The sequence below is a fragment of the Methylobacterium sp. J-078 genome (genome assembly GCF_022829285.1).
GTDB lineage: Bacteria > Pseudomonadota > Alphaproteobacteria > Rhizobiales > Beijerinckiaceae > Methylobacterium.
The window spans coordinates 54211-164329 of record NZ_JAKSYI010000112.1 but is presented as its reverse complement, the minus strand read 5'-3'; the positions used below and the strand labels follow the sequence as shown (position 1 = coordinate 164329).

Below are 110119 nucleotides of genomic sequence, written 5' to 3'. Positions count from 1 at the left end.
GCACGGCGGTGGCGTGGGCGAGCCCGGCGCAGAAGGCGAGCCAGGCGCGCCGGCCCTGCCCGTAGCCCACCATCTCCTCCACGGCCGCGCGCGTGATCCAGTCCTGGTTGACGGCGGCTTCCAGGGCGCTCGGGATGTAATCTCCGCCGCGCCGGGGCACGCCCGTGACGTCGAGGGCCGTGGCGGTGGCCTTGGAGATGAGCGGCGCGAGGTAACCCTGGTGGATCAGGTCACCGACATTGGCCTCGTACACGATGGCGTCGAACAGGCGCCCCGGACCCTCGTCGAGGCGGCCGCTGTCCAGCCGATAGGGGGTGGCGGTCAGGCCGACCACGCGCAGATCCGTGCGGGCGGCCTTGAGGGCGGCGAGGAAGCGGCCGTAGCGGGTCTCGGCGTCGCGGGGGATCAGGTGGGCCTCGTCCACCACGACGAGGTCGAACGGCCCGATCTCGGGTACGCGATTCCAGACCGACTGGATGCCGCAGAACAGCACCTGCGCCCCCTCGTCTCGGCGCCCGAGCCCGGCCGAGTAGAGGCCGGCCGGCGCGCCCGGCCAGAGGTTCAGGAGTTCGCCATGGTTTTGAGCGATCAGTTCACGGGTATGGGTGACGACGAGGATACGGTGCATTGGGTTCGCCGCGAGGGTCTCGCGCACCAGCGCCGCGATGACCAGGGACTTGCCAGCCCCGGTCGGCAGCACGATGAGACCGGCCCCCTCGCCCCGCGCCCAGGCGGCATGGAGTGCATCGAGGCAGGCGCGTTGATAGGGGCGAAGATCCATCCGCGCGGCTTCTAGCGCCGGGGGACGCGACTGTCCGTGTCCATTCTGCCGCGCATGCCCCGTTCGGACCTTGGAAAACGAAAGAAGCCCCGCCCGCCTGTTCGGCGCGCGGGGCTTCCAAGAATGTCTCGGATCACGGATGGGTCAGGGGCCGGCTGAGCACCTGGCGCCCGACCGCCCTCGGACCGGGATCAGCAATTGTCGGCGCTGTCACCCTTCACGACCTGACCCTCGGCGGGCTTCTTCTCACCCGGGGCCGGCTGCGTGTTCGCGCCGACATTGTTCATCGCACCGACGGTGCCGGGCGACTCGGCCTTGGCACCGGGCGTGACCTTGGCGCTCGATCCACCATCGACAGTGGAGGACTTGTCCATGGAGGCGGACTTGTCCTTCATGTTGCTGGTCGTGCCCGTCGCGCAGGGGGCGGCGAAGGCGGTGGTCGCGGTCAGCATCAGGGCGGCGGTGGCGACGGCAAGATTACGAATGGTCATGCTTCCTCCAGATCAATTCTTCTGGAGCCCAACCCGAAACCCGGGCAGTCGTTCCGTCATCTAGCGGGCAAAAGTGGAAGAATAAATCCGGCGACGTGGCACGTCGCCGGATCGGAGGCACGAAAAAGACCGGGTTCAGGCCGTGGCGAGGGCCGCCGCCACCTTCTGCGCGAAGGCGACCGGATCGCGCGGCGTGTCGCCATCCTGCACCCGGGCGAGGTCCAGAAGCGTGCCGGCGGCCTCCGTGATGTCGCCCTGGGCCTCGACCTTGGCAGCCAGGGAGCGGACGAGCGGGTGGCGGGGGTTGATCTCCAGGACCGGCATGCCGCCGCCGCCGCGTCCCGCCCGACGCAGGAGCCGCTGCATCTGCAGGTCGGGGCCGTGACCGGACGCCGAGAGCACCACGGCGCTCTCCACCAGGCGGTCGGTGGCGCGCACGTCGGAGACATCGGGGCCGAGTGCCGCCTTGAGGGCGGTGACCAGCGCCTCGACGGAGGCCGGCGATTCCTCGCCCTCGGGCGCTTCACCGGCGAACTTCGAGAGATCGACCGCCCCTTGGGTGACCGAGCGCAGCGGCTTGTCGTCGAAGCGGGCGAGCGCCTCGGGCCAGAAGGCATCGACGTGGTCGGAGAGCAGCAGCACCTCGACACCGCGGGCGCGGAAGCCCTCGAGCTGGGGCGAGCGCTTCAGGGCGTCGGCGTCGTCGGCGACGAGATAGTAGATCGCCTCCTGGCCATCCTTCATCCGGGAGACGTAGTCGGGCAGGGAGGTCCAGCCGTCGACGGCCGAGGAATGGAAGCGCAGCAGGGGGGCGATCTCGGCCCGGCGCTCGTGGTCCTCGTAGATGCCCTCTTTGAGGACGGGGCCGAAATTCTCCCAGAACGGGCGGTAGCCCTCGGCATCCTTGGCGCGGTTGGTCAGCTCGGTCAGCACGCGGCCGGTGACGGCGCGGCGGATCTTCGTGAGCACCGGGGTCGCCTGCAGCATCTCGCGGGAGACGTTGAGGGGCAGGTCCTCGGTGTCGACCACGCCCTGGACGAAGCGCAGCCAGGAGGGGAGGAGTTCCGCCTCGTCGGTGATGAACATGCGCCGCACGTGCAGGCGCACCTTGCTGGCGCGCTCGCCCTCCACGGCCTGGAACGGCTTCATGCCGGGCACGAACAGGAGCGCCGAGAATTCCAGCGCGCCCTCGGCCCGCCAGTGCAGGGTCGCCCAGGGCTCGTCGAAGTTCATGCCGACGTGGCGGTAGAACGCGGTGTACTGCTCCGGCGTGACCTCGGACTTCGCCTTGCGCCACAGGGCCGTGCCCTGGTTGGCGTTCTCCTCCTTGCCGTCCTCGCCCTGAATCGCGATCGGCACCGTGATGTGGTCGGCCCATTTGCGCACGACGTGGTCGAGCCGGTAGCTCTCCAGGTACTCGTCGGCATCCGCCTTGAGGTGCAGCACGATGTCGGTGCCGGGCTCAGCCCGGGTGGCGGGCTCCAGGGTGTAGCTGCCCTGGCCCTCGGAGGCCCAGGTCCAGGCCTCCTCCGAGCCGGCGCGGCGCGAGGTGACGGTGACCCGGTCGGCGACCATGAAGGCCGAGTAGAAGCCGACGCCGAACTGGCCGATCAGGCTCGGCCTGTCCTCGGGCTTGATGTCCGCGGCATTCTTGGCGTCGCCGAGGGCCTGGCTGAAGGCGCGGGTGCCGGAGCGGGCGATCGTGCCGAGGTTCTGAGCCAGCTCCGCCTTGGTCATGCCGATGCCGGCATCCGAAAGGGTCAAGGTCCGGGCCGCCTTGTCGGGGACGATGCGGACCTTGGCGTCGGGGGGCAGCGCGGAGGCCTGATCGGTCAGCGCCTCGAAGCGGCGCCGGTCCATGGCGTCGGCGGCATTGGCCACCAGCTCGCGCAGGAAGATCTCGCGGTCCGAATAGAGGGCGTGGACCACGAGGTCCAACAGGCGCCCGACTTCGGCACCGAATTCGTGCCGCTCCACGGTGTCGCTCAAGGGATCGCCTCCGGATGTCGAAAGGGGTTGGCTGTCGGGCGCGATATGCCTCCGCCCCCTGGAGAATTCAATGCCGGTCAAGGTTGGCCGGTCGCGGATCACCCGTCCCGCCGCGCGACGACGACCGGCGCGTGATTTTTTTGGGAAACCTTGCGGCGCCTCGAGCGTAGCGTTGGCTCAAGACACCCCGCCGGAGGACCGAGCGCGATGGAACCGATGAAGCCCATGGAACCGATGAAGCCGATGGAGCCCATGAAGCCGATGAAGGGCTCGGAGCCCTGGTGGCCGCAGGAGCTCGGCCAGCCCTCGACCAGCGGCGGCCAGAACGACATGCGCTACGCGTTCTTCCCCGACAAGCAGCGGCTCCTAGTCGAGACCAACGGCAAGCTGACGACCTACGACAGCGGGGACCACCGCATCAGCGGCGTCTCCCAGTCGAACGGCCGGGCACCGAGCTTCACCAGCCAGAACGGCGACGTGAACGTGAACGATCTCAAGGTCGTGGATTGAGCAAGGTCGTGGATTGAGGACGCGCCCGGCGCGGGGTAGTCCCGCGCCGGCTCACGCCACGGCGCGGGACGGTCCCGCGGGGACGGACGACCAGCGCTCGATCATCTGGGGCACGTCGCGCGCCGGCCCGGGCTTGGCGAAGAAGTAGCCCTGGCCTTCGTCGCAGCCCTCGCAGCGCAGGCGGTCGAACTGCTCCTGGGTCTCGATGCCTTCGCCGGTGGTGCGCATTCCGAGGCTGAGCCCGAGGCCGATCACGGCGCGCACGATCAGTCCGGAATCCGTCTTGCTCGTGATGTCGCGCACGAAGGACTGATCGATCTTGATCTTGTCGAAGGGGAAGCTGCGCAGGTAGCTCAGGCTGGAATAGCCCGTGCCGAAATCGTCCATGGCGATCCGCACCCCGAGGCGGCGCAGGGCGTAGAGGGTCGCCAGCGTGGCGAGGTTGTCCTTCAGGAGCACCGATTCGGTGATCTCCAGTTCCAGGCGGCCCGGCGGCAGGCGGCTCTTGGCCAGGGCCGTGCGCACGGACTCGACGATGATCTCGTCGCGGAACTGCACCGCCGAGACGTTCACCGCGACCTTGATGCCGTCCGGCCAGCGCATCGCCTCCGTGCAGGCCGTGGTGAGGCACCAGGCGCCGAGGGGGACGATGAGGCCGATCTCCTCGGCCACCGCGATGAATGCCCCCGGCGGCACGAGGCCGCGCACGGGGTGGCGCCAGCGGACCAGGGCCTCGAAGCCGCCGATGCGCCGACTGCGGAAATCGTAGATCGGCTGATAGTGCAGTTCGAACTCGTCGCGCACCAGCGCCTCGCGCAGGTCGAGTTCGAGGGCCCGGCGCGCCCGCAGACTGACGTCCATCTCCACCTCGAAGAAGCGCTTGGTGCCGCGCCCGTCCGCCTTGGCGCGGTAGAGAGCTACGTCGGCGTTCTTGAGGAGCTTCTCGCAGGTGGTGCCGTCGCCGGGGGCAAAGCAGATGCCGATGCTGACCCCGACGCTGGCGCGGTGTCCGTCGAGGTCGTAGGGCGCGCTGACGACGTCGATGATGCGGCGCGCGAGCACGGCGGCGTCCTGCGGCTGCTCGGCCCCGGCCAGGATGATGGCGAACTCGTCGCCGCCGAGGCGCGCGACGGTGTCGACCTCGCGCACGCAGGCCCGGAGCCGGTCGGCCACCGCGCGCAGGAGGGCGTCGCCCACGGGATGGCCGAGGGTGTCGTTGACCTCCTTGAACCGGTCGAGGTCGAGGCACAGCACCGCGAAGGGGCTCCCGCGGCCCAGATGCGCCACCGCCTCCTCGATGCGCTCGCCGAACATCGCCCGGTTCGGCAGGCCGGTGAGGACGTCGTGACGGGCCATGAAGGCGATGCGGGCATCCGCCTCCCGGCGCTCGGTGACGTCCTCGAAGGTGGCCACGAGGCCGCCGCCGCGCACGGCCTTGTGCGAGACCGCCACCACGCGGCCGTCGCTGAGGTGGAGGAAGTCGGAATCGCTGGGCCGGCCCGGGGCCGTCTCGGCCAGGGCGAGGGCGAAGGCGTCCGGTTCGTCATGCGCGTAGGCGGTGCCGGCGCTGCTGATGGCCGCCACCGCGCGATAGGGCAGGCCGAGGGGCAATTGCGCGGGGGCGAGGCCGAAGATCTCACAGTAGCGCCGATTGACCACGGTGAGCCGGCCGGCGGCGTCGAACAGGCACAGGCCCTGGGACATGTTGTCGAGGGCCGTGTCGAGGCGCAGGTTGGTCGACTGAAGGGTGGCCTCCTGCTGCTTGAGCAGGGTGATGTCGCTGCAGACCGCGATGAAGCCGCCGCTGCGGGTGGCGTTCCGGCTGATCCGGAGCCAGCGTCCGTCGCCGAGGCGCAACTCACTGCGCTCCTCCCGGGCGTCGAGGAGCGCCCGGGCGAGGCATCCGGCGCCCGCGGCCGAGCGCGCCACGAGACTCGCGATGGCGCTGCCGGCCGGGAGGGTGCCGGCCGCGAACCCGAGATAGTCGTCGGCCTGGCTGTTGGTGAGGGTGATGCGGCCGGCCTCGTCGACGACCACGATGCCCTCGCGGGAGGTCTCCAGGGCGTCCGCGAGCTGGTCCTCGGCCGAGATGCGCTGGGCGACTTCCTGCTCCATCGCCTGCCGGATGTTGTCGCGCATGACGCCCATGGCGACCAGGAGCGTGCCGATCTCGTCGGCGCTCCCGGTCGGCATGGTTCCGCTGAGATCGCCGGCCGCGATGCGCGAGGCCGCCCGCGAGGCCTCGGCAAGGGGCCGCATGATGCGGCGCGCGAGGCCGAACGCCACGGTTCCGGAAAGGAGCACGGCGATCAGGGTGCCGAAGAGGTTGATCTGGGTCTCGCGCGCCACGATGGCCCGCGCCTGCTGGCGGTAGATGAAGCCGTCGCCGGCGGTGTGGTTGATGAAGAGGTCGAAGTTCTCCTCCGCGATCGCGGCGTAGCGGTCGAGATCCGCGTAGGCATCCTCGGTCCGGCCCTGGCCCGCGAGCTTGGAGCGGGCGGCGGTCCAGGCCGCCACGGCCTGCTCGGCGGCCCGCGCGGCTTCGGTGGCCCGGTCGGACTGGGCGCGCTCGACGGCGATCGCGAGATCCTCCGCCAGCGACCGCTGGAGGCTGACGACCCGTTCTTCGAGGGCCGTTCGCGCCGCCGGATCGCTCATCAGCCAGCGTCGTGCCTCCACGGCCCGCATTCCGGCGAAATCGGTGGCGGCAGCCCGTGCGTAGTTGATGGACATCAGCGAGCGGTCGAAGGTCTGGCTTACGAGCTCGTCCGCCCGCCGGATGCTCGACGCCGCCGACAGTCCGAGCGCACCCGTGATCGCGCTCATCACCAGGAAGGCGATCACGATCCGGCCGCGGATCGTACCGAGCATCGCGCCGAGCCTGTCCAGCATGCTCCGGCGACGCCGTCCGCCGGTCGTCATCGGTGCTTCGGGAGGTGTCATCAAATCCGTCCGTCCAACGATGACGGTCAGTATGCCGGACAGACGTTAAGGTGATCTTGAGGTGTCGCGCCGGCGCCCGCTGCCTTAACGTACGCTTCACGCACATGTGGGACAGTGACGTTGCAGGGTTTCGAATACGCCGGTCGCAGCGGGATTTCGGGACTTCACCGGCGTGATCCGCGCCTCGCCATGTTTCTACGAACGGACCTTCGATGCGACGCCTCTCCGCTTGTTGCCTGATCTTCGGCGTGCTGGGTGTGGCGAGTGCCGGAATCGCCCTGGCGGCGGTCGGCGCGCCGATCCTTCACGTGTCCCAGAAGGGGCGGGCGTTTCAGCCGAACGCCCTCCTGGTGCCGCGCGGGGCCAGTGTCGAGATCGTCAACGACGACGGCGATCTGCTGCACCACGTCTACGTCGATGCGCCCGATTTCAATTTCGATTCCGGCGACCTGAAGCCCGGAAGCCGGATCAAAGTCACCTTCCCGATCCGGGGAACCTTCGCGGTGTTGTGCGGCATTCATCCCAAGATGAAGCTCAGCGTCCGGGTCGAGGGCCAGTGAGCGCGCGCCGCACCGCCTGATGGACACTCCGTCACCCCGGAAGGCCCCCGCCCGGGATGGCGCGGAGGCCGTTCGGTAAGCCCGGATCCATCCCGGCGGCGTCTCCCCGGCGGGGATAGACCCGTTCAGAGGGTGCTGGTGCCCTGGAGTACGGCGTGGGCGCCGTAATAGAGCCCGATGAAGGCTGCCAGCGCGGCGCCGTACCCGACCGGCGTCAGCGCCAGGTTGCGCAGGCGATAAGGTGCGGTGGCGTTGTCGGCGGCGATCGCCACCATCGCCACGATGATCGGGGCGTGGCCGATGGCGTCGATCTTGCCGAACTCGAAGATCGCCGAGATGAAGGTCGCCGCCAGGAGGATCGCAGAGACACGGCGGACCAGCGGCGTACAGATCAGCGCGAAGGCGAGGACGAACTCCACCGCACCGGCCGCCTTCATGAAGTACTCGCCGCTGAAGCCGAAGGTCATGCCCGGATGCTCGACGAACAGCGGGTACGACCATTGTGGGTAGGCCCACTTCTCCACCGAGGCCCACATCAGGGTGACGGCAGCCGTGTAGCGCACCACGTCGAGGGGACGGATGCCGCCGGGGAGCGAGCGGCCGAGGCCCGTGAGGGCGATGTAGGCGGCCACGCCGAGGAAGACCGGGTAATCGGCGAGGTGGAAGGCGCCGTACTCGCGGATCGCGGTGACGAACAGGACCACGATGCCGAGCGCCGAGAACGGCATCGTGCGGCGCCACAGGAAGCCCACCGCGATGGCGAGTTGGAACCAGGGCAGGGCGGCGTTGGCCGTCTTCAGCTCCGGCGTGAGAATGACGCCGCCCAGGGTCCAGAGGGCGACGAAGAAACCGCCGCAGACGGCGCGGAACAGCAACTCGGTGTTGTCGCGGGCCCAGGCCGTGGCACGGTCCAGGGATCGGATCAGCGCTGCCCCCAGCACCGTCCCCTCGAGCAGCCCCCCGACCACGAGGGCGAGCAGCGAGAGGCCGACCAGTTTCTCGAAATCCGCGCACAAGACCTCGCCGAGGCCGCGCGGTGCACCCGCCAGATCGTAGGCGCAGAACCATTTCACGTGGGCCATCGCGGCATTGGTGCCCGCGACGGTGAAGAAAGCCGTCGTCATCATGACTGCGGTGCGCGGCAGCCAACGTCTTCCGGGTTGCATGGGGAGGCCTTGCTGAGAGAACCGGCGATCGGGGGCTTGCCGGCCCGATGAAAACTACGCGCCTTCGATGCATTGCGGAAGGAAGTTGTTAATGGATCTTAGCGAATGGTTAACTTCGATTCGGAGGATCGCGTCCGCCTGCGCCGTCCGCGCCGAAGGTTCTGATGGTGTTCATCGTCCGCGCCGTCGCCGTGTAACGAATCGATGACGATGCCGCGCGAATCTCCCGGGCCGGCCATGGTTCGCTAACCTTGGAAGCGCTACGGGAAGTCACACCGTCGTCGCACAGGGAGGGGAGCTGTGATCGCCGCCTTGAGCCTGTCGAGCCTCCTTCTGGGGACCGGTCTCTCCTTCGCGGCGACGCGCAGTCCCGCCCGGTCCGAGATCTGCGAGATCTGGTCCGGCCGGCTGCTCATCGCCGGCCTCGGGCTCCTGGGCGCCGGCCTGCCGCTGTTTCGCTGACGGCCGTGGTCCCGGATGCTCAGTTCAGGCGGGGACCGCCCGGAACCTCGGCGCTGAGTGTCCGCAGGAAGGCTAGGAGGTCGCGCTTCTCGGCCTCCGTCAGGCCGATCGGCGCGATGGCGGGCGACCGACTCGGCCGCTCGATCCCGCCGCGGTCGTAGAGGTCGATGACCTCCGCCAGGGTGGCGAGCGAGCCGTCATGCATGTACGGCTCGCGCTCGGCGACGTCGCGCAGCGTCGGGGTCTTGAAGGCGTAGCGCAACTGCACCGAGTTCCGGAAGAAAGCGGCCCGGCCGATATCCTCGCCGGTGCCCACGCCGATGTCGTGGAACGAACCGTCCGTGAAGGTCCAGCCGGAATGGCAGGCGGCGCACCGGCCCTTTCCGTTGAAGACCGCGAACCCCGCCTTCGCGCTGGAGCCGATCGCCGTCTCGTCGCCCTCCACCCAGCGGTCGAAGGGCGCCCGGCCGGAGACGATCGTCCGCTGGAAGGTCGCCAGCGCCATCTGGATCCGCCGCCGGGTGACCGCGGCCCCGGCGGATTCTGGCACCGCGTCCGCCGCTCCGGGACCCCCCGCGAACGCCTCGGAGAAGGCGCGCACGTAGTCGGGAACCCGAGCGAGCCGCGCGATGGCTTCCGCCTCGCGCAGGTTCATGGCGCTGGGGCTGGTGATCGGCGTGAAGGTCACGTCCTCGAGGTCGCGGAACTTGCCGTCCCACCCCAGGATCGGAATCTGGGCCACATCCAGCAGTGTCGGTGTGCGGACCTTCATCGCGGCGCCGGTCTCGCCGATGCCGCGCGGGCGGTTGTCGCTCCAGGACTGGGAGGGGACGTGGCAGGACGCGCAGCTCATCGTTCCCCCGCCCGACAGGATGGGATCGAAGAACAGGCGCCGCCCGAGTTCGGCCTTGGCCGGGCTGTCGGGATTGTCCGCCGGGTAGGGGACCTCCGCGACGCGCCGGTAGGTCTCGCGCAGGGCGGCGAGCCCGTCCGGAATCGTGTCGCTCCGGGCGGAGCGATCCGGGTCGGGCTGGCCGGCCCGGGGGGCGTCGGGAGCCAGGCCCACCGCCGCGACGGCGAGCAGCGCAGCGCCGGCGAGCGCGCCGCTGATCTGTCTGCGCATCGCGATCTCCTGATCAGCCAGCGCTAGGACAAACCCGTTAACGAACCCTCACGGCTGCGCGGGCGGCGCACATGTCGCACCCGGAAGCCCGGAACGTCTGGCGCGAACGTTGCTTAGGCCGCCCCAGCCAGGGATGGCTGCGAAACCCGTCAGGTGCCCTGGGGTCTCAGGCAACCCGGGATATCGCATCGCTTCAGGACGAGAGGCTCGGAATGACGAAATACAAACTCGAGTATATTTGGCTCGACGGTTACACTCCGGTGCCGAACCTTCGCGGCAAGACCCAGATCAAGGAATTCGACGCCTTCCCGACCCTCGAGCAGCTTCCGCTCTGGGGCTTCGACGGCTCCTCGACGATGCAGGCCGAGGGCGGCAGCTCCGACTGCATGCTCAAGCCCGTGCGTCACTTCCCCGATTCCACCCGCAAGAACGGCGTTCTGGTGATGTGCGAAGTGATGATGCCGGACGGCGTCACCCCGCACGCCTCCAACAAGCGCGCCACCATCCTCGACGATGACGGCGCCTGGTTCGGTTTCGAGCAGGAATACTTCTTCTACAAGGATGGCCGCCCGCTCGGCTTCCCGACCGCGGGCTACCCCGCTCCGCAGGGCCCGTACTATTGCGGCGTCGGCTACAAGGAAGTCGGCAGCATCGCCCGCAAGATCGTCGAGGAGCACCTCGACCTCTGCCTCGACGCCGGCATCAACCACGAGGGCATCAACGCCGAGGTGGCCAAGGGCCAGTGGGAATTCCAGATCTTCGGCAAGGGCTCCAAGAAGGCCGCCGACGAGATGTGGGTCGCCCGCTACCTGCTGCAGCGCCTCTGCGAGACCTACGAGATCGACGTCGAGTACCATTGCAAGCCGCTGGGTGCCACCGACTGGAACGGCTCGGGCATGCACGCCAACTTCTCGACCGAGCACATGCGCACGATCGGCGGCAAGGGCTACTTCGAGGCGCTGATGGCGGCCTTCAAGGAGAACCTCGACGACCACATCGCGGTCTACGGTCCGGACAACCACATGCGCCTGACCGGCAAGCACGAGACCGCGGCGATCGACCAGTTCAGCTACGGCGTGGCCGATCGCGGCGCCTCGATCCGCGTGCCGCACAGCTTCGTCAACAACGAGTACAAGGGCTACCTGGAAGACCGCCGTCCCAACAGCCAGGGGGACCCCTACCAGATCGCCTCGCAGATCCTGAAGACCATCGCGTCGGTTCCGACCGCCGGTGAGGCGCAGGCTGCCGCCTAAGTTCTAGGCATTTTCGCGGGCATCCTGCCTGCTTCGACATCAAGGCCTGCCGCTTCACCCGCGGCAGGCCTTTCTTTTTGCCCATTCCTTGGGCTCTGATGGCGCGTGGTGATCACGCGGAGGGGGTCTGAGCCTCGGCGTCGAATTCCAGGGCGAAGCGCGCGCCCGGGCGGCTGATGCAGCGATCGATCCAGGCGTCGAGGACCGGGTCGCCGGGCTTGCCGAACCAGGCATAGGGCGAGTGGAGCAGCAGGTCCGCCGCCGTGAATTGCGCGCCGAACAGGAAGGGGCCTTCCGCCAGCGCTTCGCGCAGACGCTCGCGCATCGCCGCGCCGTCCCGGAAGGTCGCCGCGAGGGCGGGGTGCGAAAGGCCGATGGCTTCGAGGACCATCACCGGCTCGACCACGCCCGCATACCAGGCGAACCAGCCGAGATAGGCGCCGCGCTGCGGGTGCCCGAGCGGGATGTTCAGGCCGGCTTGCGGAAACAGGTCGGCGAGGTGGAGCATGATCGCGCTGCTCTCCCGAACCGCTACGCCGTCATGGACGAGGAACGGAACCTTGCCCTCGGGATGCGGGTTGCGGGGGTCGCGCTGGCCGGAGCCGTCCCGGCGCGGGATGGCGACCCGCTCGATCGCCACCGCATCCAGCGCGTTCAGTTCGTGGAGCAGGGCGACGACGCGGGTCGAGCGGCTCTGGGGGGAATGATAGAGGGTCAGCATGGGGGATGGCTCCGGTTGGCGGTTTCGACGCCCCCGTCTATACCTGAGCTCAACTGCCAGTTTGCGTCAGTTGCGCGATGCCCCGGACCGACCGCCTGTTTCGCCTGCTCCAGGCCCTGCGCATGCTGCCGGCGCCGGTGACGGCCGCGCGGCTCGCCGAGGAGACCGGCGTCTCGATCCGCTCGCTCTACCGCGACATCGACAGCCTGCGGGCGGCCGGCGCCCTCATCGAGGGTGAGCGCGGCTACGGCTACCGCCTGATCGAGGACGGAGCGCTGCCGCCGCAGATCTTCGACCGGATCGAGATCGAGGCCCTGGTGCTCGGTCTCGCGGAAGTGCGGCACATGGGAGACCCGGCCCTGGCGCGGGCGGCGGACGCGGTGCTCGCCAAGGTGGTGGCGACCCTGCCGGACGCGAGCCAGCAGCATCTGCTCCATGCCGTGTCCCGGGTCCGCCGCTCCGAGATGCGCTTTTCGCCCTCGGTCGGGATGGCGGCGATCCGGGAGGGGTGCTGGCGCGAGGAGGCGGTGACGATCCGCTACGCCGACAAGGACGATCGCTTCACCGAGCGCACGATCTGGCCGCTGGCGATCGTCTATCTCGACCGCAAGCTCGTGGTCCTGGCCTGGTGCTGCCTGCGCGCGGGCTACCGGATGTTTCGCGCCGACCGGATCGCGGCCGCCGAGGCCGCCGGCGCGAGTTTCCGGCCGAGGCGCGTCACGCTGCTGCGCACCTATCTCGACGCGCTGGCGCAGGGAGGCTCCGCCGGGTCGGGCGCGTGACCCGCCCGGGCCGGCGTCACGCCCCGAAGATCGACCAGCCGAGGCGCTTCGTCAGCATCTCCAGCGCGATGCGGCCGAGATGCGAGTTGCCGGAGGCGTCGAGCCCCGGCGACCACACGGCGATCGAGGCCCGGCCCGGCGCGATGGCGAGGATGCCGCCGCCGACGCCGCTCTTGCCCGGCAGGCCGACGCGGTAGGCGAACTCCCCCGAGCCGTCGTAGTGGCCGCAGGTCAGCATCACGGCGTTGATGCGCCGCGCCCGCTCGGGCGAGACCACCGAGTGGCCGGTGGCGGGGTTGCGCCCGGAATGGGCCAGGAAGCGCCCCGCCTGGGCGAGCTGCCGGCACGACATGCTGATGGCGCAGTGGTGGAAGTAGACGCCGAGGGTGAAATCCACCGGATTGTCGAGGACGCCGAAGGATTTCATGTAGTTGGCCAGGGCCACATTGCGGAAGCCCGTGCGCAGCTCGGAGGCCGCCACCGCCTCGTCGATGGTGATCGTCGGGTCCTGCGCCAGGAACTGCATGAAGCGCAGGATCTCGCCGAGGGCCTCCCGGGGCTGGTGGCCAGAGAGGATCAGGTCGGTGACCGCGATGGCGCCCGCATTGATGAACGGGTTGCGCGGGATGCCGCGCTCGCGCTCCAGCTGGACGATGGAGTTGAACGGGCTGCCCGAGGGCTCGCGCCCGACCCGGCGCCAGAGCCGGTCGCCCGCCATGCCGAGCGCCAGGGTCAGGGTGAAGACCTTCGAGATGCTCTGGATCGAGAAGGGCGCGTCGCTGTCTCCGCCCGCCGCCACGTGCCCGTCCGCATCGATCACCACGAGGCCGAAAGCCTTCGCGTCGACGCGGGCGAGTTCGGGAATGTAGGTCGCCACCTCGCCCCGATCCGTCCGATCCTGCATTTCGTCCGCGATGTCCCGGACGACGCGGTCGAGTTCGGACGAATCTGTCTGCATCGGATTGTTTCTGAACGGAGGGATCGGAACGGCCCGATCCCGGGCCGCAAGCGGCGGGCCACGCGGGCCACGTCGGCGGGCTCCATGACGGACAGGCGGGGGGGCGGCGCGACCGGCCCAAGCGCGACGGCCTCGATTCGGCCCCTTATTGTTCAGCTTGGAGACAGGATTTCGGAACTATAGACGGGCGTCGATCGCGCTTGATCGTGGTCATGCGTTTGTATCCAATCGTTTCTGGATCGAGTGGCGTGATTTCGGCCTGCATTCGCAGGCTTAAGATCAGATGAATACATTTTTCAGAACGCGTTAAATCGTGCGTCGCTAGCACCGCCGTCGAAATGACGGCGCACCTTCGCACCCCGATCGCGGCCGTCGAGCGATGAGCAGCGATGAGCATTAAGACGAGCGATCCGAACCTCAGCGTCGAATTTCCCGTGCCCGCGGCGGCATCCACCGTTCCGGCACACGCACCCCCCGCGGGGTCCGAACCCGTCGGCATCCCCCTCGAGGCGCGCCGACGGATCGGGCGCAACCTGCGCCTTCTCTACGCCGAAGTGCTGAACCAGCCGCTTCCCGACCGCTTCGACGCCCTTCTCACCGAACTGGCCGCCCGTGGCGAGACGCGAGGATCCTCATGATGACCGCGATGCAAGCCCCGGTCGGCACGCCGCGCGGTGCCGACGACGAGATGCGCGAGCTTCTGCTCGGCGCGATCCCGGCTCTGCGCGCCTTCGCGTTCTCGCTGACCTACGATCTCGACCGCAGCGACGACCTCGTCCAGGATACGCTCGTGCGCGCCTGGACCAAAGCCGACAGCTTCACGCGGGGCACCAACCTCACGGCCTGGCTGTTCACGATCCTGCGCAACCTGTTCTATTCCGAGCAGCGCAAGCGCAAGCGCGAGGTCGAGGATGCGGACGGCACCCTGGCCGGGCGCCTCACCAGCCTGCCGGAGCAGGAGATCCGCGTGGAGATGCGCGAATTCCAGGAGGCCCTCGACGGTCTGCCGCTGAGCCAGCGCGAGGCGCTGGTCCTCGTGGGCGCGCAGAACTTCACCTACGAGGAAGCGGCCGAGATCTGCGGCGTCGCCGTCGGCACCATGAAGAGCCGGGTCAGCCGGGCCCGCGTCCGCCTCATCGAGACCCTTGGCATGAACGGCACCGACGATATCGGCGCCGATGCCGTCACGCGGGCGGCCCTTGAAGCGCAGGCGTGACGGTCGGCCTGGGCCGGCCTCACGCCAGGGACGCCCGCACCGCGCGGGCCACCGCCGCCCGCGCCGCTTCGCTGCGGTCGCCGAGGAGGCGCCGGCCGGAGGCGATCACCTGCAGGGCTTCGCGGCTGCTGCCCTCGCGCAGGGCCACCGCTTCGAGGTCTCGCAGGTACGCGATGACGTCCGCGCGGGCCTGCGTGTTCCGGTTCAGAACCGGCTCCACCCGGGCGGTGACGTCATGCGTCACCGAGGCCCAGAACGCGGCCGATCCGGCAGAATTCTCGTGCATCGTCGATGCTCCTGACATGTCCGGGCATTGATCATCGAGGGTCCGGAACATGGGGGACGCCCGCGCTCCGGACCCTCGACCCCATAGCGGCGTCCGCTCCGGGGATTCAATAACCTTCGTCAAAAGCCGAACGGAGCCGCGTCCGGTTGCTGGCGGCACAGGGGCGTCCTGCTCGGCGACGACCACGCCTCGCCTGCGACCGCGCGAACGGCCGGTGCATTGCGCTGATCCGAGACGTTGCTTTTTGGCTCGCGGCCCGCGCACCCTGGTGCGGCCCGGTCGCCCGTCCGTGGCGGATGCAAAGCCCCCCGACGAGAGGCCCATGGCCCGCAAGCGCGCGCGACCGACGAACGAGATCCTGCTGGAGGCGGCCATGCGCCTCGGCCTGCCGCCCCGGAGCGTCGAGGCGGAGGCCCTGCGACTCCATCTCGGCCTGCCGGAGTTCGGCGGCTTCGTCGAGGATGCGGTGGTGGCCAAGGCCCTGCGCGAGCTGAAGGCCCGGCGCGCCTTCGCGGAGGGTGGGATCGCGGCCCTCAAGAAGACGGTGCCGACCCTGCGCGGCGCGGCGATGCGGGACGGCAGCATCGCCTGGTCCATCCGCACCCTGATCCCCGTCCTCGACGGTGGGCGCCTCGATCTGCGGATCGACGCCGCGCCCGAGACCGGCATCGCCGGCATCCTGGCCGGCATGGCCCATCGCAACGATCCGACCTGGCGCCTCGACGAATTGCGCGCCGCCGTCGCCGAGACCTCGGTGCGGACCGCGAAATCCCTGCGCCGTGCGGTAGAGCGCCTGCGCGATCAGGTGGCCGAGGACCTGCGCGAGGTCGGCGCCGACGCCGTCACCTACATCGACCATCTCGACCGCTCCCTGCGCTCGCGGGCCTTCCTGCTCTCGCCCAACCTCAACCAGTCCCTCACCGACACCCTGAAGGGCGTGCGAGCGCGTGCCCGCAACGTGGCCCGCGAGGATTCGCGCCTGCGCCGCCTGCGCGATCAGGTCGGATTCGGGGCCTATATCGAGAAGTTCACGGCGGCCCGGCGCCTCGGCCGGCGCATCGTCTTCCACATGGGACCGACGAATTCCGGCAAGACCTATGCGGCCCTGGAGATGCTGCGCGCCGCCCCCACGGGCACCTACCTCGCCCCCTTGCGCCTGCTGGCGCTCGAGAACTACGAGGCCCTGGCCGAACGCGGCCTGCGCGCGGGCATGGTGACGGGCGAGGAGACGCTGGGCGACCTCAACCCGACGCACACCGCCCGCACCATCGAGACCGCCGACCTCATCCGGCCCGTCGACGTCGCGGTCATCGACGAAATCCAGATGATCGCCGATCCCGACCGGGGCTGGGCCTGGACCAACGCACTGTTCGGCATCCCCGCCCGCCTCGTGGTGGTCTGCGGCTCGGACGATGCGCTGGCCGCCGTGCGCCGCGCGGCGGAAGCCGCCAACGAGTCCCTCGAGGTCGTCACCTTCGTGCGCAAGACGCCGCTGGTGCTGCAGGAGGCGCCCGTGCCCCTGGAGAAGGTGACGCCGGGCGACGCGGTCGTGGCGTTCTCGCGCCGGGCCGTCCACGAGAACCGCGAGATCCTGGTGGCGGCCGGGCATCGGGTGGCGACGATCTATGGGGCGCTCTCGCCCGAGGTGCGGCGCGCCGAGGCGGCGCGCTTCCGGGCGGGGGAGGCCGACGTGCTCGTCACCACCGACGCCATCGGCATGGGCCTCAACCTCGGCCCCCTGAAGCGGATCGTGTTCTCGGCGGTGCGCAAGTGGGACGGGGTCGGCGAGCGGGCGCTGACCAATTCCGAGATCCGCCAGATCGCCGGCCGCGCCGGCCGCTTCGGACACCAGGACGAGGGCTACGTCGCCGCCGTCGACGAGACAGGGCTGGAGCCGATCCGGGCGGCACTCGCCGGCGCGCCGACGGCGCCCGCCGCCGACACGCGCTTCTTCGTGCGGCCCGACCTCATCGCGATCAATTCCGTGGCCGAGGAGATGCGCACCGACAGCCTGCGGGAGGTGCTGGCGCATTTCGCCCGCGCCACCTTCTATGCCGGCTCGCCGTTCCAGCCCTCGGCGCTCGAAGAAATTCTGGAGATCGCCCGGGTGGTCGACAAGGCGCGACTCCCGATCGCGGAAAAATTCGCGTTCTCGGTCTGCCCGGTGGACCGGCGCGACCCGGTCTCGCTGGGCCTGCTGGAGCGCTGGACCCAGGCTCGCGCGCAGGGCGCCACGGTGCCGGCCCTGCGGGCCAACCTCGCCGGGGAACTCGACTACCAGGAGCGGACGGTGAAGCTCGCCAGCGCCTATCTCTGGCTGTCACGGCGGTTTCCCGAGACCTTCGACGATGCCGAGGCGATGCGGGAGATGCGCGCGCGGGCCAACGGCGCCATCGAGCGCCACCTTCAGGAGACGGCGACCCGCAAGGTCGAGCGCCGCTCACGCCGGGCAAAGGCGGCCGGCTGAGCCGTCCGAATGCGGACCGGCCAGCCAAGGGGAGGGAGGTTCCCTCCCCGGCGCCGATCCGAGGGTTCGTGGAGGCGGGTTCCGCTCAGGCAGACTTGAGGTGTGCGGCGAGATGCTTGTTCATCTCGAACATCGTGCACTTGTCCTTGCCGAAGACCTTCTTCAGCTTGTCGTCGGCCAGGATCTCGCGCTTGTTCTCGGGGTTCTGGAGGTTGTGCTTCTTGATGTATTCCCAGACCTTGCTGACGACCTCGCCGCGCGGCAGGGCGGCGGTGCCGACGACGGCGGCCAGCTCGGCGGAGGGCTTGAGCGGCTGCTGCAGGGCGTTCGGCTTGGCACCGTCACCCTTCGGCGCGGCGACCTTCTTGCCCTTGGCGGCCGGGGCCGGCTTCTCGGCCTCCTTCGGCGCAGCCTTGGGGGCCGCCTTCTCCGCAGTCTTGGTGGTGCTCTTCGCCATGGGATCTTCCTCCGGATGTCGGCGGTGAGTGCCGGTACGCCCACGGCCGGTGGCCTCGCAGCGCATAGCTGCAACAACTAAGCGGTGCTGCGAGCGTTCCAAGGGGATTCCGCTCTTGGGCGCCCCGTCATCCACAGGCGCGACGGCCACGGGCGGGGCTCATCCGCCTTCGAGGCGAGACGAGGCCGGCTCGACTTGCATGAAATCTTGCGCGTCCGCGACCTGTACTTGATGCGCCGGTGGCTCCCGGTGCCGGACCGGACCCTTCCGCGCGGGACGATAAATACGGTTCTATAGCAATGGTTTAACCAGATACCAGCGGGGTCCTGCGGGGGTTCCGCCGGAGGGGGCGGCATCGCTTCGCGCCTGCCGGCGGCGCCCCGCCGAACGCGCTTTTCCCACCGACTGGGTCGGCGCCCGCCCCACGCCGCTGGGGTGACAAGAATTTGTGTGCCCGGGTCAAGAATTGACCGCTCACGAATGCAAGATCTCGCAAGGCCGCTTAGCGCGTCTGCCGGCCGGGCCGGGCGGCGCCCGATTCCGGGACGCGCGGGGCGGTGGCACGACACCGATCCTTAAGGGCGTTCCGCTACGCGGCAATCATGATCCTCATCGCCTTCTCACTCTCCCTGTGCGCGGCCGCCGTGCTCATCGTCGGGCTCGGTGCCGTGGTGTCGGTCGAGACCCCGGCAAACCCCGTCGCGCGCGGGAACGCAGGCTTGGTCTGAGCGCCCGAACCGCCCTGCCCGGCGCCCCGCCCGCGGGGCGCCGTGGGCCGAACCGAGCGCGTGCCTCGGACGTTGCGCCCGGGTTCCTCCAGGTCACGATCGCGCCCGCATGCTCGAATCCACCGTTCCGACCTCCCTCGACAGCACGGCCCACATCATCCAGATCGCGCTGACGCCGATCTTCCTGCTGTCCGGCATCGCGACCCTTCTCAACGTCTTCGGGACACGGCTCGCGCGGGTGGCCGATCAGGCCGAGCGCATTTCGCAGGCGATCGCGGGCGCGTCCGGTCCCGAGCAGCACCGCCTGGCGCACCGCATGAACGCCCTGCGCCGGCGCTCCCTCGCCCTCGACGCCGCCGTGATCCTCGGGGCTCTCGGCGGGGTCGCCACCTGTGGCGCCGCCCTCACCCTGTTCGTTGGGGCGCTGCGGGACGCAACGGTGGCCAACATCCTGTTCCTGCTGTTCGGCCTCGCCATCCTCTGTACCCTGAGCGCCCTGATGGTCTTCGGCTTCGAGATGCTCCTGTCGAGCCGGGGCATCCGCGAGCGTGTCGCGGTGCGCCAGTCCGAGGTGGCCGAGGAGACCGGCGCGCCGATGGACACCCGGCTCTGAACCGGCCCTCCCGTCGCGACGATCCCCTGGAACCGCACCGGCCATCGGAGCTTGTCCGGTCACGCGTCTGCCTTCGCCGGACGCGCCCGACCCAGAGCCGCGAACCCGCAGGAGGAATGCCATGCCGACGGATCTCCCGAACGAGCGCAGCATCCGGCCCGCCGGATCGATGGAACTCGACCCCTCCGCCGAGGGGGTGGCCATCGACGAGACCCCGCGCCTCATCGCCTCGAACAAGGTCGAGGGCACCTCGGCCTACAGCCGCGAGGGCGAGCATATCGGTACGGTCTACAACTTCATGGTCGACAAGGTCTCGGGGCAGGTCGCCTACGCGGTGATCTCGTTTGGCGGCTTCCTCGGCCTCGGCGAGAGCTACCACCCGGTGCCCTGGCGCGCCCTGACCTACAGCGTCGAACTCGGCGGCTACATCGTCGAGATCGATCAGGACACCCTGGCGGGCGCGCCCACCCACGGGCCCGGCGAGGACCCGTTTTCCGATCCGACCTTCGGCACCCGCGTCGACGGCCATTACGGCGGCCGGAAAGTGCCCACGGCTTAAGGATCGATTCCCACGGCCTAAAGGGTCAGCGCTCCGGCGCGGCCGTGATCCGCTCGAAGTCGAGGAGCGCGGTCTCGATCACGATCTGGGTGCGGCTGATCACGTCGAGTTTGCGCAGGATCTCGGAGACGTGCGCCTTCACGGTCGAATCCCCGACCTGGAGTTCGTGCGCGATCTGCTTGTTGAGCTTGCCCTGGCGGATCATGGCCAGCACCCGCAACTGCTGCGGCGTCAGGCTCGCGACCCGCTCGGCGAGGGGCGCCTTGCGGGCGGATGACGCGCCGAGCGGCGCGTTCGGCAGGTTCGCCGGCACCGAGAGGCCCCCCGCCAGCACGTCCGCGATGGCCCGCGTGAGGGTCGACTTGTCGACGGCCTTCGGCACGAACCCAGCCGCACCGTGCTCCAGGGTCTCCCGGATGATGCGCGGGTCCTCGAGGCCGGAGACGACGAGGATGGGGACCCGCGGCACCTGCGCGCGAATCGCCATCAGCCCCTCGAAGCCGGTGACGCCCTGCATCGAGAGGTCGAGGAGGATGATCTCGATGGCGGGCTGGGCCGACAGCACCGCGCAGGCGCTGGCGATGCCGTCGGCCTCGTGCAGGGTCGCGTCGGGGTAGGCGAGGCCCACCGCGCTGGCGAGCGCATCGCGAAACAGCGGGTGATCGTCGACGATGAGGAGATGCATGCCCGTTCCGCCCGGCGGGTGCGCCCCTTTTCCGGGACCGTTCGGTGCCGCATTGCGCGGGAACCGGCCGCCCGACATAGTCGTGTCATCGCGGAGAACCGGGCGTCAAGTCCGGCACCCGTCGATGGGGCGGGAGACGGTACCGTGGCAGAGGGGACGCGGGTGCGCACGCATCTGTGCGGCATCACGACGGCCTGGACCGAGGCCGAGGAGGCCGACGCGGCGATCGCGGAGATCGGCGCGGCCATCGACGGACGCAGCGTCGCGCAGATCGTGGCGTTCTTCTCGGCCGATTACGACGTCGAGACCCTCAACCAGGGCCTCACCGCGCGCTTTCCGGGTGCGGCCATTGCCGGCTGCACCATGTCGGGCGGCATCTCGCCGGCGGGCGGGCTCGATCGCGGCCTCGTGGTGATCGCCTTCCCACGGGAGAACTTCCGCATCGTCTCGACTCTGCTCGACGCCATCGACCATCTCGACGTGGAGCGCACGGCCTCCAGCGTCCGGGCCCTGCGCCGGAGCCTCGACGCCGAAGGGGCCGGAGCGGGTCTGGACCCGGGCACCGGACGACGCTTCGCCCTCTCGCTGATCGACGGCCTCACCAACGCGGAGGAGACGGTGGTCTCGGCCATCGCCTGGGCGCTCGACGGCATTCCCCTCGTCGGCGGCTCGGCGGGGGACGACCTCACCTTCCGCGAGACCGTGCTGCTCCATGATGGCCGCATCCACCGGCGCGCCGCCGTGCTGCTGCTGGTCGAGACGGATTTCCCGATCCAGATCTTCAAGAGCGACAATTTCGAGCCCACCGACACGAAGTTCGTGGTCACCGCATCGGATGACGAGCAGCGCATCGTGCACGAGCTCAACGCCGAGCCGGCGGCGCGGGAATACGCCATGGCGGTGGGGCTCGACCCCGAGCGCCTCTCGCCCATGAGCTTTGCCGCCTATCCCCTCGCGGTGAAGGTGGGCGGCGAGTATTTCTGCCGGTCGATCCGGCGCATGAACCCGGACGGCTCGCTGAGCTTCTTCTGCGCCATCGACGAGGGCGTCGTCCTCACCCTGGCGCGCCCGCGCGACATCGTGGCGGCGACGGGGGCCGAGCTCGCCCGCCTCGAAGCGGATCTCGGCGGCATCGACCTCGTCATCGGCTTCGAATGCGTGCTGCGCCGCCTCGACGCCGAGAGCCGGCAGGTGCGCCACGGCATCTTCGACCTCTATCGGCGCTACGACATCGTCGGCTTCGACACCTACGGCGAGCAGTACCGGTCGATGCACCTGAACCAGACCTTCACCGGCATCGCCATCGGGCGGGGCGAGCCCGGCCGGGGGCCCGGCGCCCGGTGATGCTGCGTCCACCCGATTCCGCGAGCCCCCCGCTGGACGCGGACGAGGCGCGCCGGCGCATCGCCAAGCTGGAGCGGATCAACGCCGCCCTAATGGCCCATGTCGAGCGCAGCATGGACCAGCAGGGCGGGGCCTACTCGCTGTTCCAGACCGCCACCATGCTGGAGGGCCGCGTCCGCACGCGCACCGAGGAACTGACCGGGCTGATGCACCGCCTGGAGCGCTCCAACGCGGCCCTGGTGGCGGCCAAGGAGGAGGCCGAGAATGCCAACCGCTCCAAGACCCGCTTCCTGGCGGCGGCGAGCCACGACCTTCTCCAGCCCCTCAACGCCGCGCGGCTCTCGGCCTCCGCGCTCGCCGACCTCGCCCTGGGCCCCGAGGCGCTGGCGATCTCGGGCCAGATCGAGCGCGGGCTCCAGATCATCGAGGACCTGATCAAGACCCTCCTCGACATCTCGAAGCTCGATGCGGGCGTGGTGCGCCCGGCGATCAAGCCGGTGGCGCTCACCGACCTGCTGGCCGGCATCATTGCCAGCTTCCGGCCCTTCGCCGAACGCAAGGGCCTGCGTCTCTCCGTGCGCGGCCCCGACCTCGTGGTGGCGAGCGACCCACTGCTGCTCCAGCGCATCGTGCAGAACCTCGTCTCGAACGCGATCCGCTACACCCGGCGGGGCGGCGTGCTGGTGGCGATCCGCCGCCGGGGGCAGGCCTCCGGGGAGTCCTGCCGCATCGAGGTGTTCGACACCGGCTGCGGCATCGCGCAGGCCGAGCACGACCTCGTGTTCGAGGAATTCTTCCGAGGCGGCGCGGAGGGGGAGGGGGGCGAGCCCGGCCTCGGCCTCGGCCTCTCCATCGTGCGCCGGATGACGCTGGCCCTCGACCATCCCCTCGAACTCGCCTCGCGGGTCGGGCGCGGCACCCGCATGGCCCTGACCCTGCCGGTGAGCCGGACGGCTCCGGAGCGCACGGTGACACCGTCACCCGTGACGACCCGGCTCACGGGTGCGCGCGTCCTCGTGGTCGAGAACGACCCGCCCACCGCCGACGCGCTGGAGCGCCTCCTGCGGGCCTGGGACGCCGAGGTCTGCGTCCACCGGGATCTCGCCGGGGTCGAGGCGGCGCTGGCCGCCGGCATGAATCCGCCGGACCTGCTGGTGCTCGATTACCACCTCGACAACGGCGCCTGCGGCCTCGGCGTGGCGGCGCATCTCGAAGCGCGGACGGGCCTGCGCCGCCCCGTCATCGTCACCACCGCCAACCATTCGCCCGAGATCGAGGCGGAGGTCGCCGCCCTGGGGGCGCAACTCGTTCACAAGCCGGTGCGCCCGGCGCAGCTGCGCGCGCTCCTCACCTACTTGCTGGCCTGACGATGACGCGGTGCACAGGATGGTTCGCGCAAGATTATTTTGAATAATCTCGACGGGGTCCGAGGCATTGGCTCGGCACCGCGACCGCTTGCGAATGCGCCGTGAAATCTTTTTCAGGCGGGCCTCCAGTTCAGTTTGACGCTTCATTGAAAAATTTGCAGCGCACCAAGATAAAATTGCATCGCAGCGACACTTGTCATGCCCTTGCGAAGCTTCGCGCGGGACTTTACGCTTCCGCCCCAGAACAAGACTTCCCCATGCGCGCGTCCCGGCAGGATGAGACCTATCGTGCCACGCCGCCGCGGGGATGCGGAGGACGACCCGTTCATGAAGAAAAACAAGGTCATCACGGCCGGCGAGGCGATCGCGCTGATCCGGCACAACGACGTGGTCACCACGACGGGCTTCGTCCAGAGCTGCATCCCCGAGGCGCTGCACGCCGCCCTGGAGACGCGCTTCGTCGAGACCGGCGCCCCCCGCGACCTCACCCTGATCATGACGGCGGGGGCGGGCGACAGCAAAGGCCTCGGCACCGGGCGCCTGCATCACGAGGGCCTGCTGAAGCGTGTCATCGCCGCCAATTTCGGCCGCATGCCGAAGGTCGCCAAGGCCGCGCAGGAAGACAAGATCCTGGGCTACAACCTGCCCCAGGGCGTGATCTCGCAGCTCTACCGGGCCTGCGCGGCCGGCCAGCCGGGCCTGTTCTCGAAGGTGGGGCTGCACACCTACGTCGATCCGCGTCACGGGGGCGCGCGCGTCAACAGCGTGACGCAGGACGAGATCGTCAAGCTCGTCGAGGTCGATGGCGAGGAGTGGCTGTTCTACACCGCCACCAAGATCGACGTCGCCTTCATCCGGGGCACCTCGGCCGACCCCTCGGGCAACATCTCCTTCGAGAAGGAGGCCCTGACCCTCGATTGCCTCGCCCAGGCGATGGCTGCCCGCAACAATGGCGGCATCGTCATCGCGCAGGTGGAGCGCATCGTCGATGATGGCTTCCTGCTGCCCAAGGACGTGCGCGTGCCCGGCATCCTGGTGGATTGCGTGGTGCTGGCCGAGCCCGAGATGCACCGCATGAACTACGGCGTGCAGCACGACGCGGCGCTGGCCGGCCAGATCCGCGTTCCCGTCAGCGGCATGAAGAAGATGCCCCTCGACGCCCGCAAGGTCATCGCCCGGCGCGCCGCCTTCGAACTCCCGCCGAACGGCGTCGTCAACCTCGGCGTCGGCGCGCCGGAAGGCATCTCGGCGGTGGCCAACGAGGAGAAGGTCACCCCCTACATCACGCTGACCACCGAGGCCGGCGCGGTGGGCGGCGTGCTCGCCTCCGGCTCGAGCTTCGGCGCGGCCACGAATGCCGACTGCGTCATCGACCAGAACCAGATGTTCGACTTCTACGACGGCGGCGGCCTCGACATGACCTGCCTGGGTCTGGCCGAGTGCGACCAGCATGGCAACGTCAACACCAGCATGTTCGGCGGGCGCCTCAACGGCTGCGGCGGCTTCATCAACATCAGCCAGAACGCCCGCTCGGTGGTCTTCGCCGGCACCTTCACGGTGGGCGGCCTGGAGACCGTGATCGAGGACGGCAAGCTGCGCATCGTCACGGAAGGCCGCTCGCAGAAGTTCCTGCCGCAGGTGGAGCAGATCACCTTCAGCGGCCACTACGCGCAGATGCGGTCGCAGCCGGTGATCTACGTCACCGAGCGCTGCGTCTTCCAGCTTACCGACGAGGGCCTGGAGCTCATCGAGGTGGCGCCCGGCATCGACATCGAGCGGGACATTCTGCCCCATATGGGCTTCCGGCCGATCATCAAGCAGCCGATGCCGATGGATGCCCGCCTATTCCGCGAGGAGCCGATGGAACTCCTCGCCGACCTCCTCAACCTCAACCTGGCCGAGCGGGTGAGCTACGATGCCGAGCGCAACATCCTGTTCGTGAACCTGGAGGGCTGGCACGCCCGCGCCAAGAGCGACCTCGACGACCTGCGCCTGGTTCTCGTGGGCGCCTGCAAGAAGGCCGGCCAGCGGGTCAACACGGTCGTCAACCACGACGGGTTCCGCATCAACGAGAACCTATACGACGACTACGCGCACATGATCCAATATCTGCAGGCGAACTACTACCTCACCACCACCCGCTACGCGACCAGCGCCTTCCTGCGCCTCAAGATGGAGGAGGCACTGACCCGGCGCGGCGTCGCGCCCCACGTCTTCGAGCGCAAGGAGGATGCCCACGCCTTCCTGGACGGCGCCGGCAAGATCCGGCGCGCCTCCACGGCGATCGCCTCGGCGGCGTGAACTCAAGGCGCCGGCGATGCGATGGGCTGGTCCGGTTCGAGGGTGCCCCGATAGGCGACGATCAGGCCGACGAGCGGCATCGCGACGGTGACGTCGAAGGCGAAGCGGCCTTCGATCTGCGTCTCGAAGGATCGGCCCGCCGGGAGGAGGCTGCCGGGCATGGGGATGCCGAGGAGGGACCACCGGCGCGGCACCAGCACCAGCCGTTCCGCATCGCGGACGAGCGCCATGGCGACCCGGACGATCCCGAAGCGTTCCACGAGGTGGTATTCGTCCCGTCCCGATCCGGCGGACTGGATCGACGTGAAGACCTGTCCGCCGAAATCGCGGGTCCAGCGCTCGCATTCCCCCTCGGGCGTGAACGTGACGCTGACGGGCACGCGCGCGGCCGCTGCGGGAAAGCGCAGGGCCGCGGCGATCATCCGGGCGATGGGGCCGGGCCCGCGCCTGACCTCGGCCAAACCCGTCCAGCGCCGCGTCCCGGTCCCGTCATGCAACGCCCGCACCTGGGGCTGCAGCGCATCGAAGGCCGATCCCAGCAGCCGGCGGAACAGCGGATCGTCGCGGCGATCCTCCTGGAAGCCCGTGACGATCGCACGGCCCCGGAACAGGGCGTCGTAGTCGCTCAGTTCCAGCGCCCGGACGGCGGACCCGGCCCCCGGGGTCGGGCGCTCGCCGCTGAGCCGCTTCCGGATCAGGGCCTCGATCGCCATCGAGGGGATGAGGGGGCCGTCGTCGCCCTCGGCCAGGAGGTGCCAGCTGCGCACCACCGTGCGGCCCTCCCGGCGGCCCCGCACCCGCAAGACCATGCCGCCGCGATGCGGGCCGAAGCGCAGGCGATTGAGAACGGCGTGGAACGGGCGGGCGAAGGGCGTCAGGGCCGGCAGCCCGAACCGCGCCCGCGCCGCGGCCAGGAGGTTGAGGAGCCGGTGCAGGCTCTCGGGCACCGGCCCCGCCCCCATCCAGATGTCGGTCAGGGCGGGGTGCTCCGGCGGGATGACGCGCAGGTCCGGCACGTCGACCAGCGAGAAGCGGAGGTTGGGCAGGGGCAGGCAGCCCGGAACCGCCACGGTGAAGCGGCGGCTCTCCGTCAGCCCCAGGCCGGTCGCTGGGCGACCCGCACGCACCAGGCTCACGGGGTCGCCCGCGTAGCCGAGCACCGCCCGCATGACGTTGAGCCCGATCCCCGCATGGGGCGAGGGGGCGATCCCGCCCTCGACGGCGTCGATGTCCATGCTCGACGCCATCGCGCGCAGGACGGCGGCCGTCAGCACCGGGAAGCTGCTGACGCCGGACAGCACCGCCACCCCGGCGGCCCGGGCGCTGGCATCGAACCGGGCCACGCCGAGGACGAAGTCGGCTCCGTCCGCGAAATCCAGGTAGTCGATGCCCGCCGCGATGCAGCCCTCGATCACCCGATAGCGGTCCGCGCCGTAATCCTGGAACGGTCCGGAGGCATCGACGACGAGGTCGGGACGGTGCGCGCGAAGCCCCTCGGCGATGTCGCGCCGGTCGAGCGCCAGGGGCCGCAGGTGGGGCAGGCCCTGGTAGGCCGCGCAGAAGGCCCGCGCGCGGGTCAGGCTGCGTCCGCAGACGAGGAGCTCGAGATCGTCGCGGTCGCCGAGCAGGTGCGCGAGGCGTCCGCCGAAGACGCCGTAGCCGCCCAGGATCAGGATGCGCACGGGCGCCTCAGCCCCGGCGTCCGGCGGCATGCCGGGCCGGTGCCTCCGCGGATCGCGCCGCCGCCCTCACAGGATGCGATCCCGGTACTGGGGCGGGGCCACCCAGCACTGTTCCCGCCGGCCGAACCAGCGGTAGCGGTTGCGTGCGATCCAGCGGTAGACGGGGTCCCGGAGGACGGCCGGGACGATCCGGAACAGCGTGGCGAGGCGCCAGGGAAAGCCGAGCCCTTCGTAGATGCCGAGGACCGCGTCGCTGTCGCGGCGCATCCGCGGGCCGTCAAAGAGCAGCATGCTGGCCGGATCGTCGGGGTCCAGCCCGTATCGCCGGTAGAGGGCCTGGCCGACCGGTCCCTGCATGGAGGCGAGGCGGAACAGGGCCTTCCGGTCCCGTTCCAGCACGAAGCGGGCATTGGCCGAGCACAGCACGCAGGCGGCGTCGAACAGGATGATCGGGTGGCCGGTCTCGTCGCCGGATGGGGGATTCGCCTTCATGACGGGAGGGTATCCGGTCCGGCCGCCCAGTGGGAGACGGGATGCGCCGCCCGCCGCCGGGCGCTTCAGCACGCTTGCACCCGCGACCGGCCCCGGGCATCGCCCTCGACGCCCCTCGATCGAGGAACCCGCCCCGTGAAAGCTGCCCCGTGAAAGCTGCCCCGTGAAAGCTACCTCATGAAAGCCGCCGCATGATCGTTCGTTCGCGCCCGAGCCTGTTCGACATCCTGTTCACCCTGCGCGGATCGATCCTGCCCCAGGTCGCCCTCAAGGTCCTGGGGATCACCTTCGTGGCCGTGGTCGTGGTGGCGGCCGAGCGGCGCTGGCCCGAGGCGTTTCCGATCACGGCCGGGGTCGGTCCCTTCACCCTGATCGGCCTCGCCCTGTCGATCTTCCTGAGCTTTCGCAACAACGCCTGCTACGACCGCTGGTGGGAGGGCCGCCGCGCCTGGGGCAGCCTCGTGGTGGAGGCACGCGGCCTCGCCCGGCTCCTCAACGCTCTGATGCCCGGCGCGGCCGAGGAGGCCCTGCGCGGGCGCTGCCTGCGGCGTCTCTCGGCCTTCGCGCATGCCCTGCACGCGCAGCTGCGCGGGCGCGCGCCGAATGTGGCCGCCGGCCCCTGGCTTCCGGCCCGGGAAGCCGATGCGCTGGCCCGGCATCCGAGCGCCGCGGACGCGGTGCTGGCCGGGCTCACCGGCGATCTCGCGGACGCCTATCGCCGGGGCGCCCTCACCGACGTTCTCTTCGCCGCCCTGGAGCACAAGATCGCCGCCCTGGCGCAGGTCCAGGTGGTGTGCGAGCGCATCCAGAACACGCCGCTGCCCTTCGCCTACACCCTGCTCCTCTACCGCACGGCCTGGGTCTACTGCCTGCTGTTGCCCTTCGGCCTGGCCGCTTCCCTGGGCTGGGCGACGCCGGTGGCCGCGGCCCTCGTCGCCTACACCTTCTTCGGCCTCGACGCGCTCGGCGACGAACTGGAGGAGCCCTTCGGCCTGGCGCCCAACGACCTGCCGCTGGACGCCATGCTGCACACCATCGACGGCATCGTCCTCGACGCTCTGGGCGAGACCGCGCCGCCGCCCCTGGAGCCGGAGCGGTATCTGCTGACGTGAGGGTCGGTCGCGTGCCTGAGACTTCGCCGAGCGGTTTTCTTCACCGACGTCGGGAAGGGGTGGAGAGCGGAACCTGACCTTCTGCCCTGAATCGGACGTTCCAGTTCCAATCCTATGCGAACAGGACGAGAGCGCAGCAGGGCGTAATCATCGAAGTTGAGAAGAAGTGATACTACCAACGCACGTCATCGTCGCGCGTTGGGCTGCAATACTAGGATACAAACTTCAGTTGGTATTCTTCCGATAAAGTTCGCTCAAACCGGTCTGCATCAGGAAATATGTCTGAAGCAGATAGCCATGGCGACTTGTAGGATACATAAACTTGGATACCCAACGTTTTATGGATGCGCCAATTTGAACAAAGACGGTATACAATCAAAATCTTTCCGGTATGTTCATTGATATCTGAAGCGTATATTGCATCAATTGTATCCCAGCCTTCCGATCTCAACACATTTAAGCTGGATTTAAAGGAATCTTTCCGAATAAGAAGAACTAAATCCTCGTCAGACATATTTAGTAGCTGATATCCAAGCAAGGCTCGTATGCAACCGCCCTCAGCTTTTTTAACTGATTCCAAATCCATCAACATCTCCGTTAATGACCAGCTTATCTAGCGCATATTTTGTAATTTCCGTTTCCCAGCCGAGTGGTCGAAAATCGCTATCCATTCAACTGGCTCTAACCGGACCTTCTTAGGGTCTGCTAAGGTTCGATGGCGGACGCTTCACTTCGCGTCCGCCCCCGATCCGACCGCTCAATATTCCCAGAAGATCCGCTGCAACTCCTTCGAATCCTGCGTCTTCGTGAGCGCCACGGCGGCCAGGATCTTGGCCTTCTGCGGGTTCAGGTCGTGGGCCACCACCCAGTCGTACTTGTCGTCGGGCTGCTCGGCGTTGCGCAGGACGAAGCCGTCGCCGACGCGGGAGGAGCGGATGATCTGCACGCCCTTCGAGCGCAGGTCCTTGAGGGTGTCGACGAGGTAGCCGGCCACCGAGCCGTTGCCCGTGCCCGCATGGATGATCGCCTTGGCGCCCCCCGCCACGGCTGTGGTGTAGGGCTCCGGGTGCATGTTGCCGGAGCCGTACACGATGGCGACCTCGGGCAGGCTGTCGATGGTGTCGATGTCGAACTCGGAGGTGGTGCCGTGGCGCTTGACCGGCGCGCGGAACCAGTAGGTCTTGCCCTCCACCACCATGCCCAGCGGCCCCCACTGGCTGAAGAAGGCCGAGGGCTTGATGTTGACGCGCTTGGTGGTGTCGCGCCCCGCCTGGATCTCGTCGTTCATGGTGAGCAGCACGCCCTTGGCGCGGGCATCCTTGGCGCCCGCCACGGTGACGGCGTCGAGGAGGTTGAGGGCGCCGTCCGCCGAGATCGCGGTGGAGGGCCGCATCGAGGCCACCATGACGATGGGCTTGTCGGTCTTCACCACGAGGTCGAGGAAGTAGGCCGTCTCCTCCACCGTGTCGGTGCCGTGGGTGATGACCACGCCGTCGACGTCGTCGCGCTTGACCAGGGCGGAGACCTTCTTGGCGAGCTCGATGAGCTGCGCGTTGGTGAAGCTCTCGGAGGCGATCTGGAAGGCCTGCTCGCCGCGCACCTCCGCCACCTGCGCGATCGCCGGCACGGCGGCGATGAGCTTGTCCACCGGCACCTTGGCGGCCTGGTAGGTCGCGCTGTTGGCCGCGTCCGCGCCCGCGCCCGCGATGGTGCCGCCGGTCGCCACGATGACCACGCGGGGCTTGGCCGCGGCGGCGGGCGTCGTGGCGGTCGCGCCGGGCTTGGGTGGCGTCGGTCCCTCCAGCGCACGGGCGGGGAGGGCGGTTCCGGCCATCAGGACCAACAGGGCGATCGGCAGGGTACGGCGCATGGGAAGCCTCGGGTCGTTTCGGAGGCGCCATTGTGGCCCGGCCCGGCGATCAGGCACAGCCGAAAATCACGGCCGCCCGCGCTCAATGCCCGGGCAGGCGCGCGGTCACGGCGCGCCGCCCTTGCCTCCGGGGCGTCGATGCTGCGCAGTCGGCCCGGATCCGATACGACGTAGCGACCATGACGATTGATCACATCGATCTTTCCCGCGTCGACCTGAACCTGCTCGTCGCCCTCGACGCGCTGCTGGCGGAGCGCAGCGTGACCCGTGCCGCCGCCCGCATCGGCATCGGGCAATCGGCGATGAGCAGCAGCCTCGCCCGCCTGCGCACGCTCTTCTCCGACGAACTCCTCACCCGCGCGCCCGAGGGCATGCGCCCGACCCCGCGGGCGTTGGCGCTCGCCGAGCCGGTGCGGACCCTGCTGCGGCAGGTCCAGGCCCTGGTTCGGCGCGACGACGTCTTCGATCCCCGCACGGTGACCCGCACCTTCACCATCGGCCTGCCCGACAGCGCCGAGGTGCTGATCGGCCCGCGCCTCCTGGCCCATCTGCGCGCGGAGGCGCCGGGCATCAGCCTGCTCCTGCGCTCCATCGATCGCATCCGCATCCTGCAGGAACTCGATGCCGACCGGGTCGACCTCGGCATCGGCTTCTTCACGGAGGGGCAGACCCACCACAAGCAGCGCCTGCTCTACCGCGACAGCTATCTCTGCATGTTCAATGCCGACCTCGTCGGGCTGGCGCCGCCGATCTCCCTCGACGAGTACCTGCGCTTTCCCCACGTGCTCACCAGCCTCAAGGAGACCGCGCACGGTGTGGTGGACGATGCCCTCGCCCGGCTCGGGCGCAGCCGGACCCTGGCGGTGACGACGCCGCGCTTCCTGGCGGTGCCGTTCCTGGTCCGCAGCGCGCCCGTGCTGACCACGATGCATTCCCGGCTCGCCACCTTCTTCGCCGGGGCGCTCGGCCTCACCGTGAGCCCCGCTCCGGTGGATCTCGAGGACGTGGCGATCTCGATGCTCTGGCACGCCTCCTACGACGACGACCCCGCCCATCGCTGGCTGCGCCGGACGCTTCTGACCCTGGTGGAGGAGCCGACCGGAACGATCTGACCTTGCCTCCGGAACGCAGCCACGGAAGCGGCACAATCCTGCGTGATCTCCGTTGTGGCGTGAGGATTCGCACGGATGGGACTGCCCGGAGGGCGGGACGCGTTACCGTTCATCAACCGTTCGGTGATTCCCTCCGACAGTGACGCTTCTCGATTCACACACGGTCTTCGGGATCAAAGGAACGGAGCTATGAAGAACTCGCTGGTCGCGGCCCTCGTGGCCACCACGGTCGCCGTCGCGGCGATCCCGAGCGCCCAGGCGCGCGATGGCATCAGCCCGGGCGGCGCCGCTGCCCTCGGCGTGCTCGGCGGCCTCGCCGTGGGCGGCGCCATCGCCTCGTCGCAGAACGACGGCGGCTACTATCCGGGCCGCCCGGTGTACCGCGCCCCGCGCCCGGTCTATGTCGAGGAAGAGGTCTGCCACATGGAGCGCCGCGGCTACGTGGACGCCTACGGCTACGAGCACATCCGCCGCGTCCGCGTCTGCGAATAGGACGCATGGAGGGAGGGGCCTCGTCACGGGGACCCTCCGCGCGGAGGCCATGCCCGCGACAACGAAGAAGGGCCCCGCCATTGCGGCGGGGCCCTTCTTGTTTTGAGCCTTGCTTCGTTTCAGCCTTGCCTCGTTTCAGCCTTGGCGAGGTCCGATCCGCGTCACCACTTGTAGCCGACGCTCGCGATGATCCGGCGCTGCGTGCCGTAGAAGCAGGCATTGGCCGAGGAGCAGGACGCGACGAACCGGCGGTCGCCCGCGTTCTGGATGTTCACGGCCGCGCGCCAGCCGTCCCGCTCGTAATGCACCGCCGCGTCGAAGGTGACGTATTCGGGCACCGTCAGGGTGTTGGCGACGTCGGCGTACGAGCGCCCGACATAGTTGACGCCCCCGCCGAAGCCGAAGCCCCGGAAATCGCCGACGGGGATCGTGTAGTCGGCCCAGAGCGAAGCGAAGGTCTCCGGAATGCCCACCGGCGTCTTGCCGAGGTCGAGCGTGGTGCCCTCGATCGTGCGCAGGCCGTAGAGCGTGTAGGACGCCACCACGTTCAGGCCCTCGGCCAGGGTCGCGACGGCGGAGGCCTCGAAGCCGCGCGAGCGCACGGCGCCGATCTGCAGGTTGTTGAAGATGGAGTTGGGATCCGGCGTCAGCACGTTGGAGCGCACGAGGTCGAAGGCCGCCACCGTGAACAGGGTGTTCCAGCCCGCCGGCTGGAACTTGGCACCGATCTCGACCTGCTCGCCGCGATCGGACTTGAACGGCCGGTTGTTGGCGTCCGCGCCCGCGGTGGGATTGAACGAGGTCCCGTAGGTCACGTAGGGCGCAAGCCCGTTGTCGAAATTGTAGATCAGTCCGAGGCGGCCGGTGAAGGCGCTCTCGTCCTGGCTCGTCGAGAGCGACGGCGTGAGCTTGTTCTGCAGGTCGTTGGTCACGAAATCCTGCCGGCCGCCGATCAGGAAGGTGAGGTGATCGGTCAGCGCCACCTGATCCTGGGCGTAGAGGCCGACTTGCTGCAGCTGCTGGTTCAGGACCCGGTAGGACGCGGGCGTCGTGCTGAACTGTCCGTAGCGGGGCGCCAGGATGTTCAGGGAGGGCACCGGCACGTCCGCCGGGAACGGCGTCGAGGCCTGATTGTCTGACAGGCTGTAGCGCTTGTAGTCGACGCCCATCAGCAGCGTATGGCCGAAGACGCCGTCGCTGAAACGGGCCTCGGCCTGGTTGTCGACGGCGAACAGGCCGGCATGCGGCGTGGTCAGGAAGCCGTAGCGGGCGAGTTCGGTCTCGGCGGCATTGGCGTAGCCGTTGCCGACGTAGCGCGAATCCCGGACCTCGGTGAAGGAGTAGCGGAAGTTCTGGCGCACCGTCCAGACGTCGTCGAAATGGTGCTCGAACTCATAGCCGAGATTGGCCTGGTTACGGGTGTAGCGGTCCACCAGGGGATCGCTGGCATTGAGGCTGCGCGCGATGCGCAGGCCCGACGCGTTCGGCCGCACCGTGCCCGAATAGGGCAGGAACTGGCCGGCACCCCCGGTCTCGTCGCGCTGGAAGCTCGTCAGCACCGTGAAGGTGGTGGCGCCGTCCGGCTTATAGGTGAAGGAGGGCGCGATGTAGTAGCGGCCCTCGGGGGCGAAGCGCACCTGCGCGTCGCTGTTCTGCAGGCGCCCGGTCAGGCGGTAGAACCAGTGGCCCTCCGCATCGGCCGGGCCGCCGAGGTCGAAGGCGGCGTAGCGCTGGTTGAACGAGCCGCCGCCGAGTTCGAGGTAGCGCAGGGGCTCGGCGGTGGGGCGCTTGGACACGACGTTGACGAGGCCGCCCACGGGGCTGCCGCCGAACAGGGTGGCGGCGGGGCCGCGCAGCACCTCGATGCGCTCGGCGCCGAACGGATCGATGCGAAAGTTCGCGAAGGCCGTCTGGAAGAGCTGCAACCCGTCGCGGAACAGGCCCGTATCGGTGGCCGAGAAGCCGCGGATGAGGAACCAGTCGAGGCGGGTGTCGGGGCCGAACTGGTTGGCGTAGACGCCCGGCGTGTAGCGCAGGGCCTCCGCCACCGTCTGCGAGCGCTGCGCCTCGATCTGCTGCGCGCCGATCACGCTGATCGATTGCGGGGTGCGGAGGATCGGGGTGTCGGTCTTGGTCGCGCTGGCGCTGCGGGTCGCGACGTAGCCGTCGACGGGGCCCCGCGCCGTCTCGGGCGCCCGCGTGCCCGGGGCTCCCACGACGCCGTTGCCGTTTCCGCGTGCGGTGCCCTCGACACTCAGGGTCTCGAGGGTGACCGCGGTCTGCTGGGCGCGGGCCGGCACTGTGAGTGCTGCGAGCGAGAGCCCGGCGAGCGCCCAGCGAACGCGTGACGTCGGACGCATCCGAGATGCGGACATGATCCTGGATCCTTGCGAGAACGCAGCACGACGGGCTCGCCGACAGGCGAGGAAAGACGCGAATGCGCACATTAGAATTGATGTAAAGTATTGATATACAACGTGTTTCTTTAATTGGGCTATCGCCGGCCACTGAGGTTTGCAAGAGCCCCGGATGTAACTCCCGCTCTCCGTTGCCGCCAAACCACAGCTTCGCCGGGCCCGCATCGGGGGCGTCCGCGAGTCGTGTCGCGCCCGTCCTGCGAAAGGTCGGCCGGAACGTGGATGCGCGGAGCGATGCTGGGCATCCGCTTCAAGACCCGGGGGCGACAGGGCGTGAGCCTGACGGAACCTGTGGACGAGCCTGCTTCGCCTCCGCGCGCGGAGGCCGTTCGTCGATCGCTCTTTACCGGTTGAATGTGCCGGTTCGCGCGTGTCGATGCCGCCGCGTGGCCGGCGCCCGCCGATACTGGGGGACTGGAGCGCGTCCCCCGACGTCGGTGCTTCCGCTCAGAGCGGCTGGTACGTGTGCTCCTCGGCCGGGAAGGTCCCGGAGCGGACCTCCTCGGCGTAGTCCTTCACGGCGGCCTCGATCTGACCGCGCAGGGTGCCGAAGCGCTTCACGAATTTCGGCACGCGGTCGCTCAGGCCCAGCATGTCCTCGAGGACGAGGATCTGGCCGTCGCAGGCCATGGTGGCGCCGATGCCGATGGTGGGCGTGGTGATCTCGGGGGCGGTGGCGATGGCGCGGGCCACCGGTTCGACGATGCCCTCCATCACGATGGCGAAGGCGCCCGCGTCGTTGATGGCGCGGGCGTCCTGCATCAGGCGACGCTCGCCGTCGGCCTCGCGGCCCTGCACCTTGAAGCCCCCCATGGTGTTCACCGACTGGGGCGTGAGGCCGATATGGCCCATCACCGGCACGCCGCGCTCGACCAGGAACGCCACGGTCTCGGCAAAGCGCGCCCCGCCCTCCATCTTGATCGCCCCGGCCCCCGTCTCCTTGAGCACGCGGGCGGCGTTGAGGAAGGCCTGCTGCGGGCTCGCCTCATAGGAGCCGAAGGGCATGTCCACCACGATCAGCGACCGGGAGGTGCCCCGGATCACGGCCTGCGCCTGGACGATCATCATCTCCAGGGTCACCGGCAGGGTCGATTCCATGCCATGCATGAGCATGCCGAGGGAATCGCCGACCAGGATGAAGTCGCAGTAGGGGTCGAGGATGCCGGCGGTGTGCGCGTGATAGGCGGTCAGCGCGATGATCTTTCGACCCTCGGCCTTGCGCTTGGCGAGGTCGATCGCGCGGATGCGGCGGGACTGCACGGCTTGCGACATGGAACTCCACCCGGCTGTCTCGGGCCGCCGGAACGCGGCGGTCGGTCTGCTGGTGGCGCCTCTATACACCGCCCCGGGCGGGATCGCGCACCGTGACGTGACGGACCCGGTGCATTGTCGCGCAGGCAAAGCCTCTCGCGACGCGCGAGGTCCACGCATCGCGGATCAACGAACGGCCAGAAATACACATATCATTAGGATCAAGACATGTGCCCTTGAAGTCTCGCCCGGGGCGCCGATAACAGCGATGGCGTCGCTGCTTCATGCTCTCTCGGGGCGTTTCCTCCCTAGACTTCCGGGCGCCTGACGGTGCCTTTCTTCCGCCACAACCGGATCGCTGTCAACTGCGGCCGCGCTTGCGGTCCGGCGGAAGGGTGCGGATTTTTCGGGCGCGTACAAGGTGGCGGCGAGAATCGCGGGGCTTCCGGTCGGGCCGCGCCCGGGTCCTTCCGTGCCGCGACCCCTCCGTCAGCGCTGCGCTTCGCCCTCCGCCCGCGCCGTCCAGGCGGAATCCTCGGGGATCACCGTGGTGGGGTGGCGCTCCTGCCAGCCCTCGATGCCCTCGGGGAACCAGTGCACGCGGGTGTAGCCCTGGAGCACCAGCCGCTTGGCCGCGTTCCAGCTGCCCCAGCATTCGGGGTGGCAGAAGGCCACGACGGCCCGGCCCTTGTCGCCCCCGGTCAGCTCCGCGACCCGCTTCAGGAAGAGCGCCTCGTGGGCGGGGTCGAGGGGCGCGGCGCCCGCATTGGCCATCCAGACCGCGCCGGGAACGGAGCGATGGGCCGGCAGCCAGGGCCGGTCGGCGGGAAGGCCCGCCGGGCGCCGGTCGGCCAGGGACACGTCGAGGAGGACCGGCCGGTCGCGGGCGATCAGGGCATCGAGGGCGTCGATGTCGATCACCGTGGCCCCCGACAGGGTCGCGGGGGTGTAGCCCCGCTGCGGCCCGGTCCAGATCCCGTCGGGCTCGGGCACGTTCACGGGAGAATCGGCCGGGCCGGCCGCCGCCAGCAGGAGGAGTGCGGTCCCCGCGGCCGCGATGCGGAGGAGCCGCTGCCTCATCGCGCGGACCCGCTCAGTTCGTGGCGCTCGGCGCCGTGAAGCTGTGCTCCCAGCGGCCGTTCTGGTTGTCGGAGGCCACCACCTTGATCGGGCCCTGGCCCCCCGGCTGCAGGCCGAAATTGATCACCGGGTTCGAGGAGATCGAGATGTCGCCGTCCAGCGTCAGCACGGTCTTGTCCCCGCGGGTGATCGCGACCTTGTTGATGTAGCGGGCCGGCGTGTAGTCGCGGGTGACCTGGTTCATCTGCATGCCGCTGAAGTTCGGGTGACGGATCATCAGCGTCGCCTCGACCGGGCGGCCGGGCTGGGCTTCGGCGAACTTGAGCTTCATGTCGCCCATGCCCTTCATGGCTTCCTCGTCGCTCATGCCCATGGGGGCCGAGCAGCCGCCGGAGGCCTTCACGAACTTCGTCGTCTCGAAGAGCTGGCCGTCCCGGGTCTCCACCACCGCGTGGATGTTGGTGTAGTTGTTCACCCGCACCCGGAGCTTGATCTCGCCGGCATCCGCCCCGGGACCGAAGGCGATGTGGGCGGCGTAGGGTGACGGGTTGTCGTCGATGATGAGGTGGACGGCCGCGACCCGGTCCTTCTCCGGCATGGTCAGGGTGATCGGCACCAGGGAAGCGTCCAGCGCCCGCACCGGCGCGTCGACCTTCACGAGGCTGTCCGTCGCCGTGATGGTCTTGTCGCCGAAGATGGACTTCTGGATCTCCTTCCAGCGCGCGAGCCGCTCGGCCTCGTCGTCGGAGGCCCCAGCGGCGTGTACCGGGCCCGGCACCAGCGCCGCGCCGGCGGTCGCCAGGGGGACGGCGAGCGTCAGGGCCGCCAGGATGGAGCGAAAGAGGACGGTGCGGTTCGCGACGGGTTTGGCAAGGGGACGGATCATGGCGTTTCTCCTGGCGGTCGTGGTTCTTGACTCTGTTCTTTCAGATGATGTGGCGCGCGGGGCCGCGCGGCTCAAGGCAGCGGCTCACTCCCACTCCAGTTCCTTGAAGGCCTGGGTGACGTTGCGGCCGTGATAGGTGTCGAACAGGACCCAGCGGTCGCGCTCGGCCCGGCCGACGGTCTGGATCGCCTTCTCGATCGGCACGTCCGCCGCGACGGCCTTGCGCGTCTCGTCCCGCAGGGTGGTCAGGTAGCGGGTAAGGTCGTCCATGGCGGGCGCGAAGTCGACCAGGGTCGGCCCGTGGCCCGGAACGGCCTTGGCCGCTCCCATGGCCTTGAGCACCTCCGCCTCCTTGAGCCAGCCCACGAGGCTGCCGTCGAGGGAGGGGATGCGGGTGACGAACAGGAGGTCGGCGGGAAACAGGATGCCGGAGGCCGAATCCCGCATGGAGAGGTCGCAGTTCGTGTGCGCCACCCCGTGGGCGGTGACGCGCAGAACGCGTCCGCCGAGGTCGATGTCGGCCCCGTCCGCCACCTCCAGGGTGGGGTAGACCACGCTGCCGGCCCGGTCGGCGCCCAGAATCTCGGCCAGCCGCCCGCGATAGTATTCGCCCCGGGCGTCGAGGGCGGCGCGCAGGGCGTGGTGGCCCACATAGACCGGCTTGTCCTCGGCGAAGGCCGCCGCGCCGAAGCAATGGTCCGGGTGCACGTGGGTGAGCATCACGTGGCTGATCGGCTTGTCTGTGCGCCTGCCGATCTCCGCGCGCAGCCAGGCCCCGTCCGCGCGGCTGCCGCCCGATTCGGTGACGAGAACCGAGCGCTCGCCGACGATAAAGCCGGTATTGGCGATGGCGTCGTTGTTCTCCGGCGTCGCCTCGGCGTCGGGCCCGCGCCGGATGAAGATGCCGGGTCCGACCTCGTCCATCGCGAAGCCCTCGGCCGAACGCCCGAGGGTCGGCAAGCAGCACAGGCACAGGCCGCCGAACAGGGCGCCGCGCCGGGTCGTGCCCCCGCGTGATCGGCCGGCAACTGCCCGCATGACCGTCCTCCGTGTTTTCGTTCTACCAATGAGTAGGTAGATTTTTGCCCGCGTCAATGGCATAAGCCGGAATGTCGGGCGCGGCGCGATCACGGCCTCGCGTGCGGCTACCCACGGACGAGGGCGGACAGGGACGATGACGGGACGATGAGGGACACCCGCGCCGAGTTGCTGCTGCAGGCCGAGACCCTGGTGCGTCGCCGGGGCTATGCCGGATTCAGCTACGCGGACCTCGCCGAGACGGTCCGGATCCGCAAGGCGAGCATCCACCACCACTTTCCCACCAAGTCCGACCTCGCCCACGCCTTGGTGGCGGCCTACGACGCCCGCTACGACGCGGCGCTGGCCGAGATCCGGGCCGGCGAGCCCGACGCGATCGAGCGGATCGCCGCCTACGGGGCGCTCTACCTCGGCGGGGTCGAGGCGGGCCTGGGCTGCCTCTGCGCGGTCCTGGCGATCGAGGGCGACGCGCTGCCGGCCACCCTGCGTGCCGACATCGCCCGCTTCTTCGAGAAGCACATCGCCTGGCTGGAGGGCGTGCTCGCCGAGGGGGTGGCGGCCGGGAGCGTGCGCGTGTCCGCCGAGCCCAGGGCCACGGCCCGCATGGTCGTCGCCGCCCTCGAAGGGGCCCTTCTGATGGAACGCCTGCTGGCGGGGCCCGAGGGCTTTCGCGGAACCCTGGCGGCACTCTGCGACGGGCTGCGGCCCGCCGGGGTTTCATCTGACAGGACTGATACAATATAACAGGCCGCAGCGACGCCTCGCGCGCCATCGACGAAGAGCCTCCATGTCAGACAGCCCGAACGCCGCCTCGGCGAAGATCCCCGTCACCGTGCTTACCGGCTACCTGGGTGCCGGCAAGACCACGCTGCTCAACCGCATCCTCACGGAGAACCACGGCAAGCGCTACGCCGTGATCGTCAACGAGTTCGGCGAGATCGGCATCGACAACGACCTCATCATCGGTGCCGATGAGGAGGTGTTCGAGATGAACAACGGCTGCGTCTGCTGCACCGTGCGCGGGGACCTCATCCGCATCATGGACGGGCTGGTGAAGCGGCGCGGCAAGTTCGACGCGATCATCGTCGAGACCACGGGGCTGGCCGACCCCGCCCCCGTGGCCCAGACCTTCTTCATCGACGAGGATGTGGGGGCCGCGGCCCGCCTCGACGCGGTGGTGACGGTGGCCGACGCCAAGTGGCTCTCGGACCGCCTCAAGGACGCGCCGGAGGCCAAGAATCAGATCGCCTTCGCGGACGTGATCCTGCTCAACAAGGCCGACCTCGTGGAGGAGGCCGACCTCGCCCGGGTCGAGGGCCAGATCCGCGCGATCAACCCCTACGCCAAGGTCCACCGCACCGAGCGCTGCGCCGTACCCCTCGAGGCGGTGCTGGAGCGCAACGCCTTCGATCTCGGCCGCATCCTCGACATCGAGCCCGACTTCCTGGAGGAGGGCCACCACCATCACCACGACGACGAGATGCAGTCGGTTTCGGCCAAGATCGACGGCCCCGTCGACCCCGAAAAGTTCATGCCCTGGATCTCGACCCTGACCCAGGTCCAGGGCCCCGACATCCTGCGTTGCAAGGGCATCGTCGCTTTCCCGAACGAGCCGCAGCGCTTCGTCTTCCAGGGGGTGCACCAGATCCTCGACGGCGACCTCCAGGGGCCGTGGAAGGACGGCGAGCCCCGCGTCTCGCGGGTGGTCTTCATCGGCCGCAAGCTCGATCCGGCGGAGATCCGCGCGGGCTTCGAGGATTGCCGGGCGGCCTGAGGCGCGATCGGCGCGGCGTGGCGTCGGGTTCCGCAACGCTTGGTTTACCATTCCGGCACAGGATCGAATCCGTGCCGGCGTGACGCTGCCGGTCGCGTTCGGCTGCCCCGTTCGGGCGCCGTGAGGCCCCGGAGAGTGCTGATCCCATGATGTCCCGCGCGGAACGCACGCCCCTGACCGACTGGTGGTGGACCGTCGATCGCGGCCTCCTCGCCGGGCTCGGCGCGCTCATGGTGGCGGGCCTCGTCTTTCTCATGGGCGGCGGGCCGCCGGTCGCCGAGAAGATCGGCCTGCCGACCTTCCACTTCCTCAACCGGCAGGCCCTCTACCTCGCGCCGACGATCCTCATCATCGTCGCCGTGTCCTTCCTGTCCCTGCGCCACATCCGGCGCGTCGCGCTCTTCACCTGGATGACGGGCGTCGCGCTCTGCATCCTGGCGAGCAAGTTCGGGCCGGAGATCAAGGGCGCGCACCGCTGGATCCAGTTCGGCGCCATCGGCATCCAGCCGTCCGAATTCGTGAAGCCCGCCTTCGTGGTGGTGGCGGCCTGGGCCTTCTCGGAGGGCGCGCAGCGGCGCGACATGCCGGGCGGCTTCCTGGCGATCCTCCTCCTGCCGGTCACCATTGTGCCCCTGATCCTCCAGCCGGATTTCGGCCAGACCATGCTCATCACCATCGTGTGGTGCGCGCTGTTCTTCGTGGCCGGCCTGCACTGGTTCTGGGTGGCGGGCCTCGGCGCCGGCGGCCTCCTCGGCGTCGCCGCCGCCTACCGCTTCCTGCACCACGTGCGCGAGCGCATCGACCGCTTCCTGAACAGCGAGTCGGGCGACAACTTCCAGGGCTTCTGGGCCCAGCAATCCTTCAATTCCGGCGGCTGGCTCGGCACCGGGCCCGGCGAGGGCGTCGCCAAGCGCCACCTGCCGGACGCGCATACCGACTTCATCTTCTCGGTCACCGGCGAGGAGTTCGGCACCCTGGTCTGCCTCGGCCTCGTGCTGCTCTTCGCCTACATCGTCATGCGGGGCCTGAAGCTCGCGCGCCGCACCGACGACACCTTTTCGCGGTTGGCGATCACCGGGTTGACCACGCTGTTCGGGCTCCAGGCCTGCATCAACATGGCGGTGAACGTGCGCCTGATGCCCGCCAAGGGCATGACGCTGCCCTTCGTCTCCTACGGCGGCTCCTCGCTGATCTCGCTGGCGCTCGGTATGGGCTTCCTCGTGGCCTTGACCCGCAAGCGCCCCCGGACCACCACCCTGAGCCAGAAGCCGCCGGGCACCGCCCCGGCGACCATCGCCGGAGTGATGCGTTGACGGTCGCGACAGCCACGATCCTGCTCTGTGCCGGTGGCACGGGCGGGCACCTGTTCCCCGCAGAGAGCCTGGCGCACGCCCTGCGCGCCCGGGGCGTGCGGGTCGTGCTGGCCACCGATGCCCGGGTGGATTCCATCGCCGCCGGCTTCCCGGCCTCCGAGATCGTCACCATCGCGTCGGCGACACCCTCCGGCCGTTCCCTGATCAAGCGCGGAGCCGCGCTCCTCACCTTGGGGCGCGGCTTCGGGATCGCCGCGCGCCAGATCAAGCGGATCGACCCGGCCGCCATCGTGGGCTTCGGCGGCTATCCCACCGTGCCGCCGATGTTGGCGGGGCAGATCCTGCGCGTGCCCACCGTCCTGCACGAGCAGAACGCCGTGATGGGGCGGGCCAACGCCTTCCTGGCGCGGGGGGCGCGCGCCATCGCCACCGGTTTTCGCGATGTGCGCGGTGTGCCGGCGAAGGCGCTCGCCCCACGCACCCACACCGGCAACCCGTTGCGGCCTGCCGTGCTCGATGCCGCGAGAACCGCCTATCCGGCGCTCGGTCCAGCCGACCCCCTGCACCTCCTCGTCTTCGGCGGCAGCCAGGGCGCCCGTGTGATGGGCGAGGTCGTGCCCGCGGCCATCGCCAATCTGCCCGCCGACCTGCGCGCGCGCCTGCGCCTCGTGCAGCAGGTGCGGGCCGAGGATCTCACCCAGGTTCAGAACCTCTATCTCGGCCTGGGACTCGCCGGTTTCGAGGCGGCGCCCTTCTTCAAGGATCTGCCCGCCCGCATGGCCGCGGCCCACCTCGTCATCGGGCGCTCCGGCGCCTCGACGGTCTCCGAGCTCGCCGCCATCGGCCGGCCTGCCATCCTGGTGCCGCTCCCCGGCGCCCTCGACCAGGACCAGGCGGCCAACGCCGCGACGCTCAGCGTGATCGGTGCCGCGCAGGCGATCCCGCAGGCCGCCTTCACCCCGGATCGCCTCACCGCGGAACTCGTCGACCTCTTCACCAATCCCGAAAAATTGACCGCGGCGGCCTCAGCCGCCAAAAGCGCCGGAATTCACGATGCCGCCGAGCGGCTCGCCGACATCGTCGTAGCGACGGCGGCGCGCACCTGAACCCGTATCCCCCGCGAGCCGGGCCGCCCGGTTCCCGGCGCCCCTGAGACTGGTCCTGTTCCATGAAGCTGCCCGATAAGCTCGGCCCCATCCACTTCATCGGCATCGGCGGCATCGGCATGTCCGGCATCGCCGAGGTGATGCACAACCTCGGCTACACGGTGCAGGGGTCGGACGCCAACGACAACGCCAACGTGCGGCGGCTCTCCGAGAAGGGCATGCGCACGTTCATCGGCCACGAGGCCGCCAACGTCGAGGAGGCGGCCCTGGTGGTGGTCTCCACCGCGATCCGCCGCGACAACCCGGAACTGGTGGCCGCCCGCGAGCGCCGCCTGCCCGTGGTGCGCCGGGCCGAGATGCTGGCCGAGCTGATGCGCTTCAAGTCCTGCGTCGCCATCGCGGGCACGCACGGCAAGACCACGACGACCTCCCTCGTCGCCACCCTGCTGGACGCCGGCAACCTCGACCCCACCGTCATCAACGGCGGCATCATCAACGCCTACGGCACCAACGCCCGCATGGGCGAGGGCGAGTGGATGGTGGTGGAGGCCGACGAATCGGACGGCACCTTCCTGAAGCTGCCGGCGGACGTCGCCATCGTCACCAACATCGACCCCGAGCACCTCGACCATTTTGGCTCGTTCGACGCGGTCAAGGACGCCTTCCGGCGCTTCATCGACAACATCCCGTTCTACGGCTTCGCCGTGATGTGCATCGACCACCCGATCGTGCAGGACCTCGTCGGCCACATCGAGGACCGCCGCATCATCACCTACGGCGAGAACCCGCAGGCCGATGTCCGCCTCATCGACGTGGACTTGCGCGGGGGCATGAGCCGCTTCCGCGTGATGATCCGCGACCGGCGCCCGGGCTTCCGCATGGAGATGGAGGACCTCGTCCTGCCGATGCCGGGCAAGCACAACGCGCTGAACGCCACCGCGGCGCTGGCCGTCGCCCACGAGCTCGGCGTCGAGCCGGAGGCGATCCGCAAGGCGCTCGCCGGCTTCGGCGGCGTCAAGCGCCGCTTCACCAAGACGGGCGAGTGGAACGGCGCGCTGATCTTCGACGATTACGGACACCATCCGGTGGAGATCAAGGCGGTGCTGAAGGCCGCCCGCGCCTCCACCGAGGGCAACGTCGTCGCCATCGTGCAGCCGCACCGCTACACGCGCCTCGCCTCGCTGTTCGACGATTTCTGCACCTGCTTCAACGATGCCGACACGGTCATCGTCGCCCCCGTCTACGCGGCGGGCGAGGCGCCGATCGAGGGCATGGACCGCGACGGCCTCGTCTCGGGCCTCAAATCCCGCGGCCACCGCGACGCCATCGCGCTCCAGCGCTCGGAGGACCTCGCGGGGATCGTCGCGGGCCGCGCCAAGCCCGGCGACTACGTGGTGTGCCTCGGCGCCGGCAACATCACGCAATGGGCCTACGCCCTGCCGGGCGAACTTGGCGCCCTGGACGGCGCGCCGGCGTGAGCCCCGCCTACGTGCCGGCACCGTCCGGAATCAGGTCCTCCGGGTCGACGCCCAGTGCGCCCGCGAGGGCGCGATAGACGATGGTGTCGGCCGTGCGTTCGCCCCGTTCCATCGCCGATAGGACAGCTTCGGTGATCCCGCCGAGACTTGCCAGGGTGGTCGTGGTTACCCCCCTTCGCGCTCGCCAGAAAGCGAGGGCGGTCGGAGCCCGGCGCAGGGCATCGAGATCGGATTCGCTCAACGCCTCGTCCGCTCCGCTCGCCAGCCGATTGCGGGAGGCCTGCAGCGTCCGCGCGTCCGTCGCGTCCTCCGCGAGGGCGACGAGCCGCTCGAAATCCGCTTCCGGCAGGATCACGATGGGGTCGCCGGAGGGCGTCTTGGTGCGCACGATGGTCATACCGATCTTCCTAACCGTAGATCGAGCCACGCGGGCCGATGTCATGCACCATGATCTGATCCGGCTCGATCGTGAAGATCACGCGCCAGTCGCCGATCCGCAGCCGGTAGCCTTCGGTGCCCTTCAACGCCCTGACGTTGTTGGCGAGCGCTTCCGGCCTCTCGGCGAGGAGGCGCAGTTTCTCGCGGATGAGCGCTTCCGTTCTGGGCGGCATCCGGGTGAGGGCACGCGCTGCCGGGCGTGTGTAACCCACCGTCCGGCCCATCGCGCGTCTCCGTACCCGATCATGCAACCTTTCGTTGCTTTATCTGAAAAGCACCAGTCCCAATGACAGCCTTCCCGGACATCACCCCCGACATCCGCGCCCGGGCGCCGGCCTTGCGCGGGCGGCTCATCGCCAACCAGCCGCTCTCGGACCTGACCTGGTTCCGGGTCGGCGGCCCGGCGCAGGCTCTGTTCACGCCCGCCGATCCGGAGGATCTCGGCCTCCTGCTCGCGGCCCTCGACCCGGAGGTTCCGGTGACGGTGATCGGCCTCGGCTCGAACCTGATCGTGCGCGACGGCGGCGTGCCGGGCGTGGTGGTGCGCCTCGGCGGCAAGGCCTTCGGCACCGTGGCGATCGACGGCGAGACCCTGCGGGTCGGCACGGCGGTGCCGGACATGCGCCTCGCCAAGGCGGCGGCCGAAGCCGGGCTCGACGGGCTCGCGTTCTTCCGCGGCATTCCGGGCTCGGTCGGTGGGGCGCTGCGCATGAATGCCGGCGCTCATGGCGGCGAGACCACCGACGTTCTGGTGGAAGCGCACGGCGTCGACCGCCGGGGCGAGGCGCGTCGCTTCAGCCATGCGGAGATGGGCTTTGCCTATCGCCATAGCGCCGCCCCCGACGATGTGATCTTCACGAGCGCCCTGTTCCGTGGCCGACCCGGCGAGCGCGCCGCCATCGAGGCCGAGATGGAGCGGGTGACGGCGGCCCGCGAGGCGGCCCAGCCGATCCGCGAGCGCACCGGCGGCTCCACCTTCAAGAACCCGCCCGGGGGCAAGGCCTGGCAACTCGTCGACGCCGCCGGCTGCCGGGGCCTGACGGTCGGTGGCGCGCAGGTCTCGCCGATGCACTGCAACTTCCTGATCAACCGCGACAACGCGAGCGCCGCCGACATCGAGGGGCTCGGCGAGGAAGTGCGTCGGCGCGTGCGCGAGACCTCGGGCGTCGAGCTGCACTGGGAGATCAAGCGCATCGGTCTCGCTGCGGATGCCGCGAACGGATAGGAGATCCAAGGCAATCGGCGGGTCCAGGGCGGTGCGCGGCAGGCGGTCATCGGCCCGGCCGCTTCTGACGGAGGCGAGACGCGCATGATCATGGATGTGGTTGAGCCCGAAGCGTTGTGGCCCGAGGGCGATGACCCCTTCGTGGCTTTCACCGAATGGGGCGGGCAGGCCGATGACGAGGCTTATGCCGACCTCTGAGGCGTCCCACGCCGCATCGCGGCCGGACCGGATTTGCCGCGTTCCGTGACGACACTGACTGCTTCTACCAGCGACCGACGCTTCACCCCACGGAGTCCCCCCATGTCCAAGCACGTCGCCGTCCTCATGGGCGGGTGGTCCTCCGAGCGGCCGGTCTCGCTCAATTCCGGCCAGGCCTGCGCCGACGCCCTGGAAGGGCAGGGCTTTCGCGTCACCCGGGTCGACGTCCAGCCGGACATCGCCACGGTGCTGACGAATCTGCGTCCGGACGTGGCCTTCAACGCCCTGCACGGGCCGGCGGGCGAGGACGGCACGATCCAGGGCCTGCTGGAGATCCTGCGCATCCCCTACACCCATTCGGGCGTGCTCGCCTCGGCGCTCGCCATGCACAAGGAGCGTGCCAAAGTGGTCATGCGGGCGGCCGGCGTCAGCGTTCCGGAGGGCCGCGTCGTTAACCGTCATGAGGCCGCGAAGTCACACGTGCTGACGCCGCCCTACGTGCTGAAGCCGGTGGCCGAGGGCTCCTCCATGGGGGTCATCATCGTGCGCGACGGGCGCTCCCACCCGCCCCAGGAAGTGGGCCGGGAGGATTGGGGCTATGGCGATGAAATCCTTGCGGAAACCTACGTCGCCGGGCGCGAGCTGACCTGCGCGGTGATGGGCGAGAAGGCCCTCGGCGTGATCGAGATCAAGCCGGCCTCCGGGGAGTGGTACGACTTCGACGCGAAGTACGCCGAGGGGGGCTCGATCCACGTCCTCCCGGCAGAAATTAAACCAAATCTTTACCAGCGTGTCCAAGAGTTGTCGTTAACGGCGCATCAAGCACTCGGGTGCCGGGGCATCAGCCGTGCGGACCTTCGCTACGACGACACACCGGGGGGAACCGGTGCCCTCGTCGTCCTGGAGGTCAACACGCAACCCGGCATGACGAAGACGAGCCTGGTGCCGGAGATCGCAGCCCACGCTGGCTTTAGTTTCGGTGAGCTCGTCCAATGGATGGTGGAGGACGCAACGTTGGGCCGGTAGGGGCCGAAGGTCCGCACGGCGGCCAAGGCCAGGGTCTCCTGGGTCCGGGTCTCCTGGGCCAGGGTCTCCTGGGCCCAGCCGCCGGCACGGTCGCCTCCGTCCGTGCGGCGCTCGCTGCCCGCCTGCGCCGCTTCACGCCGCCGGGCCGCCGCTCGCGCCTCGCCGTTCCGATCGAGCGGCGCGTTCCGCGCCACCTCGGCACGGCCGCGGTCTCGGTCTCCTTCGCGGCCCTGGCGCTCGCCGCCTTCGTCGGCAGCGGCAGCTACGAACGCTTCGTCGCCGAGCACGGCCGCCCCCTCGACATCATGGCGCGGCTGGCCGGTTTCGGCGTCGAGCGCGTCACCATCTCTGGGATAGCCCGGCTCTACGAGCGCGAAGTGCTCCAGGCCGCCGGCATCGACGGTCACTCCTCGGTGGTGTTCCTCGACGTGGCGGAAGCGCGCGAGCGCCTGCTGGCGGTGCCGCTGATCGCCAGCGCCTCCGTGCGCAAGGTCTACCCGAACGAGATCGTCATCACCCAGGTGGAGCGCGAGCCCGCCGCCCTCTGGCAGCGCAACGGCGAGATCGCTGTGATCGCCGCCGACGGCACGGTGATCGACCAGATGCGCGACGACCGCTACGCCGCCTTACCCCTCGTGGTCGGCGACGACGCCAACCTCAAGCTCAAGGACTACCTCGCCCTGATCGAGGCGGCGGGCACGCTCGCCGAGCGCGTCAAGGCCGGCACCTACGTCTCCGGCCGGCGCTGGACCCTGAAGCTCGACGGCGTCGACATCCGCCTGCCCGAGACCGGTGCGACCGAGGCCCTGGCGCGCCTCGTCAAGCTCGAGCGCGACAACCGCATCCTCGAGAAGGACATCATCGCGGTGGACCTTCGCATGCCGGACCGGGTGGTCGTCCGCCTCACCGAAGAGGCGGCCGCGGCCCGCGCGGAAGCCCAGAAGAAGCCGAAGGCCAAGGGAACCAGCACATGAGCCGCACGATCCGTCCGGCGCAGCGCGCTCATCTGTCCCGCCTCACCTCCGTCACCCGGTAGCCCGATGCACGATCAGCACGGCCTCACCCCACGCCTGAAGCCTCTCTCCGCCCGGCGCAGCACCACCCTCTCGGTGCTCGACATCGGGACGAGCAAGGTCGTCTGCCTCATCGCGGAGCTGCAGCCGGCCGAGGCGCTCACCACCCTGCGCGGGCGCACCCACTTCGCCCGCATCATCGGCATCGGCCACCAGCGCTCGCAGGGGCTCAAGGGCGGCGTCATCGTCGATCTGGAATCGGCCGAGGCCGCCATCCGCCAGGCGGTCCACGCCGCCGAGCGCATGGCCCGGGTCGAGGTGCAGTCGGTCATCGTCAACATGTCCGGCGGCCGCATCGGCTCGCAGCATTTCGAGGCCCGCGTGAACACCCGCACCGGCACCGTCACGGGCACGGACGTGGAGCGGGTGCTGGAGACCGCCTCGGCCCACGGCGTCAGCCCCGGCCGCGCCGTGCTCCACGCCCTGCCGACCGGCTACGCCATCGACGGCCAGGGCGCGGTCATCGATCCGTCGGGCATGATGGGGGATGCGCTCGGCGTCGACCTCCACGTGGTCACCGGCGAGGCGGCCGCCGCCCGCAACCTCATGCTCGCCGTCGAGCACTGTCATCTCGGCGTCGAGGCGGTGATCGCCACCCCCTACGCCGCCGGTCTCTCGGCGCTGGTCGACGACGAGGCCGAGATGGGCGTCGCCGTGGTCGACATGGGCGGCGGCACCACCAGCGTCGGCGTGTTCTCCGGCGGCCACCTCGTCCACGTCGACGCGGTGGCGGTGGGCGGCCACCACGTCACCATGGACATCGCCCGCGGCCTCTCCACCCGGGTCGCGGCGGCCGAGCGCCTCAAGACCCTCTACGGCTCGGCCATCGCCACGGCCTCCGACGAGCGCGACATGATCGCGGTCCACGGGGTCGGCGAGGACGAGGGCGACGCCCCGACCCACGTGCCGCGCTCGCAGCTCGTGCGGATCATCCGCCCGCGCGTCGAGGAGGTGGTGGAACTGGTGCGCGACCGCCTGCGCGCCGCCGGCTTCTCCGCCCAGGCCGGGCGCCGCGTCGTGCTCACCGGCGGCGCCAGCCAGCTCGTCGGCCTGCCCGAGGTGGCCCGCCGGGTCATGGAGGGGCAGGTCCGCATCGGCCGGCCCCTCGGCATCCGGGGCCTGCCCGAGGCGGCCAAGGGGCCCGCCTTCTCGGCGGCGGTGGGCCTGCTGGTCTACCCGCAGGTGGCGCATGCGGAACATTTCGAGCCGCGGGGGCACGGCGCCTTCGCCGGCACGGGGACGGACGGCTACCTCTCGCGCGTCGGACGCTGGATCCGCGAGAGCTTCTGAGACGACCGCCGGCACGCCCCAAACCCCGCGGGGTGGGCGTGGACGGCCAGACGAGAATCGGCGCCTCCCTCAACCCGAGGCGTCAAATGAAACGTGAAAGGCACGAGAGGCTCGACACCATGGCCATCAGTCTGCAGGCGCCGGATATCCGGGAACTGAAGCCCCGCATCACCGTCTTCGGTGTCGGCGGAGCCGGCGGCAACGCCGTGAACAACATGATCGAGTCGGGCCTTCTGGGCTGCGAGTTCGTGGTCGCCAACACCGATGCCCAGGCGCTCACCTCGTCCAAGGCCGAGCGCGTGATCCAGATGGGTCTCAGCGTGACGCAGGGGCTCGGCGCCGGTTCGCACCCCGAGGTCGGCTCGGCCGCGGCCGACGAGGTCATCGACGAGATCCGCGACCAGCTCTCGGGCGCCCACATGTGCTTCATCACCGCCGGCATGGGCGGCGGCACCGGCACGGGCGCGGCCCCGGTCATCGCCCGCGCGGCGCGTGACATGGGCATCCTCACCGTCGGCGTCGTGACGAAGCCGTTCCAGTTCGAGGGCATGCGCCGGATGCGCACGGCCGAGGCCGGCATCCAGGAGCTCCAGGCCGCCGTCGACACCCTCATCGTGATCCCGAACCAGAACCTGTTCCGGGTCGCCAATGAGAAGACCACCTTCGCCGACGCCTTCGCGATGGCCGACCAGGTGCTCTACTCGGGCGTCGCCTGCATCACCGACCTGATGGTCAAGGAAGGCCTGATCAACCTCGACTTCGCCGACGTGCGCGCCATCATGCGCGGCATGGGCAAGGCCATGATGGGCACCGGCGAGGCCTCGGGCGAGAACCGCGCCAACCGGGCGGCGGAAGCGGCCATCGCCAACCCGCTCCTCGACGAAGTCTCGATGAAGGGCGCGCGCGGGCTGCTGATCTCGATCACCGGCGGCAACGACCTGACCCTGTATGAGCTCGACGAGGCCGCCACCCGCATCCGCGAGGAGGTCGATTCCGAGGCCAACATCATCCTCGGCGCCACCTTCGACGAGAGCCTCGACGGCATCATCCGCGTCTCGGTGGTCGCCACCGGCATCGAGCCGGCCCTGATCGCCGCCAACTCCCAGAACAACCCCGACATCGTGCAGACCGAGCAGCGCATCGCCGAGGTCGCCGAGCGTCTGCGAGCGGAAGCGAGGGCGCGGGCGGCACAGCCCGCGCCGACCTTTCGCCCCGCCGGACAGGAGCAGCCCGTAGCCGCCCCGGCGGCTCCCGCTGCGGCACCGGTCCAGGCCGCTCCGGTCCAGGCCCCGGCGCCGATGCAGGCGCCCCGCGCGCCGGAGCCGGTCGCCTTCGCGCCCGAGCCGATGCGGGTGGACCTGCCGCAGGCGCCCGTGATGCGCGACGAGGTGATGCTGACCCAGACGCAGCCCCGCGCCGCCATGGCGTACGAGCCCGCCCCGGTCGCCGCCCCCGAGCCCGCCCCGCAGCTGGCCGCCGGTCCGTTCGTGCCGCCGCGTCCGGCCGTGGCCGTCGCCCGCGCTCCCCGCATGCCGCAGATCCAGGACCTGCCGCTTCCCGCCCAGGCCCAGCTCCGGGCCCGCGAGGAGCAGCCGGCCGAGCCGGCCGGGGATTCCAAGCGCATGACCCTGCTGCGCCGCCTGGCCACCGTGGGGTTCGGCGGTCGCCGTGAGGAGGCCGAGGCCGCACCGCTTCCGCCGATGCGCGCCCCCGCCCCGATGCCCCAGGCCGCCGCCCCCGTGGAAGCGCCCCGGCGTGCGCCGGTGCAGGCACCGCCGGCCTATCGCCCGGCCCAGGGCAACCTGGATCCCCAGGGCCGCGTCGCGCCCCAGCCCCGGATGATGGACGACGACCAGCTCGAAATCCCGGCCTTCCTGCGCCGCCAGGCCAACTGAAGCCGGTCGTCCGACGCCCCACGACCCATCGGCTGAGGTATTTCAGTCACAGGCCCGGAGCCCCACGGCTCCGGGCCATGCTTGTTCTCAAGCTACTGTTATCAAAAGGCTTTCGGAATCGCCTGACGAAACCGCGGCTGTAACAGTACGTAAGAATCCGTGATTTGGCCTCGCTTTGCGGCGCAGCTATACGAATTTTGGAACGACAGGCGCGGCGGTTTCAGACCGTCAAGCGCCGGCAGGGGCTTCAAGCAGCGGACGGATCGCCAGGGGCTGAATGCCTATCCCGACGGGATGGGCACGCCCGATCACGGCCGAGGGCTATGGAATGCGAACGAACCAACAGACAACTCTCAAAGCCCCCGCGACCCTGAGCGGCATCGGCGTCCATTCCGGAAACCCGGTCGAGATCACGCTGCATCCGGCGCCCGCCAATCACGGCATCGCGTTCCTCCGCACCGGAATGCCCACCGGCAACGACCGTCTGATCAAGGCCCACCACGCCTGCGTCTCCGCCACCGAGCTCTGCACCGTGATCGGTGACGTCGAGAGCGGCGCGGTCGCCACCATCGAGCACCTGATGTCGGCGCTCTACGGCCTGGGGATCGACAACGTCCTCGTCGAGATCGACGGCCCCGAGATGCCGATCCTCGACGGCAGCGCGCTTCCCTACGTACAGGCCATCGACGCCGTCGGGATCGCGCCGTGCGGCGCGCCCCGCCGCTGGATCAAGGTGCTCCGCTCCGTCCGCATCGAGGTCGGCCGCGCCTTCGCCGAGCTCCGCCCCATCGACCGGGGCTTCCGCCTCGACGTCGAGATCGATTTCGAGAACCCGGTGATCGGCCGCAGCCGCAAGGCGATGGACCTCACCCCCGCCGCCTACCGCCGCGAGATCGCCGGCGCCCGCACCTTCGGCATGATGCGCGACGTGGAGCGCTACTGGAAGGCGGGCTTCGCCCTCGGCGCGTCCCTCGAGAACACTGTCGCGGTCGGCGAGACCGCGGTCGTCAACCCCGAGGGCCTGCGCTACGCCGACGAGTTCGTCCGGCACAAGTTCCTCGACGCGGTGGGTGACCTCGCCCTCGCGGGCCTGCCGCTCCAGGGCGGCTACCGCTCCTATTGCGGCGGCCACCGCATGAATGTCGGCGTCCTCACGGCCCTGTTCTCCGATCGCGCCAATTATGCCATCGTCGAGAGCGCCAGCACCCGCCGCGAGACCAGCCTGACCGAGTTCGGCGCCAGCCTCGGCATCGCCGCCTTCGTCGGCGATCTGTAGCGCCACCGACACACACCTCTCCTTTCTGTTAAGGGCGTGGCCCGCCCGCCGCTTTCGCGCCCAAATCGCCCGCCACGGTGAATCCAGCGTGAAACGGGACGTCCGTCCGGTGTGCAACGCACCCGGATCGTGGCATGAGGCCGTCAGCCACGCGACCGACCTGACTGTGATGGCTTGACGACGCGCGCCTGAGAACAGGCCCGTCTGTTGGGGGAAGACCGGAATGCGCCTGAACCAACCCAAGAGCGGTGCGATGGCGGCCGTGCTGGTGACCCTGTGCGGCCTCGGCCTGGGTGGCTGCGACGCCCTCGACTCGATCAATCCCTTCGCCGAGAAGTACAAGCCCGAGGTCATCCCGGACGTTCCCGCCGACAAGCTCTACAGCGAGGGCCTGGCGCGCATGGAAGACAAGGACTACGAGGGCGCCTCGAAGAAGTTCGGCGAACTCGACAAGGCCTACAGCTACTCCGACTGGTCGCGCAAAGCGCTCCTGATGACCGCCTACTCGAACTACGAGGGCGCGAAGTACGACGACGCGATCAACGCCTCGAAGCGCTACCTGCAGCGCCACCCGGCGAGCAAGGACGCGGCCTACGCCCAGTACCTCATGGCGATGTCGCACTATAAGCAGATCCCGGACGTGACCCGCGACCAGGACCGCTCCGAGAAGGCGCTCGCCGGCCTGCAGGAGCTCGTCCAGAAGTATCCGACCTCTGAATACGCCGCCGACGCCAAGGCCAAGATCCAGATCACCCGCGACCAGCTCGCCGGCAAGGAGATGGAGGTCGGGCGCTTCTACCTCGAGCGCCGCAACTTCCCCGCCGCGATCAACCGGTTCCGCGACGTGGTCAGCAAGTACCAGACGACCCGCCACGCCGAGGAGGCTCTGGAGCGTCTGACCGAGGCCTACATGGCGCTGGGCCTGACCCAGGAGGCGCAGACCGCCGCCGCCGTGCTCGGCCACAACTTCCCCGACAGCCCCTGGTACAAGGACGCCCACGCGCTCCTGCAGAACGGTGGCCTGGAGCCGCGCGAGGAGAAGACCTCCTGGCTCAGCAAGGTCTATCGCGGCGTCATCGGGCGCACCGCCGAGGCCCAGTAGGTCTCCACATTCCACGCCCGTCGAGTGCCGCTTTGCCGCTCCCCGAGGGGGGCGGCATCTTTTTGCGTGAAGCCGGCGGCACTTCGCCGTAAACACGGCGCCAGCGTTCACAACGGGACCCCAGACGCGGCATGCTGAGCCAGCTCGCGATCCGCGACATCGTTCTCATCGACAAGCTCGTCCTGAATTTTCGCGATGGACTCAGCGTCCTGACCGGCGAGACGGGCGCGGGCAAATCGATCCTGCTCGATGCTTTCGCCCTGGCGCTGGGCGGGCGCGGCGACGGCCGCCTCGTGCGCCACGGGGAAGGGCAGGGCGCCGTCACCGCCGTGTTCGACGTGCCCCTCGACCATGCGGCGCGGGCGCTCGCGGCCGAGGCCGAGATCGATACCGAGGGCGACCTCATCCTGCGCCGCGTGCAGATGGCCGACGGGCGCACCCGCGCCTTCGTCAACGACCAGGCCGTGGGCGTGCAGGTCCTGCGGGCCATCGGCGCGGCCCTCGTGGAGATCCACGGGCAGCACGACGACCGGGCGCTTGCCGATCCCACCACTCACCGCGCCATCCTCGACGCCTTCGGCGGCTTGCAAGGGCCGCTCGGACAGGTGACGGCGGCGGCCCGGCGGGTGAAGGCTGCGCGCAGCGCCCTGTCGGAGCACCGCGCCCGCGTGGAGGCTGCCGCTAAGGAAGCCGATTTCCTGCGCCACGCGGTCGCCGAACTGGAGATTCTGGCGCCCGAGGCGAGCGAGGAGACCACCCTGGCCGAGCGCCGCACGGTGATGCAGCAGAGCGAGAAGGTCGCGCGCGAACTCAACGAGGCCATCGAGGCCTCCGGCGGCGCCATCGTGTCCCACCTCTCCTCGGCCCTGCGCAAGCTGGAGCGGCGGTCCGCGCAACTGCCCGCCCTGGTCGAGCCCTGCGTCGCCGCCCTTGACACCGCCCTGACCGCCCTCGACGAGGCCCACACCATCCTCGACGTCGCCCTGCGCGAGGCGGAGTTCGATCCGCGCGAACTGGAGCGGGTGGAAGAGCGGCTGTTCGCGCTCCGCGCCGCCTCGCGCAAGTACCAGGTTCCGGTCGACGATCTGGCCGCCCTGCGTGAGCGCTACGCGGCGGATGTGGCCGCCATCGACGCGGGCGAGGAGGCCATGGCGGGCCTGGAACAGACCCTGGCCGAGGCGGAGGCCGCCTATGCCAAGGCCGCCACCCGGCTGACGGAGGGGCGCAGGCGTGCGGCCAAGGCCCTCGACGCGGCGGTGAAGGCGGAACTGCCTCCGCTCAAGCTGGAGCGCGCCCGCTTCATCACCGAGATCGCCACCGATCCGGAATCCCGCGATCCCGCCGGCATGGACCGGGTCGAGTTCTGGGCCCAGACCAATCCGGGGACCCGGCCGGGCCCGATGATGAAGGTCGCCTCCGGTGGCGAGCTCTCCCGCTTCATGCTCGCCCTCAAGGTGGTGCTGGCCGACAAGGGCTCGGCCCCGACCCTGATCTTCGACGAGATCGACACCGGCGTCGGCGGCGCGGTTGCGGATGCAATCGGCGCCCGCCTCGGACGCCTGTCGACCCGCGTCCAGGTGGTGGCGGTGACCCACGCGCCCCAGGTGGCGGCGCGCGCGGTGACGCACTTCCTCATCGCCAAGGACCCGGTCAAGGGCAGCGACCGGGTCGCAACCCGGGTCGCCTCCCTCGAGGCCCCGGCCCGGCGCGAGGAGATCGCCCGGATGCTGGCCGGTGCCACGGTCACGGACGAGGCGCGGGCCGCCGCCGCGCGCCTGCTCCAGGCGGCCGACGCCTGAACGCGTGCCGTCAACCTGACTTTAACCCTTCCTTAACCACGTTCGGTGACACTCGATAAACGGCGAGTGCGCTCCGATTCGGCGCCGGCGTTGGATCGCTCGAACGAGGGACTGAGACGTTGGACCAGAGGATTTGCGACGGCGAGAGGGAGGCCGCGCTCGAGAATGCGTGCCAACCGAACCTGCCCGACGACACGCGCTACCGGCTCGGGACGGCCCTGCGCTCGATCTACGAAGAAACCTGCGACACCCAGCCGATCCCGGACAGCCAGATCGACCTGCTCCTGCGCCTTCGGCACAAGGAGCGCGACCGGCGCCGGATGGACTGACCCGCCTACCAGCGACGCGAGTTCGGCCGGCGCCTGTACTCCGCCGCCCGGATCTGCGTCAGGACCCGGTCCAGGCTGAGCAGGAGCGTCTTCTCCTCGCTGCCGGCGCGCTCGACATCGTCCTGGCCGGTGCCGAACTGCTGGCGCATCCGCGCCATGGACAATTGCCGCTCGAGATCCTCACGCTGCGCGTGGAGGTCGAGGAAGGCAGCCTCTGCCTCGTCGGTGGTGCTCGATGTCTCCGTCACGGTTGATCACCTTCCCGCGCCGGTCGGGAACCGGCGATGGAAACCAACGCGCGACGTGGCGAAACCGTGCCATCCGCCCGCGATGCGGGATCAGCGGAATCCGCCGATGCGGCGGTCGCGCTTGCGCTCGGCGGCCGGCTGATAGGCGATCTGCGCGTGCGTGGTGCAGTAGGGCAGGCCGGTGATCGACCGGTCGCCGCAATAGTGGAAGTCCGGCGCCGTCGGATCGCCGATCGGCCAGCGGCACATGGATTCGCGCAGGTCCATGATCGTCACGCGGCGGGTGATCGAGAGCGCCACCGGGGCGACCGTCGACGCCGAGAGGGCCGCGATCGGCATCTCGCCCATCGGGATCGCGTCCTCGGCGTCCGTCGCGGCGTCGTTGGAATTCGGGCGCGGCATGCCGGCTGCCATCTCGGCCGACTTGACCCGGCCCGAGAGGCCGAGGCGGTGGATCTTGCCGATGACCGCGTTGCGGGTGACCCCGCCGAGCTGCGTGGCGATCTGGCTGGCGCTCAGGCCCTCCTCCCACAGCCTGCGCAGATGGTCGACGCGCTCGTCCGACCAACTCGGGACCGTATCCACCATCGCCCCCTCCGAAATCGTCGCATCCGACCGTTCCGCGTCGCCGCTCCCCTCGGGGCGCGGGCGCCGTGCCGACACGGCGGGAACTTTCGGATGATGGCCGAACCGACCCCCCGGCCGTCGACGGGCAAACCGTACAGGAGGCCGTGACGCGGAGGCAAGTGTGCCCCGACCGGCACGTGCGGCCGACGCGGGGCCTGTCCACCGGCAAAGGATCGGCCGGCGGCAGCCGGCACGCCTCGCCGGATCGGGCGGTATGGTCTAGAGCCGGGCGAACCCGCCCCCGACCTGACCGCGAGACCCCATGACCGCCCGACCGCCCATCGCCGTGTTCGACCTCGACGGAACCCTGGCCGAGACCGCAGGCGACCTCATCGGTACCCTGAACGTGATCCTGCGCCGCGAGGGGCTCCAGACGCTGCCCCTGGAACAAGCCCGGGACATGATCGGGGCGGGTGCCAAGGCCCTGATCCAGCGCGGCTTCACCACGGCCGGCGAGCCGCTGTCGACCGAGCGCCTGGACGCGCTGTTCTCGGACTTCATCGCCCATTACGGCGACCATCTCTGCGAGCAGTCGCACCTGTTCCCCGGCGTGGTCGAGGCGCTCGACGCCCTCCGGGCCCGCGGCTTCCTCCTCGCCGTCTGCACCAACAAGTACGAGGGGCAGGCGGTGCGCCTGCTCGGGCTGCTCGGCATCGCCGATCGCTTCGCGACGATCTGCGGGCGCGAGACCTTTCCGTACTTCAAGCCCGATCCGCGCCACATCACCCTGACGGTGGAGCGCGCCGGCGGCGATCCGGCCCGGGCCGTGATGGTGGGGGATTCCCGCGCCGACATCGACGCCGCCAAGGCCGCCGGCATCCCCGTGGTGGCCGTGCCCTTCGGCTACACCGACCTGCCGGTGACGGAACTCGGCCCGGATCGGATCATCGCCCATTTCGACGAACTCGCCGCCGCCGTGGACGCCCTGGTCCCGGCCGCCTGACGGGCCGGACGGCCCCGCGCCACGAAAGAGGGCCGCCCCACGGGGCGGCCCTTCGTCGTTCCGGGTCTAGGAGACAGAGATCAGTTGATGCGGTCGGCGAGGTTGGCCGAGTGGGCGTGCTCGCCGGCGATGTAGGGCAGCGCCTGGTTGGCGAACTCGCGGCCCTGCGCGTTGTCGCCGTTGCGGGCGTAGGAGGCGTAGAGGCCCAGCGTCCGGGCATCCGAGTTGGCCTGCTGGTCGACGTAGGTCCGGTCGAAGTCGCGGCCCGCGCGAGCGGACTTCAGGCGGTCGATGCGGCCCTGACCCTCGGCGCCGATGGCGACGCGGCGGCCCGGCTCGGAGGGGCTGTTGTCCACGAGGCCGACGCCGCCGAGGACGCCGCCGACGACGCGCTGGGCGATCGTGGCCGAGATCGTCACCGGGGCGAGCACCACGCCGACCGGGTTGTCGAGGCGGGTCTCGAAGGGCTGGGTGTCGGAGACGACGGTGCCGCCGGCGGTCAGCGAGGTGCCCTCGGGCAGCAGCGCCTGGGTGGTGGCCTTGCGCTCCACGAGGACATTGTGGGCGTACTGGCGGACACGCGGGTTGCGCGAGCGCTCCAGGGCGATGCGGCTCGACTCGATGCTCACCGCATCCGAGCGCAGGGCGGCGGCGCGGAAGTCGGAGGTGTCGGTCACGGCCGGCTGGTTGCCGTCGAACTGCGGCGCGACGCGAAAGGACAGGGGCTCCTGCGCGAGCGCCGGGGTGGCGAGGGCGGCGACCGACAGGCCGAGGGCGGCGAGGAGTGACTTGGTCATGGCGGGTTCTCTTTCCGGGGCGCCCGTTCGGCGCCGTTCTGGTGAATCGTTTGCGGTGCGGCAACACGTGGTCCGACGGGGCGTTCCACCCTGCGTCGCATTGGAGCCTTGCGTTTCGGGGGGTGTTATTCCGCCTCGCCGACTCCACGGCGGACCCGTTCCGCGCGGCAATCCCGAAGCGACGAGCGGATCTCACGTCCGCCGGCCTGCCTTGTCCCGAGGCCCCGGGAGGGCTCCATGATCGAACCGCAACCGCTCTTCGACGACCTCACCCGCTTCCACCTCGCCCGCGAGATCGAGCGCTGGGGCTGGTCCATCGGGGCGCATACCTACGGCGCCCCGCGGGTGCTGGAGGCGGGTCTCGCCGGCCTGACCATCGGGCGCTTCTGCTCCATCGGCCCGAGCGTCACCATCGCGCTCGGCAACCACCGCACCGACCTCGTGACCACCTATCCGTTCCGGGCCATCGCGGGGATCGTCGGCGGCGGGCTGTGGGCGGAAGCCCTGAAGGCGGGTCCGGATCACGACACACGCGGCGACGTGGTGATCGGCGACGAGGTCTGGCTCGGGGCGAACTGCACCATCCTGTCGGGCGTCACCATCGGCAGCGGCGCGGTGGTCGGGGCCGGCGCCGTCGTGCGGTGGGACGTGCCGCCCTACGCCATCGTGACCGGCAACCCGGCCCAGGTGACCCGCACCCGCTTCGACGCGGCGACCATCGAACGGTTGCTCCGGCTGAACTGGTGGGCTTGGCCGGACGCGAGGATCGCCGCCTACCTGCCCCTGATCCTCGGCACGGATATCGCCGCCTTTCTCGATCGGGCGGAGGCCGAGGCGCTCAATGCGCCTCCTCCCAATTCAGGGCGGCGCGCGCCTCGACCACCAGCGGCACCTTCAGGGTCAGGGCGGGGGCGGGGGCGTCGACCATGATGCGGGTGATCACCGGCAGGGCCTTGTCCACTTCGTCCTCGGGCGCCTCAAACACGAGTTCGTCGTGCACCTGCAGCAGCATGCGCACGTTGAGCCGCTCGGCCTTCAAGGCGTCCTCCATGCGGATCATCGCCCGGCGGATGATGTCGGCGGCCGAGCCCTGGATCGGCGCGTTGATGGCCTGGCGCTCGACGCTCGCGCGCTCGTTGGGGTTGTTCGAGCGGATCTGGGGATAGTGGCAGACCCGGCCGAACAGGGTGGTGACGTAGCCGAGGTCCCGGCAGCGGCGCCGGGTGTCGTCGATATAGGCGCGGATGCCGGGGAAGCGCTCGAAATACTGCTTGATGAAGGCGCCGGCCTCCTCGCGGCCGATGCCGAGGCGGTCGGCCAGACCGAAGGCCGAGATGCCGTAGATGATGCCGAAATTGATGGTCTTGGCGCGGCGCCTCAGGTCCGAGGTCATCTCGGCGAGCGGCACCCCGAACATCGCGCTCGCGGTGGCCGCATGGATGTCGATGCCGTCCGCGAAGGCCTGGCGCAGCTGCGGGATATCGGCGATGTGGGCCAGCAGTCGCAGTTCGATCTGGCTGTAATCGGCCGAGATCAGGCGATTGCCCTCCTGGGCCACGAAGGCCCGGCGGATGCGCCGGCCCTCTTCCGTGCGGATCGGGATGTTCTGCAGGTTCGGCTCTGAGGAGGAGAGCCGGCCGGTGGTGGTGGCGGCGAGCGAGAACGAGGTGTGGACCCGGTCGGTCTCGCGGTCGGCATGCGCTTGAAGCGAATCCGTGTAGGTGGATTTCAGCTTGGCGAGCTGGCGCCATTCAAGGATTTTTTTCGGGAGGGGGTGGCCAGCTTGCGCCAGCTCCTCAAGCAGGGTCGCGGGGGTGGCCCACTGGCCGGACGGCGTCTTCTTGGCGCCGGGCAGCCCCATCTTGCCGAACAGGATGTCGCCGATCTGCTTCGGGGAGGAGACCTGGAATTTTTCGCCCGCATCCTCCTGGATCTCTTCTTCCAGGCGCACGAGGATCTGCGCGAAGTCGCCGGACAGGCGGCTCAGCATGTTGCGGTCGACGCGGATGCCCTCGGCTTCCATCCGGGCGATCACCGGAACCAGCGGGCGCTCCAGGGTCTCGTAGACCGCGACGCGGTGTTCGGCCACGAGGCGCGGCTTCATCATCCGCCACAGGCGCAGGGTGACGTCGGCATCCTCGGCGGCGTAGGCGGTGGCCTTGTCCAAGGCCACCCGGTCGAAGGTGATCTTGGCTCGGCCGGTGCCGGCGACATCCGAGAAGGTGATGGGCTGGTGGCCGAGATGGCGGCGGGCGAGCTCGTCCATGCCGTGCCCGCCCTTGCCGGCATCGAGCACGTAGGAGATCAGCATGGTGTCGTCGAAGGGCGCCACCCGGATGCCGGAGCGCGCCAGCACCGCGAGGTCGTATTTCAGGTTCTGGCCGACCTTGAGCACCCCCGGATTCTCCAGGAGCGGCTTCAGGCGCTCGATGACCACCTTCGTGTCGAGCTGGCCGGCGGCCGGCTGGACCGCGTCCGTCGCTGCCTTGGCATCGCCGAACAGGTCGCCGTCGGCGCCCTTCACGGGCTCGACGTGTCGGAGGGGGATGTAGGCGGCGCGCCCCGGTGCCACGCAGAGGGAGACGCCGACGAGGTTGGCGTTGTTGGCGTCCAGGGAATCCGTCTCGGTGTCGACGGCGATCACCCCGGCTTCTTCCGCTTCCGCGATCCAGGCGTCGAGCTGCTCCACCGACCCGATCGTCTCGTAGGCGGCGGTGTCGAACGGCTTGACCGATTCCGCCGCCCGCGCCGCCACGAGGTTGGCCGGCGTCGGCTCGGAGGGGCCGCGCGGCTTGGGCGTCGCGTCGGGCAGGCCGAGATCGGCGAAGGGGTCGACCTCGCCGCTCGGCGCGCCGGACGCCGTCTCGGGATCGACCGGCACGGGATCGCCCAATGCTCCGGGAAGAACCGGGGCGTCGAGGGAGAACGGCGCGTCGGGCGCAGGCTCGCGGTTCGGCAGCAGGGCCGGGTCGGGCTGCACCGCCTCCGGGTCGACGTGGAGCATCTGCGCGATGCGCCGGGTCAGTGTGTTGAACTCCATGGCTTTCAGGAAGCCCACCAGCTTCTGGGGGTCGGGCTTGGGCAGGCGCAGGTCGTCGAGCGGCACCGGAACCGGCACGTTCTCCTCCAGCGCCACCAGCTTTCGCGAGAGGCGGGCCTGGTCGATGCTGGCGAGCAGGGTCTCGCGGCGCTTGGGCTGCTTGATCTCGGCGGCGCGCTCCAGGAGCGCGTCGAGGCTGCCGTATTCCTTGATCAGTGCGGCCGCGGTCTTCAGGCCGATGCCCGGCACACCCGGCACGTTGTCCGAGGTGTCGCCGATGAGCGCCAGCGCGTCGCCGATCTGCTCCGGGGCCAGGCCCTCCCATTTGGCGATGATCGCCTCGCGGTCGAGGTTGCGCTCGGGGCGGTAGCCGGGCTTGCCCTTGGAGCCGGATTCGAAGTCGTAGAACCGCACCAGGGGCCCGACGAGCTGCATCAGGTCCTTGTCGGAGGAGACGATGATGACGCCCGCGCCCCGCGCCTCGGCCTGGCGCGAATAGGTGGCGATGAGGTCGTCGGCCTCGTAGCGGATGAGTTCGATCGGCTGCAGCCCGAAGGCCCGCACGGCGTCGCGCATCAGCGGCATCTGCCGCTTGAGGTCGTCCGGCGCGTCCGGCCGGTGGCCCTTGTAGTCGGGAAACAGCTCCTTGCGGAACGAGCCCTCGGACTTGTCGAACACGATGGCCAGATGGGTCGGCATCACGCCCGCCGCCCCCTCCTGCACGAACTGGGCGATCTTGGTGCAGAACAGCCGCACCGCGCCGGTCGGCAATCCGTCCGAGGGCCGGGTGTTGTACTTCTGATCCTGGTTGATCGACTGGAAGTAGGCTCGGAAGATGAACGACGAGCCGTCGACCAGGATGATCTGATCGCCGGGGCCGACGGGCTTTTCGGAGAGGTCAGACGTCATCGGGCGGCACGGTCTCGCGAGGGGATATCGAGGCGCCTGCGTTCAAGGAGCCGGCGATCGGCTCAGTTCGGCGCGGCAGGCCGCGATGATCGGGTTCAGATGGTCGTGGACGGTCTTCCAGACGATGTCCAGCGCCACCCGATGATAGGCGTGCCGATAGAAATTTCCTGCCTCCGCGATGTCGCGCCAGGGGATCGCAGGGTGACGGGACTTGGTCTCTGGGCTGAGACGCCGGCTCGCCTCCGAGATGATTTCAAGGCAGCGTACGACAGCATAATTGGTGAGCTGGTCGGCCTCGAAGGCCGCGAAGGTCATGCCGGCGACGAAGCTCAGAGCCGCTTCGGAATTGGCGATGATGTCTTCGCATGCGTCATACGCGCGTTCAGAAGACAGGGATCGCATCGCGCTCGATCCTGTCCCTGATCCGATCTTTCAGGGTCTTGCGATTGGCCACATCGACCGCCACGGGAAACAGGTCGGCGATGAAGTGGCAGAGACCGACATAGGCATAGACGTCGAGCTTCACGCTCTCGTCGAGGTCGATCACGATGTCGACGTCGCTCTCCCTGGTCGCTTCGCCCCGCGCCGTCGAGCCGAACAGCGCGGCATGCCGGATGCCGCGCGCGCGCAGCGCATCCTCATGCGTCCGCAGGATCTGGATGGCAGCGTCCCGTTCCATGGCGAGAGTGTACCGCAACGCGGGCGGTGGCCGGAAGACCTTTCACGTCGCCGCCCCCACGGTATCGGCCATCCGCGCGTCCCGCGTGCCCAGCGGCTGCTCCGGTCCGCGCGTCGTGTCGGCCTCGGTCTGGTGCTCCATCTCGGCGTTGATCTCGGCGCCGAGGAGCACGATCGTGGTGGAGATCCAGATCCAGGTCATGAAGCCGATCACGGCGCCCAGCGAGCCGTAGGTCTCGTTGTATTTGCCGAAATTGGCAACGTACCAGGAGAAGCCCAGCGAGGTGGCGACCCAGCCCACCGCCGCGACGGCGCTGCCCCAGGTCACCCAGCGCCAGCGCGGCGCGTCGCGGCTCGGGCCGTAGCGGTAGAGCAGGGCGAGGCCGCCGAGCACGGCCACGAGCAGCACCGGCCAGCGCAGCAGGGCGATGTACCAGGCGTGCGCACTCAGCCCGAGGATGTTGATCGCGGCCGGCACCACGACGATGCCGATCAGCGCCAGGATGATGAACAGGAGCGCGCCGGCGGTGAAGGTCAGCGAGCGCAGGTTGAGCCAGACGAAGCTGCGCCGCTCGCGCTCCTCGTAGACGATGTTGAGGGCGGAGAAGACCGCCTTCATGCCGCCGTTGGCGCTCCACACCGACAGAACGATGCCGGTGAAGAAGGTCAGGCCCAGGGTGGTGTCGCCCTTGGCGGCGATGCGCTTGACCTGCTCGCCGATGATCTCCAGCGCCCCCGAGGGCACGACACCCTGGAGACTCGCCAGCTGGTCGTTGATGGTGGCGACGTCCGCCACGAGCCCGTAGCACGAGACCAGGGCGGCGATGGCGGGGAAGATCGCCAGGAGCACGTAGAAGGTCACCCCGGCGGCGACCGAGACGATGTTGTTCTCCGAGATGTCGTGGAACACCCGCAGCCCGATGTCCTTCCAGCCCTTGGCTGGGATTTCGGAGGGCTTGCGCGCCCCGCGGCCCCGCTCGGGCTCGTTCGCGGCCACCCGCTTTGCATCGGACCCGGTATGGGACGGGGAGGGCTGGCGCGTCGGGTCCCCCGGCATCGCCGGGGCCGGCGACGATCGACCCGTCCGGCGCGGGAGCGCGACCAAGCCGAGGAGCGCGGTGGCCAGGGCGACGGTCCAGAGGGTCGAATTTCTGGTCTCGTTCCTGGTCTCGACGGCGTCGGGACCCGTCGAGCGCTCGTTTCGTGGTGTCATCGATCGTCCGTTCCGCCGCAGGATATCGTCATCGCGCGGTGATGCCGGCGGGTGACGCCGGCATGTCTCGACGCAACACGCGTTGCTTGAGCAACAAGGCCCGGCGGCAAAGTGTTTCCTGCCCGCTCACGGAAAAGCGAGCGGACGGCCCGCGCCGGGCCCCGCGAACTTATTCCGCGAAACCCCGGACCGGAGACCGGCGTTGTGCGTCGCGGCACCCGAGGCGACGCGCGGGGCGGATTTTCGGGCGCATCGTGGACGTGAGGGCCGATCGCGGCTTGCTCCCGCGGGCGGCACGCGGCACGGCCCTGGGAGCCCTTTCCCTCGACCCGGAGACCACCGACCCGTGCCGCACGCGACAGAGCTGATCGCCATCATCGCCCTCGGCCTCGTGCTCGCCTTCGTCTGCGGAATGCTGGCGCAGCGCCTGCGCCTGCCGCCCCTCGTGGGCTACCTCCTCGCGGGCGTCCTCGTCGGCCCCTACACGCCGGGCTTCGTCGGCAACAGCCAGCTCGCGGGCCAGCTCGCCGAGATCGGCGTCATCCTGCTGATGTTCGGCGTCGGCCTGCACTTCTCGATCAAGGACCTGATGGCGGTGCGCACCATCGCGCTGCCCGGCGCCATCGTGCAGATCGTGGCGGCCACCGCCATGGGTGGCGCCCTGGCGCTGATCTGGGGCTGGGGCCTCGGGGCGGGCCTCGTTTTCGGCCTCGCCCTGTCGGTGGCCAGCACCGTGGTGCTGCTGCGGGCCCTGGAGGAGCGCCGGCTCCTCGACAGCGACAAGGGCCGCATCGCGGTGGGCTGGCTCATCGTCGAGGATCTGGCGATGGTGCTGGCCCTGGTGCTGCTGCCGGCGCTGGCTCCCTCCCTCGGCGGCGACGGCGCGGGCGCCGCGCACCATGCCGGGGACGGCAACATCTGGCTCACCCTCGGCCTGACGCTGGCCAAGGTCGGCATCTTCGCCGCCGTGATGCTGGTGGGCGGGCGCCGGTTCGTGCCCTGGCTCCTCGATCAGGCGGCGCGCACGGGCTCGCGGGAGCTCTTCACCCTGGCGGTGCTGGCGCTGGCGCTGGGCATCGCCTTCGGCTCGGCGGAACTCTTCGGCGTCTCCTTCGCGCTCGGCGCGTTCTTCGCCGGCATGGTGCTGGCCGAATCCGACCTCAGCCATCAGGCGGCGGCCGATTCCCTGCCCCTGCAGGACGCCTTCGCGGTGCTCTTCTTCGTCTCCGTCGGCATGCTGTTCGACCCCGGCATCCTGATCCGCGAGCCGCTCTCGGTGCTGGCGGTGCTGGGCGTCATCCTCATCGGCAAGTCCCTGGCGGCGGTGGCGATCGTGCTCGCCTTCCGGCATCCGCTGGGCACTGCGCTCACCATCGCGGCGAGCCTCGCCCAGATCGGCGAGTTCTCGTTCATCCTCGTCAGCCTCGGCCTGTCCCTGAAGCTGCTGCCCGAGGAGGGGCGCGACCTCATCCTCGGCGGCGCCATCCTCTCCATCACCCTCAACCCCCTGTTCTTCGCGCTCACCGACTGGGTCGGGCGCAAGGTCGCCGAGCGGCCCCACCTCGCCGCCCGCTTCGAGCGCAAGGGGGCCGCGGCGCTGGCGGTCACCACCGAGAACCCGCCCCATCGCGGCCACGCGATCCTCATCGGCTACGGCCGGGTCGGCAGCACCATCGGCAAGGCCCTCAAGGCCTGGGACCTGCCCTACATCGTCCTCGACCGCGACCGGCGCCGGGTGCTGGATCTGCGCCAGGAGGGCATCGAGGCGGTGTTCGGCGACGCTACGGCCCCCGGCATCCTTCAGGCCGCCGATATCGCGCAGGCCCGGCTGATCGTGGTCGCGACGCCGGAGCCCCACACGACGCGGCGCATCGTCGAACTCGCGCGCGAGCTCCGTCCGGGCATCGACACCCTGATCCGCACGCACAACGACGGCGAGCGGCGGCATTTCGAGGAGCAGGGCGTCGGCCTCGTGCTCATGGCCGAGCGCGAACTCGCGTTCGGCATGACCCTCTATGCCCTGCGCAGCCTCGGCCTGAAGGAGGGCGAAGCCCGCATCTTCGTCGACAGCACCCGGGTCGAGAGCCGCTCGGCGCCCATCGAGACCGAGATCGACCAGGTCACGCCCGAACTGCGCCCCCACAAGGATGAGGAAGCCTGAAAGCGTCAGGCGGCCAGGGAGAGCCCGAGTTCGTGCACCCGGCGGAGGTCCGCCACGAAGTCCGCGTAGGCTTGCGCCTTGGCCTCGTCGGGCAGGCGCAGCAGGTAGGACGGGTGCACGGTGATGAAGCCCGCATAGGGCTTTTCGAAGTCCGCCGGGCCGCGCGCCCGGGTGATCGGAATCTGCTTGCCCGTCAGGGCCAGCACGGCGGTGGCCCCGAGCGCCACCACGAGCCGGGGCGCGACGAAGTCGAGCTCCCGGTCGAGCCACCAGCGGTAATGGCTGACCTCGCCGGCGGTGGGCTTCTGGTGGATGCGGCGCTTGCCCCGCTCCTCGAACTTGAAGTGCTTGACCGCATTGGTGAGGTAGGCTTCGCCCCGAGCGATCCCGGCCTCCTCCATCGCGCGTGACAGCAACTGCCCGGCGGGCCCGACGAAGGGGCGACCCTGGCGGTCCTCCTGGTCGCCCGGTTGCTCGCCCACGAAGGCGATCGACGCGCCCAGCGGTCCCTCGCCGAGGACGGCCTGGGTCGCGCCCGGCACCAGCGGCTCCGAGCGCTTGATGATGGCGTTGAGGGCGTCGAGCGAGTCCGGGGCCTGGTCGGCCATGGCGGCCACCGCGCGGGCAGGGTTTCGCTTGACGGGCATCTGCGGCTCCCTCTCGATCATGGCGCCGGTGCGCGCCGCCGCCTGCCGGACGAGGCCCGGAATGGCGGCGGTCTCGGGCATGTTGCGCCAGTACTTCTTCGGCATCTCCGCCCGCATCGCCGTGAGGTTGGTGCGGGCGGGGTTAAAGGTGCTCTCGTAGTAATCGCGCCAGCCCGCCTCGAAGCCGTCCTGCGCCGGTGCGTCCTCGCGTCGCCCCGGGGGGCCGAAGGTCAGGGTATCGCCATCCCAGGAGGCCGAGGCCTCCGGCGTCAGGATGGTCCAGTGCAGGCTCCGGAAGCGCCCGACGAAGAACGGGGCGGCGGCCCCCAGGATGTGGTGGTCGGGCTCGAACCAGGCGACGAAGCGCTCGGGATCGCTTCCCTCAACGCGGCGGAAGCGCAGGAAGGCGTGCATCTTGTGGAGGTCGCGGGCGATGGCCTTGGCCATCCGTTCCAGGCGGTGGACCAGCGGATCGCTCGACACTTCCAGCAGCCTGCGCTCACCCTGCAGGACGCGCCAGATCAGGTCGTAGAGCAGGGCGTAGCGCTCCGAATCGCTGTGGAGCACCACCCGGGCGACGATCGCGGCGACACCGCGCGGCAGGTTCAGGGGCGCGTCGTCGGCCGGAGCCGGCGGCTCCATTCCGAACAGCCCCGGCGCCTCGCCGACGGACCAGAGCACCCGCTCGGGCGGAACGCCCCGCCCCGCGAGACGGCGGGCGGCCGCGCGAAAGCTGTCGATGTCGGCGCCCGGGGACAGGTAGACGGCTTCGAGCGCGCCGGAGCGGGCACCGGCCCCCGCGGAGGCGGGAGGGGCGGGTGTCGGCGCGCCCATCTCAGAACAGGCTCAACTGTTGCGGCGGGTCGGCGAGACGCGCCCGCAGGTCGAGGCGGTCGGTGAGGCCGCCGGCCGGGTGGTAATCGGCCGCGATCAGGAAGGGCCGCGCTCGCTTCAGGGCGGAGGTCAGCCGCGCCACGTCGTCGAGGCGCAGGCGGGTGTGCCGCCGCGCGCGAATGATCTTGTCCACCGCCCGGGCGCCGAGGCCCGGCACCCGCAGCAGCATCTCGCGGTCGGCGGCGTTCACGTCGACGGGAAAGCGCGCCCGGTGCTTCAGCGCCCAGGCGAGCTTCGGGTCGATGTCGAGGGAGAGCATCCCGTCCTCGGTGGCGTCGGCGACATCGTCGGGCGTGAAGGCGTAGTATCGCAGCAGCCAGTCGCCCTGGTACAGGCGGTGCTCGCGCTGGAGCGGCGGCGATTTAAGCGGCAGGATGCTCGAGCCGTCGGGGATCGGACTGAAGGCCGAGTAGTACACCCGCTTGAGGTTGTAGGAGCCGTAAAGGAGCGCGCTCTTGCGGATCAGGGCCTCGTCCGTGGTCGCATCCGCCCCGACGATGACCTGCGTCGATTGCCCGGCGGGCGAGAACCGACGTTTCTCGGCCTTGGCCTGCGTGATGCGCTCGCCGATCTGCGCGATGGCGTGCTGGATGACCGCACCGTCCTTCTCGGGCGCGAGGCGCTCCAGGCTCGCCTCGGTGGGCAGTTCGACGTTGATCGAGAGCCGGTCGGCGTAGAGGCCCGCCTCCTCGATGAGCCAGGGGCTCGCCTCCGGGATCGACTTCAGGTGGATGTAGCCGCGAAAGCCGTGGTCGCGCCGCAGGGATTTGGCCACCCGGGTGAGCAACTCCATGGTGTGGTCGGGGGACTTGATGATGCCGGAGGAGAGGAACAGCCCCTCAATGTAGTTGCGCTTGTAGAACTCCACCGTGAGGGTCACGACCTCCTCGACGGAGAACTTCGCCCGCTGAACGTTCGAGGAGCGCCGGTTGACGCAGTAGGCGCAGTCGAACAGGCAGTAATTCGTCAGCAGGATCTTCAGCAGGGAGATGCAGCGCCCGTCCGGCGTGTAGGCGTGGCAGATGCCGGCGCCCGTGGTCGAGCCGAGTTCGCCCTTGGCCGCGCTGCGCTTCGGCGCCCCGGAGGACGAGCACGAAGCGTCGTACTTGGCCGCATCGGCGAGGATGCGCAGCTTCTTCGCGAGCATTTCGTCCATACGGGAGAGATGCGCCTCGTTCGCGATTCGTTCAAGTTTTCGCGCGGGAAACCCGCATTTCTCCGCCGCCGCGATGTCGCAGGCCGGGGCGGATCAGAACGTGGGCTCGTCCGTCTCCTCCGCCTCGATCACCCGGCGCCCGAGACCGTAGCCGAAGCCGGCGCGCGCCATCGCGGCCAGATCCCGGTCGCGATAGGCCTCCCGCGTGCCCGGACGGCGCCAGGGGCCGAGGCGCCGCCGCTTGGCGTAGGCGCGGGCCGCCGCCTCTTCGAGGTCGGCGCCCTCGTCGGCCGCCGCGCGTTCGTTCTCCATGGCGGCCGCCACCTCCTCGCGGGGCACCCCCTTGGCGGCGAGCTTGGCCGAAACGGCGCGGGCGGAGGCGCCGCGCCGGCGCAGGGCGGCGAGGCGCCCGGCGGTGAAGCGGGCATCGTCCACGAGGCCGGCGCTCACCGCGCGGGCCACGGTGGCCTCGATCGCCTCCGCGTAGGCGGCCGCCTCCTCGCCGCGCAGGCGGCAGCGCTTGTCGACGCGTCGCTTCAGAGTCTGCCGCAGCATCGCCACGGAGGCGCTGTAGCGCTCGAGGTAGTGCAGCGCGGCGCGCTCCAGATAGGCCGGCGTCACCGGAGGCGGTGGCTTCCTCTCTGCCTGCGGGAGCTTGGCCTCGGCCTGTGCGGGCATCCGGCCCTTTTCCGCCCCCGGGCTTCCGGGACGCGGCGCAACGTTTCGCGGTGTCATCGGTTCTTCATGGTCCGGACAGGTTTCGGAGGCAGGCTGTCGCGATGGTGATCACGCTGGACAAGGGCTCGTGCCTGTCATGCCGGCATTCCTCGTGAGACGCGAGTGGTTGCTCGTCCTGCTGGCGCTGGGCTTCGCCCTCGTGGCGGGGATGCTCGTCTACCTGTCGCGGCCGACCACGCTCACGGTGGCGGTGGGGCCCCGCGACGGGGCCGAGGCGACGCTGCTCCAGACCTACGCGCAGGCCCTGGCCCGGGGCCACGAGGACGTACGCCTCAAGCTGAATTTCTACGATGACGTGCGCGACAGTGCCGAGGCCCTCCAACGCAACAAGGCCGACCTCGCGGTGGTGCGGCCCGACGTGCTGCTGCCGGAGAACGGGCTGACCCTCGCCATCCTGCACGACGAGGCCTTGCTGATCGCCGCCCCCGAGGCCGCCGGCATCGAGAGCTTCCCGGATCTGGGGCGCAAGCGTCTCGGGGTGGTGGAGCGGCACGCCGCCGACATGCCGTTCCTGACCAATCTTCTCGGCTTCTACGACTTCGTGTCGCGCCCCGTCAGCGAGACCGGGCCTGAGACCGTCCTCGGCCCGGCCCGCGTCGCCCTGGTGCCCCTGAAGCCCGGCGAGGTGACGAGCGCGCTGACCGAGGGCCGCGTCGACGCCGTGGCGGTGATCGCCGCGCCCGCCTCGAAGGCGGCGATCTCGACGGTGCGGGCCGTCGAGGCGGCCTCCGCCGAGAAGAAGATCAACTTCGTCTCGGTGGCCGACGGCGAGGCCATCATCCAGCGGATGCCCGAACTGCAATCCGTGACGATCCCCGCCGGCACCTTCGGTGGTCGCCCGAAGCGCCCGGAAGAGGACGTCAAGACGGTGGGCGCCTCCTACCGGCTGATGGCGCGCGGCAGCGTCAGCCGCTTCACCGTCGCCTCCGTGACGCAGCACCTGTTCGAGTGGCGCTCCAAGCTGGCGCCGCTGGCGCCCATCGCCAACCTGATGAAGGCGCCGGACTTCGACTCGACGGTGGCCGCCACCAGCGCCCGCCTACCCAACCATCCCGGCGCGGTGGATTACTTCGAGCGCGAACAGCAGACGATGTTCGAGCGCTACGAGGATTACATCTACCTCCTGGCCTTCTTCGGCGGCACCGTGGGCTCGGGCGTCGCCTGGCTCGCCCAGCGCCTCGCCCGCAAGCGTCGCGAGCGCATCGACATCGTCCTCGACCGGCTCCTCGATATCCTGCGCGAGGTCCGGGGCTCGACCTGCAAGGCCGACCTCGACGGCCTCGTGCGCGAGACCGACGACCTCGTGGCCGACGTCGTCCAGCATGCCCGCGAGCGCAACATCGACAACCGCACGGTGAGCGCCCTCATCCTGGCCATCGACGCGGTCCACGCCGCGATCAACGACGAGCGCCGCAATCTCGGCGATGCGGGCGCGGAGGGCGGCCGCGCCGTGGATCATGCCCGCACGGCCCGACTGCTGTCCCTGCACGCACCGGCGGCGGAGTAGCGCTCAGTACCGGATCGTCCCCCGCAGCCCGAACACGGCCGCGTTGCGGATGCGGGCGCCGCCGGCGTCGCGCGGGTTCGGGATGCTGCCGCCGGGGCGGAAGACGTACTGGAAGTCCGGCTGGAGCGTGACGCCGGGTCCGAGCACGGCCTGGTAGGTCGCCTCCAGCACCGCCTCGCTGCTGCGCCTCGGCATGGCGAGGCCGGTCGCCAGGATCCCATCGGTGTCGAGGCCGCGCGCCTGGGGGGAGATCCGCGCATAGCCGAAGGCGAGGCCCACGGTGTCATCGGAGCGGCCGGGCAGCAGGCCCTTATAGGCGATGCCGACATCCGCGTAGACGTCCACGAGGCTGCGGTCCGAGGGCGATCCGGAGACGCGCAGGAACACGCTGGCGCCGTCGTTGGGGTCGTCGGGCTCGCGGTAGACGGTCTGGTCGATGAGGCCGTAGAGGCCGGCCTGTCCCCGGAAGCGGCGGGCGATGCCGGTGCTCGAGGGCGCGGCCAGGGACGTGCCGGCGCCATCGAAGCGCAGGCTGTCGAAGCGCCCGAAATGATACCAGCCGCCCAGCGTCACCGTTCCGGCCTCGCCGGTGCTGCCGGGTTCGATGTTGTAGGCGTAGGAGGCCTCCGCGATCACCAGGACCGGGTCGCTCGTGCGAAAGTTGGTCCCCGTGCGGTTGCGGCGCTGCGGGTCGGGGTCGGCGCCGCCGCGCACCGGCCCGGCCGGGTCGCCGTCGAACAGGCCGACCTGGAAGGACAGGTTGGCGTTGGGCACGACCTTCGCCCGCACGCCCGGGACCGCGAGCGGGTAGATCGGGCCGCCGCTCGGGATCACCACCGCCATGTTGTTGGGCCAGCCGAAGGTGGAGTTTACGAACACCGTGCCGGTCTGGGTCACGGCGAACTCGGTGTCGGCGGCGATCTGCCCGAACTTCAGGCCGAACCGGTCGTCGAGGAACTTCTGCTCGAACCACAATTCGTAGATCCGCGACGACGGCAGCGCCTCGATGCCGCTGATCGTGATGAGGTTGCCCACCGCGCCGTGCGAGAGGCCGGCGCCGTGGATCTGGAACAGGTTGGTGTGAAGGGCGGCCCCGTTCCAGCCGAGCAGCGGCCCGAGGTCCACGTCGATCTCGAGGTCGAGCAGGCCCTCGTAGATGCCGCGCCGGCGAAAGCCCCCGGAGACGTTGCCGAGGCTCTCGCCGATATAGGTCAGGCTGTAGGTGACGCCGCGCGCCTTCAGGAAGGCCCGGAACCCGAAGGGGTCACCGTAGGGGCCGAGCTGGTCCTCGATCGAGGTGTCGAGATTGGCGGAGGGCCGCGACGAGGTCACGGACTGGGCGACCGAGGTCTGGGGATCGCCGCCCGCACCCCTCGGGGAGCCGATGGCGCGCCCTTCCGCGGCGAGGCGCGCGGCGGTCTCGGCCGGCGTCTCGGCCCGGACGATGCCGGACAGGAGTCCGATCGCGAGGAGGACTCCACCGGCGACCGCGAGCGGTCGTCGCGCGTGGGGGGCGTGTCGAAGCTGGGCCAAGCGTCTCGCGATCCGGACGGCGGGTCCCGTGCCGCGCCGGGCCCAGTCTAGCGGGTTCGCATGACGCTCAGGCAACCCCCCGGAAGCGGATCAGCCGGCCTCGTCGAGTTCGGGACCCCGGGTCACGTCGAGGCCGCCGCCCGCGCCTGGGGGCGGACCCACCGTCACGGGCCGGCCGCTGCGGGCGGCCTCGTAGATCGCCTCCATGAGGACCTGGTCCTGCAGGCCCTCCTCGCCGGGGGTGCGGGGCCGGCGATCCTCCTGGATGCAGCGGGCCATGTGGTCGATCTCCAGGGCGAACTGATTCTTCTGCGCCAGGATGCGGGTGTCCTGAGATTCCACCTGCCCGTCCGGCCGAGACACCACCAGGCGCTGGCCCCGATAGGCGAAGGCGTTCTGCAGGTCGATGTCGGCGCGCTCGGTATGGACCTGGAGTCGGCGCGACTCGTGCACCCCGTAGCTCGTCATGCACTGGGCGATGAGGCCCGAGGGAAAGCGCAGGGTGAAGGCGACCGACTCCTCGACCTCGGCGAACTTGGCGTCGCCCGGCGGCGAATGGATCTGCGCCTCCACGGAGACCGGCTCCTCGCCGGTGAGTGCGCGCACGCCGTTGAGGCAGTAGAGCCCGATATCCGGCAGGGCGCCGCCCCCGGCCAGCGCCTTCTTCAGGCGCCATTGCTGGGGCAGCCCGGTGGTCTGTCCGTTGAAGGCCTGGATCAGGCGCGGCCGGCCGAACTCGCCCGAACGGGCGAGCCGCACCACCTCGCGGTTATAGGGCTCGTACTGACAGCGATAGGCGATCATCAGCTTGACCTTGGCCGCCGCGCAGGCCGCGATCATGTCCCGCGCCTCAGCGGAGGAGGCCGCCATCGGCTTCTCGCAGAGCACGTGCTTGCCGGCCTTGGCCGCGGCCAGCACGTCGCCGCGATGCACCGCGTTCGGCGTCACCACGTAGACAGCCTGGACCGCCGCATTCTGCGCCAGGCGGTCCCACTCGTCGTAGCCGTAGACGGCCTCCGGCGCGATTCCATACTGCTCGGCCACGAGCTTGGCCTTGGCCGGCGTACCCGATATCAGCGCGACCACGCGCGCCCGCTTGGCCTCGCCGAACGCCGGCAGGATCTCCTCCAGGGAGAGCCGCCCGAGGCCCACGATGGCAAAGCCCACCCGCTTGCCCGGCGGCATCGGCGCGGGCGGCGGCGGGGGCGCCCGGTCGCCGGGGCCGCGCCAGTTCGGGAACATCACCCTGCCCCCCTGCACCGCGCCGGTATCGGCCGGGACCGAGGGGCCGGGCGGTCCCGATTGCGCGGATGCCCCGGTCGCGCCGAGGGCGAGCCCCGTCAGGGTGGCGCCGCCGGCACGAAGGACGTTGCGGCGGGAGAGCGGGAGTTCGTCCGTCATGAAGCTCGCTGTCGGTTCCGGCGGGACAGGATGGCCGGGCGCTGCGCGCGCGCCGGCATGTTCTGTCGGGAACGTCACGGCGAGAAACGCGGTTCCGGGGCGCGTCAGGCCGCCTCGTTCTCGTTTCGCGCGTCCCGCGAGGCCGAGGAACTCGGCGCCTCCACCTCGCCCCGCTGCTGCAGGACCAGGGCCACGAACCAGCACAGGGCCGCCCAGGCGGCCCCCACGCACCAGCCCGCCACCACGTCGCTCGGCCAGTGCACCCCGAGATAGATCCGGCTGATGCCGACGAGCAGGGTCATCGACACGCCGATGGTGAGGACGAGGATCTTCACCCCGCGCTGCCGGTCGACCCGGGCGATCAGGCTGGCGAGCGTCAGGTAGGCGATGGCCGACATCATGGCGTGGCCACTGGGGAAGCTCGCGGTGAACACCTCCATGCCGTGGGGCACGAGGTCCGGGCGGGGCCGGTGGTAGAACAGCTTCAGGACCGTGGAGGCGATCTCGCCGCCGCCGATCGCCGCGATCACGAACACGGCGATGCGCCGCCGCCGGGTCATCGCCAGGTAGGCGCAGGCCGCCGCCGTCACGAACACAATGGTGAAGACGCTGCCGAGCCCGGTGATGTCGCGCATGGTCTCCTCGAGCCAGCGCGGCCCGATCGGGTCGGAGATGTCGGCCGGGTTGCGCAAGGCCAGCAGGATCTTGCGGTCCAGCGCCGCGGTGGAGCCTTCGCCGACCTCGTGGGCCAGGGCGAAGAAGCCGTAGCCGAGCAGGCTCACCGCCAGGAGCGTGATGACGGGCCCGACCTCGTTGAGGCGCAGCGCCAGACGCAGGGCGTTCACCCGGGTCACGAGCGGATTGTTGCGGTAGCCGGAGGGCAGGGCTTTCATGCGGGCAAGGCTTTCATCGGATCGTCCTTAGCGTGCGGGCATGCCGTCGCAACCCCGCCGGCCTCGCAAATCCATCATCCGAACGTGAACGTGGCCCGGCGCTCCCAGGGGCCGCCGAGGTAGCGCCAGAGCAGCAGGCCCGGCGCGGTGAAGCGGAAGGGCGCGAAATCCGCCTCGAGTTCGGCGTGCAGCGCGCGGGCCGTGGCGGGATCGACCTTGTTCTGGACCGTGACGTGCGGGCGCCAGCCCTGGCGGTCCTGGGCGGTCAGGCCCTCCTCCAGGGGCTCGAACTGCTCGACGAGGCGCGCCCGGAAGGCGGTGAGCGCCTCCGAGGCCAGGACGTAGGCGACCCCGCGGCCGGTGAAGCGCAGGCCCGTCACCGCCACCTCGGGGGGCGCCTGGGTCCGCGACAGGGCCGCGAGGGTCTCGGCGATGCCGGGCTCGCTCGGGCCCGGCAGGTGGTGGAACAGGGTGGCGTGCGCCGGGATGTGGTTGAGGGCCTTCGGAAAGTGCCGGCGGCGCAGCCCGTCGAAGCGGGCGAACGTCTCCGGGTCCATCGCGAGGGTCAGGATCAGCGGGTCGGGGGTGGGGGTCGGCTGTGTCATGCCGGGGGGAGATGGCGCGCCGGGCCGCCGGGTCCAGGCGTCGCCGGGCGGGAGGCCCAAGCCTGTTCAGGGTCCCGCCGGGCCGCTAGAGAGCGCCCATGCGACGCAAACACCTGGACTTCGTGCATGTGGGCCGGGACGGCTGGCTCTTCCTGATCGGGGGTACCAACGGCGTCCTCGACCAGTACCGCGTGAGCTTCGCCCGCTGGAGGCTGCTGCGCGGCTGGCGCCGGCTGATCGCGGCCCGCGCCGCCCGTGCCCAGGCCCTCGGCATCCGCTACCTGCACGTCATCGTGCCCGAGAAGCTCTCGGTCTACGACGACCGCACCGGGGATCTCGCCTACGATCCCGGGCGCTCGCCCGCCCGGGCGCTCGCCCGGCGGCTCATCAACCATCCCGCCTTCATCGATCTGCTGGCCCCGCTGCGGGCGGCGCGGAACGGCCCCGTTCCGCTCTACCACCGCACCGATACGCACTGGAGCTACGACGGCTGCCTGCTCGCCTACCGGGTCCTGATGCGGGCCTGCGGGGCCGTCCCACCCGCCGGCCTCGACGCGCGCGAGCGCTACGAGATCACCTCCGTGCGCGACCTCGGCGCGAAGATTCCGGAGGCGCCGATCGAGACCACGAGCCAGGGCGTGATCGACATCCTGGCCCGCCGCGTCTACGCGAGCCCCCTGGTGGAGGCCTACGAGGCCGCCGGCCGGGCGCCCGATCTCCATGTTGGCGCCCATGTGCGCTTCCGGAACGAATCCCCGCAGGCCGATCCCCGCACCGTCGTGCTGTTCGGGGATTCCTACGCGCATTTCGCACCGATCATGCTGAGCGGCCTCCTGGCGGAGACCTTCCGTGAGGTGCACTTCATCTGGTCGTCCAGCATCGACTGGGGCTACGTCGCCGCCGTGAAGCCGGACCTGCTGCTGTTCGAGATCGCCGAGCGCTTCCTCGTCCGGCTGCCCGACGACACCTTCGACATCGCGTCCTACCAGAAGGACGAGCATCTCGCCGAGGCCGTCACGCCGCCCCTGATCGCGGAGGGGGTGGCCGCGCGGGGTTGAGCGCCCATCTCGACCAAGGGCGGTCCCGGGAAAACCGGACCGGCTCGCGGGCAGGATCGGACAGGGAACATCGGACATGGGATTGCTCGTCGACGGAGCCTGGCAGGACGCCTGGTACGACACCAAGGAAAGCGGCGGCCGCTTCCGGCGCACCGACGCCAAGTTCCGGAACTGGATCACCGCCGACGGCGCCCCCGGCCCCAGCGGGGAGGGCGGGTTCCCGGCCGAGGCCGGGCGCTACCATCTCTACGTCTCCCTCGCCTGCCCCTGGGCCCACCGCACCCTGATCGTGCGGGCCCTCAAGGGCTTGGAGGAGGCGATCTCGGTCTCGGTGGTCGACCCGCATATGGGGGCGGAGGGCTGGGTGTTCGGCGATTCGCCCGGCGCCACGCCCGACACGGTCAACGGCGCCACCCGCCTGTACGAGGTCTACCTAAAGAACGATCCCGGCTTCACCGGCCGCGTCACCGTGCCGGTGCTGTGGGACAAGCTGCGCGGCCTCATCGTGTCGAACGAGTCGGCCGAGATCGTCCGCATGCTGAACGGCGCCTTCGGGACCGGGCAATCCGACCTCTACGCGCCCGACCTCTACCCGGCCGACCTCGCGGGCGCGATCGATGCGGTCAACGCCCGGGTCTACGACGCCGTCAACAACGGGGTCTACAAGGCAGGCTTCGCAACCGGGCAGGGCGCCTACGCGGAGGCCTTCACCGCGTTGTTCGCCGAACTCGACGCCCTGGAGGCCCGCCTCGACGCGGCGCGCTACCTCTGCGGCGACCGGCTGACGGAGGCCGACATCCGCCTGTTCACCACCCTGGTGCGGTTCGACGCGGTCTATGTCGGGCACTTCAAGTGCAACCGGCAGCGCATCGCCGACTATCCCAACCTGTCGAACTACCTGCGCGACCTCTACGCCTTGCCGGGAGTCGCCGGCACGGTGAACCTCACCCACATCAAGCGGCACTATTACGAGAGCCACCCGACCATCAACCCGACCGGCATCGTGCCCCTGGGGCCCGCCCTCGACTTCGCGGCGCCGAACGACCGCGCGGCCCGCTTTCCGGCCTGAGCCGGGAGCCGGCCCCTCGACAGATCGGCGCCCAGCCTTACATCGGAACCATGACGCTGCTCCCGACCGCCCGCCTTCTCCTCCTCGCGACCCTGCCCGTGCTCGCGGCCGCATCCGCATCGGCCCAGACCGCCGTGAAGCTGGAGGGCCGTTGCGAGAAGCTCGTGATCGCCGGCAAGGACGTGACCGCCTCCTGCAAGAACACGCTGATGAACACGGTCTCGCGCAACCGCACGAGCTTCGACTTCGCGGCCGAGGGCCGCGCCCTCAGCTTCAGCGGCAACGGCGCCCAGCAGGAGCGCACGGAGGAGACCGACCCGCTCCAGCCGATCAACCTCGTGATTCCGAGCGAGACCACGAAGGACGGCGTCGTCCAGGGGCCCCTGGTCGCCGTCGGCGCCTGCGCCTTCAGCACGCCGGAGCCGGGCAAGACCGCGATCACCTGCGAGGCGAACGCCGCCAAGGGGACCTATCAGGGCACCTTCGTGACCGATGCCAAAACGCCGGCCAAGGCGCCGGACGGCGAGGCCGGTGGGACGGCACCGGCCCGCTAGGGCCGTCTCGCATCGACGGCGTCTGCCGCCCGGAGGGCAGAACGCGCGGGAGATCGAGGCGATTGGGTGTGGACGTCCGCTCTGGTCCGAGCGCGCGGAGTTCCCATCTCTTGACGCAGGACGGGACGGACGGACAGACCGGACCCTCCCACGGATCCAAACGAAGGCCTCGAGGACGTTATGCTGAACGATGCGCCGGTGCCGGGCGGGACCATCAAGGACGTGACCACGGCGAGCTTCCGCCAGGACGTCATCGCCGAATCGATGCAGCAGCCCGTGCTCGTCGATTTCTGGGCGCCCTGGTGCGGCCCATGCAAGCAGCTCGCCCCCGTGCTGGAGAAGGTGGTCGCGGGCTCCGCCGGCCAGGTGAAGCTCGTCAAGATGAACATCGACGAGCATCCCTCCATCGCCGGCCAGCTCGGCATCCAGTCGATCCCCGCCGTGATCGCCTTCGACAAGGGCCAGCCGGTGGACGGGTTCATGGGCGCGGTGCCCGAGGCTCAGATCAAGGAATTCATCGCGCGCCTCGCCGGCCCCGCCGGCCCGACGCCGATCGAGGCGGCGATGTCCGAGGCCGAGGCGCTCCTCGGGACCGGCGACGTCGCGCAGGCCGCGCAGCTCTACGCCGCCGTTCTGTCCGAGGAGCCCGAGAACGTCGACGCGATCGCGGCGCTCGCCAAGATCCAGCTCGACCTCGGGGACATCGAGAACGCCAAGCAGCTCGTCGCCATGGCCCCCGCCGACAAGGCCTCCCATGCGGGTCTCGCCAGCGTGCGCGCGGCGATCGAGCTCGCGGAGCAGGCGGCGGCGCTCGGCGACCTCGGCGTCTTCCAGACCCGGATCGACGCCGACCCGAACGACTTCCAGGCCCGCTTCGATCTCGCGCTCGGCCTCAACGGCCGCAACATGCGCGACGAGGCGGTGGACCAGCTGATCGAGATCGAGCGCCGGGACCGGACCTGGAACGAGGGCGCGGCGCGCAAGCAGCTCCTGACCTTCTTCGAGGCCTGGGGCCTGATGGACAAGGCCTCGATCCGCGGGCGGCGACGCCTGTCGACCCTGGTCTTTGCGTGAGGCCGCGAACGAACCGCAGGGGAACACGATGAGCACGCATGCGGGCTACAAGGGACCGGCCGACTGCCCCGGAGTGATTCCGGTGTTCCCCCTGCCCGGTGCGCTGCTCCTGCCGCGTGGACAGATGCCGTTGAACATCTTCGAGCCGCGCTACCTCGCCATGATCGACGATGCCCTGCGGAGCGACCGGATCATCGGCATGATCCAGCCGGACGTGGAGGCGGGCTCGTCGCCGATGACACCGAAGCTGTTCCGCGTCGGCTGCGCCGGGCGCATCACCCAGTTCGCCGAGACCGGCGACGGGCGCTACCTCATCTCGCTCACCGGCATCGCGCGGTTCCGGGTGGAGAGCGAACTCGCCACCACCACCCGCTACCGCCGCTGCCAGGTTTCCTACGACGACTTCGCCACCGATTTCGAGGCGCGGGCGGGCGAGGAGGCGGTGGACCGGGAGGGCGTGCTGAAGGCCCTGCGCGACTTCGTCGAGGTCAACGATCTCAAGGTCGACTGGGCGGGCATCGAGGAGGCGCCCAACGAGGCCCTGGTGAACGCGCTGTGCATGATGAGCCCCTTCGGCGCCCGCGAGAAGCAGGCCATGCTGGAGGCGCCGGATCTCAAGACGCGGGCCGAGGTCTTGATCGCGGTGACCGAAATGGAGTTGGTGCGCGGGTCGGGCTCCGAGCCGACGCTGCAGTAGTTTTTCGCTTTCAGAGGACACCGCCATGGCCGATGACACCCCGAGCCCCGTCGAGGCCACCCGCGTCGACCCCAAGCTCCTCGAACTCCTCGTCTGTCCGCTGACGAAGGACACCCTCGAATACGACGCCGCCCGGCAGGAACTGGTGAGCCGCTCCGCCCGACTCGCCTACCCGATCCGCGACGGCATTCCGATCATGCTGCCGGAAGAGGCGCGGGCGCTGACCGACTGATCGGCGCCGCCGGCATGACCGATCGCCCGACCATCGCCATCGTCGCCACCGGCGGCACCATCGCGATGAAGAACGATCCCGTCACGGGGGCTCCGGTCCCCGCCCTGACGGGGGCCGACCTCGCCGCCGCGGTCCCGCGTCTGCCCGACCTCGCGCGGATCGAAGTGGTCGAATTCGCCAACGTGCCGAGCGCCTATATGGGCCCGGACCTCTGGCCCGCCCTGAGCCGCACGGTGGCGGACCTGCTGGAGCGCCCGGACATCGCCGGCGCCATCGTCCTCCACGGCACCGACACCCTCGACCAGACCGCCTACTTCCTCGACCTGACGCTCGCGAGCGACAAGGCGGTGGTGATGGTGGGCGCGCAGCGCAACGCCTCCGAGGCGGATGCCGACGGCGCGCGCAACCTCCTCAACGCGGTCCGCCAGATCCTGGCGCCGGGGGCGCGGGACATGGGCGTCACGGTGACGCTCAACCACAACATCAATGCCGCCCGCGAGGTGCGGAAGTCCCACACCAACAACGTCGAGACCTTTAATTCCGGCGAGGCCGGTTTCCTCGGCCATATCGACGAGGACCGGGTGGTCTTCGCCCGCAAGTCCCTGCGCCGCCAGACCCTGCCGCTGCCCGACCGCCTCGCCCGGGTGGAAATCGTCGCGATGACGGCCGGCGGCGACGGCGGCCAGCTCCGCCACGCGGTGGCGCGCGGGGCCGAGGGCGTGGTGATCGCCGCCTACGGCTTCGGCAACGTCAACGAGGCCCTGTACGATGCGGTCGTGGAGGCGGTCGCGGCCGGCGTCACGATCGTGGTGGCGAGCCAGGTTCCGCATGGTCGGGCGCTGCCGGTCTACGGCTTCAAGGGCGGCGGCAGCACGCTGCGCGCGGCCGGCGCGGTCTTCGCCGATGACCTCACGCCGGACAAGGCGCGGGTCCTGGCGTTGCTCGCTCTGCCGGTGACCCGCGACCGCCAAGCATTGCAGGCGTATTACGACCGTTAACGCCAAGCTCCCGTCTGGTCATGGCCTGTTCAGGCACCCTCGGCAATAAGTCTCATCATCGAATCGGGGTTCCTGTCACAATCCTGCCGCTTCGGCGGGTATGATCAGCGCACTCTCACGTGATCGTCTGCTTGAACAGCCGTTGCGCCGCCCTGCGGTCGCGGCCCGGACGGACGCTGTTTTGCCGAAGGATGATGCATGTCCAAAGTTGCGGTGGTTCTGGCGCTCGGAGCCGGCCTGTCCTCGCCCGCCATGATCCCAGCCGCCGCCCGTGACGGCGGAAACTTCAACGGGGCCTGGTCGGTGGAACTCGTCACCGAGAGTGGCATGGTCTGCGACAGCCGCTACACCTACGCGGTCTCGGTGCAGGAAGGGCAGGTGCGCCTCGCCTCGGCCTCCGGCAGCGCGACCCTGAGCGGCCGCGTCGGCCCCGACGGCACGGTGGGCCTCAACGTCTCGAACGGCACCGCGTCCGGCGCGGTCTCGGGCCGCCTCCAGGCTCAGAGCGGCGGCGGCACCTGGAAGGTCTCGTCCCTGTGCTCGGGCCGCTGGACGGCCCGGCGCCAGACGACGCGGACCGCCCAGGCGGAGTAAAGCCTCAGGCGGCGGCGAGCCACTTGCGCGCTTCGTCGATATGCGCGCGGTCGAAGGTCTTGATCTGGGCGGGCGAGACCTTGCCGAAGGTGTCGGCGATCATCCGCAGCCAGGAGGCGTCGGTCACCAGGGCGACGTGGCTGACCCCCTTCATCATGGCGAGGCCGAAGCGGGGGTCCTTGAAGAAGGCGGCCGGCTCCATGCCCTTGAAGTCGCGCACGTCCTCCAGGAGCTTGATCTTGCCGCCCTTGTCGAGGTCGGCCTGCATGGCGGTGATGACGGTGTTCATGTCCGCATCGGTGATCTGGCCGTCGACGACGATCTCGGCGACGCTCGAATCCGGCTTCTTGGTGTAGGTCAGCACGTAGGGCACTCCTCAAGGAATCGAACGCTACCCAAGCGAACGTCGGGCCAGCGTTATAGGAAACTCTGCGGGTCCACGTCGATGGCGACCTTCACGTTGCCGCGAATCTTCGGTCCCCGCGCCAGCCAGTCGCGCAGGTAGGTCTGCAGGTCGACGGCGCGCTCGGTCTTCACCAGCAGCCGGAAGCGGTAGCGGCCCCGGATCAGCGCAAGCGGCGCTTCCGCCGGACCCAGCACCATCACGCCGTCGGGCGGCTCGGCGGCCCGCGCCAGGGCCTGCCCGTGGGCCTCGGCGACCTCGCGCTCGTTCGCCGAGACGATGAGGGCGGCCAGGCGCCCGAACGGGGGCAGGCCGGCGGCCTCGCGGGCGCCGATCTCCTCCTCGTAGAAGCGCTCGGACTCCCCCGACAGGAGCGCGGCGATCACAGGGTGGTCCGGCTGGTAGGTCTGGAGCAGGGCACGTCCCGGCTTCTCGCCGCGCCCGGCCCGGCCGGTCACCTGTTGCAGGAGCTGGAAGGTGCGCTCGGCCGCGCGGGGATCACCGGAGGTCAGGCCGATATCGGCGTCGAGCACGCCCACCAGGGTCAGGTGCGGGAAATTGTGGCCCTTGGCCACGAGCTGCGTGCCGATGACGATGTCGCAGCCGCCCTCCGCCACGGTCTGGAGTTCGGCCCGCAGGCGCTCGGCCCCGCCGGGAAAGTCGCTCGACAGCACGATGACGCGCTTGTCCGGGAAGAGCTCGGCCACCTCCTCGGCGATGCGCTCCACGCCCGGTCCGCAGGGGGTGAGGTTGTCGAAGGTGCCGCATTCTGAGCAGGAATCCGGGCGCCGTTCCGCGTAGCCGCACTGGTGGCAGACGAGCGCCCGGCGGAAGCGGTGCTCCACCAGCCAGGTCGAGCAGTTACGGCACTGGTAGCGGTGGCCGCAGGCCCGGCACAGGGTGAGGGGCGCATAGCCCCGCCGGTTGAGGAAGAGCAGGGCCTGGTCGCCGGATTCCACGGTCTCGCGCACCGCCGCGACCAGCGCCTGGGCGATGAAGCGCCCGCGCTCGGGCTTGTCGGCGCGCATGTCGATGGCAGCGATGTCCGGCAGGCGCCGGCCGCCGAAGCGCTCCGGCAGGGCGATGCGGCGGTAGCGCCCGCGTTCGGCATTGACCCGGGTCTCGATGGAGGGCGTGGCCGAGGCCAGCACCACCGGGCAGTTCTCGATCCGCCCGCGCACCACCGCCATGTCGCGGGCGTGGTAATGCACCCCGTCCTCCTGCTTGTAGGCGGCCTCGTGCTCCTCGTCGACGACGATGAGGCCGAGATCCGCGAAGGGCAGGAACAGGGCCGAGCGCGCGCCCACCACCACGGCGATCTCGCCCGCCGTGACCCCGGCGCGGACGCGCTCGCGGCGCTTGCCCCCGACGCCCGAGTGCCAGGTCGCCGGGCGCACGCCGAAGCGCTCCGCGAAGCGATCGAGGAACTGGGCCGTGAGCGCGATCTCCGGCATCAGGATCAGCGCCTGGTGCCCGCGCCGGACGCAATCGGCCACGGCCTCGAAATACACCTCCGTCTTGCCGGAGCCGGTGACGCCTTCGAGGAGGATCGTGGGGGCCTTGTGCTCCGCACCGGGGGGCGGGACCTTCGTGAGGGGAGTCTGGCCGTCGGCCGGCAGGGGATCGCCGATGGCGTCGGTCGGCGGCGGCGCCTCGGGGCCGGGGTTCATCAGCGCGACGAGTTCCCGCACCGCCGCCTCCTGCGCCTCCGACAGGGGCACGCGGGCGTGGTCCGGGTCCGGCGGCAGGGCGACAGGCTCGGGGGCCAGGGCCACCGCCTCGAGGGCGCCGTCGTCGATGAGCCCGTCGACGACGCTCAAGGAAACGCCCGCTTCCTTGGCGAGCGCGCTCTTGCCCCGCATCGCCCCGTCGGCCGCCGCCGCCAGCACCTTGGTCCGGGCCGCGGTCGGCCGCGCGGGGGCCTTGCCGGAAATGCGCACCCCGACCCGCACCGTCTCGGTGAGCGCCGCCTCGTCGGGCAGGCGCAGGGCCATGGCGAGCGCCGAGCCCTTCGGCGCCAGGGTGTAGCGGGCGAGCCAGTCCACGAGTTCGCGGAGCGCATCCGGCAGGGCCGGCACGTCGATCCGGCCGGTGACGGCACGCAGGTTCGAGCCGCCGGGGCTCTGGCGCACGCCCCAAACCACCCCCACCGTCTCGCGCGGACCGAGGGGAATCTGCACGACCTCGCCGACCGAGAGGTCGAGTCCGGCCGGCACGGCGTAGCTGTAGGCGCTGTCCAGCGCCAGCGGGATCAGGATTTCGGCGATGCAGGGCATCGGATGGGGCTTTGACGGAACATAACCGGAATATAGGTGCAACCGGGCGTCAACGCGATGGCGCGGGCGGATTGCCTCCGGGCCGCCTTGGCTCCTAAGCAGCGCAACCCCGCTTCGACCTGGATCCGATGACCCATCCTGCCGAGCCCCCAGCGATCGATCCGCCGCGCCTCGCCTTGCGCGGCATCGGCCTGCGCTTCGGCGCGGTGCGGGCACTCGCCGACGTCTCGCTCCAGGTCGGGCCCGGCGAGATCCTCGCCCTTCTCGGCGATTCCGGTTGCGGCAAGAGTACGCTCCTGCGGGCCATCGCCGGGCTGGAGCAGCCCGAGACCGGCACGATCCATCTCGACGGCACCCTGGTCAGCGAGGACGGCCGGGGTGTCGCGCCCGAGGCGCGGGGCGTCGGGTTGATGTTCCAGGACTACGCCCTGTTCCCCCATCTCACGGTGGCGGAGAACGTCCGCTTCGGCCTCCATGGCAAAAGCCTTCAGGGCAAATCCGCCGCCGAGGCCCGTGCCCTGGCGCATGCGCGCCTGGAGCAGGTCGGCCTTGCCGACCGGGCGAAGAGCTATCCCGGCACCCTCTCGGGCGGCGAGAGCCAGCGCGTGGCCCTGGCCCGTGCCCTGGCCCCGGGGCCGCGCGTCCTCCTCCTCGACGAGCCGTTCTCGAACCTCGACCGGCGCACCCGCGACCGGGTCCGCGACGACACCCTCGCGGTCCTGCGCGCCAGCGGCGCCACAACGCTTCTCGTCACCCACGATCCCGAGGAGGCCCTGGGCTTCGCCGACCGCATCGCCCTGATGCGGCGGGGGCGCATCGTGCAGGTGGGCACCGGGCCCGACCTGTACCACCGCCCCGCGACGCCCTTCGTCGCTCACTTCTTCGGCGAGTGCGTCGAGATCGAAGCGACCTGCCGCGACGGCGCCGTGGCGACGCCGTTCGGCCCCGTCCCGGCTCCGGGACGGGCCGAGGGCGCCGCGCTCACCCTCTGCCTGCGCCCGGAGGCGATCCGCTTCGATGCGCCGGACGCGCCCCTCCGGGCCGTGGTGCGCGCGCGCCGCTTCCTCGGAGCGAGCGCCCTCCTGACCCTGGCGGCGGAGGGGTTTCCCGCGCCCCTGCGCTTGTCCGTTCCCGCGGACGATCCGCGCCGGGAGGGCGAGACCGTCGGACTGAGCCTCGACCGGACGCGGTGCTTTATTTTTGCAAGCGAGACGGATTAAAAGACAGATACTCTATGAAGTCGTGGTGCGGGCACGACTTTAGTTTTGAATTGTTTTAAGTCCAAAACATCGGGCTTGTGTTTTTCTCGCCGATGCTTCTGAACACCCGCCACGTTCTGACGGAAGGGTGTGGGCCATGGCGGGTGGGATCAAGGCAATCGGGTTCGCGGGCTTCGCATTGGCGAGCCTGATCGGGGCGGCCTCGGCAGCCGAGGTCAACCTCTACACCACCCGCGAGCCCGGCCTCATCCGACCCCTGCTCGACGCCTTCACGGCCAAGAGCGGCGTCACCGTCAACACGGTGTTCGTCGAGAAGGGCCTCGCCGAGCGCGTGGCGGCCGAGGGCGCCCGGGCGAAAGCCGACGTGCTGATGACCGTCGACGTCGGCAACCTCATCGAGCTCGTCGACCGCGACCTCGCCCAGCCGGTGCACTCCGGCGTGCTGGAGGCTGCGGTGCCCGCGACCCTGCGCGATGCCGAGGGCCGCTGGTTCGCCCTCTCCATGCGGGCCCGCGTGCTCTACGCCGACAAGGACCTCGCCGACCTCAAGGCCATCACCTACGAGGGGCTGGCCGACCCGAAATGGAAGGGCGGCCTCTGCCTGCGCTCGGGCCAGCACCCCTACAACACGGCGCTCATCGCCCACCACCTCGTCAAGCACGGGGCTGAGAAGACCGAGGCCTGGCTGCGCGCCCTCAAGGCCAACCTCGCCCGCAAGCCCGCCGGCGGCGACCGTGATGTCGCCCGCGACATCCTCGCCGACACCTGCGAGATCGGCCTCGGCAATTCCTACTATGTCGGCCTGATGCGCTCCGGCCGCGGCGGCCCCGACCAGCAGAAGTGGGGCGAGGGAATCAAGGTGGTGATGCCGACCTTCGCGGGCGGCGGCACCCACGTGAACATCTCCGGCGCGGTGGTGGCCAAGAACGCCCCCAACCGCGACGAGGCGGTCAAGCTCCTCGAATACCTCGTCTCCGACGAGGCCCAGGGGCTCTACGCCAAGGCGGATTACGAGTACCCGGTGAAGGCCGGCGCGCCGATCGACCCGCTGCTCACGGCGCTGGGCCCCCTGACCATCGATGCCGTGCCGCTTGCGGAGATCGCCCGCAACCGCAAGGCGGCGAGCCTCCTCCTCGACAAGGTGGGATTCGACAACTGAGTGCTGCCCACGCCCCGGTCATCGGAAAACGCCCTTGAGCCCAGCCATGACCGGGGCCGTCCCCGCCCTCTCGCCCATCGGCCGCCCCCGCGGCCTCGCCTGGAGCGCCGCCGCCCTGGTGCTGTGTGCCCTGGTGCTGAGCCCCGTCGTCGCGCTCATGGTCGCGGCGGGGGACGGGACGGGCGACGCGCTGTGGCCGCATCTCGTCGCCCACGTGCTGCCGCAGGCCCTGCGCGACACCGCCCTGCTGCTGGCGGGGGTCGGTGTGCTGGTGGTGGTGCTCGGGGCGGGCTCCGCCTGGCTCGTGGCGGCCTACGATTTTCCCGGCCGGCGCCTGCTGGAAGCCGGGCTGCTGCTGCCGATGGCGGTGCCGACCTACATCGTCGCCTTCGCGTATCTCGACCTGATGCACCCGATCGGCCCGGTGCAGACGACCCTGCGCGACCTCCTGGGGCTGACCCGGCCGCGCGATCTCGTGCTGCCCGAGATCCGCTCGCTGCCCGGCTGCATCCTGCTCCTCGGCTTCGTGCTCTACCCCTACGTCTACCTGCCGACCCGGGCGCTGTTCCTGATGCAGGCCGCCAACCTCATCGAGGCGGCGCGGATGCTCGGGCGCCGGCCCTCGGCCACCTTCCTGCGCGTCGCCCTGCCGATGGCGCGCCCGGCCATCGCCCTGGGGGCGAGCCTCGCCCTGATGGAGGCCCTGAACGACATCGGCGCTGCGGAGTTCCTCGGGGTCCGCACCCTGACGGTCCAGGTCTACGCCACCTGGGTCAACCGCTCGGACCTCGCGGGTGCTGCCCAGATCGCCCTCGTCATGCTGGTGGCCGTCGCCGCCCTGGTGGCCCTGGAGCGCTGGGCTCGGGCCGGGCGCGGGTTCTCGGGGAGCGCTCAGCGCCCGCGCCGCCTCGCCCGCCAACGCCTGACGGGTCTGCGTGCCGGTGCCGCCCTGGCCCTCGGCCTCGTCCCCGTGGCCGTCGGCTTCGCGATTCCCGCGAGCTACCTCGTGCAATCCGCGCTGCGGCGAGTGCTGCGCAGCGGCCTGCCGGAGACGATCCTCTCCGAGATCGGCCATACCCTGCTCTATGCCGGTGCGGCGACCGTGATCGCCGCCGCCATCGGTTTCGTGGTGGCGGCCGGTCCGCACCTCGTCCCGCGCCGCTGGGGTGAGACGCTGATCCGGGTGGCGAGCCTCGGCTACGCGCTCCCCGGCGCGATCCTCGCCATCGGCCTCCTCGGGCCCCTGGCGCTCGCCGACACGGCCCTCTCGGCGGGCACGACGCAGCTCTTCGGCGTCGCTCCGGCCCTGATCGGCCTCGGCACCGGGGGCGCCCTCGTCACCGCCTACCTCGTGCGCTTCCTCGCCGTCAGCATCGGCACCTGCGAGGCCGGTCTCGGCCGGGTGCCCCGCAGCCTGCCCGATGCCGGGCGGATGCTCGGGCGCGGCCCCGGCGCCACCCTGCGGCGGGTCCAGCTTCCCCTGGCCTGGCCGGCCGTGCTCAGCGGCGCGCTCCTCGTCTTCGTCGACTGCGTCAAGGAACTCCCCGCGACCCTGCTGCTGCGCCCCCTCAACGTCGAGACCTTGGCGACCCACCTCTACGGCGAGGCCGCGCGCGGCACCTACGAGGACGGGACCGTGGCGGCCCTCCTCATCGTCGCCGTCGGGCTGGTGCCGGTGGTGATCCTTCTCCGGCTCGGAACCCCGCGCCGAGAACCTCCCGGGATCATGCGGATCAACGCTTGACGCCGCCGCATCTGTCGCCCTAGAAGGTCCTCGGTCCGGGTGCGTAGCTCAGCGGGAGAGCATTCGCTTCACACGCGAAGGGTCACAGGTTCGATCCCTGTCGCGCCCACCATTCCTCTCGAAGTCACCCCGCCGCTTCGACGCTTCATGCCATAAATCGTGAGACCGGTATCGGGCTGCCGGCCGTCGGCAGGCCGCCGAGACATGGGCACGGCCGGGGCCCGCCGACATCGCGGGCTCGGCGTCTCCGCTGGGCCGTCGCGGGTTCAGACCCCGCCGACGGCGCGTTCCCGGATCAGCGCAGGTTGGCCGAGCGCGTCGTGTCCTTCCCGCGCGTCCCCCCGTCGAACACGCTCCGGCAGCCGGCGCTGAGGCTTGCGCGGTTGACCTTCATGCAGGAGACGATCGCGGTTCGGTCGGGGATCGCGCTCAGGCACAGGCGCATGACGTCGCCCCGGCAGAGGGCCGCCTGCTCGTCCTCATTCGCGCGTGCCGCTCCGGCGGTGAGGGCCGGCAGGGCGAAGCACGCCGCGAGAGCAATACGGCCGATCATGTCCATCTCCACGTCCCGAACCCGGGTTGGGTCGGCGAGGGTGCCGACCAGCTGGGGTTGGGAATGCGAACCGCGAAGGTAAGTTCCGCGCGCGGGGGAGGGCCATTCCGGGCCGCGCGCCGCCGGCACGCGGCGCGACCGATGGTAAACGCCACATCAAAGCAATAGCCCGCATTGCAGGCAGTATGCCCGATCCAGATTCATGAAGTCATCCGTAGGATCTGTGACGTAGGCGAAGGCAGTAAGATTTTCGAAAGCATTCACGCACCTTGTGGAGGGATCGATGGAATCCAGCAGGGCACGCGTGACCACGGCCGTTTCCAAACTTCCCGTGACCGTCGACGGCGCGGCCTCGCTGCGCACCGTGCTGAGCGAGGCGGGGCGGGCTCCAGGCGTGCTCTGGACCATGCTGCGCAGCATGGTCGATGCCTGGCCCGACGAGGTCTACACCCGGACCCTGGTCGAGACCCGGTTGCTCGGGCAGCGCACCGCCTTCGTGGTCGACCCGGTCCTGATCCGCACACTGCTGGTCGACGAGGCCGGCGCCCTGGAGCGCGAGGCCTTCGTCACCCGGGCCCTGGCCCCGGCCCTCGGCTGCGGGCTCCTCACCGCCGACGGCGGGTCGTGGCGGGCGCAGCGCCGGACCGCCGCGCCGATCTTCCGCCCCGAGCGCGTGCGCGACTTCGTTCCCGCCATGGCCGCGGCCGCGCAGGCGACCCGGGCGCGCTGGCTGGCACGCCCGACCGGCGCGGGCGCGTTCGACCTGTCCACCGAGATGATGCGCACCGCCCTCGACATCATCCTGGCTACGATGACCTCGGGGGAGGGGGGCCTCGACGAGACGCGGTTCGGCGCGGCCATGGAGGATTACCTCGGTCAGACCAACTGGAAGATGGCCTACGTCATGTTCGGCGCCCCCGCCTGGCTGCCCCATCCGGGTTCCCGCCGGGGCGCGGCGGCGGCGCGCGAACTGCGTGCTGCGGCCGCTGCGCTGATCGCGGCGCGCCGGGCCCGGGGCGGGGGCGGCAGCGACCTCCTCGGCCTCCTGCTGAACGCCCGCGATCCCGTCACCGAGGCGCCGATGGCCGAGGCCCTCCTCGTCGACAACCTCCTCACCTTCGTGGCGGCCGGCCACGAGACGGTGGCCCTCGCGCTCACCTGGCTGTTCCGGCTGCTCGCCGACCATCCGGCCGTGGAGCGCCGCATCCTCGACGAGATCGCCCGCGTCGGCACCGACTTCGCGGCCGATCCGGGCCGCCTCGACGCCCTGGTCTACACGCGTCAGGTGGTGATGGAGGGCATGCGCCTCTATCCGCCCGCGCCACTGATCGTGCGCCGGACGACCCGCGACATCCGCCTCGGCGACGCACTGATTCCGGCGGGCCGGTCGGTCCACGTGCCGATCTACGCCCTGCACCGGCACCGCCTCCTCTGGGACCGGCCGGACGCGTTCGATCCGGACCGCTTCGCCCCGTCCCTCCACGCGGTGCGGGACCGCTACGCCTACCTGCCGTTCGGCGCCGGCCCCCGCGTCTGCATCGGCATGGGCCTCGCGCTCCAGGAATGCCTCGTCATCCTGGCGACCCTGCTTCCGGCGTTCCGGCTGTCCCCGGCGCGGCCGACGATGCCCGAAGCCCGTTTCCGCGTCACCCTGAGGCCCCATGGCGGAATGCCGATGGTGCCGATCCTGCGGGCCGGGTGAGATGCGCATCCCCCGATTTCCGCTGCCTTGGCGCCGGATGAACGCGCCGGACCCGATGCCCCAACGGGACGGGGCCGCCTTCTCGACGGAGGAGCGCGACCGCCTCGAGACGCAGGCCGAACTGCTCAACGAGACCCTGCAACTGGCCAACTACTCGGCCGTGACGCACCTCGTCGTGGTCTTTGCCCTGGCCTACATGTTCTGGGACACCGCCTCGCACCTCTATCTCGGGGGGCTGATGGCGGCGATCTCGCTCATCATCGCCGCGACCCTCGGCACGACCTGGTACTACCGGAACACCTTCCGCAGCGAGGTGACGGAGACCGCCGTCCGGCGCGGCTCCTGGATCTCCAAGGCGCTCGCCCTGGCCCTGGGCCTGACCTGGGCCACGATGCCGGCGATCCTGATCCCGCCCGCCGACGGCGGCCACCGCATGGTGGCGGTGGCGGTGACGGCGGGCCTCATCTCCGATGCCTACGTGGTGGGGCCGTTCTTCTCGGTGGCCTTCCTGCTCGCGGCTCCGATCGTCGTCGGCGGGTTCATCGGCCTGGCCGGCTGCGACGCGCCCTTCGGCGCCTACGTGTCGGTGCTGCTGGTGATCTACGCGCTCTTCATCTGGTTCAGCGTGCGGCGCATGTCGCTGCTCTCCTACCAGCGCATCTGGCAGCGCGTGGTGATGCAGCACCAGGGCGAAACCATAGGCCTGCTGCTCAACGACTTCGAGGAGGGCGCCAGCGATTGGCTCTGGGAGACCGACCCGGACGGACGCCTGCGCCAGGTCCCGGCACGCATGGCCGCCACCCTGTCGCGGGACCCGGGCAGCCTGCAGGGCGAACCCCTGCTCTCCATCCTGGTCGACACGGGCCAGCCGGACCACGCGGCGGCGCTGCGCACCGCCATGGCGATGCGCGAGCCGTTCCACGAGCAGGCCGTTCGCGTGTCCGGCGCGCACGGGACGCGCTGGTGGAACCTCAACGGTAAGCCGGCCTTCGACCGCTACGGCGGCTTCCTCGGCTACCGGGGGGTGGGCTCCGACATCACGGTCAGCCGCGAGGCCCAGGCCCGGATCGCGTTTCTGGCCGGGCACGACACGCTCACCAGCCTGCCGAACCGGGCCGCCTTCCAGGATGCGATCCAGGGCGTCTATCAGGGCGGCGACGGCCCGCAGACCCCGACGGCCCTGCTCTGCCTCGACCTCGACGGCTTCAAGGCCGTCAACGACAGCCGGGGACACGCAGCCGGGGACCTCCTGCTGGCGCGTGTCGCCCAGCGCCTCATGCGCCTGACGGACGGGCGGGCGCGCAGCTTCCGCCTCGGCGGCGACGAGTTCGCCATCCTGTATCCGGGCGTGGGTCCGGAGGCGGCCGAGCATCTGGCTCGCCAAGTGATCGCCGAGATTCGCCGGCCCTACCAGATCGGCGTGTCCCATCTCGAGGTCGGCGTCAGCATCGGCATCGCCCACGCGCCGCGGGACGCCCAGGATCCGGCGGCCTTGCTCGGCCGCGCCGATCTCGCGCTCTACAGCGCCAAGGCCGCCGGAAAGGGCTGCTGGTGCAGCTTCGACGTCTCCCTGGAGGATCGCGGGTTCCGCCAGCGCCAGCTCGACGCCGACATGCGCCTGGCGCTGAGGTCCGGCGAGATCGCCCTGCATTACCAGCCCCTGGTCGACCTGAGGAGCGAGCGCGTCGTCGGCCTCGAAGCCCTTCTGCGCTGGAACAAGCCCGGGGAAGGCTGGATCTCGCCGGCCGAGATCATCGCCATCGCGGAATCCACCGGCTTCATCATCGACATCGGACGCTGGGCCCTGCGCCGGGCCTGCACCGATGCCCGCTCTTGGCCGGGCCTGCGCGTCGCGGTGAACATCTCGTCGATCCATGTGCGCCGCCTCGATTTCCACGACGAGGTCGCGGCGATCCTGGCGGAAACCGGCCTGGCTCCCGAAGGCCTGGAGATCGAGATCACCGAATCCGTACTGCTCGACCGCGAGAACGAGGTTCTCACCAACCTGAAGCGGCTGCGCGCCCTCGGCGTGCGGATCGCCCTCGACGATTTCGGCACCGGGTATTCGAGCTTGAGCTACCTGACGGACTTTCCGTTCGACAAGGTCAAGGTCGACCGCTCCTTCGTGCGCGACCTGCAGGCGCGCCCCGAGAAGATCGCGGTGATCGAGGCGATCGTCACCATGGCCCGCGCCCTCGCGATGGACGTGACGGTGGAGGGCGTCGAGACGCGCCAGCAGGAGGCGGTCCTGCGCCACAAGCAGTGCGGCACGGCCCAGGGCTTCCTCTACAGTCCCGCCCGTCCCGCGGCCGAGATCCGCGAGCTCGTGCGCCGCCTCGACACCCGGAAGGCCTCGGTGGCCTGACGCGGGCCCGCGGGTGCCGCGCCTGGACCGGATGTGCGATGATCGGGCCCGAGCCGGGCATCGAGCCGTGACCACGCATCTGCGCCTTCCCTTCACCCCACCCTACGACTGGGCCGGGCTCCACGCCTACCTGGCGGCCCGCGCCATTCCGGGCGTGGAACTGACCCGTCCCGGCCTCTATGCCCGGAGCGTGGCGCATGGCGGCCTGCACGGAACCCTGCGGGTGATGCCGGCGCAGGACGACGCCCTTGTGGCGACGCTGGACCTGCCCGTGGCGATGCCGGATCTCGCCGCGCGCCTCGGCCGTCTCTTCGACCTCGACGCCGATCCCCTCGCCATAGGGCGCGCCCTCGGGCGCGATCCGTTCCTGGCTGCCCGCATCCGGGAGCGCCCCGGCCTCCGGGTGCCGGGCGCCTGGGACGGCTTCGAACTCGCGGTGCGGGCGATCCTCGGCCAGCAGGTCTCGGTCGCCGCCGCGACCCGCCTGGCCGGGACCCTGGTCTCGGCCTTCGGCACTCCGCTCGTCCGGCCCGGCACCGAACCCGGCCTCACGCACGTCTTTCCCGCCGCCGAGGCCCTGGTCGAGGCCGACATCGCCCGCGTCCTCAACATGCCCCGCGCCCGCGGGGCCGCCATCCAGGCCCTCGCGGCCGCCAGCCTCGCCGAGCCGGATCTCATGGCGCCGGGGCAGGGCATCGCGGCGGCGAGCGCGCGCCTCAAGGCCATTCGGGGCATCGGCGACTGGACGGCCCAGTACATCGCCATGCGGGCCCTGCGCGCGCCGGATGCCCTGCCCACCGGCGATATCGGGCTGCTGCGCGCCCTCGCGGACGCCGCCGGGCGTCCCACTGCGCGGGCGCTGGAGGCGCGCTCGCAGGCGTGGCGTCCGTGGCGGGCCTACGCCGTCCTCCATCTCTGGGCCCATGACGCCGCGCGGGGTGCGGGCAGCCCGGAACGAGGGGCGCCGCCGGAATTCCGGCCGCGGTCGCTTCCAGAGCAAGAAGCGGGATGCGCGGCCCCGGCGGTGGGCGCCAAGGTGGAATCATGAACCGGAGCACCGGAACAGGAGAATCCGCCATGCAGCCTGTCGCGATCGAGATGCATTCGAACGCCATCGCTCCCGGTCCGGACCGGGAGGATGCGGAGCGATGGGCGGCCCTGGCCGCGCGCGATCCGGCCTGGGACGGCCGCTTCGTCTACGCGGTTCGGACCACGGGGGTGTATTGCCGCCCCAGCTGCGCGGCCCGGTCGCCGAAGCCGGAGAATGTCAGCTTCCACGCCGGCTGCGCGGAGGCCGAGGCTGCGGGCTTCCGCCCGTGCCGGCGCTGCCGCCCCGACGAGCCGTCGCGGGCCGAGCGGCAGGCCGAGGCCGTCGCCCGTGCCTGCCGCCGGATCGACGGGGCCGAGACCATGCCGGCCCTCGACACACTCGCGCGGGCCGCCGGGATGAGCCCGTTCCATTTCCATCGCGTGTTCCGCGCGGTCACCGGGATCACGCCGAAGGCCTACGGAGACGCGCGCCGGGCCGAACGCCTCGCGGCCGCCCTCGGCGCTGCGGGCAGCGTCACGGAGGCCGTCTACGCGGCTGGATACAATGCGCCGAGCCGGTTCTACGCCACGGCGCCGCAGCGCCTCGGCATGTCACCCGACGCTTATCGCCGGGGCGGCGCCGGCACCCGCATCCGCTTCGCGGTCGGGGCCTCCGCCCTCGGGGCGATCCTGGTCGCCGCCACCGATGCGGGCGTCTGCGCGATCCTCCTCGGCGACGATCCGGATGCGCTGGCGCGCGATCTGCAGGACCGCTTTCCCCGGGCCACGTTCACGGCCGGCGACGCGGACTTCGCGCGCTGGATGGCGGAAATCGTCGGCTTCGTCGAAGCGCCGGGGCGGGGGCTCGACTTGCCCCTCGATATCGGCGGGACGGCGTTCCAGCAGCGGGTATGGACGGCGCTCCGGGCGATTCCGGTCGGCACGACGGCGACCTATGCGGAGGTGGCCCGGGCCATCGGCGAGCCCGCCGCCGTGCGCGCCGTGGCTCTCGCCTGCGGGGCCAACCGTCTGGCGGTGGCGATCCCCTGCCATCGGGTGGTGCGCTCGGACGGTGCGCTCTCCGACTATCGCTGGGGCGTCGCGCGCAAGCGCGCCCTCCTCGACCGCGAGAAGGGCGCGCCGACGGAAGGCTGACCCTCAGGAGCCGCCCGGATCGGTCTCCCCGTCCGGTTGCCCACCACCCTTCGGGCCCTCGCCGGGCTTGCCGTCGGTCTTCTCGTTGGGGTCCTTGACCGCATCCGGCGCGGTGTTGGCGGGCTTGTCCTTCGGTTCCTTGTCGTCGGGGCTCGTCATGGGGTCACTCCTTGGGCGAACGGGGGCGGTCGGACTGGCCGTCGGACGAGCCGCCGGTGGGGGCGGGATTGCGCCCCTTCGGCGCCCCGTCCCACGCGGCGTTGCGCGCCGCATCGGTCTGTCCGCCGGAGCCCTGCTGGGTGATCGCGGCCTGCTCGGCCGATTGCTGGCCGCCGGCGGCCGCGGGGCCTCCCGGCTTGCCAACGTCGGAATCGGGCTTGCGCGTGCCGACGATGGGGATGTGGTCGTTCGGCATCGCTATTCCCCCGCAGCCTGGCCGTTGGGCGCGGTGGCGCGGTCGATTGCCTCGCGGGCGTCGCCGGAGGTTTCCGCTTCCGCCTTCCGGGCCGCTTGGCCGATCTCGCGGACCTTGTCCGGTCCGGGCGTCTCGGTGCCAGTGGCTTCGGGCGGGGATGTCTCGCGCGGCGTATCCGTCATGATGTCCTCCTGATCTTGGAGGCTCAACCGTCCGCGCGTGCCGAGGTTGCCTTCAGGCTGCCTCCGCCCGCCCGACCCGCGCATGGGCGGCGCGAAGCGCTTCGCGATCCGCCGGCAGCGACAGGGCCGCCTCGGCCCGCAGAAGCGCGAGATCGGCCTGGACACGGGCGGCGGCCTGGAACTCCGCGCCGCCCAGATCGTGCATGGCGGCGAGCGCCTTCTGGACGCGCAAGCCCACCAGCAGGGTCGGGGCGCCGTCCCGGGCGATGGGGCCGAACGCATCCTCGAACAGTTCGGCGGCGCTGATGCCGGGCACCCGCAGGCGCGGATGGATCCGGGCCTCGGGGGCGGCCGCGCGACGCTCGTCCCAGAGGGCGAGCACCCGGACCAGGGTGCCGATGACGTCGATCGCCGTGCCGGGATCGTTGATGCTTGTGGAGAGCGCCCGCTGCGCCACCTCCGTGAGGACGATGATCCCGAAACGCGGGTCGTCGTCGAAGGCGCGCCGGTTGCCAATGACGAAGGCCTCGGCAATCCGGCTGCGCAGGGCCTCGTCGGCCGCCCCGTCAATCTCCACCAGGAGCCGGCCGGGATGGACGAAGGCGCCCGGTAGCACGGCCAGATGCAGGGTCACGCCGTGTCGTTCGGCCAGGGCGTCGAGGCCTTTGGCATCCACGTGCTGGAGATAGCCCGTCGCCCGGGCGGTGAGCCGGATCGCGCCGGGCGGAGCCGGCTGCCAGGGCAGGCCACCGAGATAGGGCGCCTCGGCGCGCCGTCGCACGGCGTCGCTGGCGGCGGCCTCGATGGCGTCGATCGTCTCACCGACCCGCCCGAGATGGGACAGGGTGTCGATCCAGCGGACCAGGGTCGCCACCACGCTGATGAGTACGAGGAGCGTGATGCCGAACAGGATGACCCGGCCCTGGCTTCCGTAGAAATGCGTCTTCAGGGCGATCAGCCCGACGACGCTGTAGACGAAGGCGCCGATGAAACTCGCCACCGCCGTCTGTGCGCGGGTGTCCTGCATCAGCAAGGTCACCGCGCGGGGCGTCACGGTGCTGGTGGCGCCGCCATAGGCCTGCACGATGGTGGAGAGCGAGAAGGTCGCAACCGGCAGCATGCTGGTTGCGAGCACCGACAGGATCTGGTCGACGGCGTCGGACCCGATCGAGGCGCCGAGTTCCAGGGGGATCATCGGCGCGAACACTGCCGAGGCCAGGGCGGCGACTACCCCGCCGACGCTGAAGGCCGCGACCCGGATGAACGGGCGGCGACCCCAGCGGCGCAGGCTGTAGAAGGCGGTGGACACGATGGCGGCTTCCGGGCGGGGGCTCGAAAGCCTGGGTTTTCGCGAAGGCCTCCGGGGCGTGGCCCGAAGATCTTCGAATTCAGAGGCCTTCGAACAGCGCCGACGAGATGTAGCGCTCGGCGAAGGAGCAGGCGACGGTGACGATGCGCTTCCCCTGGAAGTCGGGCCGGGCGGCGAGCTTCAGGGCGGCGGCGACGTTGCCGCCGGTGGAGATGCCGCCCGGGATGCCCTCGAGGCGCGCGAGCAGGCGCGCCGTGTCGAAGGCTTCCTGGTTCGAGACGGTGATGACCTCGTCGATGATCGACTTGTCGAGGTTGTCCGGGATGAAGCCGGCGCCGATGCCCTGGATCTTGTGCGGGCCGGGCTGGCCGCCGGAGATCACCGGGGAATCCGTGGGCTCGACCGCCACGATCTTCAGGCCGGGCAGGCGCGGCTTCAGCACCGTGCCGACGCCCGTGATGGTGCCGCCGGTGCCCACGCCCGCCACGAAGGCGTCGAGGTGGCCCTGCGTGTCGTTCCAGATCTCCTCGGCCGTCGTCTTGCGGTGGATCTCGGGGTTGGCCGGATTCGAGAATTGCTGGGGCATGATCGCGCCCGGGATCTCGTTGAGGAGTTCCTCGGCCTTCGCGATCGCGCCCTTCATGCCCTGCGGGCCGGGGGTCAATGCGAGCTCGGCGCCCAGGAAGGCCAGCATCTTGCGGCGCTCCAGGGACATGGTCTCGGGCATCACCAGGATGAGGCGGTAGCCCCGCGCGGCCGCCACGAAGGCGAGGGCGATGCCGGTGTTGCCGGAGGTGGGCTCCACCAGGGTGCCGCCGGGCTTCAGCTTGCCGGAGGCCTCCAGGGCGTCGATCATGTTGACGCCGATGCGGTCCTTCACGCTCGCGATCGGGTTGAAGAACTCGAGCTTGAGCAGGATCTCGGCCTCGACGCCGCGCTCCTTGGTGATGCGGTTGAGGCGCACCAGGGGGGTGTTGCCGATCGTCTCGGTGATCGAGCCGAAGATGTGGCCGTGGCCGGGCGTGCGGGTCGAAGCGGGGCTCTGAGTCTCGGCCATCGGGATCTCCTCGTCGGCGTGAGCGTTTCGCGCGGGCGCCGGCTCGCTGCGGAGCCGGGTTTCGCGTGGCGAATGCAGGGCCGGGAGATATCGCGTCGGTACTGTCGAGGCAATCGACAAAGTCCCGCCGTCAAAGGCAAATCTTCTCTGTCTGCGAGGGATTTTTTGCTGCGGAGAATGTCCCTATCGCAGATCAGGACAAGCAGAGAAATTTGTTCTTGAGTTCCCCCGGTGTGCCCATCATGCGGTGAGCAGCGCCGCGCAGAGCACGATCATGGTGGCGACCACGGGGCTGGCGGCGGCGATCATCATGGCGGCCGCGTGCAGGCTCGGCGGGCAAGTGTAGCGCGTCGCCTCACGGACGCCGCGCCGCAGGCCGTTGCTGCCGGTGGTCCATTCCAGCCTCGTGCCCATCGCGCTCCCCACGCCTGCCGGGACGGCAGATCATGGGGCCAGAGGGCGCCGAGGGGCTTGAACAGGTCGTAAACCGGCCGGTCCCGGCGCGGATCGTCGTCAACGAAGGCTTAAAGCCGTCGCACGCAACGCCTCAGAGCGCACGCTCGAAGCGCAACTCGCCCTTCTGGCTCTTGATCACCAGCTGCGAGCCGACGAGGTCCCACTGGGCGGCGGTGCGCAGGGCGATGAAGAAATCCTGCTCGGAGGCGCCGAGGCCCTTGTCGCAAGGCTTCTTCGTGAGGGCGAGGGGGCCCACGGCGAGGTGCTGCTCGCGCAACGGGAAGGCGGTGGCCGCGAAGGTGTTGCAGCCGCCGTAACCGCGGGCGCGGTACTGCTTGTCGACCATGAAGCTTGGACGGTCGTTGCCGCCGAACGGCTTGCCGTTCAGGCTGACGGCGGTCCAGGTCGCGTCGAGGGGGAAGATCTTTTCCTGGGCCTTGGCGGCCGGAACGTACTGCTTCTTCTCGGGCTTCTCGCGGGCGTCGCGGCCGAAACCCGTGACGTTGCCGCCCATCTGCGCGTTCGCTGCCGTGCTCATCGCTCCGGCCGCGATGGCGCCGGCCACCACGGCGATCTGGATCGCTCTCATCGTCTGGCTCCCCTCCTCAGGTCCGGTCCGTGCAAACCTCAGCGTCGCGCCGCGTCGAGCGCCGCGATCGTGGTCTCCCCGATCCGAAGGGCCGCCGGCGCTCACGCGCGCGAAACTCATCCTCGGGGTGTCCGTTGCGCCCCTTCGGATAAGATTCCAGCACAAATATGGTCAAGACGCCGTGAGGCCGGATTTACGCCGTGCGGTGGCCGATCCCCCGCAAAGCGCGTTCCGAGGCGGGTTTTTGTGAACGATCGCCTTCGCCTGCCGTTGTCCGCCCGTATCGACGGAACGGTTGCGAGGAGAATCAGGGTGGCGGGATCGGACGAGGCAGCCGCGAGCGGCCTGCAGCCGGATGGCCTGGGGCCGAACACCATCAGCCCGGCGCAGTCGCGGGCGGCGCGGGCCCTGCTGAACTGGTCCGAGGCGGATCTCGCCGGCCGGCTCGGCCTCGGCGAGGCCTTCGTGCGGGATTTCGAATCCGGCGGCAGCGTGCCGGGCTCGGGCCAGATCGAGGTTCTGCGCAGCACGCTGATGGCAAACGGCGTCGTCTTCAGCGACGCCGGCGGCGAATCCGGCGTGCGCCTCAGCCGCCAGGGCCAGGGCGAGGGCACCCGGCTCGGCGACCTCAACACCGAGAACGACCGCTAAGCACGGACCCCGCTCGGGACGGACTTGGCAAGCGCCCTAAGGTCGTGGGCGGGGTCCGCCGCCGCCTCGAGCGTCAAGCCGAGACCGGCATCGAGGATGCGCCGGGCCGCCATGTGATCGGCGGGGCGGTCCACCGTCTCGACGCCGCTCAAGGCTCCGTCGCGAAAGCGGAACACGGTGAGCCCGGTCTCTGACGGGCGCACGACGCTGGCATCGTCCGGGCGTGTCAGGCCGGCGATCTGGAGCTTGTGCGGGCCCTGGTCGCTCCAGAACCACGGGACCGCCGCGTAGGCGGCCGGGCGCCCGGTCAGCCGCGCGGCGAGGCAGCGGCCCTGGTCGACGGCGTTCTGCACCGACTCGATGCGGACGGGCTCCCCTTGCGCGAACCGGTTCGGCACGCGCGCGCAGTCGCCGATGGCCGAGATGGCCGGGTCGGAGGTGGTGAGGAACGCGTCCGTATGAATGCCGTCGCCGACCGTCAGGCCGGCCGCCTCGGCCAGTTCCTGGTTCGCCACCACGCCGATGCCGACGAGGACGAGGTCGGCGGCGACCCGCGTTCCGTCCGCGAGCCGGACCGCAGCGACCCCGCCGTCCGCGCCCTCAAGACCCGCCACGCCCGCGCCGAACAGGAAACGCGTGCCCGCCCGCTCGTGCGCGGCGGTGAAGAAGTCGGCGGTCCGTGCCGAGACGGCCCGGGCCATCGGCCGGCAGGCGGCCTCGATCACCGTCACGGCGGGGCCGCGCCCGGCGCAGATCCCGGCGAATTCGAGCCCGATGAACCCGGCCCCCACGATGGCGACGGACCGGGCTGCGGCGAGGTCGGCCTTGATGGCATCCGCATCGGCGAGCGAGCGCAACTGGTGCACGCCGGCAAGATCGGCCCCCGGTACCGGCAGGACCCGGTTGCGGGCGCCCGTGGCCAGCACGAGGTGGTCGTAGGCGAGGTCGCCGCCGTCGCTCAGCGCCACGCGCCGCGCCGCGCGGTCGATCCCGGTCGCGGCGACTTCCGCCCGATGGGCGATGCGGTGCTCGGCGAAGTAGGAGGCCGGGCGCAGGGACAGGCCGGCCGCATCGGTCTTGCCCGCCAGATAGGCCTTCGACAGGGGCGGGCGCTGATAGGGCAAGCCCTCGTCGCCCACCAGGGTGAGAGATCCGACATGGCCCGCCTCGCGCAGGGACGCTGCGGCCTGGAAGCCGGCCTGGCCGGCCCCCACGATGACGATGCCGGCGTCGCTCATGCCTCGAACTCCGCCGTCACGGGGGACGGGTTCGGCGAGAGCCGCATCTGCGGCAGCCAGCGTCCGCCATCCTTGGAGACGTAGTCCCAGAACGCGGCCGCGGCCGGCCCGAGCACCTTGTCGGCGCGCCGGACGGCGTACCAGTCGCGCCGGATCGGCAGGCCCTGGACGTCGAGGACGATGAGGCGACCGCTCTCGAGTTCCGCCGCCACCGTGTGGGCCGAGATGAGCGCGATGCCGAGGCCGGCCATGACCGCCTGCTTGATGGTCTCGTTCGAGCCGGAATCGATCCCGAGCCGCGCCCGCTTGATCATGATCCCGGCCATGAACTCCTCGAACACCGTCCGGGTGCCGGAGCCCTCCTCGCGCACCAGGAAGGATTCCTGGGCGAGGTCCGCTCGGCTCAGTCCGGTCCGGCCGGCGTACGGGTGGCTCGGGGCCGCGATGATGACGATCGGGTGAGGACCGAAGATTTCCGCCTCGATGGCGAAGTCGCGGGGCGGCCGGCCCATGATGGCGAAGTCGATCTCGTAGTTGCGCAGCGCCTCGACCATGTTGCCGCGGTTTCCCACCGTGAGGTTGATCTCCACCGCGGGGTGCAGCCCGACGAAGCCGGCGATCACGCCGGGCGCGAAGTACTTCGCCGTCGAGACCACGCCCATCGCCACGCGCCCCCCGCTGCCGCCCTTCAGGGTTTCGAGCCGATCGGCGCAGGTTTCCAGCACCGTGTTGATGCTGTTGATCGCCCAGAGCATCTCGCGGCCCGCATCCGTGGGCTTCAGGCCCGTGGGGGTGCGGTCGAACAGCATCAGGCCCGCCTCCTCCTCCAACTGGCGGATGCGCGCGTAGAGGGCGGCCGAGGTCACGTTGAGCTCCTGCGCGGCCCGCGTCATGGTGCCGAGACGGGCGACCGCGGCGACGGCCTGGAGCTGTTTGAGAGACAGGTTGCGCATGATCCGGTTCTAGTTTTTTTGGAATGGCTCGCAAGTTTTTTCAGAATTCTTTCGGTGATACGGTGTGGGCGATCGGGCCTCGGAGAGGCCGGCGGCCCTGGTGTCGAAGGGCGCTCCCGTGCCAAGGGGCTCACGCGTGATCGGCTTCCCCTGCCGTGGGGAGGCACGGCGGGTCGGCAGGTCGTGGTCGGGATCGCCCGGCCTGGAATGGAAGAAGGACGGACGTTCATGTCGACGGTGTCTCTGGAATTCGGGTCCACCCTCGCGGATTGCCTCGCGCGGACGGTCGCCGCCGATGCGCGGCTCGCCGACGCCGCGGCCGTGATCGCGGCCTGCGCGGAGGCCGCCGTCGACGTCAGCGAGGTGATCGGCCGGGGCATGCTCGGGGGCGCCGACCTCGCCGCCACGGGCGGGAACAACAGCGACGGCGACGTCCAGAAGGCCCTCGACGTGCTGGCCCACGAGCGCTTCACGCAGGCCCTGCGCGGTGCGCCCGTGGCGGTCGTCGCCTCCGAGGAAGCCGAGGGCATGATGCAGCTCAACGCGAGCGCGCCGCTGGCGGTGGCGATCGACCCGCTGGACGGCTCCTCCAACATCGGCGTCAACATGGCGGTGGGGTCGATCTTCGGCATCCGCCCGGTGGTGGCCGGCGAGGCGGATTCGATCGCCTCCTTCACCACGCCGGGCTCCGAGCAGATCGCCGCCGGCTTCGTCACCTACGGCCCGGCGACCTCCCTCGTGGTCACCCTCGGCCACGGCACGCAGATCTACACCCTGGACCGGGAGACGCGGACCTTCCGCCTCACGCATCCGCGCCTGGAGGTGGTGGCCTCGGCCAAGGAATACGCGATCAACGCCTCGAACGCCCGCAACTGGGACGGCCCGGTCAAGGCCTATATCGAGGATTGCCTGCGCGGCTCGGAGGGCCCGCTGGACAAGGACTTCAACATGCGCTGGCTCGGCTCCCTGGTGGCGGATGCCCAGCGGGTGCTCCTGCGCGGGGGCGTGTTCCTCTATCCCGGCGACAACCGGAAGGGCTACGCGCAGGGGCGCCTGCGCCTCCTCTACGAGGCCGCCCCCATCGCCATGCTGATGGAGCAGGCGGGTGCGGCCGCCATCGACGGCGAGCGCCGCATCCTCGACATCGGCGCCACCGGCATCCACGAGCGCGTGCCGCTGATCTTCGGGTCCCTCGACGAAGTCGCCTGCGTCGCCAAGTATTACGACGGCCGCAACGCCGCCGCCGGCCGCTCGCCCCTGTTCGGGCAGCGCGGCCTGATGCGCAGCTAGTTCGCTCACAACGGCACGCACCCAGAATGTCGGCGCGTCACCCCATCATCTCGGTCACCGGCTCCTCGGGGGCCGGGACCACCTCGGTCCGCAACACCTTCGAGCAGATCTTCCGCCGGGAGGACGTGAGCGCGGTCTACATCGAGGGTGACGCGTTTCACGCCTACGACCGCGACACCATGCGGCGGAAGATGCTGGAGGAGCCGAACCTCAGCCACTTCGCGCCGCGCGCCAACCTCCTGCCCGAACTGGAGGAGGTGTTCCGGACCTATGCGGAATCCGGCCGGGGGCGCACGCGCCACTACGTGCACGACGCGGCGGACGCGGCCCATTACGGCACCGAGCCCGGCAGCTTCACCGAATGGGAGGAGTTTCCGCCGGGCTCCGATCTGCTGTTCTACGAGGGCCTGCACGGCTGCGTCGTCGACGACAACGTCGACATGGCCCGCTACGCCGACCTGAAGATCGGCGTGGTGCCGGTGATCAACCTCGAATGGATTCAGAAGCTGCACCGGGACCGCTCGTTCCGGGGCTACTCCACCGAGGCGGTCACCGACGTGATCCTGCGGCGGATGCCCGACTACGTGCAGACCATCTGCCCGCAATTCACCTGGACGGACATCAACTTCCAGCGGGTGCCGACGGTGGACACCTCCAACCCCTTCATCGCCCGCTGGATTCCCACCGCCGACGAATCGATGGTGGTGATCCGCTTCAAGGACCCGAAGGGGATCGACTTCTCCTACCTGATTTCCATGATCCAGGGCTCGTTCATGAGCCGTGCCAATTCCATCGTCATCCCGGGCGGCAAGCTCGACCTTGCCATGCAGCTCATCCTGACCCCGATCATCATGCAACTCGTCGAGCGCAAGCGCCGCATGGCCTGAGTGCGGCCCCGATGCCCCAGAGGACTTCACCATGAACGGCCCGATCATCTCGCCCTCGATCCTCTCGGCGGACTTCGCCAAGCTCGGCGAGGAGGTGCGCGCGGTGTCCGACGCCGGGGCCGACTGGATCCACCTCGACGTGATGGACGGGCACTTCGTGCCGAACCTCACCTTCGGCCCGGCCGTGATCAAGGCCCTGCGGCCGCACTCGGCCAAGCCCTTCGACGTGCACCTGATGATCGCGCCGGCCGATCCCTACCTCGCCGCCTTCGCGGAGGCCGGCGCCGACGCGATCTCGGTCCACGTGGAGGCCGGACCGCACATCCACCGGTCGCTCCAGGCGATCCGGGATCTCGGCAAGCGCGCCGGCATCGCCCTCAACCCCGGCACGCCGGCGAGCGCCATCGAGCCGCTCCTCGACATGGTCGACCTCGTCCTGGTGATGACGGTCAATCCCGGCTTCGGAGGCCAGAGCTTCATCCCGTCGACACTGGAGACCATCCGGCGGATCCGGGCGATGAGTGCCGGGCGGGACATCGACATCGAGGTCGATGGTGGCATCGGGCCCGAGACCGTGGCGGAGGCCGCCCGGGCCGGGGCCAACGCCTTCGTGGCCGGCAACGCCGTGTTCAAGGGTGGCCCGGCGGGCTACGCGGAGCGGATCGCGGCGATCCGGGCGAGCGCGGCGGAGGTCGGAGGCGGCCCCCTCTCATGCTGAGGGCGCTGATCTTCGATGTCGACGGGACGCTGGCCGAGACCGAGGACCTGCACCGGCAGGCCTTCAACGGCGCCTTCGCGGATCTGGGTCTGCCCTGGTCGTGGTCGCCGGCCCGCTACGCCGACCTCCTGACCGTGATGGGCGGCAAGGAGCGCCTGCGCCACTACGTCGAGACCGAGCATGCCGACGAATTCGAGGCCCTGCGCCCGCGCATGGGCGAGATCCACGATCGCAAGACCCGCCGCTACGGCGATCTCGTGGAGGGCGGCAGCCTCGCCCTGCGGCCCGGGGTGGGCCGGCTGATCGCGGAAGCGCGGGCGGCCGGGCTCAAGCTCGCGGTGGCCAGCACGACGAGCCGCCCCAACGTCGACACCCTGCTGCGGATCAACTTTCCCGCCGGCGACACCCCCTTCGACGTCATCGCCTGCGGCGACGAGGCGGCACGCAAGAAGCCCGCCCCCGACGTGTTCGATCTCGCGCTCGAGCGCCTCGGGGTCTTGCCTTCCGAGGCCGTGGCCTTCGAGGATTCCGCCGCCGGCATCCGCTCCGCCCTCGATGCGGGGCTGCCGGTCATCGCCACCCGCAGCCGCTACACCGAGAGCCACCGCCTCGACGGGGCGTTCTCGGCAATCTCCGATCTCGGCGAACCCGGCGCGCCGCACCGCCACCTGTCCGGGCATGTCTGGCCGGACGGCATCGTCACCCTCGACGCCCTGCGCGACTGGCACGCGCGCATCACCGCCTGAACCGGCCGGTCAGGCGCCAGGGCGCCGCTTCCCCGCCCGGTCGGGCGGCGCGCCCTCCGCGCGGGTCGGAAACAGCACCGCGCCCGCCACCGCTCCGAGTACGCCGGCGAGCCCCAGCCTCAGCCAGCGCGGCGGGGCCGCGACCGCCGTGCGGCGGCCACGGATTCCGGCCTCCTGGAGAGGAACCTCGGTGCGTCGCCGGTCGATGGCCTGATGCGTCATCGCTTGAAGGATAGCGTCCCCGCGCCCGAAGGCCACCCGGGGCACGGCACGCTGCGGCGCAGCGTTGTCATCGGCGCAGGGCGCGGCCTATAAGCCGGCCAACCCCTTTCGTCCGGAATCGTGGCCGCCCCGCCCGGTGCGGTCCAGCGATCCGGCCTCGTTCCTACCTTCAAGGTCACGTCATGGCCGGCCATTCCCAGTTCAAGAACATCATGCACCGCAAGGGCCGCGTCGATGCGGTCCGCTCGAAGCTGTTCGGCAAGCTCGCCCGCGAGATCACGGTCGCGGCCAAGCTCGGCCTGCCCGACCCGGCGATGAACGCCCGCCTGCGCGCCGCCATCATCGCGGCCCGTGCCGAGAACGTGCCCAAGGACAACATCGAGCGCGCGATCAAGAAGGCCTCGGGCGCCGACGCGGAGAGCTACGACGAGATCCGCTACGAGGGCTACGGCCCCGGGGGCGCTGCCCTGATCGTCGAGGCCCAGACCGACAACCGCAACCGCACGGCCTCCGACGTGCGCTCGGCCTTCACCAAGTCCGGCGGCAGCCTCGCCGAGACCGGTGCGGTCTCCTTCATGTTCGACCATGTCGGCGTGGTGGCGTTCGACGCGAAGGTGGCGGATGCCGACACCATGCTGGAGGCCGCCATCGAGGCCGGCGCCGACGACGTGCGTTCGGACGAGAACGGCCACGAGGTCACCTGCGCGCAGGAGGCCTACGGCGAGGTCTCGAAGGCCCTGGAGGCCCGCTTCGGCGAACCGCGCCGCACCGCCCTGGTCTGGAAGGCCCAGAACACCATCGAGGTCGACGACGAGACCGGCGAGAAGCTGATCCGCCTCGTCGAGGTGATCGAGGACCAGGACGACGTCCAGAACGTCTTCGTCAACTTCGCGCTCTCGGACGCCCTGATGGAGAAGCTCCAGGGCTGATCCTGCCCGAGCGAACAGGCGGCTCGCGCTGCAGGGCCGGGGTCCGCCCGTGTCGTGCGGGGCGCCGTCCTTGGCATAACGTTCCGTTCACGGTATGTCCCTAACGCTCAGATCGGCGCGGTGTCCGCGCCCGGAGCCGTCCGATTCATGACCCTTCCCGTGCGCATCCTCGGCATCGACCCCGGTCTGCGCCGGACCGGCTGGGGCGTGATCACCGCCACGGGCACGAAGGTGGCCTACGTCGATTGCGGTGTCGTCACCTCGGACGGGGACCTGCCGCTGGCGCTGCGCCTGCGCGAACTCTACGAGGGCATCACGCGCATCGTCGAGGCCTTCCAGCCGGATGAGGTCTCGGTGGAAGAGACCTTCGTCAACAAGGACGCGCAGGCGACCCTGAAACTCGGCCACGCCCGTGCCGTGGCCCTGCTGGTGCCGGCGCTCGCCGGGATGCCGGTGTTCGAGTACTCGGCCAACCTCATCAAGAAGACGGTGACGGGCTCGGGGCACGCCGAGAAGGTGCAGATCCAGGCCATGGTGAAGTTCCTGCTGCCGAAGGCCGAATTCAAGGTGGCGGACGCGGCCGACGCGCTGGCCATCGCGTTGGCCCATAACAGCCACCGGGGCACGCATGCCCTCAGGATCAAGCACGCGCCCGTGCCCGGCGCGAGCGCGCTCGCGGCCGCGCGGATCGCCGCGGCCCTGGCGCGCGGCTGAGGCCCACGTCACCGACCGCCGGCGGCGTCGCCTTTCGACTGGACTTCGGGCGTACCGCCGTGCTGTTCGTGCCGCGGACTTTTCGACGGAATGGAGCGGGGCGGAATGGCACGGGAGCGGGTGCGTCCGAAACTGTCCATGCCGGAGACGATGCGCGCAGCCCTGGCGGCGGCGTTGCCGGCCTGCCGGGACCTCGGTTCGGCGACGACCCTCGCCGGCCTCGTCGTGCTGGCCAAGATGGCTCTGCGCGCGGTGCTCGTCGATCCGACCCAGCCCGTGCGCTTCCAAGAGGACGTCTTCCTCGTGGATCTCGCCTGCACGATCCTGCTCGCGCCGTACTGGATGGCGATGTTCCGGCGAATGCTCGGTGCCGGCGGAAGCCTGCCCGAGATCGTGGCCGGGCGGGCTGGGCCGTTCCAGGCCTTCCTGGCGCTGGAACTGTTCTGGCTCCTCGTCGGCGGCCTGCTCGACCGTTCGTTCTCGCCGGGCGGGGTCGGCCAGGGGCAGGCGATCCTGGGACTCGCGGCCTGGGCCTGCATCCTCGCCCTTCAGATCTGGACCAGCATGCTCGCACCGGCCCTCGCGGTCGGTGCGCCCGAGGCCACGCTGCGCGGGGTCGTGGCGATGACGCGCGGGTCGGCCGCGCGCATCGGCGTGATGCTGGTCGCCCTCATCATGCCGCTGGGCCTCGTCGGACGGCTGCTCACCGAGCCGGAGCGCGCCGGGGCCGACATGCCGGCACCCCTGCTCGCCCTCCGGATCTTCGCGTCGAGCCTCATCGAGATGGCCCTGCTCGTCCTCGTCACGGCGCTCCTGGCGGAGACCTACCGGCGCCTGTGCCCCCGGCCGTGAGACCTATTCAACCGCCTTGAACTCGCCCTCGAGCCGTAGCGAAACCTCGTCGCCGAGGACGGGCAGGAAGGCGTTGATTCCGAAATCCGAGCGCTTGATCACCGCCCGCCCGTCGAAGCCGACCGTGTAGGCCTTGTTCACCGGATTGATCCCGGCCTGGTTGAAGGTGGCATCGAAGCCCACCGGCTTCGTCACGCCCTTGAGGGTCAGGTCGCCGTTGACCCGGGCCGTGGTCGGGCTCGTCGGCTCGATGCTGGTGGCCGTGAAGGTGGCCTTGGGGAACCGGGCGGTGTCGAAGAAGTCGGGTGTTTTCAGGTGCTGGTTCAGCCGGTCGTTGAGCCCGTTGACGCTGTCGGTGCCTATGGTGACCGTGAGGCGCGACTTCGCCGGCTCCTTCGGGTCGAGGACGGCCTCGGCGTTCACGTCCGTGATCTGACCGTAATAGGTCGAGAAACCGAGATGGCTCACCGACCAGGTGATCTTGCCGTGCGCGGAATCCAGCACGTAGGCGCCGGGCCGGACC

108 protein-coding genes and 1 tRNA gene (2 of these 109 running past the window's edge) are annotated in these 110119 nt (G+C 70.2%); 59 read left to right on the top strand and 50 right to left on the bottom strand.

The window, feature by feature from the left end; genetic code table 11:
• The 3 genes from MKK58_RS19260 to htpG all read right to left on the bottom strand — a co-directional run.
• Window positions 1-781, bottom strand: the start of a protein-coding gene (locus tag MKK58_RS19260) for a DEAD/DEAH box helicase (RefSeq protein ID WP_243913873.1). Its footprint begins 845 nt before the window's first position; the window shows 781 of its 1626 coding nt (coding positions 1-781); the start codon lies at window positions 779-781; its stop codon lies beyond the left edge, outside the window.
• 191 nt (window positions 782-972) lie between these two features.
• Window positions 973-1272 carry a hypothetical protein gene (locus MKK58_RS19255; RefSeq protein WP_238280265.1) on the bottom strand — a complete coding sequence of 100 codons (300 nt, stop codon included), beginning with the start codon at window positions 1270-1272 and terminating at the stop codon, window positions 973-975.
• A 135-nt stretch (window positions 1273-1407) separates the two neighbouring features.
• Window positions 1408-3261, bottom strand: coding sequence for a molecular chaperone HtpG (gene htpG, locus MKK58_RS19250; RefSeq protein WP_243913871.1), 1854 nt, complete (start codon window positions 3259-3261; stop codon window positions 1408-1410).
• Window positions 3262-3468: 207 nt separating this feature from the next.
• Between htpG and MKK58_RS19245 the strand changes: the two genes are divergently transcribed.
• Window positions 3469-3771 (top strand): hypothetical protein, encoded by a 303-nt coding sequence (locus MKK58_RS19245; protein ID WP_243913868.1) that lies wholly within the window; start codon window positions 3469-3471, stop codon window positions 3769-3771.
• A 51-nt stretch (window positions 3772-3822) separates the two neighbouring features.
• Here the strand turns inward: MKK58_RS19245 and MKK58_RS19240 are convergent, their stop codons facing one another.
• On the bottom strand, window positions 3823-6663 hold the full coding sequence (locus MKK58_RS19240) for an EAL domain-containing protein (protein WP_243913866.1): 2841 nt from the start codon (window positions 6661-6663) through the stop codon (window positions 3823-3825).
• A 263-nt stretch (window positions 6664-6926) separates the two neighbouring features.
• Here MKK58_RS19240 and MKK58_RS19235 point away from each other — a divergent pair, with 263 nt between their 5' ends.
• Window positions 6927-7274 (top strand): hypothetical protein, encoded by a 348-nt coding sequence (locus tag MKK58_RS19235; RefSeq protein WP_243913864.1) that lies wholly within the window; start codon window positions 6927-6929, stop codon window positions 7272-7274.
• Window positions 7275-7399: 125 nt separating this feature from the next.
• On the opposite strand, the gene MKK58_RS19230 is transcribed toward MKK58_RS19235, so the two are convergent.
• On the bottom strand, window positions 7400-8401 hold the full coding sequence (locus MKK58_RS19230; protein ID WP_243913862.1) for a hypothetical protein: 1002 nt from the start codon (window positions 8399-8401) through the stop codon (window positions 7400-7402).
• 339 nt (window positions 8402-8740) lie between these two features.
• Between MKK58_RS19230 and MKK58_RS19225 the strand changes: the two genes are divergently transcribed.
• Window positions 8741-8902 carry a hypothetical protein gene (locus MKK58_RS19225; RefSeq protein ID WP_243913860.1) on the top strand — a complete coding sequence of 54 codons (162 nt, stop codon included), beginning with the start codon at window positions 8741-8743 and terminating at the stop codon, window positions 8900-8902.
• Window positions 8903-8921: 19 nt separating this feature from the next.
• On the opposite strand, the gene MKK58_RS19220 is transcribed toward MKK58_RS19225, so the two are convergent.
• On the bottom strand, window positions 8922-10025 hold the full coding sequence (locus MKK58_RS19220) for a cytochrome-c peroxidase (protein ID WP_243913858.1): 1104 nt from the start codon (window positions 10023-10025) through the stop codon (window positions 8922-8924).
• A gap of 212 nt (window positions 10026-10237) precedes the next feature.
• Between MKK58_RS19220 and MKK58_RS19215 the strand changes: the two genes are divergently transcribed.
• A complete protein-coding gene (locus MKK58_RS19215) occupies window positions 10238-11278 on the top strand; it encodes a glutamine synthetase beta-grasp domain-containing protein (RefSeq protein ID WP_243913856.1) in 1041 nt (346 codons plus the stop codon).
• 112 nt (window positions 11279-11390) lie between these two features.
• Here the strand turns inward: MKK58_RS19215 and MKK58_RS19210 are convergent, their stop codons facing one another.
• The gene (locus MKK58_RS19210; protein WP_243913854.1) at window positions 11391-11999 is read right to left on the bottom strand and encodes a glutathione S-transferase family protein; all 609 of its coding nucleotides are present in this window, start codon (window positions 11997-11999) and stop codon (window positions 11391-11393) included.
• Window positions 12000-12076: 77 nt separating this feature from the next.
• Between MKK58_RS19210 and MKK58_RS19205 the strand changes: the two genes are divergently transcribed.
• Window positions 12077-12781, top strand: coding sequence for a helix-turn-helix transcriptional regulator (locus MKK58_RS19205; protein ID WP_243913852.1), 705 nt, complete (start codon window positions 12077-12079; stop codon window positions 12779-12781).
• A gap of 16 nt (window positions 12782-12797) precedes the next feature.
• Here MKK58_RS19205 and MKK58_RS19200 read toward each other — a convergent pair whose 3' ends face one another.
• Complete coding sequence (locus MKK58_RS19200; protein WP_243913851.1) at window positions 12798-13739, bottom strand: glutaminase; 942 nt, start codon at window positions 13737-13739, stop codon at window positions 12798-12800.
• A gap of 389 nt (window positions 13740-14128) precedes the next feature.
• Between MKK58_RS19200 and MKK58_RS19195 the strand changes: the two genes are divergently transcribed.
• Window positions 14129-14377 carry a NepR family anti-sigma factor gene (locus MKK58_RS19195; RefSeq protein WP_243913850.1) on the top strand — a complete coding sequence of 83 codons (249 nt, stop codon included), beginning with the start codon at window positions 14129-14131 and terminating at the stop codon, window positions 14375-14377.
• Window positions 14377-14955: a sigma-70 family RNA polymerase sigma factor gene (locus MKK58_RS19190; RefSeq protein ID WP_243913892.1), complete on the top strand. Its 579-nt coding sequence runs from the start codon at window positions 14377-14379 to the stop codon at window positions 14953-14955. The genes MKK58_RS19195 and MKK58_RS19190 overlap by 1 nt, the downstream gene beginning before the upstream one ends.
• Window positions 14956-14974: 19 nt before the next feature.
• On the opposite strand, the gene MKK58_RS19185 is transcribed toward MKK58_RS19190, so the two are convergent.
• On the bottom strand, window positions 14975-15241 hold the full coding sequence (locus tag MKK58_RS19185; RefSeq protein WP_243913849.1) for a hypothetical protein: 267 nt from the start codon (window positions 15239-15241) through the stop codon (window positions 14975-14977).
• 322 nt (window positions 15242-15563) lie between these two features.
• Here MKK58_RS19185 and MKK58_RS19180 point away from each other — a divergent pair, with 322 nt between their 5' ends.
• Window positions 15564-17708 carry a helicase-related protein gene (locus tag MKK58_RS19180; RefSeq protein WP_243913848.1) on the top strand — a complete coding sequence of 715 codons (2145 nt, stop codon included), beginning with the start codon at window positions 15564-15566 and terminating at the stop codon, window positions 17706-17708.
• A gap of 85 nt (window positions 17709-17793) precedes the next feature.
• On the opposite strand, the gene MKK58_RS19175 is transcribed toward MKK58_RS19180, so the two are convergent.
• Complete coding sequence (locus MKK58_RS19175; RefSeq protein ID WP_243913847.1) at window positions 17794-18165, bottom strand: SWIB/MDM2 domain-containing protein; 372 nt, start codon at window positions 18163-18165, stop codon at window positions 17794-17796.
• A gap of 602 nt (window positions 18166-18767) precedes the next feature.
• On the opposite strand from MKK58_RS19175, the gene MKK58_RS26885 reads away from it, so the two are divergent.
• The 3 genes from MKK58_RS26885 to MKK58_RS19165 all read left to right on the top strand — a co-directional run bounded on the left by MKK58_RS26885 (window position 18768) and on the right by MKK58_RS19165 (window position 20065).
• Entirely contained in the window at window positions 18768-18893 is a 126-nt protein-coding gene (locus MKK58_RS26885) for a hypothetical protein (RefSeq protein WP_279578455.1), read from the top strand.
• A gap of 109 nt (window positions 18894-19002) precedes the next feature.
• Window positions 19003-19506 carry a DUF2721 domain-containing protein gene (locus MKK58_RS19170; protein ID WP_243913845.1) on the top strand — a complete coding sequence of 168 codons (504 nt, stop codon included), beginning with the start codon at window positions 19003-19005 and terminating at the stop codon, window positions 19504-19506.
• A 121-nt stretch (window positions 19507-19627) separates the two neighbouring features.
• The gene (locus MKK58_RS19165) at window positions 19628-20065 is read left to right on the top strand and encodes a PRC-barrel domain-containing protein (RefSeq protein ID WP_238280250.1); all 438 of its coding nucleotides are present in this window, start codon (window positions 19628-19630) and stop codon (window positions 20063-20065) included.
• A gap of 25 nt (window positions 20066-20090) precedes the next feature.
• On the opposite strand, the gene MKK58_RS19160 is transcribed toward MKK58_RS19165, so the two are convergent.
• Complete coding sequence (locus tag MKK58_RS19160) at window positions 20091-20750, bottom strand: response regulator (RefSeq protein WP_243913844.1); 660 nt, start codon at window positions 20748-20750, stop codon at window positions 20091-20093.
• Between the two features lie 144 nt (window positions 20751-20894).
• On the opposite strand from MKK58_RS19160, the gene MKK58_RS19155 reads away from it, so the two are divergent.
• From MKK58_RS19155 to MKK58_RS19145, 3 genes are all read left to right on the top strand, one after another.
• A complete protein-coding gene (locus MKK58_RS19155) occupies window positions 20895-22094 on the top strand; it encodes an FIST N-terminal domain-containing protein (RefSeq protein WP_243913842.1) in 1200 nt (399 codons plus the stop codon).
• Complete coding sequence (locus MKK58_RS19150; RefSeq protein WP_243913840.1) at window positions 22094-23461, top strand: hybrid sensor histidine kinase/response regulator; 1368 nt, start codon at window positions 22094-22096, stop codon at window positions 23459-23461. The genes MKK58_RS19155 and MKK58_RS19150 overlap by 1 nt, the downstream gene beginning before the upstream one ends.
• A gap of 327 nt (window positions 23462-23788) precedes the next feature.
• The gene (locus MKK58_RS19145; RefSeq protein ID WP_243913839.1) at window positions 23789-25762 is read left to right on the top strand and encodes an acyl CoA:acetate/3-ketoacid CoA transferase; all 1974 of its coding nucleotides are present in this window, start codon (window positions 23789-23791) and stop codon (window positions 25760-25762) included.
• Between the two features lie 2 nt (window positions 25763-25764).
• Here MKK58_RS19145 and MKK58_RS19140 read toward each other — a convergent pair whose 3' ends face one another.
• Together MKK58_RS19140 and MKK58_RS19135 are read right to left on the bottom strand one after the other, a co-directional pair.
• Window positions 25765-27474 (bottom strand): SDR family oxidoreductase, encoded by a 1710-nt coding sequence (locus MKK58_RS19140; RefSeq protein ID WP_243913837.1) that lies wholly within the window; start codon window positions 27472-27474, stop codon window positions 25765-25767.
• 36 nt (window positions 27475-27510) lie between these two features.
• Window positions 27511-27936 carry a thiol-disulfide oxidoreductase DCC family protein gene (locus MKK58_RS19135; protein ID WP_243913835.1) on the bottom strand — a complete coding sequence of 142 codons (426 nt, stop codon included), beginning with the start codon at window positions 27934-27936 and terminating at the stop codon, window positions 27511-27513.
• 191 nt (window positions 27937-28127) lie between these two features.
• On the opposite strand from MKK58_RS19135, the gene MKK58_RS19130 reads away from it, so the two are divergent.
• Window positions 28128-29048: a bestrophin family protein gene (locus MKK58_RS19130; RefSeq protein ID WP_243913833.1), complete on the top strand. Its 921-nt coding sequence runs from the start codon at window positions 28128-28130 to the stop codon at window positions 29046-29048.
• A gap of 211 nt (window positions 29049-29259) precedes the next feature.
• On the opposite strand, the gene MKK58_RS19125 is transcribed toward MKK58_RS19130, so the two are convergent.
• Entirely contained in the window at window positions 29260-29634 is a 375-nt protein-coding gene (locus MKK58_RS19125; RefSeq protein ID WP_243913831.1) for an NADH-quinone oxidoreductase subunit C, read from the bottom strand.
• A gap of 171 nt (window positions 29635-29805) precedes the next feature.
• Complete coding sequence (locus MKK58_RS19120) at window positions 29806-30918, bottom strand: type II asparaginase (RefSeq protein ID WP_243913828.1); 1113 nt, start codon at window positions 30916-30918, stop codon at window positions 29806-29808.
• Window positions 30919-31097: 179 nt separating this feature from the next.
• Here MKK58_RS19120 and MKK58_RS19115 point away from each other — a divergent pair, with 179 nt between their 5' ends.
• Both MKK58_RS19115 and MKK58_RS19110 read left to right on the top strand, forming a co-directional pair.
• Window positions 31098-32030: a LysR family transcriptional regulator gene (locus tag MKK58_RS19115; protein WP_243913826.1), complete on the top strand. Its 933-nt coding sequence runs from the start codon at window positions 31098-31100 to the stop codon at window positions 32028-32030.
• Between the two features lie 189 nt (window positions 32031-32219).
• Window positions 32220-32522: a hypothetical protein gene (locus MKK58_RS19110; protein WP_055947116.1), complete on the top strand. Its 303-nt coding sequence runs from the start codon at window positions 32220-32222 to the stop codon at window positions 32520-32522.
• Window positions 32523-32683: 161 nt separating this feature from the next.
• Here the strand turns inward: MKK58_RS19110 and MKK58_RS19105 are convergent, their stop codons facing one another.
• The 5 genes from MKK58_RS19105 to MKK58_RS19085 form a co-directional block, all read right to left on the bottom strand.
• Complete coding sequence (locus tag MKK58_RS19105; protein ID WP_243913824.1) at window positions 32684-34897, bottom strand: TonB-dependent siderophore receptor; 2214 nt, start codon at window positions 34895-34897, stop codon at window positions 32684-32686.
• Window positions 34898-35386: 489 nt separating this feature from the next.
• On the bottom strand, window positions 35387-36211 hold the full coding sequence (panB, locus tag MKK58_RS19100) for a 3-methyl-2-oxobutanoate hydroxymethyltransferase (RefSeq protein ID WP_243913822.1): 825 nt from the start codon (window positions 36209-36211) through the stop codon (window positions 35387-35389).
• Between the two features lie 468 nt (window positions 36212-36679).
• Entirely contained in the window at window positions 36680-37270 is a 591-nt protein-coding gene (locus MKK58_RS19095; RefSeq protein WP_243913820.1) for a rhodanese-like domain-containing protein, read from the bottom strand.
• Window positions 37271-37283: 13 nt separating this feature from the next.
• Window positions 37284-38156, bottom strand: a complete 873-nt coding sequence (locus tag MKK58_RS19090) for a quinoprotein dehydrogenase-associated SoxYZ-like carrier (RefSeq protein ID WP_243913818.1) — start codon at window positions 38154-38156, stop codon at window positions 37284-37286.
• Window positions 38157-38240: 84 nt separating this feature from the next.
• The gene (locus tag MKK58_RS19085) at window positions 38241-39194 is read right to left on the bottom strand and encodes a quinoprotein relay system zinc metallohydrolase 2 (protein WP_243913817.1); all 954 of its coding nucleotides are present in this window, start codon (window positions 39192-39194) and stop codon (window positions 38241-38243) included.
• Between the two features lie 147 nt (window positions 39195-39341).
• Here MKK58_RS19085 and MKK58_RS19080 point away from each other — a divergent pair, with 147 nt between their 5' ends.
• From MKK58_RS19080 to murC, 5 genes are all read left to right on the top strand, one after another.
• Window positions 39342-39938 (top strand): TetR/AcrR family transcriptional regulator, encoded by a 597-nt coding sequence (locus tag MKK58_RS19080; protein WP_243913815.1) that lies wholly within the window; start codon window positions 39342-39344, stop codon window positions 39936-39938.
• A 43-nt stretch (window positions 39939-39981) separates the two neighbouring features.
• Window positions 39982-40968, top strand: coding sequence for a CobW family GTP-binding protein (locus tag MKK58_RS19075; RefSeq protein WP_243913813.1), 987 nt, complete (start codon window positions 39982-39984; stop codon window positions 40966-40968).
• Between the two features lie 146 nt (window positions 40969-41114).
• Window positions 41115-42281 (top strand): FtsW/RodA/SpoVE family cell cycle protein, encoded by a 1167-nt coding sequence (locus MKK58_RS19070; RefSeq protein ID WP_238281002.1) that lies wholly within the window; start codon window positions 41115-41117, stop codon window positions 42279-42281.
• A complete protein-coding gene (gene murG / locus MKK58_RS19065; protein ID WP_243913811.1) occupies window positions 42278-43387 on the top strand; it encodes an undecaprenyldiphospho-muramoylpentapeptide beta-N-acetylglucosaminyltransferase in 1110 nt (369 codons plus the stop codon). The genes MKK58_RS19070 and murG overlap by 4 nt, the downstream gene beginning before the upstream one ends.
• A gap of 62 nt (window positions 43388-43449) precedes the next feature.
• On the top strand, window positions 43450-44865 hold the full coding sequence (murC, locus tag MKK58_RS19060) for a UDP-N-acetylmuramate--L-alanine ligase (RefSeq protein ID WP_243913810.1): 1416 nt from the start codon (window positions 43450-43452) through the stop codon (window positions 44863-44865).
• 7 nt (window positions 44866-44872) lie between these two features.
• On the opposite strand, the gene MKK58_RS19055 is transcribed toward murC, so the two are convergent.
• Together MKK58_RS19055 and MKK58_RS19050 are read right to left on the bottom strand one after the other, a co-directional pair.
• Window positions 44873-45262 (bottom strand): helix-turn-helix domain-containing protein, encoded by a 390-nt coding sequence (locus MKK58_RS19055; protein WP_243913808.1) that lies wholly within the window; start codon window positions 45260-45262, stop codon window positions 44873-44875.
• A 10-nt stretch (window positions 45263-45272) separates the two neighbouring features.
• On the bottom strand, window positions 45273-45527 hold the full coding sequence (locus MKK58_RS19050; RefSeq protein ID WP_243913806.1) for a type II toxin-antitoxin system RelE family toxin: 255 nt from the start codon (window positions 45525-45527) through the stop codon (window positions 45273-45275).
• A 62-nt stretch (window positions 45528-45589) separates the two neighbouring features.
• On the opposite strand from MKK58_RS19050, the gene murB reads away from it, so the two are divergent.
• The 9 genes from murB (at window position 45590) to MKK58_RS19005 (ending at window position 56516) form a co-directional block, all read left to right on the top strand.
• Window positions 45590-46528 (top strand): UDP-N-acetylmuramate dehydrogenase, encoded by a 939-nt coding sequence (gene murB, locus MKK58_RS19045; protein WP_243913805.1) that lies wholly within the window; start codon window positions 45590-45592, stop codon window positions 46526-46528.
• A gap of 300 nt (window positions 46529-46828) precedes the next feature.
• Window positions 46829-47752 carry a D-alanine--D-alanine ligase gene (locus tag MKK58_RS19040; RefSeq protein WP_243913802.1) on the top strand — a complete coding sequence of 308 codons (924 nt, stop codon included), beginning with the start codon at window positions 46829-46831 and terminating at the stop codon, window positions 47750-47752.
• A complete protein-coding gene (locus tag MKK58_RS19035) occupies window positions 47719-48726 on the top strand; it encodes a cell division protein FtsQ/DivIB (protein WP_243913800.1) in 1008 nt (335 codons plus the stop codon). The genes MKK58_RS19040 and MKK58_RS19035 overlap by 34 nt, the downstream gene beginning before the upstream one ends.
• A gap of 66 nt (window positions 48727-48792) precedes the next feature.
• The gene (gene ftsA / locus MKK58_RS19030) at window positions 48793-50115 is read left to right on the top strand and encodes a cell division protein FtsA (protein WP_238281009.1); all 1323 of its coding nucleotides are present in this window, start codon (window positions 48793-48795) and stop codon (window positions 50113-50115) included.
• A gap of 119 nt (window positions 50116-50234) precedes the next feature.
• Entirely contained in the window at window positions 50235-52010 is a 1776-nt protein-coding gene (gene ftsZ, locus MKK58_RS19025; RefSeq protein WP_243913798.1) for a cell division protein FtsZ, read from the top strand.
• 328 nt (window positions 52011-52338) lie between these two features.
• Window positions 52339-53286 carry a UDP-3-O-acyl-N-acetylglucosamine deacetylase gene (lpxC, locus tag MKK58_RS19020; protein WP_243913796.1) on the top strand — a complete coding sequence of 316 codons (948 nt, stop codon included), beginning with the start codon at window positions 52339-52341 and terminating at the stop codon, window positions 53284-53286.
• A gap of 223 nt (window positions 53287-53509) precedes the next feature.
• Window positions 53510-54388 (top strand): outer membrane protein assembly factor BamD, encoded by an 879-nt coding sequence (locus tag MKK58_RS19015; protein ID WP_238280866.1) that lies wholly within the window; start codon window positions 53510-53512, stop codon window positions 54386-54388.
• A gap of 131 nt (window positions 54389-54519) precedes the next feature.
• Window positions 54520-56187 carry a DNA repair protein RecN gene (recN, locus tag MKK58_RS19010; RefSeq protein WP_243913794.1) on the top strand — a complete coding sequence of 556 codons (1668 nt, stop codon included), beginning with the start codon at window positions 54520-54522 and terminating at the stop codon, window positions 56185-56187.
• A 119-nt stretch (window positions 56188-56306) separates the two neighbouring features.
• The gene (locus tag MKK58_RS19005; RefSeq protein ID WP_243913792.1) at window positions 56307-56516 is read left to right on the top strand and encodes a hypothetical protein; all 210 of its coding nucleotides are present in this window, start codon (window positions 56307-56309) and stop codon (window positions 56514-56516) included.
• A 5-nt stretch (window positions 56517-56521) separates the two neighbouring features.
• Here the strand turns inward: MKK58_RS19005 and MKK58_RS19000 are convergent, their stop codons facing one another.
• Both MKK58_RS19000 and MKK58_RS18995 read right to left on the bottom strand, forming a co-directional pair.
• Entirely contained in the window at window positions 56522-56764 is a 243-nt protein-coding gene (locus MKK58_RS19000; RefSeq protein ID WP_243913790.1) for a hypothetical protein, read from the bottom strand.
• 90 nt (window positions 56765-56854) lie between these two features.
• Window positions 56855-57352: a GcrA family cell cycle regulator gene (locus tag MKK58_RS18995; protein ID WP_243913788.1), complete on the bottom strand. Its 498-nt coding sequence runs from the start codon at window positions 57350-57352 to the stop codon at window positions 56855-56857.
• Window positions 57353-57653: 301 nt separating this feature from the next.
• On the opposite strand from MKK58_RS18995, the gene gph reads away from it, so the two are divergent.
• Complete coding sequence (gene gph / locus MKK58_RS18990; RefSeq protein WP_243913786.1) at window positions 57654-58334, top strand: phosphoglycolate phosphatase; 681 nt, start codon at window positions 57654-57656, stop codon at window positions 58332-58334.
• 80 nt (window positions 58335-58414) lie between these two features.
• On the opposite strand, the gene MKK58_RS18985 is transcribed toward gph, so the two are convergent.
• The gene (locus MKK58_RS18985) at window positions 58415-59131 is read right to left on the bottom strand and encodes a DUF4142 domain-containing protein (RefSeq protein WP_243913784.1); all 717 of its coding nucleotides are present in this window, start codon (window positions 59129-59131) and stop codon (window positions 58415-58417) included.
• Between the two features lie 237 nt (window positions 59132-59368).
• Between MKK58_RS18985 and MKK58_RS26880 the strand changes: the two genes are divergently transcribed.
• A complete protein-coding gene (locus tag MKK58_RS26880) occupies window positions 59369-60061 on the top strand; it encodes a CatB-related O-acetyltransferase (protein ID WP_279578454.1) in 693 nt (230 codons plus the stop codon).
• On the opposite strand, the gene polA is transcribed toward MKK58_RS26880, so the two are convergent.
• Genes polA through MKK58_RS18960 form a run of 4 tightly spaced genes read right to left on the bottom strand, consistent with a single transcriptional unit; the run spans window position 59970 to window position 64971 of the window.
• Complete coding sequence (gene polA, locus MKK58_RS18975; RefSeq protein ID WP_243913782.1) at window positions 59970-63080, bottom strand: DNA polymerase I; 3111 nt, start codon at window positions 63078-63080, stop codon at window positions 59970-59972. The genes MKK58_RS26880 and polA overlap by 92 nt on opposite strands.
• A 42-nt stretch (window positions 63081-63122) precedes the next feature.
• On the bottom strand, window positions 63123-63482 hold the full coding sequence (locus MKK58_RS18970) for a DUF86 domain-containing protein (RefSeq protein ID WP_243913781.1): 360 nt from the start codon (window positions 63480-63482) through the stop codon (window positions 63123-63125).
• Window positions 63463-63759, bottom strand: coding sequence for a nucleotidyltransferase family protein (locus tag MKK58_RS18965; protein WP_243913780.1), 297 nt, complete (start codon window positions 63757-63759; stop codon window positions 63463-63465). Before MKK58_RS18965 ends, MKK58_RS18970 begins: the two co-directional genes overlap by 20 nt.
• Before the next feature lie 42 nt (window positions 63760-63801).
• Window positions 63802-64971 carry a YihY/virulence factor BrkB family protein gene (locus MKK58_RS18960; RefSeq protein ID WP_243913779.1) on the bottom strand — a complete coding sequence of 390 codons (1170 nt, stop codon included), beginning with the start codon at window positions 64969-64971 and terminating at the stop codon, window positions 63802-63804.
• 346 nt (window positions 64972-65317) lie between these two features.
• On the opposite strand from MKK58_RS18960, the gene ybaL reads away from it, so the two are divergent.
• On the top strand, window positions 65318-67132 hold the full coding sequence (gene ybaL / locus MKK58_RS18955) for a YbaL family putative K(+) efflux transporter (protein WP_243913778.1): 1815 nt from the start codon (window positions 65318-65320) through the stop codon (window positions 67130-67132).
• Window positions 67133-67137: 5 nt separating this feature from the next.
• Here ybaL and MKK58_RS18950 read toward each other — a convergent pair whose 3' ends face one another.
• From MKK58_RS18950 to MKK58_RS18940, 3 genes are all read right to left on the bottom strand, one after another.
• Entirely contained in the window at window positions 67138-68613 is a 1476-nt protein-coding gene (locus MKK58_RS18950; RefSeq protein ID WP_243913777.1) for a UdgX family uracil-DNA binding protein, read from the bottom strand.
• Window position 68614: 1 nt separating this feature from the next.
• Window positions 68615-69829, bottom strand: coding sequence for a putative DNA modification/repair radical SAM protein (locus tag MKK58_RS18945; protein ID WP_243913770.1), 1215 nt, complete (start codon window positions 69827-69829; stop codon window positions 68615-68617).
• 93 nt (window positions 69830-69922) lie between these two features.
• Window positions 69923-70507: a RecX family transcriptional regulator gene (locus MKK58_RS18940; protein ID WP_243913769.1), complete on the bottom strand. Its 585-nt coding sequence runs from the start codon at window positions 70505-70507 to the stop codon at window positions 69923-69925.
• Window positions 70508-70643: 136 nt separating this feature from the next.
• Here MKK58_RS18940 and MKK58_RS18935 point away from each other — a divergent pair, with 136 nt between their 5' ends.
• Entirely contained in the window at window positions 70644-72074 is a 1431-nt protein-coding gene (locus tag MKK58_RS18935) for a TAXI family TRAP transporter solute-binding subunit (RefSeq protein WP_243913768.1), read from the top strand.
• A gap of 3 nt (window positions 72075-72077) precedes the next feature.
• On the opposite strand, the gene MKK58_RS18930 is transcribed toward MKK58_RS18935, so the two are convergent.
• The 4 genes from MKK58_RS18930 to MKK58_RS18915 all read right to left on the bottom strand — a co-directional run bounded on the left by MKK58_RS18930 (window position 72078) and on the right by MKK58_RS18915 (window position 76506).
• Window positions 72078-73538: a carbohydrate porin gene (locus MKK58_RS18930; RefSeq protein WP_409565275.1), complete on the bottom strand. Its 1461-nt coding sequence runs from the start codon at window positions 73536-73538 to the stop codon at window positions 72078-72080.
• A gap of 159 nt (window positions 73539-73697) precedes the next feature.
• On the bottom strand, window positions 73698-75008 hold the full coding sequence (locus tag MKK58_RS18925) for a Gfo/Idh/MocA family protein (protein WP_243913767.1): 1311 nt from the start codon (window positions 75006-75008) through the stop codon (window positions 73698-73700).
• Window positions 75009-75112: 104 nt separating this feature from the next.
• Window positions 75113-75901: a phosphatase PAP2 family protein gene (locus MKK58_RS18920; protein ID WP_243913766.1), complete on the bottom strand. Its 789-nt coding sequence runs from the start codon at window positions 75899-75901 to the stop codon at window positions 75113-75115.
• Between the two features lie 74 nt (window positions 75902-75975).
• On the bottom strand, window positions 75976-76506 hold the full coding sequence (locus MKK58_RS18915; protein WP_243913764.1) for a 2'-5' RNA ligase family protein: 531 nt from the start codon (window positions 76504-76506) through the stop codon (window positions 75976-75978).
• A 98-nt stretch (window positions 76507-76604) separates the two neighbouring features.
• On the opposite strand from MKK58_RS18915, the gene MKK58_RS18910 reads away from it, so the two are divergent.
• The 8 genes from MKK58_RS18910 to MKK58_RS18875 all read left to right on the top strand — a co-directional run bounded on the left by MKK58_RS18910 (window position 76605) and on the right by MKK58_RS18875 (window position 82782).
• Entirely contained in the window at window positions 76605-77564 is a 960-nt protein-coding gene (locus MKK58_RS18910) for an alginate O-acetyltransferase AlgX-related protein (RefSeq protein ID WP_243913762.1), read from the top strand.
• Between the two features lie 76 nt (window positions 77565-77640).
• On the top strand, window positions 77641-78633 hold the full coding sequence (locus MKK58_RS18905) for a glutathione S-transferase family protein (protein WP_243913761.1): 993 nt from the start codon (window positions 77641-77643) through the stop codon (window positions 78631-78633).
• A gap of 50 nt (window positions 78634-78683) precedes the next feature.
• Window positions 78684-79187 carry a hypothetical protein gene (locus tag MKK58_RS18900; protein ID WP_243913760.1) on the top strand — a complete coding sequence of 168 codons (504 nt, stop codon included), beginning with the start codon at window positions 78684-78686 and terminating at the stop codon, window positions 79185-79187.
• A 180-nt stretch (window positions 79188-79367) separates the two neighbouring features.
• Entirely contained in the window at window positions 79368-80261 is an 894-nt protein-coding gene (trxA, locus tag MKK58_RS18895; RefSeq protein WP_243913759.1) for a thioredoxin, read from the top strand.
• A gap of 28 nt (window positions 80262-80289) precedes the next feature.
• On the top strand, window positions 80290-80958 hold the full coding sequence (locus MKK58_RS18890; protein ID WP_238280216.1) for an LON peptidase substrate-binding domain-containing protein: 669 nt from the start codon (window positions 80290-80292) through the stop codon (window positions 80956-80958).
• A gap of 25 nt (window positions 80959-80983) precedes the next feature.
• Window positions 80984-81190: a Trm112 family protein gene (locus MKK58_RS18885; protein WP_238280215.1), complete on the top strand. Its 207-nt coding sequence runs from the start codon at window positions 80984-80986 to the stop codon at window positions 81188-81190.
• A gap of 14 nt (window positions 81191-81204) precedes the next feature.
• Window positions 81205-82188 (top strand): asparaginase, encoded by a 984-nt coding sequence (locus tag MKK58_RS18880; protein ID WP_243913758.1) that lies wholly within the window; start codon window positions 81205-81207, stop codon window positions 82186-82188.
• Between the two features lie 198 nt (window positions 82189-82386).
• Window positions 82387-82782: a hypothetical protein gene (locus MKK58_RS18875; protein ID WP_243913757.1), complete on the top strand. Its 396-nt coding sequence runs from the start codon at window positions 82387-82389 to the stop codon at window positions 82780-82782.
• 4 nt (window positions 82783-82786) lie between these two features.
• Here MKK58_RS18875 and MKK58_RS18870 read toward each other — a convergent pair whose 3' ends face one another.
• Both MKK58_RS18870 and MKK58_RS18865 read right to left on the bottom strand, forming a co-directional pair.
• Window positions 82787-83146: an STAS/SEC14 domain-containing protein gene (locus tag MKK58_RS18870; RefSeq protein WP_243913755.1), complete on the bottom strand. Its 360-nt coding sequence runs from the start codon at window positions 83144-83146 to the stop codon at window positions 82787-82789.
• Window positions 83147-83199: 53 nt separating this feature from the next.
• Window positions 83200-85461 carry a primosomal protein N' gene (locus MKK58_RS18865; protein WP_243913753.1) on the bottom strand — a complete coding sequence of 754 codons (2262 nt, stop codon included), beginning with the start codon at window positions 85459-85461 and terminating at the stop codon, window positions 83200-83202.
• 128 nt (window positions 85462-85589) lie between these two features.
• On the opposite strand from MKK58_RS18865, the gene MKK58_RS18860 reads away from it, so the two are divergent.
• The 4 genes from MKK58_RS18860 to MKK58_RS18845 all read left to right on the top strand — a co-directional run bounded on the left by MKK58_RS18860 (window position 85590) and on the right by MKK58_RS18845 (window position 89696).
• Window positions 85590-86681 (top strand): ABC transporter ATP-binding protein, encoded by a 1092-nt coding sequence (locus MKK58_RS18860; RefSeq protein WP_243913751.1) that lies wholly within the window; start codon window positions 85590-85592, stop codon window positions 86679-86681.
• A 136-nt stretch (window positions 86682-86817) separates the two neighbouring features.
• Entirely contained in the window at window positions 86818-87840 is a 1023-nt protein-coding gene (locus MKK58_RS18855) for an extracellular solute-binding protein (RefSeq protein WP_243913749.1), read from the top strand.
• 46 nt (window positions 87841-87886) lie between these two features.
• Window positions 87887-89584, top strand: a complete 1698-nt coding sequence (locus MKK58_RS18850; RefSeq protein WP_279578464.1) for an iron ABC transporter permease — start codon at window positions 87887-87889, stop codon at window positions 89582-89584.
• Window positions 89585-89621: 37 nt separating this feature from the next.
• Window positions 89622-89696: transfer RNA gene (locus MKK58_RS18845), tRNA-Val, on the top strand.
• Window positions 89697-89879: 183 nt separating this feature from the next.
• Here MKK58_RS18845 and MKK58_RS18840 read toward each other — a convergent pair.
• Window positions 89880-90137 (bottom strand): hypothetical protein, encoded by a 258-nt coding sequence (locus tag MKK58_RS18840; RefSeq protein WP_243913748.1) that lies wholly within the window; start codon window positions 90135-90137, stop codon window positions 89880-89882.
• A gap of 283 nt (window positions 90138-90420) precedes the next feature.
• On the opposite strand from MKK58_RS18840, the gene MKK58_RS18835 reads away from it, so the two are divergent.
• The 4 genes from MKK58_RS18835 (at window position 90421) to ada (ending at window position 96388) form a co-directional block, all read left to right on the top strand.
• Complete coding sequence (locus MKK58_RS18835; RefSeq protein ID WP_243913747.1) at window positions 90421-91839, top strand: cytochrome P450; 1419 nt, start codon at window positions 90421-90423, stop codon at window positions 91837-91839.
• Between the two features lie 55 nt (window positions 91840-91894).
• Window positions 91895-94204, top strand: coding sequence for a putative bifunctional diguanylate cyclase/phosphodiesterase (locus MKK58_RS18830; RefSeq protein WP_243913746.1), 2310 nt, complete (start codon window positions 91895-91897; stop codon window positions 94202-94204).
• Window positions 94205-94271: 67 nt separating this feature from the next.
• Entirely contained in the window at window positions 94272-95252 is a 981-nt protein-coding gene (locus MKK58_RS18825; RefSeq protein ID WP_243913745.1) for a DNA-3-methyladenine glycosylase family protein, read from the top strand.
• A 29-nt stretch (window positions 95253-95281) separates the two neighbouring features.
• On the top strand, window positions 95282-96388 hold the full coding sequence (ada, locus tag MKK58_RS18820; protein ID WP_243913744.1) for a bifunctional DNA-binding transcriptional regulator/O6-methylguanine-DNA methyltransferase Ada: 1107 nt from the start codon (window positions 95282-95284) through the stop codon (window positions 96386-96388).
• 3 nt (window positions 96389-96391) lie between these two features.
• Here ada and MKK58_RS18815 read toward each other — a convergent pair whose 3' ends face one another.
• The 7 genes from MKK58_RS18815 to MKK58_RS18785 form a co-directional block, all read right to left on the bottom strand.
• Window positions 96392-96547, bottom strand: a complete 156-nt coding sequence (locus MKK58_RS18815) for a hypothetical protein (protein ID WP_243913742.1) — start codon at window positions 96545-96547, stop codon at window positions 96392-96394.
• A 4-nt stretch (window positions 96548-96551) separates the two neighbouring features.
• On the bottom strand, window positions 96552-96803 hold the full coding sequence (locus MKK58_RS18810; protein ID WP_243913740.1) for a hypothetical protein: 252 nt from the start codon (window positions 96801-96803) through the stop codon (window positions 96552-96554).
• A 2-nt stretch (window positions 96804-96805) separates the two neighbouring features.
• The gene (locus MKK58_RS18805) at window positions 96806-96985 is read right to left on the bottom strand and encodes a hypothetical protein (RefSeq protein ID WP_243913738.1); all 180 of its coding nucleotides are present in this window, start codon (window positions 96983-96985) and stop codon (window positions 96806-96808) included.
• A gap of 52 nt (window positions 96986-97037) precedes the next feature.
• The gene (locus tag MKK58_RS18800; protein ID WP_243913736.1) at window positions 97038-98294 is read right to left on the bottom strand and encodes a DUF2254 domain-containing protein; all 1257 of its coding nucleotides are present in this window, start codon (window positions 98292-98294) and stop codon (window positions 97038-97040) included.
• A 79-nt stretch (window positions 98295-98373) separates the two neighbouring features.
• On the bottom strand, window positions 98374-99351 hold the full coding sequence (cysK, locus tag MKK58_RS18795; RefSeq protein WP_243913734.1) for a cysteine synthase A: 978 nt from the start codon (window positions 99349-99351) through the stop codon (window positions 98374-98376).
• A gap of 240 nt (window positions 99352-99591) precedes the next feature.
• Window positions 99592-99765 carry a hypothetical protein gene (locus tag MKK58_RS18790; RefSeq protein WP_238280198.1) on the bottom strand — a complete coding sequence of 58 codons (174 nt, stop codon included), beginning with the start codon at window positions 99763-99765 and terminating at the stop codon, window positions 99592-99594.
• A gap of 133 nt (window positions 99766-99898) precedes the next feature.
• Entirely contained in the window at window positions 99899-100396 is a 498-nt protein-coding gene (locus tag MKK58_RS18785) for an META domain-containing protein (protein WP_243913733.1), read from the bottom strand.
• A 312-nt stretch (window positions 100397-100708) separates the two neighbouring features.
• Between MKK58_RS18785 and MKK58_RS18780 the strand changes: the two genes are divergently transcribed.
• Entirely contained in the window at window positions 100709-101047 is a 339-nt protein-coding gene (locus tag MKK58_RS18780; RefSeq protein ID WP_243913732.1) for a multiprotein-bridging factor 1 family protein, read from the top strand.
• Here MKK58_RS18780 and MKK58_RS18775 read toward each other — a convergent pair.
• Together MKK58_RS18775 and MKK58_RS18770 are read right to left on the bottom strand one after the other, a co-directional pair.
• Window positions 101044-102285, bottom strand: coding sequence for an NAD(P)/FAD-dependent oxidoreductase (locus MKK58_RS18775; protein ID WP_243913731.1), 1242 nt, complete (start codon window positions 102283-102285; stop codon window positions 101044-101046). The two genes, MKK58_RS18780 and MKK58_RS18775, sit on opposite strands and share 4 nt — an antisense overlap.
• Window positions 102282-103238: a LysR family transcriptional regulator gene (locus MKK58_RS18770; RefSeq protein ID WP_243913730.1), complete on the bottom strand. Its 957-nt coding sequence runs from the start codon at window positions 103236-103238 to the stop codon at window positions 102282-102284. The genes MKK58_RS18775 and MKK58_RS18770 overlap by 4 nt, the downstream gene beginning before the upstream one ends.
• 228 nt (window positions 103239-103466) lie before the next feature.
• Here MKK58_RS18770 and MKK58_RS18765 point away from each other — a divergent pair, with 228 nt between their 5' ends.
• Genes MKK58_RS18765 through MKK58_RS18750 form a run of 4 tightly spaced genes read left to right on the top strand, consistent with a single transcriptional unit; the run spans window position 103467 to window position 106879 of the window.
• Window positions 103467-104528 (top strand): class 1 fructose-bisphosphatase, encoded by a 1062-nt coding sequence (locus tag MKK58_RS18765; RefSeq protein ID WP_243913729.1) that lies wholly within the window; start codon window positions 103467-103469, stop codon window positions 104526-104528.
• Between the two features lie 26 nt (window positions 104529-104554).
• The gene (locus MKK58_RS18760) at window positions 104555-105415 is read left to right on the top strand and encodes a phosphoribulokinase (protein WP_243913728.1); all 861 of its coding nucleotides are present in this window, start codon (window positions 104555-104557) and stop codon (window positions 105413-105415) included.
• Window positions 105416-105446: 31 nt separating this feature from the next.
• A complete protein-coding gene (gene rpe, locus MKK58_RS18755; protein ID WP_243913725.1) occupies window positions 105447-106133 on the top strand; it encodes a ribulose-phosphate 3-epimerase in 687 nt (228 codons plus the stop codon).
• The gene (locus MKK58_RS18750; protein WP_243913723.1) at window positions 106127-106879 is read left to right on the top strand and encodes an HAD-IA family hydrolase; all 753 of its coding nucleotides are present in this window, start codon (window positions 106127-106129) and stop codon (window positions 106877-106879) included. Before rpe ends, MKK58_RS18750 begins: the two co-directional genes overlap by 7 nt.
• Before the next feature lie 9 nt (window positions 106880-106888).
• Here MKK58_RS18750 and MKK58_RS18745 read toward each other — a convergent pair whose 3' ends face one another.
• Window positions 106889-107101: a hypothetical protein gene (locus MKK58_RS18745; RefSeq protein WP_243913722.1), complete on the bottom strand. Its 213-nt coding sequence runs from the start codon at window positions 107099-107101 to the stop codon at window positions 106889-106891.
• A 182-nt stretch (window positions 107102-107283) separates the two neighbouring features.
• Between MKK58_RS18745 and MKK58_RS18740 the strand changes: the two genes are divergently transcribed.
• The 3 genes from MKK58_RS18740 to MKK58_RS18730 all read left to right on the top strand — a co-directional run bounded on the left by MKK58_RS18740 (window position 107284) and on the right by MKK58_RS18730 (window position 109596).
• The gene (locus MKK58_RS18740) at window positions 107284-108030 is read left to right on the top strand and encodes a YebC/PmpR family DNA-binding transcriptional regulator (RefSeq protein ID WP_243913721.1); all 747 of its coding nucleotides are present in this window, start codon (window positions 107284-107286) and stop codon (window positions 108028-108030) included.
• Window positions 108031-108177: 147 nt separating this feature from the next.
• Window positions 108178-108744, top strand: coding sequence for a crossover junction endodeoxyribonuclease RuvC (gene ruvC / locus MKK58_RS18735; protein WP_243913719.1), 567 nt, complete (start codon window positions 108178-108180; stop codon window positions 108742-108744).
• 138 nt (window positions 108745-108882) lie between these two features.
• Window positions 108883-109596, top strand: coding sequence for a hypothetical protein (locus MKK58_RS18730; protein ID WP_243913717.1), 714 nt, complete (start codon window positions 108883-108885; stop codon window positions 109594-109596).
• A 3-nt stretch (window positions 109597-109599) separates the two neighbouring features.
• On the opposite strand, the gene MKK58_RS18725 is transcribed toward MKK58_RS18730, so the two are convergent.
• Window positions 109600-110119 carry the 3' portion of a YceI family protein gene (locus tag MKK58_RS18725; protein WP_409565271.1) on the bottom strand. The gene runs 110 nt beyond the window's last position, so 520 of the gene's 630 nt are visible here — the last part of the coding sequence; its start codon lies off the right edge, out of view; it ends in the stop codon at window positions 109600-109602.

Excerpts from the sequence above, each read along its gene's own strand:
- MKK58_RS19255 (WP_238280265.1), bottom strand. The coding sequence starts at position 1,272 with ATGACCATTCGTAATCTTGCCGTCGCCACCGCCGCCCTGATGCTGACC.
- MKK58_RS19245 (WP_243913868.1), top strand. The coding sequence starts at position 3,469 with ATGGAACCGATGAAGCCCATGGAACCGATGAAGCCGATGGAGCCCATG.
- MKK58_RS19240 (WP_243913866.1), bottom strand. The coding sequence starts at position 6,663 with ATGCTGGACAGGCTCGGCGCGATGCTCGGTACGATCCGCGGCCGGATC.
- MKK58_RS19235 (WP_243913864.1), top strand. The coding sequence starts at position 6,927 with ATGCGACGCCTCTCCGCTTGTTGCCTGATCTTCGGCGTGCTGGGTGTG.
- MKK58_RS19230 (WP_243913862.1), bottom strand. The coding sequence starts at position 8,401 with ATGATGACGACGGCTTTCTTCACCGTCGCGGGCACCAATGCCGCGATG.
- MKK58_RS19220 (WP_243913858.1), bottom strand. The coding sequence starts at position 10,025 with ATGCGCAGACAGATCAGCGGCGCGCTCGCCGGCGCTGCGCTGCTCGCC.
- MKK58_RS19215 (WP_243913856.1), top strand. The coding sequence starts at position 10,238 with ATGACGAAATACAAACTCGAGTATATTTGGCTCGACGGTTACACTCCG.
- MKK58_RS19210 (WP_243913854.1), bottom strand. The coding sequence starts at position 11,999 with ATGCTGACCCTCTATCATTCCCCCCAGAGCCGCTCGACCCGCGTCGTC.
- MKK58_RS19205 (WP_243913852.1), top strand. The coding sequence starts at position 12,077 with ATGCCCCGGACCGACCGCCTGTTTCGCCTGCTCCAGGCCCTGCGCATG.
- MKK58_RS19200 (WP_243913851.1), bottom strand. The coding sequence starts at position 13,739 with ATGCAGACAGATTCGTCCGAACTCGACCGCGTCGTCCGGGACATCGCG.
- MKK58_RS19195 (WP_243913850.1), top strand. The coding sequence starts at position 14,129 with ATGAGCATTAAGACGAGCGATCCGAACCTCAGCGTCGAATTTCCCGTG.
- MKK58_RS19190 (WP_243913892.1), top strand. The coding sequence starts at position 14,377 with ATGACCGCGATGCAAGCCCCGGTCGGCACGCCGCGCGGTGCCGACGAC.
- MKK58_RS19185 (WP_243913849.1), bottom strand. The coding sequence starts at position 15,241 with ATGCACGAGAATTCTGCCGGATCGGCCGCGTTCTGGGCCTCGGTGACG.
- MKK58_RS19180 (WP_243913848.1), top strand. The coding sequence starts at position 15,564 with ATGGCCCGCAAGCGCGCGCGACCGACGAACGAGATCCTGCTGGAGGCG.
- MKK58_RS19175 (WP_243913847.1), bottom strand. The coding sequence starts at position 18,165 with ATGGCGAAGAGCACCACCAAGACTGCGGAGAAGGCGGCCCCCAAGGCT.
- MKK58_RS26885 (WP_279578455.1), top strand. The coding sequence starts at position 18,768 with ATGATCCTCATCGCCTTCTCACTCTCCCTGTGCGCGGCCGCCGTGCTC.
- MKK58_RS19170 (WP_243913845.1), top strand. The coding sequence starts at position 19,003 with ATGCTCGAATCCACCGTTCCGACCTCCCTCGACAGCACGGCCCACATC.
- MKK58_RS19165 (WP_238280250.1), top strand. The coding sequence starts at position 19,628 with ATGCCGACGGATCTCCCGAACGAGCGCAGCATCCGGCCCGCCGGATCG.
- MKK58_RS19160 (WP_243913844.1), bottom strand. The coding sequence starts at position 20,750 with ATGCATCTCCTCATCGTCGACGATCACCCGCTGTTTCGCGATGCGCTC.
- MKK58_RS19150 (WP_243913840.1), top strand. The coding sequence starts at position 22,094 with ATGCTGCGTCCACCCGATTCCGCGAGCCCCCCGCTGGACGCGGACGAG.
- MKK58_RS19145 (WP_243913839.1), top strand. The coding sequence starts at position 23,789 with ATGAAGAAAAACAAGGTCATCACGGCCGGCGAGGCGATCGCGCTGATC.
- MKK58_RS19140 (WP_243913837.1), bottom strand. The coding sequence starts at position 27,474 with ATGCCGCCGGACGCCGGGGCTGAGGCGCCCGTGCGCATCCTGATCCTG.
- MKK58_RS19135 (WP_243913835.1), bottom strand. The coding sequence starts at position 27,936 with ATGAAGGCGAATCCCCCATCCGGCGACGAGACCGGCCACCCGATCATC.
- MKK58_RS19130 (WP_243913833.1), top strand. The coding sequence starts at position 28,128 with ATGATCGTTCGTTCGCGCCCGAGCCTGTTCGACATCCTGTTCACCCTG.
- MKK58_RS19125 (WP_243913831.1), bottom strand. The coding sequence starts at position 29,634 with ATGGATTTGGAATCAGTTAAAAAAGCTGAGGGCGGTTGCATACGAGCC.
- MKK58_RS19120 (WP_243913828.1), bottom strand. The coding sequence starts at position 30,918 with ATGCGCCGTACCCTGCCGATCGCCCTGTTGGTCCTGATGGCCGGAACC.
- MKK58_RS19115 (WP_243913826.1), top strand. The coding sequence starts at position 31,098 with ATGACGATTGATCACATCGATCTTTCCCGCGTCGACCTGAACCTGCTC.
- MKK58_RS19110 (WP_055947116.1), top strand. The coding sequence starts at position 32,220 with ATGAAGAACTCGCTGGTCGCGGCCCTCGTGGCCACCACGGTCGCCGTC.
- MKK58_RS19105 (WP_243913824.1), bottom strand. The coding sequence starts at position 34,897 with ATGTCCGCATCTCGGATGCGTCCGACGTCACGCGTTCGCTGGGCGCTC.
- panB (WP_243913822.1), bottom strand. The coding sequence starts at position 36,211 with ATGTCGCAAGCCGTGCAGTCCCGCCGCATCCGCGCGATCGACCTCGCC.
- MKK58_RS19095 (WP_243913820.1), bottom strand. The coding sequence starts at position 37,270 with ATGAGGCAGCGGCTCCTCCGCATCGCGGCCGCGGGGACCGCACTCCTC.
- MKK58_RS19090 (WP_243913818.1), bottom strand. The coding sequence starts at position 38,156 with ATGATCCGTCCCCTTGCCAAACCCGTCGCGAACCGCACCGTCCTCTTT.
- MKK58_RS19085 (WP_243913817.1), bottom strand. The coding sequence starts at position 39,194 with ATGCGGGCAGTTGCCGGCCGATCACGCGGGGGCACGACCCGGCGCGGC.
- MKK58_RS19080 (WP_243913815.1), top strand. The coding sequence starts at position 39,342 with ATGAGGGACACCCGCGCCGAGTTGCTGCTGCAGGCCGAGACCCTGGTG.
- MKK58_RS19075 (WP_243913813.1), top strand. The coding sequence starts at position 39,982 with ATGTCAGACAGCCCGAACGCCGCCTCGGCGAAGATCCCCGTCACCGTG.
- MKK58_RS19070 (WP_238281002.1), top strand. The coding sequence starts at position 41,115 with ATGATGTCCCGCGCGGAACGCACGCCCCTGACCGACTGGTGGTGGACC.
- murC (WP_243913810.1), top strand. The coding sequence starts at position 43,450 with ATGAAGCTGCCCGATAAGCTCGGCCCCATCCACTTCATCGGCATCGGC.
- MKK58_RS19055 (WP_243913808.1), bottom strand. The coding sequence starts at position 45,262 with ATGACCATCGTGCGCACCAAGACGCCCTCCGGCGACCCCATCGTGATC.
- MKK58_RS19050 (WP_243913806.1), bottom strand. The coding sequence starts at position 45,527 with ATGGGCCGGACGGTGGGTTACACACGCCCGGCAGCGCGTGCCCTCACC.
- murB (WP_243913805.1), top strand. The coding sequence starts at position 45,590 with ATGACAGCCTTCCCGGACATCACCCCCGACATCCGCGCCCGGGCGCCG.
- MKK58_RS19040 (WP_243913802.1), top strand. The coding sequence starts at position 46,829 with ATGTCCAAGCACGTCGCCGTCCTCATGGGCGGGTGGTCCTCCGAGCGG.
- MKK58_RS19035 (WP_243913800.1), top strand. The coding sequence starts at position 47,719 with ATGGATGGTGGAGGACGCAACGTTGGGCCGGTAGGGGCCGAAGGTCCG.
- ftsA (WP_238281009.1), top strand. The coding sequence starts at position 48,793 with ATGCACGATCAGCACGGCCTCACCCCACGCCTGAAGCCTCTCTCCGCC.
- ftsZ (WP_243913798.1), top strand. The coding sequence starts at position 50,235 with ATGGCCATCAGTCTGCAGGCGCCGGATATCCGGGAACTGAAGCCCCGC.
- lpxC (WP_243913796.1), top strand. The coding sequence starts at position 52,339 with ATGCGAACGAACCAACAGACAACTCTCAAAGCCCCCGCGACCCTGAGC.
- MKK58_RS19015 (WP_238280866.1), top strand. The coding sequence starts at position 53,510 with ATGCGCCTGAACCAACCCAAGAGCGGTGCGATGGCGGCCGTGCTGGTG.
- recN (WP_243913794.1), top strand. The coding sequence starts at position 54,520 with ATGCTGAGCCAGCTCGCGATCCGCGACATCGTTCTCATCGACAAGCTC.
- MKK58_RS18995 (WP_243913788.1), bottom strand. The coding sequence starts at position 57,352 with ATGGTGGATACGGTCCCGAGTTGGTCGGACGAGCGCGTCGACCATCTG.
- gph (WP_243913786.1), top strand. The coding sequence starts at position 57,654 with ATGACCGCCCGACCGCCCATCGCCGTGTTCGACCTCGACGGAACCCTG.
- MKK58_RS18985 (WP_243913784.1), bottom strand. The coding sequence starts at position 59,131 with ATGACCAAGTCACTCCTCGCCGCCCTCGGCCTGTCGGTCGCCGCCCTC.
- MKK58_RS26880 (WP_279578454.1), top strand. The coding sequence starts at position 59,369 with ATGATCGAACCGCAACCGCTCTTCGACGACCTCACCCGCTTCCACCTC.
- polA (WP_243913782.1), bottom strand. The coding sequence starts at position 63,080 with ATGACGTCTGACCTCTCCGAAAAGCCCGTCGGCCCCGGCGATCAGATC.
- MKK58_RS18970 (WP_243913781.1), bottom strand. The coding sequence starts at position 63,482 with ATGCGATCCCTGTCTTCTGAACGCGCGTATGACGCATGCGAAGACATC.
- MKK58_RS18965 (WP_243913780.1), bottom strand. The coding sequence starts at position 63,759 with ATGGAACGGGACGCTGCCATCCAGATCCTGCGGACGCATGAGGATGCG.
- MKK58_RS18960 (WP_243913779.1), bottom strand. The coding sequence starts at position 64,971 with ATGACACCACGAAACGAGCGCTCGACGGGTCCCGACGCCGTCGAGACC.
- MKK58_RS18950 (WP_243913777.1), bottom strand. The coding sequence starts at position 68,613 with ATGGGCGCGCCGACACCCGCCCCTCCCGCCTCCGCGGGGGCCGGTGCC.
- MKK58_RS18945 (WP_243913770.1), bottom strand. The coding sequence starts at position 69,829 with ATGGACGAAATGCTCGCGAAGAAGCTGCGCATCCTCGCCGATGCGGCC.
- MKK58_RS18940 (WP_243913769.1), bottom strand. The coding sequence starts at position 70,507 with ATGCCCGCACAGGCCGAGGCCAAGCTCCCGCAGGCAGAGAGGAAGCCA.
- MKK58_RS18935 (WP_243913768.1), top strand. The coding sequence starts at position 70,644 with ATGCCGGCATTCCTCGTGAGACGCGAGTGGTTGCTCGTCCTGCTGGCG.
- MKK58_RS18925 (WP_243913767.1), bottom strand. The coding sequence starts at position 75,008 with ATGACGGACGAACTCCCGCTCTCCCGCCGCAACGTCCTTCGTGCCGGC.
- MKK58_RS18920 (WP_243913766.1), bottom strand. The coding sequence starts at position 75,901 with ATGAAAGCCCTGCCCTCCGGCTACCGCAACAATCCGCTCGTGACCCGG.
- MKK58_RS18915 (WP_243913764.1), bottom strand. The coding sequence starts at position 76,506 with ATGACACAGCCGACCCCCACCCCCGACCCGCTGATCCTGACCCTCGCG.
- MKK58_RS18910 (WP_243913762.1), top strand. The coding sequence starts at position 76,605 with ATGCGACGCAAACACCTGGACTTCGTGCATGTGGGCCGGGACGGCTGG.
- MKK58_RS18905 (WP_243913761.1), top strand. The coding sequence starts at position 77,641 with ATGGGATTGCTCGTCGACGGAGCCTGGCAGGACGCCTGGTACGACACC.
- MKK58_RS18900 (WP_243913760.1), top strand. The coding sequence starts at position 78,684 with ATGACGCTGCTCCCGACCGCCCGCCTTCTCCTCCTCGCGACCCTGCCC.
- trxA (WP_243913759.1), top strand. The coding sequence starts at position 79,368 with ATGCTGAACGATGCGCCGGTGCCGGGCGGGACCATCAAGGACGTGACC.
- MKK58_RS18890 (WP_238280216.1), top strand. The coding sequence starts at position 80,290 with ATGAGCACGCATGCGGGCTACAAGGGACCGGCCGACTGCCCCGGAGTG.
- MKK58_RS18885 (WP_238280215.1), top strand. The coding sequence starts at position 80,984 with ATGGCCGATGACACCCCGAGCCCCGTCGAGGCCACCCGCGTCGACCCC.
- MKK58_RS18880 (WP_243913758.1), top strand. The coding sequence starts at position 81,205 with ATGACCGATCGCCCGACCATCGCCATCGTCGCCACCGGCGGCACCATC.
- MKK58_RS18875 (WP_243913757.1), top strand. The coding sequence starts at position 82,387 with ATGTCCAAAGTTGCGGTGGTTCTGGCGCTCGGAGCCGGCCTGTCCTCG.
- MKK58_RS18865 (WP_243913753.1), bottom strand. The coding sequence starts at position 85,461 with ATGCCCTGCATCGCCGAAATCCTGATCCCGCTGGCGCTGGACAGCGCC.
- MKK58_RS18860 (WP_243913751.1), top strand. The coding sequence starts at position 85,590 with ATGACCCATCCTGCCGAGCCCCCAGCGATCGATCCGCCGCGCCTCGCC.
- MKK58_RS18855 (WP_243913749.1), top strand. The coding sequence starts at position 86,818 with ATGGCGGGTGGGATCAAGGCAATCGGGTTCGCGGGCTTCGCATTGGCG.
- MKK58_RS18850 (WP_279578464.1), top strand. The coding sequence starts at position 87,887 with ATGACCGGGGCCGTCCCCGCCCTCTCGCCCATCGGCCGCCCCCGCGGC.
- MKK58_RS18840 (WP_243913748.1), bottom strand. The coding sequence starts at position 90,137 with ATGATCGGCCGTATTGCTCTCGCGGCGTGCTTCGCCCTGCCGGCCCTC.
- MKK58_RS18835 (WP_243913747.1), top strand. The coding sequence starts at position 90,421 with ATGGAATCCAGCAGGGCACGCGTGACCACGGCCGTTTCCAAACTTCCC.
- MKK58_RS18830 (WP_243913746.1), top strand. The coding sequence starts at position 91,895 with ATGCCCCAACGGGACGGGGCCGCCTTCTCGACGGAGGAGCGCGACCGC.
- ada (WP_243913744.1), top strand. The coding sequence starts at position 95,282 with ATGCAGCCTGTCGCGATCGAGATGCATTCGAACGCCATCGCTCCCGGT.
- MKK58_RS18815 (WP_243913742.1), bottom strand. The coding sequence starts at position 96,547 with ATGACGAGCCCCGACGACAAGGAACCGAAGGACAAGCCCGCCAACACC.
- MKK58_RS18810 (WP_243913740.1), bottom strand. The coding sequence starts at position 96,803 with ATGCCGAACGACCACATCCCCATCGTCGGCACGCGCAAGCCCGATTCC.
- MKK58_RS18805 (WP_243913738.1), bottom strand. The coding sequence starts at position 96,985 with ATGACGGATACGCCGCGCGAGACATCCCCGCCCGAAGCCACTGGCACC.
- cysK (WP_243913734.1), bottom strand. The coding sequence starts at position 99,351 with ATGGCCGAGACTCAGAGCCCCGCTTCGACCCGCACGCCCGGCCACGGC.
- MKK58_RS18790 (WP_238280198.1), bottom strand. The coding sequence starts at position 99,765 with ATGGGCACGAGGCTGGAATGGACCACCGGCAGCAACGGCCTGCGGCGC.
- MKK58_RS18785 (WP_243913733.1), bottom strand. The coding sequence starts at position 100,396 with ATGAGAGCGATCCAGATCGCCGTGGTGGCCGGCGCCATCGCGGCCGGA.
- MKK58_RS18775 (WP_243913731.1), bottom strand. The coding sequence starts at position 102,285 with ATGAGCGACGCCGGCATCGTCATCGTGGGGGCCGGCCAGGCCGGCTTC.
- MKK58_RS18770 (WP_243913730.1), bottom strand. The coding sequence starts at position 103,238 with ATGCGCAACCTGTCTCTCAAACAGCTCCAGGCCGTCGCCGCGGTCGCC.
- MKK58_RS18765 (WP_243913729.1), top strand. The coding sequence starts at position 103,467 with ATGTCGACGGTGTCTCTGGAATTCGGGTCCACCCTCGCGGATTGCCTC.
- MKK58_RS18760 (WP_243913728.1), top strand. The coding sequence starts at position 104,555 with ATGTCGGCGCGTCACCCCATCATCTCGGTCACCGGCTCCTCGGGGGCC.
- rpe (WP_243913725.1), top strand. The coding sequence starts at position 105,447 with ATGAACGGCCCGATCATCTCGCCCTCGATCCTCTCGGCGGACTTCGCC.
- MKK58_RS18750 (WP_243913723.1), top strand. The coding sequence starts at position 106,127 with ATGCTGAGGGCGCTGATCTTCGATGTCGACGGGACGCTGGCCGAGACC.
- MKK58_RS18745 (WP_243913722.1), bottom strand. The coding sequence starts at position 107,101 with ATGACGCATCAGGCCATCGACCGGCGACGCACCGAGGTTCCTCTCCAG.
- MKK58_RS18740 (WP_243913721.1), top strand. The coding sequence starts at position 107,284 with ATGGCCGGCCATTCCCAGTTCAAGAACATCATGCACCGCAAGGGCCGC.
- ruvC (WP_243913719.1), top strand. The coding sequence starts at position 108,178 with ATGACCCTTCCCGTGCGCATCCTCGGCATCGACCCCGGTCTGCGCCGG.
- MKK58_RS18730 (WP_243913717.1), top strand. The coding sequence starts at position 108,883 with ATGCCGGAGACGATGCGCGCAGCCCTGGCGGCGGCGTTGCCGGCCTGC.